This window comes from Pseudomonas sp. PME37.24/006, assembly GCF_055556635.1.
In genome coordinates, this window is sequence record NZ_JBVHNL010000004.1 from 343,348 (window position 1) to 456,893 (window position 113,546).

Sequence of the window (113,546 nt, forward strand, 5' to 3'; positions counted from 1 at the left end):
ACGGTGAAGGTACTCTGGTTACCACCGAGGAATGCCTGCTCAACCACAACCGCAACCCGCACCTGAACCGCGAGCAGATCGAAGCCGTGCTGGCCGAGCACCTCGCCATCGACACCGTCATCTGGCTGCCGGACGGCCTGTACAATGACGAAACCGACGGCCATGTCGACAACTTCTGCTGCTACGTAAGACCAGGCGAAGTGCTGCTGGCCTGGACGGACGATCCGGAAAACCCCAATTACCCCCGCTGCCAGGCCGCCCTGCGTGTGCTGGAAAGCACCCGCGACGCCAAAGGTCGTACCCTGACCGTGCACAAGATGCCGATTCCCGGCCCGTTACATGCGAGCGAAGAAGAATGCGCGGGTGTCGACCGCGTACTGGGCAGCCAGGAGCGCAGCCCCGATGTACGCTTGGCAGGCTCCTACGTGAACTTCCTGATCGTCAACGGCGGCATCATCGCGCCGAGTTTCGATGACCCCAAAGACGAGGAAGCCAAGGCCATCCTCGAACGCCTGTTCCCCGAGCACCGCGTGGTCATGGTACCGGGCCGCGAGATACTGCTCGGCGGTGGCAATATTCACTGCATCACGCAGCAACAGCCGGCGGCTGCAGCAGGCTGACGACGGCTGCTCTCGGAACCCAGACAAGCAAAAGCCCGGAACCAGTCCGGGCTTTTGCATTGAGACGAGCCGCCGCGTGGTGCGGCTCGACACTCCAGCTTAGAGCAGCGGGATGCTGTAGCTGACGATCAGGCGGTTTTGATCGATATCGCCACCCGGCTGGCTGCGCAGCGAAGCGTTACGCCAGGCAAAGCCCATACCTTTCAACGAGCCTTGCTGCAGCACGTAGCTGACAGTCAGGTCGCGTTCCCACTCTTTCAGGTCGCCAGTTGCCGACTTGATGTTGTCGCCTTTCATGTACAGCACGTTGGCGGTCAGGCCAGGAACACCGATCTTGCCGAAGTCATAACCGTACTGAGTGATCCAGGTACGTTCGCCAGCGCGGGCGAAGTTGGTGATCTGACGGTCGGTGATCAGATAGGTAGTTGCACCACCCTGGCCAGGAATCGAGCCTTGGTTTAGCTGAATGAAGTTGCTGTCACCGGAAACCTGCTGGTAGCCGGCGCTCAGTGCGTGACCCTCCAGACTGTAGGTGAAGAAAGCACTCCAGGTGCGGTTGTCAGCTTCACCATCAAAACCCGCCTTGCCACTTGCGGCGCGGTAGCCATCGGCACGACCAGCAGCACTGCCGTTCTTGCCATCGGAACCAGTGTCGAAGTAACGCAGGTCAGACTTCAGCGAGCCGGCACCCAGCGCCAGCGTGTGGGTCAGACCCAGAAAGTGCTGCTTGTAGAAGTCATCCAGGTTGCCGTAGTAGTACTGAACCAGAAGATCCTTGTTGATCTTGTAGTCAGCACCACCGTAATAGAACTTGTTGCTGTCCGCCCCAGCGCCCGCACCGGCAATGGCCAGAGACTCGGCATTGCTGGAGGTACGGCCTTTAGCATGCTCCAGTTGGCCGGCAACCAGTGTCAGGTTGTCGATTTCATTGGAGGTGACCTGAGCACCTTCGAAAGTCTGCGGGATCAGACGACCGTCGTTGAAGGTAACGACTGGCAGCTTCGGCTGCAGAGTGCCGACATGTGCCACGGTCTTGGAAACGCGAATCTTGCCGGTCAGGCCCAGGCTGCTGAACTCGTCAACGGCACTGTTATCACTATCAGTTGGGAACAGAACGCCCGGTGTGCGGCTACGACCCGCTTTGTTGGTACGACCACCGGAATCTAGCTTGACGCCCACAAGACCAAGTGCATCAACGCCGACACCAACAGTACCTTCAGTAAAGCCCGACTGCAGGTTCAGTTGGAACGCCTGGCCCCACTCCTTGTTGCTGGGGCTATCAGTATCGCGAACATCGTTATTGAAATAGAAGTTACGCAGATCCAACTTGGCGGTGCTGTCTTCGATAAAGGCAGCGTTAGCAACGTTGCCCAGGGTCAGACCCAGGGTGCCGGCAGCTACGGCCAGCGCCAGGGAAGCTTTTTTCATCGTGATCTCTCCAGTGTGTTTTCTTTTATTGGTTGCAACACATCGGTCTGATGGGTGATGCCTCAGCGGCACTAAATCAGCCGAATTCGGGCACGACCGTCGAACACCAGGCAGCCAGAAGACGCCACAGGTAATTGGACGGCAGTACGAAACGCTCAGAAATTAAGACGAATCAGGTGGGTACGAAAGCTAAGGCGACAGGGAAAGGGCATCGTTCGATTCTCTGCATTGTTATTGTCAGCCTCTAGGGGCCGCTGCTGTATGAATCTAGCACAGCAGGTTACGTGCCATTGGCGAACAGAGTCGCACAAAGCACGATCTTTCAATATGTTACAGAAAATAGCGAAATAGCCGACGGCCGCTCACCAGACAAAATAAGCGAGTAACCGCCGATAAAAAGACAGTGCAGGGCGGATTTTCGCCACGCCTCAGCTCGTGACGATCTGATTTTTTCCCTGACGCTTGGCCTGGTACATGGCAGCGTCCGCACGGGCGTAGAGCACATCGAGACCAGGATCACCACTGCGCAACGAAGTCAGCCCTTGGCTAACGGTGATACCAAAAGCGCTGCCTTCATGACTGAAGGCCAAGCGCTGAATTTCTCGCTGCAGACGCTGGGCGATCTGTGACGCCAGCTCCGGTTCACAGCCTGGAAACAACGCCGCGAACTCCTCACCACCGATACGCCCGAACAAATCACCGCGGCGCAAGACCGAACTGGCGCAGCTAGCCAATTGCTGGAGTACCTGATCGCCCGCCTGATGGCCATAACTGTCGTTTATATGCTTGAAATCATCCAGATCGAGCAGCAGAAAGGCCAGTGGTTGCCCCTGATTACGGGCCAGTTCGAACTCACTCTGCGCGCACTCGAAGAAGTGTCGGCGGTTGCTGCTTTGAGTGAGCACGTCGGTAGTAGCCAGGCGATGCAACTCGCCTTCGAGCTGTTTCTTCTCGGTGATATCTTCAGCGATACCAAAGATAATCGGCGATGCCAGGCTGTCACTGTGACGGCCGATAAAGCACTTATCACTGAGCCAGCGAATTTCGCCATCGGCACGTATGATGCGGTATTCACGAGCCTCGACTGCACCAGTATCCAGAACCTGAGCCATGCTCTCGGCGGCAAACTCCAGATCGTCAGGGTAGATGCTGTTACGCCACTCGCCGTAATCAGCCAGTAGCAACCCTGCTGAACGCCCAAAGACCAGCTCATAGGCCGGGCTGACATATATGATCTGCTGGGTTTCCCAATCGAACGCCCAGAGCACAGCGTTGACGCTGCCTAATAGTGTGCTGAACAGCTGCTCGCGCTCGCGCAAACGGGTACCTTCCGCGCGGCTGTGCAACAGCGCCATGGTCAGCTCTTCCAGGTCGATAGTGCCGAGTTCATCCATATACCGATCCTGAGCAACGCCAAATAGATTGCGGTGAGGGCTGCCAAACGGGATCAAAAAAGCCCGCCGTGTGGCGGGCTTTTGGGTGGCAACCGGGTCACTGCTATGACCATAGCCACCGCGGGCGGTTCAAAGCCGCGTGTGCGATTGCGTGCTACGTCACACTGTGGCAGGCCGCAACGAGTAGGTTTTGAGCTGCTCGGCGAAATCGCGCAGGGACTGAATGCCACTGGCTTCGGCGTCCTGTACCCAGTGTTTCATCGCTTCGAGCATGTCGTGACCATTGGCGCTGGTCTTGGCCCAGATCTGCTGCAACGCCAGGCGTTTCTCATAAATGACCTTGAGCGCCTGACTGTGCGCCAGCATGGCGTCAATGTGCACCTGCTGCTTGTCCTGCAACAGACTCGGCTCCCGCGACAGCAAGCGCTTGGCGCGACGGAACTGGTGCCGCACAGACTCGTCGGCCTTGGCCAGTTCCTGCTTGACCAGTGGGCCAATCACCAACTTGCGGTACTGGGCCATGATCTGGAAACGGTTGTTGAGGATCGCCATGGCGGTATCCATATCCAGAATGCCCTTGCCAGGCACCCGGTGTGCGATCGGCGCGACCCGCTGCACCTTGGCCAGGCGCAAGAAGCTGAACAGCTGTATCCAGGCCCAGCCCATGTCGAACTCCCAGCGCTTGACCGACAGTTTGGCCGAGTTGGGATAGGTGTGGTGATTGTTGTGCAGCTCTTCGCCGCCCACGATGATGCCCCAGGGCACCAGATTGGTGGCCGCGTCGCGGCACTCGAAGTTGCGATAACCGACTGCATGGCCAAGGCCGTTGATAACACCGGCGGCCCAGAACGGAATCCACATCATCTGAATCGCCCAGACGGTAAGACCCAGCGCGCCGAACAGCGCCACATCAATGACCATCATCAATGCGATACCGCCCATGGGGAAACGCGAGTAAACCTTGCGTTCTACCCAGTCATCAGGGCAATTTTTGCCATAAATACGCAAGGTATCCTGATTCTTCGCTTCTTCGGCATACAATTCAGCGCCTTTACGCATGACTGTTCCCAGCCCCTTTATCACCGGACTGTGAGGGTCTTCTGCGGTTTCACACTTGGCGTGGTGCTTACGATGGATGGCGGTCCATTCGCGGGTGTTCATGGCCGTGCTTAGCCACAACCAGAAGCGGAAGAAATGTTTGAGCGCAGGATGCAGCTCCAGGGAGCGATGCGCCGAGTAACGGTGCAGGTAGACCGTTACGCTGACAATGGTGGCGTGGGTCATCAGCAAGGTAACGATGATGAGTTGCCAGACCGACAGGTCGAGAAAGCCGTTGTACCACATAGGTCGGGGTACCTCTTGCAGAGAAAAACGCGGGTCGGCGAAAAGGCCGACGCCTGCATTATCAACATCAACCGCTGGAAAACCACTTGGTCTTTTGGCTGAGAATGTTACAACGCAGGCTCCCCTAGTGACCTTTACTCGAGATCAAGAACCGAGCCATCCGTTATGAGCACTCGCCAAGGCGCATTACGCCTGACTCTCAACTACCTGGTGGCAGCAGGCCTGTGGATTATCTTCAGCGACATGCTGCTAGCGTCGCTCGGCCTGACTGTCCGACAGACGGAGCAGATTCAGGTCTGGAAAGGGCTGATCTTCGTTCTACTGACCAGCGCTCTGCTGTACCTGACGATACGCCATCACCTCGAACGGCAGGCACTCATTGGTACAGCTCTGCGCGCCAGCGAAGAACGTCTCAGCCTGGCCCTGTCGGCGACCGAGGACGGTCTTTGGGATTGGGATCTGCGTCGCCAAAACGTTTACTACTCGACGGGCTATCACACCCTGCTGGGCATGAAGGATGGCGAGCTGAGCACGGATCGCCAGCAGTGGGAACAACTGTTGCACCCCGAAGATCGACCACATTACCACCGCGCCATCGCCGAAATCATGCAGGCGACAAGTGATACGTCTTACGAGAATACTTACCGCCTACGCCATCGCGACGGCAGCTATCGCTGGGTAATGTCACACGGCCGCCTGCGCCTCGATGCACAGGGCCACCCGGAACGCTTCATCGGCACGATACGAGACATCACCCAGCGCCGCGCCGATGCCGACAGCCTGCGACAGGCATCAGCGGTGTTCGAGTCCACCCAGGAGGGCGTGCTGGTCACGGACGCGCGGCAGAACATCGTGCATATCAACCCGGCGTTCAGTCGGATCACCGGCTACAGCGAAGCGGAAATCCTCGGCAAGCACCCAACGCTGCTGAAATCCGGCCGCCACGACGCCGCTTTCTACCAGCACCTCTGGCACACCCTGCAGACCCAGGGCGCCTGGAGTGGCGAAGTCTGGAACCGCCGCAAGAACGGTGAAATCTACCCGCAGTGGCAATGCATCCGTGCCATACACGACGACAACGGGCTGCTCAGCCACTATGTCGCCGTGTTCTCCGATATCAGCGTGCTCAAACATTCCCAGCATGAGCTGGATTACCTGGCCCACCACGACCCACTGAGCAATCTGCCCAACCGCCTGCTGTTCACCGAACGTGTCGAACACGCCCTCGATCGGGTGCAAAGCGAAGCCCATCGGGGCGCCGTGCTGGTAGTCGATCTGGATCACTTCAAGCACATCAATGAGAGCCTCGGCCATAACGTCGGCGACCTGCTGCTCAAGGCCACCGGCGAACGGCTCGCCAAGCATCTCGATAAAGGCACCACACTGGCGCGACTGGGCGGCGATGAATTCGGCCTGCTCAGTGAAGACTGCGCCGAGGCCGAACAGGCTGCCCATTTGGCTCAACGGTTAATCGATTGCCTCAACGAGCCTTTTATTCTAGACGGCCAGGAACTGTTCATTTCCGCCAGCATCGGCATCTGCCTGTATCCGGACAATGCACAAACCGTCGAACAAGTACTGCGCAATGTGGATTCGGCCCTGTTCAAGGCCAAGAGCAGTGGCCGCGAAGGCTTTGCCTTCTATGATCTGGCTCAGACCAAGTATGCGCGCCAGCGCTTAGAGCTCGTCGCAGGCCTGCGCCATGCGCTTGAGAACGACGAACTGCGCGTGCACTACCAACCGCTGATCTGCCTCGCCGAGGGGCGGATGATTGGGGTGGAAGCTCTGGTGCGCTGGCAGCATCCGCAGCGCGGCCTAGTACCGCCGGGTGAGTTCATCCCGATTGCCGAAGACAGCGGCATGATCAGCGCCATCGATGCTTGGGTGCTCGAGCATGCCTGCCGGCAGATGGTCGCCTGGCGGGCTTCGGGCAGCAGCCTACAGTTCGTAGCAGTGAACATTTCCAGCCGCCTGTTCAGCCGTGGCGAGATTGATCAGCGAGTCGCTCAGGTGCTCACCGATACCGGCCTACCGGCCGAATGCCTGGAGCTGGAAGTGACCGAGAGCGCGGTGATGGACAACCCGGATCAGGCCCAGGCGCTGCTTGAGCGCTTGCGCGTACTCGGCGTGCGCTTGGCCATCGACGATTTCGGCACCGGTTACAGCTCACTGGCACGCCTCAAGCGCCTGCCGGTGCAAAAGCTCAAGCTCGACCAGAGCTTCGTCGCCGGCTTGCCCCATGACAAGGACGATCGGGCGATCACCCGCGCCGTCATCGCCCTCGCCCACAGCATGGAAATGAAGGTGCTCGCAGAAGGTGTGGAGCGCGGTGAGCAGCAGGACTACCTGCGCCAGCTGGGTTGCGATTATGCCCAGGGCTACTTCATCGGCCGGCCCGTGCCAGCCGACGTTCTGGAACAGAAGTAGCGATGCCTCACCCGGCGAGCCCAGTCGACGGTGCTGGGTTCGCCACGGCCTGGCGGCGCCCGAAGGCGCTGCCAGGCAGGCTCAGAACAGCGCTTTGCGCGCTTCGCTGCTGAGCACTTCTTCAGGGCGCAGGGAAATCGCCTCGGCGACCTGATAGGCACGCTGTACCGCAGAGCGATTGCCCATGCGCGCCAGCCAGGCGGCCATATTGGGGAAGTCTTCGAGACGCTGACGCTGCAGCTCCCAGCCTTTGGCCCAAGGGTAGATGGCGATGTCTGCTATCGAATAATCGCCTGCCACGTATTCCTGACCTTCGAGCTGGCGATCCAAAACCCCGTACAGGCGGGCGGTCTCCTTAACGTAGCGGTCGATGGCGTAAGGAATCTCCTCAGGCGCGAAACGCACGAAGTGATGATTCTGCCCGGCCATCGGCCCTAGACCACCCATCTGCCAATGCAGCCATTGTTGAACCTGAACGCGCAGCCGCGGCTGCAATGGCATGAACCGCCCGACCTTGTCGGCCAGGTACTCGAGAATCGCGCCGGACTCGAATACCGAGATCGGCTCACCACCATCACTGGGGTTGTTGTCGACGATGGCCGGAATCCGATTGTTCGGCGAGATTTTCAGGAATTCCGGCTCGAACTGCTGGCCGGTACCGATATTCACCGGGTGCACGTTGTAGTCCAGGCCGCTTTCCTCGAGAAAGATGCTGATCTTGTGGCCGTTGGGGGTCGTCCAGTAATGAAGGTCGATCATGGGGCGCTCCTGTCGATCGGGCGCAGCTGCACTGCAGCTGCCGATTGCAATGGGTAGAGCTTGGAGCCGGGCCAGCAGCGCAGAGTTCAGACCCGGTGACCTGCGCGGCCCACGAGTCGTCCAGCATGCCTGTCGGTGCCGTGACGGGCAGCGATACTTTTAACCAGATGGCGCGAACCGCCTCTCGCCCTGCACACTCCAAGCGAGGCACAATCGAAGCGCCGTATGCCGATGGCTGCGGCTCAGTCCATTCACCCGTGAAGGTCGCCAACCCGGATGTCGTCCCCCTCCCTGCGCCACTCCTTGCGTCGTCTCTGGGCAATGGACAAGTTCAGCTACAGCCTGCGGGTTTTCATCGCCCTCGGCGGCAGCCTGGCGCTGTGCTGGTACCAGGGCTGGATGCACAGCCTGATACCGCTGTTCCTCGGCGTGATCGCCAGCGCCCTGGCGGAAACCGACGACAGCTGGCAGGGCCGCCTGACCGCGCTGCTGGTGACCCTAGGCTGCTTCAGCGCCGCGGCCTACACGGTGGAGTTCCTGTTCCCGTACCCGTGGCTGTTCGTCAGCGCCCTGGCCCTGTCGGCGTTTTCTCTGACCATGCTTGGCGCCCTGGGTGAACGCTTCGCGACCCTCGGCTCGGCGACGCTGATCCTCGCCGTGTACAGCATGATTGGCGTGGAACAGCGCGGCGGCATCGCCGGGCTGTGGCTGGAGCCCTTGCTGCTGGTCGCCGGCGCCGCCTGGTACGGCGTGCTGTCGGTGCTATGGAACGCATTGTTCGCCCATCAGCCGGTGCAGCACAGCCTGGCACGGTTGTTCCGTGAGCTCGGCCTGTACCTCAAGCTCAAGGCGGCGCTGTTCGAACCCTTGCGCCAGCTCGACGTGGAAGCTCGCCGCCTGGCCCTGGCCAAGCAGAACGGGCGTGTGGTGGCCGCACTCAACGCGACCAAGGAAATAATCCTGCACCGGGTCGGCAATGGCCGCCCCGGACCGAAAGTCAGTCGCTACCTGAAGCTCTACTTTCTCGCCCAGGACATCCACGAGCGCGCCAGCTCGTCGCACTATCCGTATAACGCCCTGGCCGAAGCGTTCTTCCATAGCGACGTGATGTTCCGTTGCCAACGCCTGCTGCGCCTGCATGGCAAGGCTTGCCACGCTCTGGCGCAGGCCATCGAACTGCGTCAACCGTTCGAATACGGCGAGCAGTACGGTCAGGCCCTGGCAGATCTGCAGGCCTCGCTGGAGCACCTGCGCATCCAGAGCAACCCGGCATGGCGCCACCTGCTGCGCTCGCTTGGCGCCCTGGCGGGCAACCTTGGCACCCTCGACCGCCTGCTGGGCAGCGCCAGCAACCCCGACGCCCTGGCCGAGGAGCAGGACAGCTCCCTGCTCGACCGCGAGCCGCAATCGCTGCGTGACGTCTGGGAACGCATCCGCCTGCAGCTGACTCCCACATCCCTGCTGTTCCGTCACGCCCTGCGCCTGTCCATCGCCCTGGCTGCCGGCTATGGCGTGCTGCACTGGATTCACCCGACCCAGGGCTACTGGATTCTGCTGACCACCCTGTTCGTCTGTCAGCCGAACTATGGTGCGACGCGAATGAAGCTGGTGCAGCGCATCATCGGTACCGTGCTGGGCCTGCTGCTTGGCTGGGCATTGATCGACCTGTTCCCGGCTCCGCTGATCCAGGCGTTCTTTGCCGTCGCAGCCGGCGTGGTGTTCTTCGCCACCCGCTCGAGCCGCTACACCGTGGCGACGGCGGCCATTACCCTGCTAGTGCTGTTCTGCTTCAACCAGGTGGGTGACGGCTACGGGCTGATCCTGCCGCGTCTGTTCGATACCCTGCTCGGCAGCCTGATCGCCGGCCTCGCGGTATTCCTCATCCTGCCGGACTGGCAGGGCCGTCGCCTGAATCGCGTGGTCGCCAATACCCTGAGCTGCAACAGCACTTACCTGAGACAGATCATTCGCCAATACGCCGAGGGCAAGCGCGACGACCTCGCCTACCGCCTGGCTCGCCGCAACGCCCACAACGCTGATGCAGCGCTGTCCACCACCCTTGGCAACATGCTCATGGAGCCGGGGCATTTCCGTAAGGAAGCGGATATTGGCTTCCGCTTTCTGGTGCTCTCGCACACCCTGCTCAGCTACCTCTCGGGCCTTGGCGCGCACCGTGGCGAAACCCTGCTGGCCGACGAGCAGAGTGAGCTGCTGAGTAGCGCCGGGCGTATCGCCGAAAGCCTCGATGAAATCGCTCGCGGCCTCAACGAACAGAGCCCGATAGCCATTCAGAGCGACAGCGAGGAACACCTGGCCGCTACACTGGAGCAGATACCGGAGGAGCTGGAGGACGCGCAGCGGCTGGTACAGACCCAGTTGTCACTGATTGCCCGGCAGCTCGCCCCGTTGCGCACGCTGGCCGTTCACCTGCTGAAGAATCGTCCCAAGGCGACTACATGATGGATAAGCAACCCATCGTCCAGCAGGTCATCGAGCAACTGACTGCCGACCTGCTGGCCGCCGAACAGGCGGCGCGGGTCGCCCACGAAACGGCGACCCACGAAGAGAACATCGCCGAAAACAAGTACGACACCCTGGGCCTGGAGGCTGCCTACCTGGCTGCCGGGCAGGCACGCCGGGTGGAGGAAATCGGCCAGAGCCTGCGGGCCTGGCGGCAGTTGCAGCTGCGCCCCTACGACGAGGCACTGGGTATCCGCATTACCGCTCTGGTGTTGTTGGCTGACGAGGATGGCCGTGAACAGTGGCTGTTCCTCGGCCCGGATGGTGCAGCCATCAAGGTACGCGCCCAGCAGCGGGAAATCCTCGTGCTAAGCCCTAACGCGCCACTCGGTCAGCGCCTGCTGGGGCGTCACCCCGGCGACGAGATCGAGCTGAAGATCGCTGGGCGGATACAGCATCACGAGATCATCGAAGCACACTGACCAACGTCAGCGGCCTCAGCCCGGGGTGTTCGACTGCAGATCGCGCCAGGTCAGGTAAACGCGCAAATCGAACTCCAACTGCTGGTAGTCCGGAAGCATGTATTCGCAGAGTTTGTAGAACGCCTTGTTGTGGTCGCTCTCTTTCAGGTGCGCCAACTCGTGCACCACGATCATCTGCAGAAACTGCGGTGCGGCGTCGCGAAACAGCGAGGCCACACGGATCTCTTTCTTGGCCTTGAGCTTGCCACCCTGCACCCGCGAGATCGTGGTATGCAGACCGAGGGCTCGATGGGTCAGATCAAGGCGATTATCGAACAGCACCTTGTCGATGGCAGGCGCGTTCTTCAGGTGCTCCTGCTTGAGCGCCATGACGTAGGCGTACAGCGCCTTATCGCTTTGGATCGTGTGGCGGCCCTCATAACGCTGCGCCAGGTAATCGCCCAGGCGCTCACCGGCAATCATCTGACGCACCTGATCCTGCAGCGAGGTTGGATAACCCTGGAGATACTTCAATGGCGTCATAACGGCTCAACGGTCGAGGCTAGCGGCGGGATTATGCCTCAACCTACAGCGGAACCACTCGCAGTAGCCTGCCTTCGGCACTATCGGTCAGCAGGTACAGCGCGCCATCAGGGCCGTTGTAAACGCCACGGATGCGCTCCTCTAGCTCCTGGAACAGCACATCTTCGCCAGCCAGCCGGCCCTTCACCAAGCGCACACGGCGTACGCTCTTTTCGGCCAGTGTCGAAACGAACAGATCACCTTTCCAGTGCGGGAAGCGATCACCGGTGTATAGCGCCAGCCCGGATGGCGCCACTGACGGCGTCCAGTGCAATTGCGGGGACAGATAGCCCGGCAGCTCGGTAAAAGGCGTGACCATGGCGCCGGTGTAGTCGACCCCAAAGGACGCCAGCGGCCAGCCGTAATTACCGCCAGCCTGGATCAGGTTCAGCTCATCGCCGCCCTTGGGGCCGTGCTCGTGGCTGTAGAGGCGCTTGCGCTTGCCGTCGTAGACGAGGCCCTGCACATTGCGATGGCCAAGGCTGTAGATCTCTTCAGCAGCGCCGGGCTGACCGCGCAACGGATTATCTTCGGGAATGCTGCCGTCACGGTGCAAGCGCACCGTCTTGCCCAAATGATTGGCCGGGTTCTGCGCCTGCTCGCGCCAGTCGAAGCCGTCTCCCAGGGTCAACACCAGAGTCTCGTCGGGCAGAAAGGCGATCCGCCCGCCGTAGTGCGAGGCGCCGGCCTTGGCCGGCTGGGCGGTGAACAGCACCTCGAAGTCGCGCAATTCACCGTCTACCAGGCGAGCCCGCGCCAGCCGCGTATTGTTGGCGTCGATATCACCATGGGCATAGCTCAGGTAGATCCAGGGATCTTTGGCGAACGCAGGATCCAGCACCACCTCCATCAAGCCTGCCTGAGTGGCGACGAAGGGCGCCGGCACCCCCTTGATCGGCTCGGCCTGCAGCTTGCCTTGGGCATCGATCAGGCGCAGTTGCCCGGTACGCTCGGTAACCAGCATGCGGCCGTCAGGCAGGAAGGCCAGCGACCAGGGATGCTCGAGGCCGCCAGTGACGGTTTCGATCCGGTAATCGGCATGGGCCAGAGCACCTGCGCAAAGGCCCAGCATCAGCAGGACAGCTTTCAACATCACACCTTTGATTCGAGGAAAGATCATCAACGGCCAGCACCGCTAAAGCGGGCGAAGGCCAGGCTACCCAGGCTGCCGCAAACCATCAGTGCCGCGGTACCGGCCAGGGTACGGTTAGCGCCGATCAGCGTCGGCATGGGTGCCACGGCATTGGCCACACACAACGCCAACCAGACCGCCAAGGCGCCGGCGAGCAGGAACACCAACCAGCGCAGCGCGCCCAGAGCAGGCGCAAACCAGGCAGCCAAAGGCAGTGCAATGATGAACGAAGCGATGACCAGTGCGGCGAACGTAGGGCTGAAGCCCAGCAGATCGTGCAGGGTGGCCTGCATGCGCACGCCCATGGAGATACTGGCGCCGAGCTGTTGCAACGCGGCGAGATTGAACTGGGTCTGGACGATGCTGCCGAGCAGCGTAGCCACGACGACGGCCACACAGAACGGCAGCCAGGGGCGGGAATTTTGAGGCATGGGAGCCGACATCCTGAAACGCGTGGCGGCAGTATGGCGTAGAGCAAGCACCAAAGCGGCGCAGGTGTTTTACATGGTTTTACGCCGGCCGAACGCGTGCTCGAAAAATCACCTGGTGGCAACGTTCAATGGGCATGTTCATGACGGTCGTATACGCAGGATGGCGTGGGGCGAAGCGATACCCATCGCAATAGGCGGTGCAGGACAATAATGGGGGCTCCTCGACCTGCGCGGCCATAAGCCCAGTACGGACATGAAAAAGCCGCTTGTCCATGACGGACAAGCGGCTTCTCGGTGCGAGGCGGAACGCTTCGATCAGTTGATCTTGGCGGCCAGCTCACCCTTGGCGTAACGCTGGAACATACCTTCCAGGGAGATCGGTTTGATCTTCGAGGCGTTGCCGGCGGTACCGAAGGCTTCGTAGCGGGCGATACAGATATCACGCATGGCAGTGATGGTATGGGCGAAATACTTGCGCGGGTCGAACTCGCTCGGGTGCTCGGCCAGGAAGCGGCGGATAGCACCGGTGGAAGCAAGACGCAGGTCGGTGTCGATGTTGACCTTGCGCACGCCGTATTTGATGCCTTCGACGATCTCTTCGACCGGCACGCCGTAGGTCTCTTTGATCTCGCCACCATGCTCGTTGATGATCGCCAACCAATCCTGCGGTACCGAGCTGGAACCGTGCATCACCAGGTGAGTGTTGGGGATGCGCTTGTGGATGGCCTTGATGCGCTCGATCGACAGCACGTCACCGGTTGGCGGCTTGGTGAACTTGTAGGCGCCGTGGCTGGTGCCGATGGCGATGGCCAAGGCATCGACCTGAGTCTTCTTGACGAAGTCGGCGGCTTCTTCCGGGTCGGTCAGCAGTTGGCTGTGGTCGAGCACGCCCTCTGCACCAACGCCGTCTTCTTCACCGGCCATGCCGGTTTCCAGGCTACCCAGGCAGCCCAGCTCACCTTCAACCGACACGCCGCAGGCGTGAGCGAAGGCAACGGTCTGCTGCGTGACGCGCACGTTGTAGTCGTAGTCGGCGGGGGTTTTGCCATCTTCTTTCAGCGAGCCGTCCATCATCACCGAGCTGAAGCCCAGCTGGATGGAGCGCTGGCAGATGTCAGGGCTGGTGCCGTGATCCTGGTGCATGCACACCGGGATATGCGGGAACTCTTCGATCGCAGCGAGAATCAGGTGGCGCAGGAACGGCGCACCCGCGTACTTGCGGGCACCAGCGGAGGCCTGGACGATGACCGGCGAATCGGTCTTGTCGGCAGCTTCCATGATGGCGCGCATCTGCTCGAGGTTGTTGACGTTGAAGGCCGGCACGCCATAGCCGAATTCGGCGGCGTGGTCGAGCATCTGGCGCATGCTGATAAGTGCCATGTTTTGCTATCTCCCGATAGGGCTCGTTAATCGTTCAAGCCTGCCGCAGTGGCAGGCGCTATTCAAGTACTGCTGTCAGGGCGCCTTGCAGCCGCGCCCCAGCAAATCGTCATTGGCGGTACGGTAGATCAGGCCTTCCTCACCCTTGGTGTGAAAGGACAGCGTACCGTCGCTGTACAACACGCCGGAACCCGCGGGCTCCTGGCTCAAGCGGTGGACAACATCGCTGCCACCCATCCGCACATCGACTTTCTCGTGGGCACTGTCGGCATAGCGCCAGAACACTTCGGCCTGGCTGTCACACACCCAGCGGTTCCATTCCTGGCTGTCGGCATAGTCCTTCCCGGCACAGCCAGCGAGCATTGCCAGGCCGAACAACACGGCGGCACCTTTATAACGGTTCATCGCACTCTCCTTGTTACCTAGCAGTTCTGCTCACCAACGGGCGGCGTCGAATCACCGGTGCTCTGCCCTTCGATGCGCGGTTCGTCGCGCGTGGTCGGCAGATCGATTTGTGCCGGGCTAAGCACATCGCACGCTTGTTCGCGGGGCGACCCACCACCGGCACACCCACCCAGAACAGCACACACCACCACTACCATGGCCATGTTACGCATGAGGTCACTCCTTGCTGGCTAGTTTCCGTACAAGGTAATGACCGCCCGTAGGAGCCAAGGTTTAGCCGTTCTGCCTTACTTGGCTGCGCGTTGCTGCAACACTTCGACTGCCGGCAGTACCTTGCCCTCGACAAACTCGAGGAAAGCGCCGCCACCGGTAGAGATGTAGGAAATCCGCGACGCCACATCGTACTTGTCGATGGCCGCGAGGGTGTCGCCACCACCGGCAATGGAGAACGCCGGGCTTTCCGCGATGGCCAGGGCCAAGGTCTTGGTACCTTCACCGAACTGATCGAACTCGAACACACCAACCGGACCGTTCCACAGAATGGTCTTCGAGGCCTTGAGCAGCTCGGCGAACTGCGCTGCAGTTTGCGGGCCGATGTCGAGGATCATGTCGTCGTCAGCCACATCGGCCACCGCCTTGACGGTCGCAGTCGCGGCTTCGGAAAACTCCTTGGCGACCACTACGTCCACAGGCAGCGGCACGCTAACCTTGGCGGCGATGGCCTTGGCGGTATCGACCAGATCGGCCTCGTAAAGGGATTTGCCGACCGGATAACCGGCAGCGGCGAGAAAGGTATTGGCGATGCCACCACCGACGATCAGCTGATCGCAGATGCTGCTCAGGCTGTTCAGCACGTCCAGCTTGGTCGACACCTTGGAGCCAGCGACGATCGCCGCCATCGGCTGAGCGGGGGCACCCAGTGCCTTGCCCAGTGCATCCAGCTCGGCAGCCAGCAGCGGGCCGGCAGCGGCGACCTTGGCGAACTTGGCCACGCCATGGGTCGAGCCCTCGGCACGGTGGGCGGTACCGAAGGCATCCATGACGAACACGTCGCACAGGGCGGCGTATTGCTGAGCCAGCTCGTCGGCGTTCTTCTTCTCGCCCTTGTTGAAACGGACGTTCTCGAACAGCACCAGATCACCGGCCTTCAGCTCGACGCCGCCCAGGTAGTCCTTGATCAGCGGTACGTCGCGGCCCAGAGCCTTGCTCAGGTAATCGGCAACCGGCTTGAGGCTGTTCTCTTCGCTGAATTCGCCTTCGGTCGGGCGACCCAGGTGCGAGCAGATCATCACCGCAGCGCCCTTTTCCAGAGCCAGTTTGATGGTCGGCAGGGCCGCGAGGATGCGCGCATCGCTCTTCACCACGCCGTCCTTGACCGGCACATTGAGGTCTTCGCGGATCAGCACGCGCTTACCTTGCAGGTCGAGGTCGGCCATTTTCGTGATGTTTACGGAAGCTGCAGTCATTGAGTCAGTCCTTAACAGGGGCTGGTGAAAGGGGAGCGGCGGCATCGAGAAAATGCACGGCCATGTCGAGCATGCGGTTGGCGAAACCCCATTCGTTGTCGAACCAGGCCAGCAGGTTGACCAGGCGTGGCCCGGAAACTCGCGTCTGACTGCCGTCGACGATCGCCGAGTGGGGATCATGATTGAAGTCGCAACTGGCGTGCGGCAACTCGGTGTACGCCAGCAGACCTTGCAGCGGCCCCTGTTCGGAAGCCTGGCGCAAGATCCGGTTGATCTCTTCGGTGCTGGTGTCACGGGAGGTCTGCAAGGTGATATCCAGGCAGGACACGTTGACCGTCGGCACCCGAATGGCTTTGGCCTGAATTCGCCCGGCAAGTTCCGGAAGCAGCCGTTCGATGCCTCGAGCCAGGCCCGTGGAGACCGGAATCACCGACTGAAAGGCCGAGCGCGTACGGCGCAGATCCTCGTCGTGATAAGCATCGATCACCGGTTGGTCGTTCATCGCCGAGTGAATGGTAGTGATCGAAATGTACTCCAGCCCGATCGCCTCGTTGAGCAACTTGAGCAGCGGCACGCCACAGTTGGTCGTGCACGAGGCATTCGACACCAGGCGCTCGGCACCGGTGAGGCACTGCTGATTGACGCCGTACACCACGGTGGCATCGACATCGCTCTCGCTGGCCATCGGCTGGGACAACAGCACCCGCGGCGCACCCGCGCGCAGAAAACGTTCGGCCTGCTCACGCGTGGTGTACTGCCCCGAACACTCGAGCAGCAGATCGATATCCAGCGCAGCCCAGTCGACACCTTCCGGCTCACGCTCGCGCAGCACGCGCACGCGTTCGCCATTGATATGCAGGCAATCGCCAACCACCTTCACCTCGCCGGGAAAGCGCCCGTGGGTGGAGTCGAAGCGGGTCAGGTACTCGATGCTGGCCTGATCGGCCAGATCGTTGAGCGCGACGATTTCCAGACGCGCAGCGCCAGCACGCTCGTGCAGGGCACGCAGCACGCAACGGCCGATGCGGCCGTAGCCGTTCAGAGCAACGCGATAGGGGCGATGGGACATGGCGATCTCGGAGCGAGTCGATCATGGGGAAGGGACGAACCGCGCAGGCTCGTCCCTTCCTGCGGGGTCAAGCGTCCAGCAGCTCTTCGGCAGTGCCGATGATATTCTCGACGGTGAAACCGAAATGCTCGAACAGCTCACCGGCAGGAGCCGATTCACCGTAGGTTTCCATACCGATGACGCGACCTTCGAGGCCAACGTACTTGTACCAGAAGTCGGCGTGGGCAGCCTCGATGGCGATCCGCGCGGTGACCTGCAGCGGCAGTACAGACTGCTTGTAGCCAGCGTCCTGCTGGTCGAAGACGTTGGTCGACGGCATCGACACCACGCGAACCTTGCGGCCCTGCTCGGTCAGCTTGTCGGCAGCCTGGATGGCCAAACCGACTTCCGAACCGGTGGAGATCAGGATCAGCTCCGGCTCGCCGGCACAGTCCTTCAGCACGTAACCACCGCGGCTGATGGCCGCTTCGGTTTCATGGTCGCGCAGGTTATGCGGCAGGTTCTGGCGCGAGAAGATCAGCGCGCTCGGGCCATCCTTGCGCTCGACCGAGTGTTTCCAGGCCACGGCAGCTTCGACGGTATCCGCCGGGCGCCAGGTATCCAGGTTCGGCGTGGTGCGCAGGCTGGTCAGTTGCTCGACCGGCTGGTGAGTCGGGCCGTCTTCGCCCAAGCCGATGGAGTCGTGAGTGAACACGTAGAGCACGCGCAGCTTCATCAGCGCAGACATGCGTACCGCGTTACGGGCGTATTCCATGAACATCAGGAAGGTCGCGCCGTAAGGCACCAGGCCGCCGTGCAGGGCGACGCCGTTCATGATCGCGCTCATGCCGAATTCACGCACGCCGTAGTACATGTAGTTGCCCGAAGCGTCTTCGGCGACTACCGGCTTGCAGCCCTTCCACAGGGTCAGGTTGGAGCCGGCCAGGTCGGCGGAGCCGCCCAGCAGTTCCGGCAGCAACGGGCCGAAGGCATTCAGGCAATTCTGGCTGGCCTTGCGGCTGGCAATGGTTTCGCCTTTCTCGGCCACGGCGCGGATGAACTCGCTGGCCTTGGCGGAGAAATCGGCAGGCAGCTCGCCGGCCATGCGGCGGATGAACTCGTTGGCCAGTTCCGGGTAAGCAGCGGAATAGGCAGCGAAACGCTGATCCCATTCGGCTTCGGCAGCCAGACCGGCTTCCTTGGCGTCCCACTCGGCATAGATGTCGGCCGGGATTTCGAACGGCGCGTGGCTCCAGTTCAGAGCGGCACGGGTCAGAGCGATTTCGTCATGGCCCAGCGCGGCGCCGTGGGACTCTTCCTTGCCCTGCTTGTTCGGCGAACCGAAGCCGATGATGGTCTTGCAGCAGATCAGGGTTGGCTGCTCGCTCTTGCGAGCGGTGTCGATGGCCATCTTGATCTCTTCGGGATCGTGGCCGTCGACATTGCGGATCACCTGCCAGCCGTAGGCTTCGAAGCGCGCCGGGGTATCGTCGGTGAACCAGCCGTGGACTTCGCCATCGATGGAGATGCCGTTGTCATCGTAGAACGCGATCAGCTTGCCCAAGCCCAGGGTACCGGCCAGCGAGCAGACTTCGTGGCTGATGCCTTCCATCATGCAACCGTCGCCCAGGAAGGCGTAGGTGTGGTGATCGACGATGTTATGGCCATCGCGGTTGAACTGCGCCGCCATGATCTTCTCAGCTAAGGCGAAGCCCACGGCGTTGGCGATGCCCTGGCCGAGCGGGCCGGTGGTGGTCTCGACGCCTGGCGCGTAGCCGTATTCCGGGTGACCCGGGGTGCGGCTGTGCAACTGACGGAAGTTCTTCAGGTCGTCGATGGACAGGTCGTAGCCGGTCAGGTGCAGCAACGAATAGATCAGCATCGAGCCATGGCCGTTGGACAGTACGAAACGGTCACGGTCAGCGAATTTCGGGTTGGCCGGGTTGTGTTTCAGGTAGTCACGCCACAGCACTTCGGCGATGTCCGCCATGCCCATAGGGGCACCCGGGTGGCCGCTGTTGGCTTTTTGCACGGCATCCATGCTCAGAGCACGAATGGCATTGGCACGCTCACGACGGCTGGGCATCGCTAATCTCCTGCGGGTGGCTGCCGTTAGGCAGCGGGGGTCGAAAAAGGCGGCCATTTTCGCCCAGCAGGCACTGCGGGGGCAATGACAGATGGTCGTTAGCCGAACGATTCCCGTGGTTTTCCTGGATAAAAGTGCTCAGCCTCTGGAAGCGAAGCGGTTTATCTCCCGTCGTGAGTAGCCAGGCAAGCGCGCGGCGAAGACCAATATCAAAACTTTTTGATATTGGTCTTGCTGCACAAAAAATCACCGACTAGACTGCGCGGCTTATGACTGTGCGCGCCTCTCAGCTCGACTTCGAGCCCGCCGATGCTCTCTCCGCCCTGTGCAAGGCAGCGGGCGATCCGCTGCGCCTGAATGTTTTGCGCGCACTGGCCAACGATTCGTTCGGCGTACTGGAGCTGGCGCAGATCTTCGCCATTGGCCAGTCCGGCATCAGCCACCACTTGAAGGTGCTGGCCCAGGCCGGCCTGGTGGCGACGCGCCGGGAAGGCAACGCGATTTTCTATCGCCGCGCCCTGGCCCAGATGGAAACTGTTGGCGGTACGCTGCACGGCGCCCTGCTCCAGGAAGTCGATCGGCTGACTCTGCCGCTCGAGGTGCGCGAACGCATCGCCCAGGTGCATCAGCAGCGCGCGGCTGCCAGTCAGGATTTCTTTGCCCGTAGCGCCGAGCGCTTCCAGGCTCAGCAGGATCTGATCGCCGGCCTGCCGCAATACCGCGACAGCGTGCTGGCCCTGCTCGACTCACTGGACTTTCCTGCCAACGCCCGCGCCCTGGAGATCGGCCCCGGCGATGGCAGCTTTCTGCCCGAACTGGCGCGCCGCTTCGGCCAAGTCACCGCACTGGATAACAGCCCGGCTATGCTTGAGCTGGCACGTCTGCGCTGTGAGCACGACGGCCTGGATAACGTGCAGTTGCAACTTGCCGACGCCCTGCTCGACGACTACCCCAGCGCCGACTGCGTAGTGTTGAACATGGTACTGCATCACTTCGCCGCACCGGCTCAGGCCCTGCAGACACTCGCAGGCCGCGTGAACGATGGCGGCAGCCTGTTGATCACAGAACTGTGCAGCCACAACCAAAGTTGGGCCCGGGACACCTGCGGTGATCTCTGGCTAGGCTTCGAACAGGACGACTTGGCCCACTGGGCCGTCGCCGCCGGCCTGACGCAAGGCGAGAGCCTGTATGTCGGCCTGCGCAATGGCTTTCAAATTCAGGTGCGCCATTTCCAGCGCACGCCATCACTCCCGTACGTGGCCGAAAGGCCCTCACTCGCCAGGACAATCGATAGATGAGCGAATACTCCCTGTTTACCTCCGAGTCCGTGTCCGAAGGTCATCCGGACAAGATCGCCGACCAGATTTCCGATGCCGTCCTTGACGCCATCATCACCCAGGACAAACACGCCCGCGTGGCCGTCGAAACACTGGTCAAGACCGGCGTGGCGATCATCGCCGGCGAAGTCACCACCAGCGCCTGGGTCGACCTCGAGCAGATCGTTCGCGACGTGATCTGCAACATCGGCTACACCAGCTCCGACGTCGGCTTTGACGGCGCGACCTGCGGCGTGATGAACATCATTGGCAAGCAGTCCCCGGACATCAACCAAGGTGTCGACCGCGCCAAGCCGGAAGATCAGGGCGCAGGCGACCAGGGCTTGATGTTCGGCTATGCCAGCAACGAAACCGACGTGCTGATGCCTGCGCCGATCCGTTTCTCCCACGCACTGGTTCAGCGACAGGCCGAGGCGCGTAAATCCGGCCTGCTGCCGTGGCTGCGCCCGGACGCCAAGAGCCAGGTCACCTGCCGTTACGAGCATGGCAAAGTGGTGGGCATCGACGCCGTGGTGCTGTCCACTCAGCACAACCCGGATGTCAGCCTGAGCGACCTGCGTGAAGCGGTGATGGAGCTAGTGATCAAGCACAGCCTGCCCGCCGAGCTGCTGCACAAGGACACTCAGTACCACATCAACCCGACCGGCAACTTCGTGATTGGCGGCCCGGTGGGCGACTGTGGCCTGACTGGCCGCAAGATCATCGTCGACAGTTATGGCGGCATGGCTCGCCACGGCGGCGGCGCTTTCTCCGGCAAGGATCCGTCCAAGGTCGACCGCAGCGCGGCTTATGCCGGCCGCTATGTCGCCAAGAACATCGTCGCTGCCGGCCTGGCCGAGCGCTGCGAGATTCAGGTGTCCTACGCCATCGGCGTGGCTCAGCCGACCTCGATCTCGATCAACACCTTTGGCACCAACAAGGTCGCTGAAGAGACCATCATCAAGCTGGTACGCGAGGTGTTCGACCTGCGCCCGTACGCCATCACCAAGATGCTCGACCTGCTGCACCCGATGTACCAGCCGACCGCCGCCTACGGCCACTTCGGGCGCGAGCCACAGCAACTGACCGTCGGCGACGACAGCTTCACCAGCTTCACCTGGGAAAAGACCGACAAGGCTGCAGACCTGCGCGCCGCTGCCGGCCTGTAAGGCCGAGCTGCCCGGCGAGAGCCGGGCAACGGACACAAAAAAGCCTCCGTGGACGCAACGCTCACGGAGGCTTTTTCACACCTGCAAGGCAGATATTCTTATTGCTATTTACCGAACAGCGAGCCCAACCCTTTCAGGGTTTCGGCAGCGGCTGTGATGTTATCAGCCGTGCCGTTGCCTTGCGTTTGCGCGACAGCCTCACCGGACGTGCCGGCATTGGCGCCCAACTGACCGCAACCACCCTCCACCTGAGCGAGAGTGTCGTTGGCCTGCTGGTTGCCAAGCAGGCCGGCCAGTTGTTTGACCTGCGCCAGCTTCTCAGCGTTGGCGGAGAGCTTCTGATCGCACTTGGCCTGCATATCATCAGCCGCCTGTACGAAGGCACTGCCGCATACCAACGAAACAGCACAGAACAAAACGGAAAGACGCATTAGAAGTAGACCCTTGAGTGATGAGACCCGGCAATTGAATCCCGCCGCCGGGCAATTCCATTTGATACGCGGGAAGAAGCGGAACTTTATCATTCACAAATTGTTTCGGCCAAACTTGAAATGGCCAAAATGTCGGCCAGTCGCTACTTACGACCCGCCCGCAGCAGTGCTGTACTGCGTTTGCGGCATGAGCGATATGCGGCTAGCCTGCAGAAATCATTGCCCGAGCAAGGATGCTCCGCCCATGAAACACTGGATCGCTGCCGCCCTTCCCGCCCTGCTGGCCTCACTCGTCCACGCCGACGAATGCCCCAAACAGACAACTGCACACAGCCGCCAACTCAATGAGCTCTCCGCCCAGATAGCCCAATGGGATGACGCCTATCATCGCCAAGGCCGCTCGCTGGTCAGCGATGAACTCTACGATCAAGCCCGCGCCCGTCTGGAGCATTGGCAAGGTTGCCTGGGCGACACGCCCACGGCGAACCCTCTGAACGGCGCGGGCGGCCCAGTGCAGCATCCGGTGACCCAGACGGGCCTGCGCAAGCTGGCGGATGAACACGCCGTGAACCGCTGGATGGCTTCACGTCAGGCCTTGTGGATTCAACCCAAGGTCGATGGCGTCGCGGTCACACTGATCTACCACCGCGGCTATCTGCAGCAAGCGATCAGCCGCGGCGACGGCAACACCGGCCAGGACTGGACATCACGCGCCACACGGATTGCGGCCATTCCCAAGCAGCTCACTGATAACGGCGAAATCGTGCTGCAAGGCGAGCTGTACCTGAAGCGCCCTGCACACGTTCAGGCCAAGCACGGCGGCGCTTTGGCGCGCAGCACGGTCGCTGGACTGATGACCCGAGAGGATTTGCAAGAAGCCCAAGCGAACGACATTGGCCTGTTCGTGTGGGACTGGCCCAATGGCCCGAACGATATGCAGCAACGTCTCGACCGCCTAGCACAGCTGGGTTTTCACGACAGTCGCCACTACAGCCAACCCGTTATTACCGGAGCCGAAGCCCGGCAATGGCGCGAGCACTGGTACCGCACTCCACTGCCATTCGCCACGGACGGCGTGGTTCTGCGCCAAGGCCAGCGCCCATCCGGCGAACGCTGGCGCGCCGAGCCGCCACACTGGGCAGCGGCTTGGAAATACCCGGCCAGCGAGGCCCTGGCGCTGGTCAACGGCGTCGAGTTCAGCATCGGCCGTAGCGGTCGCATCACCCCGCTGCTGCGTCTACACCCAGTGAAACTCGACGACCGCACCATTCGCGTAGTCAGCGCGGGCTCACTGGAACGCTGGCAGCAACTGGATATTCGCCCGGGCGATCAAGTCGCCATCCGCCTTGCCGGGCAAACCATTCCACAACTGAGTAGCGTGGTATTGCAGACAGCAACCCGCCCCAGACTCGACGTCCCGCGCCGCGACGAGTATCACGAGCTGAGCTGCCTGCGAGCCTCCGTCACCTGCACCAGCCAGTTCCACGCCCGCCTCACCTGGCTCAGCGGCAAGCAGGCACTGAACCTGCCCGGAGTCGGTGCGGGCACCTGGGAGAAGTTGCTGCAGGCCGAGCTTATCCACAGCCTGCTCGACTGGTTGGAGCTCAGCGAAGATCAGTTGCTGAGCGTACCGGGCATCGCCCAGAAGAGTGCCAGCACCCTGACCAGCCGTTTCAGCGAGGCCAGGCAACGCCCCTTTACGGACTGGTTGCGCGCACTCGGTACACCTGTGAACCCGGACAGCCTGGCCGCCAATGACTGGGCGCAGCTGCAGCAACGCAGCCTCACCGATTGGCAGAAACTACCAGGGATCGGCCCAACCCGGGCCCTTCAACTGCAGGCATTCTTCCAGCATGAGGAAATCCAGGCGCTTGCCGAACAGCTGCGCCTGGCAGGGGCCAAGGGATTTTGAGCGGGTAGGCTCGCAAGGATGCACAGTGCCCTTGGGCTCAATCCTTGAGCTGATCCTTGATATAAGTGATTTCGGTCTTGCCGTGGGGCGCAGGCTGGCCGTTCTCGTCCAGATTGACGAAGACCATCTTGTCGATGGTCAGGATGCTCTTGCGGGTGATCTTGTTGCGCACTTCACAACGCATGGTGATCGAGGTACGGCCGAACTCGCTGGCGGTGATGCCCAGCTCGATGATGTCGCTCTGCCGGGCCGAGGCGACGAAGTTGATCTCCGAGATCAGCTTGGTCACCACGCGCTGAGTGCCGAGCTGGATGATGGCGTAGATCGCAGCTTCTTCGTCGATCCACTTCAGCAGGCTGCCGCCGAACAGGGTGCCATTGGGGTTGAGGTCTTCGGGCTTTACCCACTTGCGTGTGTGGAAGTTCATCTGCACTCCTTATCCATCGCTATCGTTCGCCCGCCATGATCGCAAAGGCAGGCGGCAGTTGTCGCGGACGCGTTTTCAATGGCATCGATAAAGGCTCGGTATCGGATGCCGCCGATGGCCGATCCAGGACGACGGAAAACCTTGGGCTGGCGCGCCGGCAAGGCTATAATCGCCCGGCTTCATACGCTCGGCACTGCCTGAGTGTTCCCGCCACCTGTCCGAGGGGCGCTGCAGCAAGCCAAGGCTTGTCAGGCTCGGATGGGGCGTTACCCAAAACGCATCAACGGCGCCCAATCGGACTGCGTGAAAACGTAGCGAGCCATGGCCACCAGGCCCGGCATACCGGTTTTCACCTATCTGATCACAGATCAACGATTGGAGAGCTTTTGCATGAGCGCTGCTTTTAATGACTTTAAAGTCGCCGACATTTCCCTGGCCGATTGGGGCCGTAAAGAGCTGATCATCGCCGAATCCGAGATGCCGGCACTGATGGGCCTGCGTCGCAAGTACGCTGCCGAACAACCGCTGAAAGGCGCGAAGATCCTCGGCTGCATCCACATGACCATCCAGACCGGCGTGCTGATCGAGACGCTGACTGCTCTGGGCGCCGAAGTGCGCTGGTCGTCGTGCAACATCTTCTCTACTCAGGATCAGGCCGCTGCCGCCATCGCCGCCGCCGGTATTCCGGTGTTCGCCTGGAAAGGCGAGACCGAAGCCGAGTACGAGTGGTGCATCGAGCAGACCATCCTCAAGGACGGCCAGCCGTGGGACGCCAACATGGTGCTCGACGACGGCGGCGACCTGACTCAGATCCTGCATGACAAGTACCCGCAGGTGCTGACCAACGTCCACGGCGTCACCGAAGAAACCACCACCGGTGTTCACCGCCTGCTCGACATGCTCAAGGCCGGCACCCTGAAAGTCCCGGCGATCAACGTCAACGACGCGGTCACCAAGAGCAAGAACGACAACAAGTACGGCTGCCGTCACAGCCTCAACGACGCCATCAAGCGCGGCACCGACCACCTGCTGTCGGGCAAGCAGGCGCTGGTCATCGGCTACGGCGACGTAGGCAAGGGCTCGGCTGCCTCGCTGCGTCAGGAAGGCATGATCGTCAAGGTTTCCGAGATCGATCCGATCTGCGCCATGCAGGCTTGCATGGACGGCTACGAACTCGTTTCGCCGTACATCGACGGCCGCAATGACGGCACCGACGCCAGCATCGACAAGGCCCTGCTGGGCAAGATCGACCTGATCGTCACCACCACCGGCAACGCCAACGTCTGTGACGCCGGCATGCTCAAGGCGCTGAAAGCCCGTGCCGTGGTCTGCAACATCGGTCACTTCGACAACGAGATCGACACTGCTTTCATGCGCAAGAACTGGGCGTGGGAAGAGGTCAAACCGCAGGTGCATAAGATCCACCGCACTGGCGCAGGCACCTTCGACCCGCGTAATGACGACTACCTGATCCTGCTGGCCGAAGGCCGTCTGGTGAACCTGGGCAACGCCACGGGCCACCCGAGCCGCATCATGGACGGCTCTTTCGCCAACCAGGTTCTCGCCCAGATCTTCCTGTTCGAGCAGAAGTTCGCCGACCTGTCGGCCGAGAAGAAGGCCGAGCGCCTGACCGTCGAAGTACTGCCGAAGAAGCTGGATGAAGAAGTCGCACTGGAAATGGTGAAAGGCTTCGGCGGCGTGGTCACCCAACTGACCACCAAGCAAGCCGAATACATCGGCGTTCCGGTCGAAGGCCCGTTCAAGCCGGACAGCTACCGCTACTAACCCCAGCTACACGCTACACGCTACACGCTGCACGAGGGAGACGACTCCACTTGCAGCGTGTGGCGTGAGGCTTGTCGCTGAGAAGGGAACCTTCTCCATGATCCAGAAAAAAACCAACGTCAGCTTCGAGTTCTTCCCGACGAAGACCGATGCCGGGCACGAAAAACTGCTGAATACCGCGCGCGAGCTGGCCGGCTACAACCCGGACTTCTTCTCCTGCACCTACGGCGCCGGTGGTTCCACCCGTGACCGTACGCTCAATACCGTGCTGCAACTCGATGGCGAAGTGAAGGTGCCCACCGCACCGCACCTGTCGTGCGTCGGCGACAGCAAGGCCGAATTGATCGAGCTGCTCAATCTGTACAAGAGCAACGGCATCACCCGCATCGTCGCCCTGCGTGGCGACCTGCCTTCGGGCATGGGCATGTCCAGCGGTGAACTGCGCCATGCCAATGACCTGGTCGAGCTGATCCGCCAGGAAACCGGTGATCACTTTCATATCGAAGTAGCGGCCTACCCGGAAATGCATCCGCAGGCGCGTAACTTCGAAGACGATATCGCCAACTTCGTGCGCAAGGCCAAGGCCGGCGCAAGCAGTGCGATCACTCAGTACTTCTTCAACGCCGACTGCTACTTCTACTTCGTCGAGCGTGTACGCAAGTTGGGCGTCGACATCCCGGTGATCCCGGGCATCATGCCGATCACCAACTACAGCAAACTGGCACGCTTCTCCGACGCCTGCGGCGCCGAGCTGCCGCGCTGGGTACGCAAGCAACTGGAAGCCTACGGTGACGACACCCAGAGCATCCAGCGCTTCGGTGAAGAGATGATCACCGACATGTGCGAACGCCTGCTCCAGGGCGGTGCACCGGGCCTGCACTTCTACACCCTCAACCAGGCCGCCCCTAGCCTGGCTGTGTGGAAGAATCTGCAAGGCTGATTGCCGGGCCGCGAATGTTAGAACTTTCGCGGCCCGCGTCTTTCCTAACAGTCTGCTGAAAACTCAGGCGAGGCAGCGGCAACGCCATCGTTTTCAACAGCCTGTTAACTCGGTACCCGTTGACCCAGAGTCCTCCACTGGCCGACAGTACAGCGCCATCACCCGGACGCCCCATCATGGGTCACGATCACCGGGACTGAATTCTTCATCGCGCGATCAGCCAGGATCGGCTCGAGTTGTCGCGTTACCACGGGATGCCTGCATGCTCACTCGCCAGAAAATCAATGCTTCGGTCTCGCCCAAGGGCAGCCTGGAAACCCTCTCCCAGCGTGAAGTCCAGCAATTGCGCGAAACCGGCTCCGGTAGCGTCTACGCGCTGTTCCGCCAATGCGCCCTGGCAATTCTCAACACCGGTTCGCACAGCGACAACGCCAAGACCATCCTCGAGGCCTATCCGGATTTCGAAGTGAAGATCCACCAGCAGGATCGCGGCATCCGCCTGGAGCTGATCAATGCACCGGCCGACGCCTTCGTCGATGGAGAGATGATCGCCAGCACCCGCGAGATGCTGTTCAGCGCTCTGCGCGACATCGTCTACACGCAGAGCGAGCTGGAAAACAAACGCGTCGACGTGGACAGCTCCAGCGGCCTGACCGACTACGTTTTCCACCTGCTGCGCAACGCCCGCACCCTGCGCGCCGGCGCCGAGCCGAAGATGGTGGTGTGCTGGGGCGGCCACTCGATCGACACCGAAGAATACAAATACACCAAGAAAGTTGGCCACGAACTGGGGCTGCGCGCTCTGGACGTGTGCACCGGCTGCGGCCCGGGCGTGATGAAGGGGCCGATGAAAGGCGCCACCATTTCCCACGCCAAGCAACGCATCGTCGGTGCCCGCTACCTGGGGCTGACCGAGCCGGGCATCATCGCCGCCGAGGCGCCGAACCCGATCGTCAACGAGCTGGTGATCCTGCCGGACATCGAAAAGCGCCTGGAAGCCTTCGTGCGCATCGGCCACGGCATCATCATCTTCCCAGGTGGCGCGGGCACGGCAGAAGAGTTTCTCTACCTGCTCGGCATCCTCATGCACCCGGACAACGCCGAGCTGCCCTTCCCCCTCGTGCTGACCGGGCCGAAGAGCGCCGAAGCCTACTTGCAGCAGCTGCACGCCTTCATCGGCGCGACCCTGGGCGTGGAGGCGCAGAACCGCTACGTGCTGATCCCCAATGACCCGGCTGAAGTGGCTCGCCACATGGCGGCTGGTATCAAGGCGGTGAAGCAGTTCCGCCGCGAGCGCAATGATGCCTTCCACTTCAACTGGCTGCTGAAGATCGACGAGAGCTTCCAACATCCCTTCGAACCGACCCACGAAGCCATGGCCAGCCTCAACCTGACCCGCGAGCAGCCGGTGCACGAACTGGCCGCCAACCTGCGTCGCGCCTTCTCGGGCATCGTCGCCGGTAACGTCAAGGACAAAGGCATCCGCCTGATCGAGCAACATGGCCCCTACGAGCTGCGCGGCGACAAGACCATCATGCAACCGCTGGATCGCCTGCTGCAGGCCTTCGTCGAACAGCACCGCATGAAGCTGCCAGGCGGCAGCGCCTACGAGCCGTGCTATCGGGTCGTCAGCTGACAGCGGCACATGCCCGCCGGGTGGACAACGCGACGTATGTCCACCTGAGTCGTAGCCTGGGTTGAGCGAAGCGATACCCGGGTCGGATACCAGGATTCGGGAACCGCGAAGAAGTGTGCGCCCGCACCCCGCACTGGCCGCCACCGACATTAAGTGATAATAATTCTCACATGAATGGCGGCGATCACTGCCGTCGCAACAGGAGAGTTCAATGCCACGCCCTGCTCCCCGTACCCTGCGGGTCATTTCATCCACCCCCGTCACGCCGCACATGCTGCGCATCACCCTGGGCGGCGACGAAATCGACAGCTTTCCAGCCGATCAGGAAAGCGCCTACATCAAGCTGATCTTTCCCGCGCCGGGCAGCGAAAACACGCTGATGCGCACCTACACCGTGCGCCATCAGCGAGCGGAGCAGTTCGACGTGGATTTCGTGCTGCACGATGATGCCGGCCCTGCCTCCCAGTGGGCCAAGGACGCCAGCCCGGGCGACAGCATCGTCGTCGGCGGCCCCGGCCCGAAAAAGCTGGTAGACAACAGCGCGGACTGGTTCCTGGTGATTGGCGACATGACGGCCCTGCCGGCACTCAGCGTCAACCTGGAACAACTGCCGGCTGACGCCCGCGGGCACGCCATCATCGAGGTGATCGACGAACGCGATATCCAGCCGCTGCAACATCCTGCTGGCGTCGAGCTGCACTGGCTGATCAACCCGCATCCCGGCGAAGACAGCCAACTGCTGGTCAGTCGTGTGCGCGAGCTGGCATGGCTGCCAGGCCGACCGAGCATCTGGGCTGCCTGCGAGTTCAGCAGCATGCGTGCCCTGCGCCAGCATTTCAGGGAGGAACGCCAAGTCGAACGCGGCAACCTGTACATCTCCAGCTACTGGAAGCTGGGCAACAGTGAAGATCAGCACAAACTTGCCAAGCGCGAGGATGCCGACGCCCTGGCCGATTGATCCACATCATCCCTCGCCGCGGAGTACGGGAAAGCCCGTATTCCGCCCGGTCGGCGGCAAGTTGTGCCGATTCTCACCAATCCTGTTACACTCGGGCCTTCCCGCCAGGCTTGCGCCCGGATGCTGACCCCAGAGGCCAGCAGTACCGGACGGGATTGCGCGCCCCACGTGCGATTCAAGCCAGGCACTACACCTATAGGGCCACGCCCTCACCAGACAGGATTGCACATGTCCTTTGCCTCCCTCGGTCTCTCCGAGGCTTTAGTCCGTGCGGTCGAAGCCGCCGGCTACACCCAGCCTACTCCGGTGCAACAGCGGGCCATCCCCGCCGCGTTGCAAGGTCGCGACCTGATGGTGGCGGCCCAGACGGGTACAGGTAAGACAGGCGGTTTCGCACTGCCGATCCTCGAGCGACTGTTCCCGAACGGTCACCCGGATCGCGAACAACGCCACGGCCCAAAACAACCGCGCGTACTGGTGCTCACGCCCACCCGCGAACTGGCCGCCCAGGTGCATGACAGCTTCAAGCTGTATGCCCGTGATTTGAAATTCGTCAGTGCCTGCATCTTCGGAGGCGTTGGCATGAACCCGCAGGTACAGGCGCTGGCGAAAGGCGTCGACGTACTGGTGGCCTGCCCCGGTCGACTGCTAGACTTGGCTAACCAGCGCGCTATCGACCTGTCGCACGTAGAAATCCTCGTCCTGGACGAAGCCGACCGCATGCTCGACATGGGCTTTATCCATGACGTGAAAAAGGTGCTGGCCAAGCTCCCTACGCAGCGTCAGAACCTGCTGTTCTCGGCGACCTTCTCGAAGGACATCACCGACCTGGCTGGCAAGCTACTGCACAACCCAGAGCGCATCGAAGTCACGCCACCGAACACCACGGTCGAGCGTATCGAGCAGCGTGTATTCCGCCTGCAGGCCAGCCACAAGCGTGCCCTGCTCGCTCACCTGATCACCGCTGGCGCCTGGGAACAGGTTCTGGTGTTCACCCGTACCAAGCACGGCGCCAACCGCCTGGCCGAGTACCTGGACAAGCACGGCCTGCCCGCTGTGGCGATCCATGGCAACAAGAGCCAGAACGCTCGTACCAAGGCCCTGGCCGACTTCAAGGCGAACAAGGTTCGTATCCTGGTCGCCACCGACATCGCTGCACGCGGCCTGGACATCGACCAGTTGCCCCACGTGGTCAACTTCGAGCTGCCCAACGTCGAAGAAGATTACGTGCACCGTATCGGCCGTACTGGCCGTGCCGGGCGTAGCGGTGAAGCGATCTCCCTGGTTGCTCCGGACGAAGAGAAACTGCTCAAGGGCATCGAGCGGATGACCAAGCAGAAGATCGCCGACGGTGATCAACTGGGCTTCGACGCCAGTAAGGTCGAGGCAGAACGCCCGGAAGTGCGTGAACCGCAGAAACCACGACCACCTCGCGGCGCCAAGCCAGAAGGCGGCGGTCGCAAGGACAAGGGTAAGGATGGCGGCAAAGCCAAGACCCAGAGCAAAGCCAGACCGGCTCGCGAGCAACAACCTCGTGGCACGGCCCGCGCCAGCGCACCGGCCGTGCCTGCATTGCCTCCGGATCGCGCCCCCGATGAGTTCCGCGACGACGAGATCGACAACTTCGGCAACCGTGCCGACTACGTGAGCCCGAACCAGAACAATGGTCAGGGTCGCGGCCGCCGCCCCGGCGCTGCCGCTAGCGGCCCAAGCGCCAGCAACGGCGTTGGCCAGGGCCCTCGCGGTCAAGGCCAAGGCCCACGCAGCGGTGGCGGCGCTGCCGGTGCTGGTGCCGGTAAACGACAAGGTCAGGGACAGGGCGCCGGTAAAGGCCGCAGCGGTACGGGTAACCGTGGTCGTGGCCAACAGCGCGATACCACGACCTCGCTCAATCGTGATGAGCTGCCACGTCAGGAGCCAGCCGTGCGCAGCAGCCACGACAAGCAGCCCGTCATCGTGCACAAGAGCTCACGCAGCGATCGCCTGCCGACGCCCGAGCAGCTCGACCAGCTACAAAGCAGCCGCCCACGCGGCGAGAAGCCTGCCCTGCTGACCCGCAATCGCGACAGCTGAGCACTGGCTCATTGAAAACGCCGGCCTAGTGCCGGCGTTTTCATTTGTGCGGCCCAGACTTTTCACGTCGCAGGGTACAAGCCAGGAAAACAGGGCACAAAAAAACGCCGACTCAAGCGTCGGCGTTTTTCATGCAGCGCTCAGGCTTACTTACGTACGCCTTCCACGGAGATGATCAGCTCGACTTCCTGCGAAGCCGGGCCCAGATCCTTCTCGATGTTGAAGTCTTTCAGCTTCAACTTGGTGCTGCCTTCGAAGCCGGCACGGTAACCGCCCCACGGATCGTCGCCCTGACCCAGGAACTTGGCCGCGATGACTACCGGCTTGGTCACGCCGTTGAGGGTCAGGTTGCCGGTGATATCAGCGGTATCCTTGCCAGTCGATTTGACGGCGGTGGACGCGAAGGTTGCAGTCGGGTTCTTGCTGACGTTGAGGAAGTCGGCACTGCGGATGTGCTTGTCGCGCTCAGCGTGGTTGGTGTCGACGCTTTCGGTCTTCAGGGTAACGTTGACCTTGCTGGCTTCCGGGCTCTTCTCGTCGTAGCTGAAGCTGCCGTCGAAATCCTTGAACGTACCGTACAGCCAGCTGTAGCCCAGGTGGCTGATCTTGAAATTGACGAAGGCGTGTTGGCCTTGCTTGTCGATGGCGTAGTCAGCAGCCATTGCATGGCCAGCGCCCAACAGTGCGGTGCCCAGTGCCAGTGCAGCGAAAGTCTTCTTCAACATGGGAATTCCTTGAGAGATGAAATGAACGGCATTGCGGTGCAATGCCGAAACAGCTGAAGGATCAACGTCCGAAGATACGCAACAACGTGCGATCACGGTCGATGAAGTGGTGTTTAAGTGCAGCCAGACCATGCAGGACAGCAAAAATCACGATAGCCCAGGCCAGGTACTCGTGGATCAAACCGGCGACATCCCCCTGATTGGGGATGCTGGTCACGCTTGCCGGTACATCGAACAGCCCGAACACGCTGATCGGACGGCCATCGGCCGTGGAGATCAGGTAGCCGGAAATCATCAGCACGAACAGGCCGAGATAGAGAAAACTGTGGCCCAGCTTGCTGGCCACTCGCGTCAGCCGACCATGCTCAGGGAGCGCCGGTGGCGGCGGGCTGATCCAGCGCCATAACAAACGGGCAGCCATGACGATGAAAAGTAGGATGCCGATGCTCTTGTGAATATTCGGTGCAGTCTGGTACCAGCCACTGTAATAGCTAAGCCCGACCATCCAGAAGCCAAGCGCGAACAGACCGAATACGGCAATGGCGACCAGCCAATGCAGGGAGACGCTGACAAGACCGTAACGAAACGTTGAATTACGCCACTGCATGGCCTGATTCCAGAATGTAAGAGAACAGAGATTAGCAACAAACCTATCGACTTAAAGCAGAAATTGTTGCTTTGAAATATCGATAAAGGCGATATCTCCATGCGAATAAGCGGCGCAACCAGATTAGTGAAACGCCCACTGACAGAGTTCAACACCACCTACGCGAGCGGTTGATTGGCGGTGATCAACGGCCGCCGACCTGCATCTGGTAGGCTTGCCCGCTGATGATTGGGAGAGCACGTCGATGAGTAACCAACACTGGATGCAGCGTGACCTGGAAGTTCTCTGGCACCCCTGTACGCAGATGAAGGATCACGAGCGGCTGCCGCTTATTCCCATCCGGCGTGGTGAAGGCGTCTGGCTGGAAGACTTCGAGGGCAAGCGTTACCTGGATGCGGTCAGTTCCTGGTGGGTAAACGTCTTCGGCCATGGCAATCCGCGTATCGGCGAACGCATCAAGGCGCAAGTCGATACGCTTGAACACGTGATGCTGGCGGGCTTCAGCCATCAACCCGTGATCGAGCTGTCCGAGCGTCTGGTGCGCATTACGCCAGAAGGCCTGAACCGCGTGTTCTACGCTGACAACGGCTCCTCGGGGATCGAAGTGGCGCTGAAGATGAGCTTCCATTACTGGCTCAACAGCGGCAAGCCGGCGAAGAAACGCTTCATCACCCTGAGCAACAGTTATCACGGCGAAACAGTGGCCGCGATGTCGGTGGGCGACGTGGCGTTGTTCACCGATACCTACAAGGCGCTGCTGCTCGATACTCTCAAGGTGCCCAGCCCGGACTGTTACCTGCGCCCGGACGGCGTGAGCTGGGAAGACCACTCGCGGACGATGTTCGCGGCGATGGAGCAAACCCTGGCCGATCATCACCACGAAGTCGCGGCGGTGATCGTCGAGCCGCTGATCCAGGGCGCGGGCGGTATGCGCATGTATCACCCCATCTACCTGACTCTGCTAAGCGAAGCCTGCGACCGTTATGGCGTGCACCTGATCCATGACGAGATCGCCGTCGGCTTTGGCCGCACCGGCACCATGTTCGCCTGCGAGCAGGCGGGCATCACGCCGGATTTCCTGGTGCTGTCGAAGGCACTCACCGGCGGCTACCTGCCGATGGCAGCGGTATTGACCACCGATGATGTCTACAGCGCCTTCTACGACGATTACGCCACCCTGCGCGCCTTTCTCCACTCGCATACCTACACCGGCAACCCGCTGGCTTGTGCGGCGGCCCTGGCGACGCTGGATATCTTTGAAGAGGACGGCGTGATCGAGGCCAACAAGGCGCTGGCCACACGTATGGCCAGCGCCACTGCACATTTGGTCGATCATCCGCATGTGGCTGAGGTACGCCAGACCGGTATGGCCCTGGCCATCGAAATGGTTCAAGACAAGGCTGGCAAGGTTGCCTACCCCTGGCAGGAGCGACGCGGCCTGCAGGTGTATCAGCACGCCCTGACCCGCGGTGCGTTGCTAAGGCCGCTGGGCAGCGTGGTGTATTTCCTGCCGCCCTACGTGATCACCGAAGAGCAGATCGACTTTCTTGCCGAAGTCGCCAGTGAAGGTATCGATCTGGCCACCCGTACCTCGGTCAGCGTGGCCACCGGCGATACCCGTTACCCGGGCTTTCGCGACCCGGGCTGAGCAATGCGGCAGGCGGGTTTTTCCCGCCTGCCATCATGTCGCCCTCAGAGCACGCTCAGCGGATATTCGACGATGAAGCGCACCTGGTCGGAGTCCACATCCGAAGTTCCGGAGATGCGGTGCGTCGCCTGACGCAGACGGAACTTGAGATCCTTGGCCGCGCCACTCTGCACCACGTACTGGACGTTCACGTCACGCTCCCAGTGCTTCTCGTTGTCGGCGTAATAGGCGTAGGGACTGGACGCATCCATCTTGCTGCCATCGACATTGTCGCCACGAATGTACGAGACGTAGAACGACAGCCCAGGCACCCCGTAACTGGCCAGATCCATGGCGTAGGTGGCCCGCCAGGAGCGCTCACCCGGCCCATTGAAGTCCACCAGCTGCGAAGAGTTGGCCAGGTAGATGGAATCCTGCGCGCCGCCGCCACCGAGCGTCAGGTAGTCGAATGGCTGATCGCCATGAACCCGCTGGTGGGCAATGGTGAAGGTGTGTGCGCCCACGGAGTAGGCGGTTGCCAGCGACCAGGCGGTGACGTCGATGTCGCCAGCCACGGACTTGCCCTCGTCCAGCGTACGGTAGATGTTGAAATCAAAATTCAGTGCCTGCTCGTCACTGAGCGGCAGGTTGTAGATGGCATTGCCGTAGTACTGACGCCACAGGTCTTCATAGCGCGAGGCGTAGGCGCTGAAGCTCAAGGCATCGGTGGCTACCCAATTGGCCCCCAGATAATCGACATTGCCGCCTTCCACACCCGGCGCGTAGGTACTGTAGAAGCCGTCGCGACTACCGGCCTGATTGAAATCCTTGGACGACGTGAAATGACCGGCGTCAATGATCAGCCCGTCGATCTCGGCGCTGGTCAGCTGGAAACCGGTGGCGGTGGCGGGTACCAGGCGGGCATCGGCAACCGCGATGACCGGGTTGTAGGGGCGCAGTTGGCCGTACTTGAGCTCCGAATTGGAGAGACGCATTTTCACCGCGCCGCCCAGAGTGCCGAATTCATCGTCGGCACGCCCGGTGGACGAATCCACCGGCAGCAGCCCAGATCCCGAGCGTCCGCGACCACTGTCCAGCTTGATGCCCATGTAGGCATTCAGATCGACACCGAAGCCGACGGTGCCCTGCGTGTAGCCCGAGCTGTAATTCAGATGAAAGCCCTGGCCCCATTCACGATTGTCCTGGGCGCCCGTGGCGTGGCGATCCATGTGCCAGTAGACGTTGCGAGCAAGCAGATCCAGCGTGCTGTCTTCGAGAAACCCTTTGGATTCGGCCTGGCTTGCCTGAGCGGTGGAAATGGCCAGAACGCTGGCGCTTAGCGCCATCAACGATAATCCGGTACGTTGCACTTTCATTATTATTCCCTATGCGTGGAATGTGTCGGCGGATACTCCGCCCTTGGAACGGGGCAGGCTGCAGCGCCCACGACGATGCACGGCAACAGGTCTCCCCAGCCTGACGTGCGTACGTGTGAGCCACCTACCCCTTTAATCAGCCCTGCCGTGTTGAAGCCCCCCGGGAATGCAGCCCGGGAACAGAGCCGTTCTCTTTTTACCCTAGGGCTTATCGGCGCCTTACCGCAACCCCTGCACCAGCCGAAGCAGCCCTGATTGGTGTGTGCCAGCCCCCTCTAATACGCCCCACCGCACGGTCTGTAGCCGCCCAGGGAAAATTTGCCGACCTGCAGAAAAAACCTCAGGCGGTTATGCTTGCCCACCCACAGCCATACCCATTACCGCCATGCGCCTCTCTCGCTTTTTTATCGACGCCCCTCTTGCCCTCGGCCAACACGAGTTGCCGGAAGCCCAGGCCCACTACATTGGCCGCGTGCTACGTCATTCAGCGGGCGATGCGGTGCAACTGTTCGATGGCAGCGGGCAGGAGTTTCGCGGCGAGCTGATCGAAGTCGGCAAGAAAGTGGTGCGTGTCGAGCTAAACGAACAATTTGACGGGCAGCCCGAATCACCGTTGCACATCCATTTGGGGCAGGGACTTTCCCGTGGCGAACGTATGGATTGGGCTATCCAGAAAGCCACCGAACTCGGCGCCCAGGTCATCAGCCCGATCATCAGCGCGCGCTGCGAGGTGCGTCTGAAAGATGAGCGCGCCGACAAACGCATGGCCCATTGGCGTCAGGTAGCGATCAGCGCCTGCGAGCAATGCGGGCGTTCCGTGATCCCACTGATCCATTCACCCATTACCCTCGACGAGTGGCTGCGACAAAACCAGGCCGACCTGAAACTGGTACTGCACCCGGTCGCCGAGCCGCTGACCAGCCATGCCAGACCACAGTCGCTGGCTTTTCTGATTGGCCCCGAAGGTGGTCTGAGCGACGCAGAAGTCGAACATGCGCAGAACGCCGGCTTCCAGGCTGCGCGCCTAGGGCCGCGGGTGCTGCGTACGGAAACGGCCCCCGTGGCAGCACTGGCGATAGCCCAGCATCTATGGGGCGATTACTGAGCACTGACGCACCGCTCACTTTATCAATCACAGGGCTGTCGCTTTGACAGCACCCGGTTGCAGCCGCTATGAATCAATGGCGACAAAACCACAAAAAACGTCTGGCCAAATGGGTATGATCGCGCGGTCAGAGTCGGCACGCTGTGGGTGCCTGATGAGAGGCGAAACCATGAAAGATCGCTATTCGCGCACCCAGATCAGCCTGCACTGGCTCACTGCCGTGCTGGTGCTCTGCACGCTGTTCCTTCCCTATGGTCAGGATCTGGTCGCCGACTTGCTCGGCGGTACGGGCGGCGTGTTCACTCTGCATAAATCTCTGGGGCTGACCATTCTGCTGCTTACCGTGCTGCGCCTACTGGTACGCGCTCGCCACGGTACACCACACCTGCTGCGCGATAGCCCAGCCTGGCAGCGCCGCGCGGCCAAGACTGGTCACCTCGCACTCTACTTGCTGCTACTGCTGATGCCACTGAGCGGCCTGCTATTCGGCAGACGGCCCGTGGAACTGTTCTGGCTGGTGCAGATCGACCCGCTGCCCCTTTCCGACGCAGCACGGGCACTCGCCCGTCAGTTCCACCTGACGGCCAAATACCTGTTGTTCGCACTGATACTCGGCCACACCTTCATCGCGCTCTGGCACCACTATCGACTGCGCGATGGCGTGCTCAAGGCGATGCTACCCCGCCGCGGCTGATACCCGCCCTGCGACTCGTTAAGCAGCCTGTCGGCCGGGTAACGCTCGGTAATCTCGTCGCCTTCAATAGGCTAGCGAGCGGCGACACTTAATTATGAGTCTTAGCGAGAAAGAGCAGACGATCTATCACCTGGCGTAAGCCTGACTAGATCAGCTCGGCGTCGGCAAGCAGCTGTTCCAGCCCTTCCAGGTCAGGGATGCGCAGCACCATGTCGTCCACCTTGACCGCAGCTAACTCCAAAGGCGCCAACGGCACATCCGCCCGTGGCAGATCCTCTGCAACCCGCAGCGAACGCGGAATACCCTGTACCAACAAGGCGATGAACTTGACGTTCGCACGCCCGCCCAACGCATTGAGAATAGCGATCCGTGGGCTATCACCGACGACCGCCTGGCCACCGGACGCCGCCTCGAACGACAGCAGTGGCAAGCTCAGGTCACGCCAGGCCACCTGACCGAGAAACCAACTGGGCAGGCCATGCATGGCTGGCGGGGCGCGGTAGGGAACCAGCTCGGCTACGGCCACGTTGGGCAGCAGCAGCGTGCGATCGGCCAGCGGCACGACCAGACCGGTCAGGCTGCTGACGCTGTTCTGGGTAACGACGGCTTGGCTCATGAAAAAATCCTGTTATGCAGCGAAAATCAATGAAGGGAAGCCGAAGCCTATCAACGGCACTGCTCGGCGAGGTAGTCGACCAACGCAGCGGCTAGCTCTCGCGGGTCAGCACTGAAGCTGCTGTAGCCACCCTCGCGCAGACTATCGGGCATGCTCGAGCACACGCAGCTGTCGGCACGCTGCGTCCAGATCACCCCACCCTGGCGTTTTACGTAGGCGGCTGCCGCGCTGCCATCGCTGCCCATACCGCTGAAGGCAATAACACCACTGCACGCAGCGTAGTGCTGGGCAAGGTTGAGCATCATCTGGTCGATCGACGGACTGTAAGGATCCGGCCAAGGGCGATCCGTGACCTGTAGATCGCCGTCATCGCTGAAGGTCAGCTCGTTACTGACCGGCACCACCACCACCTCGCCGCAGCGCACACTGTCGCCTGCGCGCACGGTACCGACACGCCACTGGCTGTGACGGCCGACGGCCTGGGGCAGCGTCGTTTCAAAGCTGGGATCGATATGCTGGGCGTAAAGGAAACCCACTGGCAGACCACCGGGCAATGCATCGAGAAAGGCTTTTACCGCCGCTGGGCCGCCAAGCGACGCCGCCAGCAACCAGACCTGCTTGGCCGGCTCACCAGCTTGAAGGGGCGTATTGGCCAGTACCGATGGCAACTCTATGCGCCCAGGGCGCTGCGTTTCAGCGAGCAGACCATCCAGGCTGGCACCCGCTGATAAAGCTGGATCACCCACCAGCTTTTTCAACTTCCCAACCAGGCGGCGCTCCCAGCGCGGATAGTGCTCAGAGCTGCGCTCAGGCGCATGGCCTTCACCGAACAGTACCGGCACAGAGGAGTCCGCCATCAGTGCATCGATCAATGGCAGATCATCGGACTGCGCCAGGTCGACCACCCACAGCTCGGCCTCGCACGCCCGCAGCGCTGCATCGTCAAGGCGCGCCGGATCGCTATTGAGTACCACCTGATAACCATTGCTGCTCAACGCCTGCTGCAGCACATGGCGCTGCAGCGACGTGTCGGCAATCACGGCGATACGGGCCGCGCTGCGCTCGCTCATGAACGCTTGGTCCATTTTTCGATAGCGCCCAGCAACAGCGATTCCTGATACGGCTTGCCGAGGTATTCGTTGACACCAATGCTCATCGCACGCTCTCGGTGTTTCTCACCGGTACGCGAGGTAATCATGATGATCGGCAGATCCTTCAGTCCTTCGTCGTGGCGAATCAGGTTGGCGACCTCGAAACCATCCATCCGCGGCATCTCGATATCCAACAACATGATGTCGGGGCGATGTTCCTGAAGCTGGGCGATAGCGTCGACCCCGTCCTTGGCAGTCAGCACGTTCATGCCGTTACGCTCCAGCAGGCGACTGGTAACCTTGCGTACTGTCACCGAGTCATCCACCACCATGACCAACGTTGGACGCTCCACCTCAACCTCAGGGACGGCACCAAAGTCGGCCGACAGCCGTGGCCGAACCAAGTGCTGCAAGTGCGCATGCAATTCACGGATGGTCGCCAGTAGATCGAGAATCACCACCACGCGACCGTCACCGAGAATGGTCGCGCCGGAAATACCGTGCACGGCGGCGAACTGCGGCCCCATGCTCTTCACCACAATTTCTCGCGAGCCCGCCAGGGAGTCCACCTGAACGGCGACCGCGTGCTCACTGGAGCGCACCAGAATGACCGGCAGTGGCAGGCTCTGGCCAACCAGTTTGGGATGCTGCCCGTTATTGAGTAGATCACCCAGATAACGCAGTTCGTAGGCCTGACCGGCATACTCGAAGCGCGGGGCGTCCGGCCCGTAGTAGGCCTCCAGCTCATAAGGCGACACCCGCACGATACCTTCGATGGTGTTCAGCGGAATGGCGTACAAATCCTCGCCGGACAGCACCATCAACGCACGGTTGACCGACACGGTGAACGGCAAGCGGATGCGGAATGTAGTGCCCTGGCCTGCCGTGGAGTCGATGCTCATGGAGCCACCGAGCTGCTTGACCTCGGCATTGACGACGTCCATACCGACACCACGCCCGGAAATCTGCGTGACCTTCTCGGCCGTGGAGAACCCTGCCTCAAGGATGAACTGTAGAATCTCGTGCTCGCTAAGGTCGGAGCCGACATCCATCAGGCCCCGCTCGATGGCCTTACGGCGTACCGCATCAAGGTTGATCCCGGCACCGTCATCACTGAGAGTCAGTACGATATCACCGCCTTCGCGGGTAAGGCCCAGGCGGATATTGCCCTGCTCTGGCTTGCCGGCCTCACGGCGTGCGGCGGCGCCTTCAATGCCGTGGTCAACGGCGTTGCGCAGCATGTGCTCAAGCGGTGCAACGATGCGTTCGAGCACCGTACGATCCATCTCGCCGTCAGCGTTGCCGACGATGAATTCGACTTGTTTGCCCAGCTCGCTGGCGACCTGCCGGACGATACGCCGCAGGCGCGGCACCAGGCGGTCGAAAGGCACCATGCGCGTACGCATGAGGCCTTCCTGCAGTTCGGTGTTGACTCGCGCCTGTTGCAGTAACAGGGTTTCCGCATCGCGGTTACGCGAGGCCAGGGTTTCCTTCAAGTCCAGCAAGTCGGACGCCGACTCGAAGAGTGCACGCGAAAGTTGCTGCAACTGCGAATGGCGATCCATTTCCAGCGGGTCGAAATCTTCGTATCCCGCCCGCTCGGCCTCGGCCTGATAGCGGCTGAGAATCTGCGCCTGAGTCTCGGTATCGAGGCGGCGCAACTGATCGCGCACCCGGTCGATGGTCGCTTCCATCTCGCTCAGGGTGAAACCGAAGTCGCTGACCTGCTGCTCGACACGGCCGCGGAAGATCGAGGTTTCACCGGCCAGGTTGACCAGCCCCTCAAGCAGATCCGCCGGGACCTTGACCAGCTCCTGCGGGGCACGGCGAGATGCAGCCTCTTCAGCGGCTACCTCGGCACGCTGTACGAAGGGCAACACACGGCGCTGCGACTGCGCAGCGGGCTGCTCGCTAGCCGCAACGATGGAGGTCAGCGCACGAGCGGTAACGGGCTCCGGCTCGGCCGGGCGCTCGTCCAGCGGCTGTTGCTGCAGGCGCAGACGCAACTCGTCGAGGTTCTTCTGCAAGCCTTCGAAACCGGACTGCACATCGAGGTACAAACTTTCCGGCCAGGGCGCGCCCTGCGTCTGGGCTTCAGTCAGGTGCTGCTCAAGGTCATGGCTCAGGTCACCCAGGTGTTTCTGACCTGCCAACCGTGCACCGCCTTTCAGTGTGTGCAACACGCGCAGTAGGTCATCGATGGCGCTGGCGTCATCACGGCGTTCTTCCCAACGACCGATCCCCGCCTCCATGGCTTCGAGCAGCTCGTCGGCTTCCTCGAGGAAGATATCGAGAATGTCCTCCTCGGTATCGAACGCTTCGTCCTGAACGGCACGCAGCGGTACCGCTGTGGGCATGCTCAGTTGTTCATCGGGGTTGGCGCGCAGCCGGCGAATGGTTTCGATCAGTTCGTCGCCACCAGGTATCGGCCGATGAGCACGGACAGCATCGAGCATTTCCGCCAGGCGGTCATGGCAAGCCTGGAGCAGCTCGAACAGCATTGGGCTGGCGCGCAGGCGGCCATTGCCAAGATCCTCATAGAGGAATTCCAGCTCATGAGCCAGGTCACCAATCTCGCGGATTTCGGCCATCCGCGCACCACCCTTGAGGGTGTGCAGATCACGCTGTAGAGACTCCAGATCGAGGCTGTTGTCGACGTCGTCCATCCAGTGCGACAGCGCTGCACCGGCACTGTCGATGATGTCGAAGCCTTCTTCGAGGAATATTTCCACCAGCTCGGGGTCACGATTGTCGTCCACCGGGACCTGCTGCAACGACGGTGCTGGGGTCGTGATGTCAGCCCCGCTCAGTGGCTCGATGAGCGGTTCGTCAACTACCGGTGCCTCAGCAACCGGCACGCTGTCCGGCTGCGTACCCGGCACCTTGATCAGCTCGGGCAACACTGGCACGTCGGGCTCTACGGACTGTTCATCCTGCCCGCCACGCTGACGGAACTGGCGAATTGCCGCGACCAGCTCATCCGCATGCTGCGCGGGCTGACGCTGTTGCAGGCTGTTGAGCATGGTGACCAGAAAGGCATGACCCTGCTGCAGGCTGTCGGTAACGATGGGGGATACGCCATAACGACGATCCACAAGGCCCTCGTAAAGCGCTTCGAGCTCATGGGCCAGCTCGCTGATCGGGGCTATCCCGGCCATGCTCGCGCCACCCTTGAGGGTATGCAGGTCACGTTGTAGCGAGGACAGCGCGGTACGGTTTTCCGGCTCCGCCAACCAGCGCTCCAGGGCGCGACCGGCACTGTCGAGAATGTCCACGGCCTCTTCGAGGAAGATAGACACCAACTCATCATCGGCTGCGTCTACTGACGGTGCCGATTCGCTGACTTCATCATTGGCCGCGTCGACGACCAGCGACTCTTCAAGAGCACGAGTGGCTTCATCGAGCTCGACGATTTGCAGGCCGGACACGTCACCCGACAACAGGGCCAGCTTGGCGGGATCAAGGGCTTCGCCGAGCAGCGCACGCAAGGCGGCGACACGCTCGGGACTGGAGCTGACTTCCAAACCTGCAGCGACCTGATCCATCATGCTGACCAGCGCTTCATGAGCCTGCTCGGCTTCATCGAAGAACCGCTCGCTGACGGCCAGGCTACCCTCTTCCACTGCGCCGTACAGATCGAGCAATGCCTCGCACAGCTCGTCGATCTGCGGCAGTTCGGCCATCTCCGCACCACGGCCAAGGGTGGTCAGCTCCTCCAGCAGCGCACTGAGTTCCTGCCGCTCGGACGGATGCTCGCGCCAGCTGCGCAGCAGATCTTCGGCGTCCAACAGGATGTCCATACCTTCGGCGAGGAAGATACTGATCAACTGAGGGTCGCGGCTTTCGCCTTGCATGTCCTGACGCTGGTTCTCGGCGTGTTCGAGGCGTTTGTTGTGTAGCTGCCGCACTCGCTCCAGGTAATCATCGATACCAGGAAGCGGCCGCAGCGGGTCGCTTTCCAACTGCGCCAGACCTTGGCCGAATAGCCCCTGCGCCTCGACGAGTACTTCGGCCTCGGCCAGATCCAACGGCAGCAGGTTGGCCTTGAATTCCTTGACCATCTTCTCCAGCGGCGCGGCGACTTCCGCCATCGGCAGGATTCCGGCCATGTAGGCGCTGCCTTTGAGCGTGTGCAGAGCGCGTTGCAGGTCATCGGTCACCGGCTGCGGCAGTTCCCGAGCGCAATCGTCGAGAAACGCAGACAAGGTTTCGAGGTGGGATTGCGCCTCGTTGCGGAAAATCTCCAGCAACTGCGGATCCAGCACTTCACTCTCTTCGATTACCGGCGCGGCAGCCTCGATCTCGCCCGCGGGCTCGGCTACCGCAGCAGCCGGGGCGTCATGCTTTGGGAGGTTCAGCCCCTTGGCCAGCGCATGAGCATTGGCGGCAAGACGGTCGACATCATCACGCTGACGCTGGGCCTGGGCGGCAAACTCGTCAACCAGTTCCGGCATCAAGGCAACGACCTGGCCGATCACCTGCTGTACCTCGGCACCCGGCTGGATGCTACGGTCGAGCACGCGATTGAGCAGGTTCTCGATCGACCAGGCCAGCTCGCCGATAACCAGTGCACGCACCATGCGACCACTGCCCTTGAGGGTGTGGAAGGCGCGCCGCACTTCGATTAGAGCGTCCTTGTCCTCGGTATTGGTAGACCAGCGCGGCAGGAACTCGGCGATGGTTTCCAGCACTTCGCCCGCTTCTTCGATAAAGACTTCACGCAGCTCTTCATCAATAGGTTCTTCGTCAGCGGGGGGCGGCAGCAGGCTCGGTGGCACATCCAGAGCGGGCGGGTTGATAGCCTGCACGGGAGCGGCCATCACATCGGCCATCGAGATGGCTTTCTCCGCCGCTGGCTCTGCAGCCGCGACGGGCTCGGGCATGCCGGGCAGTTCGACTTCCGGCAGTTGCAGATCCGCCAGGTCGACTTCATCCCACTGCACGTCGCCGTCTGCGTTGAGCTGCAGCGATTCGAGATCGAGCGGCTGGTCTTGGAAGCCCTCGGAGGGCAGATCCAGAAGTGGCAATTCATTGGCAGGAGGGTCGATATCGACCAGATCCAACCGGGTCTCCAATTCCTCGAGCGACCACAACGTGTCGTCTGCAGCGCCTTGTGGCTGTTGCAGATCAGGTGTTTGCGATTGGGCTGTCGGTTGTTCTTCGAGATCGAACGACCAGTCGTCATCAGCCAACGACGGCTTTCGATCCGCGGCAGGCAGAGCGTCGAGCTCGCCAAGATCCACAGGCTCGGCTGCAGATAGCGGCGCGTCATCCAGGGTCAAGGGCGCGCGAGCAGTCTCGTCGACGAGCAGATCACTGTCGTCCAGTGACCAGCTGTCGTCGGCGACCGACGCCTTCGCATCGGCGTATGGGTCTTCGTCCCGTTCGCCAAAGTCGATGGTCTCCAGAGCAGCCTCGGGCTCGACAGAAAGCGTTGCCTGAGGCAGCTCGTCGCTGTCCTTCGGCCAGTGGCTGTCGGCCACCGGTGCCTGCGCGTCAGCGTACGGATAATCAGTTTGCTCGTCCGATTCGGTGAGTTGCGTAGCGGGCGACTGCGCCACCTCGGGCTCAACGGAGAAAGGCGCCAGAGGCTGTGCGTCATCGCTCTGCGGCCAGCTGTCGTCGGCCACCGATGGGCTGCCGTCGGCAGGCGAAGCTGTGGTGGGCTCGCCAAACTCGAGCGACTGGTCATCGGCTACAGGCGCTTCGGCGCTCTGCGGCTCTTCGTAATGGGGTGAGGATTGATCTGCGACAGCGCTATCGAGAGCTGGTGCGGCTAGCACGTCAATGTCGTGCAGCGGGTCATCGAGCGGCGCGGGCTCTTCCTCGCCCGGCGCGGCATCGAGAATCGATGGTTTTTCCTGCAGTGGGTAGCCAAGAGCGGCGAGGCTTTCTTCGGCGACATCGAGAATCAGGTCGCCCTGGGTCGCGTGATCCTCGGAGAGGCGCTCCAGGTAATATTCGACGCTGGTGATGGCGTCGGCCAGGGTATCGAGGCTCTGCCAGTTCGGCACTGCTTTGCGAGCCAGCAGTTGCTCCTGGATATAACGGTTGCAGGCATTGAGCAGTGCGGCGGCACGCGCCAGCGGAATCATTGCCAGCCCGCCGCGCACCTGGGTCAACAGCTCCGGCACACGGGCCAGGTGCTCGTGATTCCACTGCGAGGCGATGAATTCGATGATCGCGTCCTTGGCCTGTTCCAGGCCATTACGCGCTTCCTTGATCACCAGTTGGTGAATCTGCCCCACATCGGTGGTGGGCAGATGACTTTCTTCACGCTTGGCGCTGTCGTTTTGACCGACCATGCCGGTCAGTGTCGCCTCGACGTACAGCAGCGCACCGGCCACATCCATCAGCACCGCATCGCTGGGTTCCTGGGCACCCTGAGCCAGGGCACGAACCACATCAAGCTGGTCGACGATAACCTTGCGCGGCTGAGCGAAACCCAGCACGGCGAGGGTATCGGCGATCTGCTTGAGCGGTACCAACAGGGCGTCCAGATCCGCGACCTGCGCGCGGTCACTGCGCACGAACAGATCGAGGCTGTCCTTGACCCGCACCAACTCTTCGCAGAGCGCGCCAACCACCGAACGCATCGCATCGCGATCCGGACCAGCCAGACGGGCACGCTCCTCATCGACGACATCGTGGTCAGGCAACGCATCATCAAGGCTGTAGCGGTCACGCAGCACGCGATTGCGCGGTGACTGCGACGATGCCTTGGCTACATAAAACAGCAGATTCTTGGTGAGTTCGTCCGGCGCGGGCTGGTTGATACCGTCGGCGCCCTGTTCGGCCAGACGTTTGAGTTCTTTGTCTACCTGGCGCAATAGGGTACGCACGGACGTACCGTTGGCCACGCTGCCATTGGAAAGCCCTTCGACGACGCCCGAGGCAATCTGCCAGAGCGACTCCTGGGGCGAGTCCTTGCACAAGGTTTCCAGGCGCGCGAAAACACGTGCCATATAGCCGAGGTTAGTGGGTAGATCCTGCTGACGGATCACGCCAACCAGTGCAACCTGAAGCATCTGCCGCAACTTGCGTAGCAGTGCAGGCAACTCGGCGGTACGCAGCTGGGTCAACGACTCCGGCGACAATGCGACGGCCCGAGCGGACAGATCGGGAGAGAACAGGCTGGTTTCCGACAGCAGCTTCTCGCCCCGCGCAGCGCGCAGGTCGTTGAGCAGCGGCAGTACCACCATCGGCAGGTCACGACGGGCGGTCTGGATACGATCCAGATAAACCGGCAGTTGCAGGATCGCCTGCATCAGCACTTCCAGAGCCTCGCCCTGGTTGGTCACGCGACCGTCGATCAGCGCCTGCGACAGGTGCTCCATTTCCTCGGCGAGCAATGCCGCGCCGAAGAACTCGACCATCTGCAGAGTGCCGTGAACCTGATGCACATAGGTCTGGCAGAAACGCATGCGCGTCGAATCCTGCGGATTCTCGACGAACGCCTCCAGAGCCTGTCGCGCCTGCTTCAGGGTTTCTGCGATTTCGCCCTTGACCCACTCCAGGGCGACATAGTCGTGCCGATCACCCATACACACTCCGTCTCTTAGCCCTTGCGGGTATACGCCAGCACTCGCTCATCGGCCACCGGAAGCATGTCCGGGTGCTGCCAACCGACCACCTCGCCCACTCCGACCACCAGCAAGCCCCCAGGCGCCAGGCACTCGGCCAGGCGGTTGAGGATCTCGCGGCGCCGCCAGCGGCGAAAATAAATCAGCAAGTTCTGGCAAAAAATAACGTCCATGCCGGTCATTGGCGCTTTATCCAACTCCAGCACATTGAGCTTGGCGCAACACAATCGCGCGGCCAGCTCTGGTAACACCTTGAAGCGTCCATCGGCCTGCTGCTGGAAATAACGCTCGCGCAGACTTTCATCCATCTGTTGCAACCGGCGCACGTCGTACAGCCCCTCTCGCGCCTTACTCAGAGCACTACGGCTGATGTCGGTGCCGGTGACACCGAACAACCCTTCAGCGCCCAGTACCTCACTGGCACCAATGGCCAGCGAGTAGGGTTCTTCACCACTGGAGCAACCCACGCTCCAGATCGCCAGCGGTGCATCCAGCCCTTGTTCGTCGCGGCGGGCGACATAGGCTTCGTACACCTCGAACGAGGGCGGATGCCGGTAGAAGCGGGTTTCCTGTACGGTCAGCCGATCCAGCAGATTCGCCCACTCCACCGCTCCGCGCGGGCCGTCCGTGACTTGCCGGTAATAGCTGGCGTAATCACTGATGCCCAGTTCGCGCATGCGGGTGCTGAGGTTGGTCTGCAGGAAGATCCGGCGCTGCTCGTTTAACACCATGCCGAGCCGCGACTCCAGCAACTGTTGCCAGTCGCTGAACTCCGTGGCGGACATGTCCGCCAACGGTTGCAGGGCCCAGACGCCTGACTGCATGTCGTGCACCTCGCTCACGCCTACGTCTGCCGCGCAGCGCATCGTTCAATGCGCCGCCCGGCAGTCGATCAGGCCTGCTCGCCGTCTTGTGGCAGGGTGAAGCCGGATACCGAGTTACGCATCTCACTGGCCATCTTGGCCAGGTTACCAATGCTCTTGGCGGTGGCCGTGGTACCGGACGACGTCTGCGAGGTGATCTCCTGAATCACGTTCATGGTGTTGGAGATGTGGCCAGCGGACGACGCCTGCTGACGTGCAGCGTTGGAAATGTTCTGGATGAGCGCCGCGAGGGTCTTGGATACCTTCTCGATCTCTTCCAGTGCCACACCCGCATCCTGTGCCAGTCGAGCACCACGTACCACTTCGGAGGTGGTCTGCTCCATGGAGATAACGGCTTCGTTGGTGTCGGTCTGAATGGTCTTTACCAACGCCTCGATCTGCTTGGTCGCGCCCGACGAACGTTCTGCGAGGCGCTGTACCTCGTCCGCTACCACGGCGAAGCCTCGGCCTGCATCACCGGCCATGGAGGCCTGGATCGCGGCGTTCAGTGCGAGGATGTTGGTCTGGTCGGCGATGTCGTTGATGAGGCTTACGATGTCACCGATCTCCTGGGACGATTCACCGAGGCGTTTGATCCGCTTCGAGGTGTCCTGGATCTGCTCACGGATGTTATCCATGCCGGTGATGGTGTTGTGTACGACTTCGTTGCCCTTGTTGGCGATGGCTACGGAACGTTCCGCTACCGCGGAGGACTCCGAGGCGTTCGCCGATACTTGGTCAATCGACACGGCCATTTCGTTGATCGCCGCGGAAGCACCGGCGATTTCCTGAGCCTGGTGCTCGGAAGCCTCGGCCAGGTGCATGGCCGTAGCCTGAGTTTCCTGGGCAGCGCCCGCTACCTGAACGGCGGTCAGGTTGATCGTGGCTACCAGGTCACGCAACTGGTCGATGGAGTAGTTGATGGAGTCGGCGATGGCACCGGTGAAGTCTTCGGTTACCGTCGCGGCTACCGTCAAGTCGCCGTCGGCGAGGTCGGCGATCTCATCGAGCAGACGCAGAATCGCAGTCTGGTTGCGTTCGTTCTTCTCGGCGGTTTCGGCGAGACGGCGGTTGGTCTCACGCACCATCACCAAACCGATGATCAGAATCGAGCCCAGGGCCAGGGCACCCAGTACGTAGCCGGCGACAGTGTTCAGAGAGCGACTGCCCGCCAGGCCTTCGAAGCCTTCGGACAGCGTGGATGCCTTATCCAACAGGGTTTGCGACAGGGTGAAGATGGTGTTGGCCGATTCACGAACCTGGAACAGCTCTGGCGAGGTTTCCAGAATCTCGTCCACGGAACCGGAAACGAATTCGAACAGCTCGGAAATTTCCGCCAAGCGCTCGAGGGCTTCCTGGTCGCTCACCTTGGCGATTTCCATCGCCGCGTTACCTTCCTGCATGGCGCTGAGTACACGGCCGAACAGGCTGGCATCACGACCGAACATGTCGGCGGCCTGTACCGAATCCTGATCACCGGCCAGCACTTTATTCACCGAACCGAGAATCCGCTCGGCTAACAACGACTGACGCTGTGCCACCGAAACCTGGGCAGCCGGGGCACCACTTTCCAGCAGGATGTCGACAACCTCTTCGTACTCGACCTGCAACTGAGGGATGGTTTCCGCCAGCGTGGCGGCAACCTGGTGCAGCGACAGAACGGTCTGTTCGCTGGTCAGGATGGCATCGGCGTTCTGACGCAAACCGTCCCAGTCCTGCTGCACGGCAGCCATTTGTTCCTGAACCGCTGCAGGCGCTGCCGGCAGACCACTTTGCGCATTGCCGTCGGTCAGGTAAGACCAACGTTGCTCGAAGTCGTTACGCGCATCGCGCAGCAATGCGAAAGCGGCGGGTGTACCCGTGGCAGCTTCGGTGGCGTTCTTGGCGATACGTTGAGACAGCACGCGCAGCTCACCCGCGTGACCGATGTACTCGGTATCGTAGTTACTCTGCGTATTAACGTACGCAAAGTTGGCGAACAGCATCACGATCGAGATGATCAGGGCGACGAACAGCCCCGCCACGAGTGCACCAACACGTGTCCCCGCCAGCACATTGTTTGAGACTACTTTTTTCATTATCTGACCCCCGCCTGGGCCCTACCGCACTTCGAATTCCATATAACGTCAGAAGGCTGGCTAAGCCGCCCCCACCGAAAAGCTCTCAAAACGCAACGTCGATAAACTCTGGAGCCTGTGCCAGCGCGTGAGGGCTGAACACCAGCCAGGGCTGCTCGCGCTGAAACACACCATGAATGAACGGCTGAATGGCCGACTCGAGCGGTGGCAGCTGCTCGGAGAAGGTATCCACCGCGAAATGCTGCATACCGAACACCTCATCGACCGTTAGGCCGGCGAAGATGTCCTGATGGTCGACCACCAATACCCGTCGTTGCTTGCGCAGCGGTGACAGCTCACTGCCGAAGAAACCGCACAGATCCATCACCGGCAGCAATCGCCCACGCACGTTGGCCACGCCCTTGACCCAGCTCTTCACGCCCGGTAGCAAGGTATGTCGCGGCTCGTGCAGCACCTCACCGACCTCCCCCATCGGTGCGACAAACAGACGTTCGCCCATACGAAAACCAATACCACTCCAGGTCTGCACCGCGACCTTTTGCGATGGCAAACCAGCCGCAACCGTACGGCAGCGCTGCTCGATACCGAGAAGAATCTGAAAAGGGGTGCGTGTCTCTGACATGCCTGCCGTGACCTTCTTTTTATGCCGCCGTGCTGCCCGGCCTCAGCCGGCCAGCACCGCGTTCAGGGTTTTCAGCAGAGTAGCTTCATCTACCGGCTTGGTCAGGTAATCCTTGGCGCCTTGGCGTTTGCCCCAGACCTTGTCGGTTTCCTGATCTTTAGTGGTGATGATGACCACCGGAATGTGGCTGGTCTCGGCATCCTTGGTCAGTTGCCGAGTCGCTTGAAAACCGTTGAGCCCAGGCATGACGATGTCCATCAGCACTGCGTCAGGCTTTTCCTGGCGCGCCAGAGCAACACCATCGGCACCATTTTCGGCCTTGAGTACCTGATGCCCGTGCTTTTCCAGCATGGCGGTCAGCTTGTACATTTCGGTCGGCGAGTCATCAACAATCAGAATTCGAGCCATGATGTTTCCCAATACATGAAGAAGAGGCGTTTTGGCGTCAGCCGGACATCACGATGCTTGTTCGACCGGTGAGAAATTCGGCACATGGGTCTTGATTGCGCCGAGCAACTCTTCCTTGCTGAAAGGCTTGGTCAGATATTGATCAGAACCAACAATTCGCCCCTTGGCCTTGTCGAACAGGCCGTCCTTGGACGACAGCATGATAACTGGCGTGGACTTGAAGGCACTGTTGTTCTTGATCAGGGCACAGGTCTGATAGCCATCGAGACGCGGCATCATGATGTCGACGAAAATGATGTTCGGATGGGTGTCGGCAATCTTCGCCAGAGCATCGAAGCCGTCCACCGCCGTGATCACCTCACAACCCACCTTTTTCAGCAAGGTTTCCGCTGTACGACGAATCGTTTTCGAATCGTCGATCACCATCACCCTCAAACCTTCGGAATGCTGTTCCATGTCTGCCCTGCCACCACTTCGGTGAGTCGTTGTGTTACGCCATATACAGTGTGCCCGAGGCCCTGAAACCAATGGGCCCGGCCTATCGCAGGGCCTTTTTAGCACACTCTCCCCATGCAAGCTATCAGCCCGGTTTTCCTTGACCGCCGGGCCCGGTCAGCGCCAACCTTGGCGCCATCCCTTTACCTCTGCGGCTGCTTTTTCACCGCCCTTCACGGAGACACCCCAATGAGCGTTCGCCTCGGCATCGTCATGGATCCCATCACGCAGATTTCCTACAAGAAGGACAGCTCGCTGGCCATGTTGCTGGCTGCCCAGGCTCGCGGCTGGAGCCTCTTCTATATGGAGCAGAAGGATCTCTACCAGGCCGCGGGTATTGCCCGGGGCCGTACACGCCCCCTTCAGGTATTCGCCGATCCGCAACGCTGGTTCGAGCTCGGCGAAGAGCAGGATCTACCGCTGGCCGAGCTGGATGTGATCCTGATGCGCAAGGATCCGCCCTTTGATAACGAATTCGTTTATTCCACCTACCTGCTCGAGCAGGCCGAAGAAGCCGGCACGCTGATCGTCAACCGACCTCAGAGCCTGCGCGACTGCAACGAGAAATACTTCGCCACCCGGTTTCCGACGCTCACGCCGGAAACGATTGTCAGCCGAAGACCCGACATTCTCCGCGATTTTGCGCAGCAGCACCGTGACATCATTCTCAAACCCCTCGATGGTATGGGCGGTTCGATGATCTTTCGTCACCGCGAAGGCGATCCAAATCTGTCGGTAATCCTCGAAGCCCTGACCGCCCACGGCAGCCAGCAGATCATGGCGCAGCGCTACCTGCCGGCCATTCTCGACGGTGACAAGCGCATTCTGATGATAGACGGTGAGCCGGTGCCTTATTGCCTGGCGCGTATTCCTGCCAGCGGCGAGACCCGTGGCAACCTGGCTGCCGGCGGTCGCGGCGAAGCCCGCCCACTCAGCGACCGCGACCGTGAAATCGCTGCGGCGGTCGGCCCCAGCCTGCGTGAGCGCGGCCTACTGTTCGTCGGCCTGGACGTGATCGGCGACCGCCTTACCGAGATCAACGTCACCAGCCCGACCTGCATCCGCGAGATCGATGCCGCCTTCGGTACACGCATCGGCGAACAGTTGATGGACAAGATTGCCGAAAAGCTCAATGCGCGGAGTGCTTCATAGACTTTTATCAGACGCCTCGGCAGACTGCGCGGCAACCTAGGGTCTGCTGACGTTTCAGCACGGCCGTGCCAAAACGTTGATAGACCCTGACGACCGATTAGATGAACGCAGCAGCCACCCCACCCGATATCACACCCTCCGGCGTTCGCCCGGCGGATCGCCTGGGGTTTACCCTGTTCCTCGCGGCCGTGCTGCATGCTGCGCTGATCCTCGGCGTGGGCTTCACCTTCATCGAACCTGGGCAGATCAGCAAAACCCTGGAAATCACTCTGTCCACCTTCAAGAGCGATGAAAAGCCCAAGGAGGCGGACTTCCTCGCTCAGGACAACCAGCAGGGCAGCGGCACCCTGGAGAAAAAGGCAGCGCCCACCACCACCGAACAGGCGCAGTTCCAGGACACCGAAGTACGCAAAGTAACGCCTGCGGCCGCTCCACCACCACCCGCAGTCGAGCCGCAAGCGCCAAAGGCGGTCGTCACCAGCAAAGCGCCCCAGCCCCAAAAAGCACCCGCCAAACGCGAGGAAAGCAAGCCCACACCGCCGGCACCGACTGCGCCCGCCTTCGACAGCGCTCAACTCTCTGCCGAAATCGCCAGCCTGGAGGCCGAGCTGTCCAACGAGGTGCAGCAGTATGCCAAGCGGCCAAAAATCCACCGTATCAACGCCGCCTCGACCATGCGCGACAAGGGCGCCTGGTACAAGGACGAATGGCGCAAGAAGGTCGAGCGCGTTGGCAACCTAAATTATCCGGACGATGCGCGACGCCAGCAGATTCACGGCAGCCTGAGACTGCTGGTATCGATCAACCGCGACGGTAGCCTGTATGAAGTACTGGTACTGGAATCGTCCGGCCAACAGGTACTCGACCAGGCCGCCATGCGCATCGTCCGCCTGGCCGCGCCTTACGCACCCTTCACCGGCGACCTGGCCGACATCGATCGCCTGGAAATCATCCGCACCTGGCGCTTCGAGCGTGGCGATCGCCTGTCAAGCAACTGAGCGCGCACGCCTATCACCCGAAGGTGCTTTTTGGCTATGCGCCCCCGGCCGCAAGCTTTAAGCTAGCGGCCATGAAAGACGCCAGCCCGAGCATCCTCAAACATCACTTTCTGATCGCCATGCCACACATGGCCGATCCGAATTTCGCGCAAACCGTCATCTATCTGATCGAGCACAACGACCAGGGCGCCATGGGATTGGTGATCAACCGTCCCAACGGCTTGAACCTGGCCGACGTGCTTGAGCAGTTGCGCCCCGACAGCGAGCCTTCCGTGCTCTGCCAGAGCCTGCCGATCTTCCGTGGCGGCCCAGTACAGACCGACCGCGGCTTCGTGCTGCACCCCAGCGGCCCGCAATTCCAGGCAACCCTCGATCTGGGCGACCTCGGCTTGTCGACATCTCAGGATGTGCTGTTCGCCATCGCTCAGGGCGAAGGCCCGGCCAAGCACCTTATAGCCCTCGGCTATGCCGGTTGGGGCGCGGGACAACTGGAGCAGGAGTTGGCCGACAATGTGTGGCTGACCTGCCCAGCCGATCAAGCGATCCTCTTCGAAACGCCTTACGACAAGCGCCTTGGCGCCGCCGCCGCGCTGCTCGGTGTCGACCTCAACTTGCTCACCGCCCAGGCGGGGCACGCCTGATGGCCGAGGCGAACAGCAAACCGCTGCGCCTGCTGCTCGGTTTCGATTACGGCAGTAAGCAGATTGGCGTCGCCGTGGGCCAGCCGATCACGGGGTCGGCCCGCGAGCTGTGCATCCTCAAGGCGCAGAATGGCGTGCCGGATTGGCAGAAGGTCGAAGCGCTGATGCGCGAATGGCAGCCTGATGCCCTGGTCGTTGGCCTGCCGCTGAACATGGACGGCACACCCAGCGAGATGAGCGAGCGCGCCGAGAAGTTCGCCCGCCGCCTGAACGGGCGCTTCAACCTGCCGGTTTTTACCCACGATGAACGCCTGACCACTTACGCCGCCAAGGGCGAACGCCTGCAGCAGGGCCAGACGGGCAGTTACCGCCAGCGCCCGGTTGACGCCCTGGCCGCAGCCCTGTTGTTGCAGGGCTGGCTGGAAGAAAATAGCCCGAGCTGAATCAGCCAAGGCCACAAGGAGCTTTTCGATGAGTCTACCCAACCCCGCCGAACTGCTGCCGCAGATGGCGTCCTCGCTGATCGATCACCTGAACCGGCGGCAGATCGCCACGCCACGCTTCATTGGTATCCGCACCGGCGGCGTATGGGTCGCTCAGGCGTTACTGGAAGAGCTGGGCCGTGACGAGCCGCTGGGCATCCTCGACGTCTCCTTCTACCGCGACGATTTCACCCAGAACGGCCTGCACCCGCAGGTTCAGCCCTCCGAGCTGCCGTTCGAGATCGAAGGCCAACACCTGGTGCTGATCGACGACGTGCTGATGAGCGGGCGCACCATCCGTGCCGCCCTTAACGAACTGTTCGATTACGGCCGCCCGGCCAGCGTGACCCTGGTCAGCCTGCTCGACCTGGATGCCCGCGAACTGCCAATCCGCCCGGATGTGGTCGGCGCGACGCTGTCGCTGGCGCCTGATCAGCGGGTAAAATTGTCCGGCCCCGCGCCTTTCACCCTCGAACTCCAGACGCTTTCTGACCCAGGCCGTCCGCAATGACCCCACTCGATGCCAAGCGCCCGCTGCAACTAAACGACCAAGGCCAACTGCGCCACTTTCTGTCCCTCGATGGCCTGCCCCGCGAGCTGCTGACAGAAATTCTCGATACTGCGGACTCGTTTCTCGAGGTCGGCGCCCGTGCGGTAAAGAAAGTCCCGCTACTGCGCGGCAAGACCGTGTGCAACGTGTTCTTCGAGAACTCCACGCGCACCCGTACCACCTTCGAATTGGCTGCCCAGCGCCTGTCGGCCGACGTGATCAGCCTCAACGTGTCGACCAGTTCGACCAGCAAGGGCGAAACGCTGTTCGATACCCTGCGCAACCTGGAAGCCATGGCCGCCGACATCTTCGTGGTGCGCCACGGTGACTCCGGCGCCGCGCACTTCATCGCCGAGCACGTGTGCCCCAACCTGGCGATTATCAACGGTGGCGACGGCCGCCACGCGCACCCGACTCAGGGCATGCTCGACATGCTGACCATCCGCCGCCACAAGGGCGGCTTCGAGAACCTCTCTGTGGCCATCGTCGGCGATATCCTGCATTCGCGGGTGGCGCGCTCCAACATGCTGGCGCTGAAAACCCTCGGCTGCCCGGACATCCGCGTGATCGCGCCAAAAACCCTGCTGCCCGTGGGCATCGAGCAATACGGCGTGAAGGTCTACAGCGACATGACCGAAGGCCTCAAGGATGTCGACGTGGTGATCATGCTGCGCCTGCAGCGCGAGCGCATGACCGGCGGCCTGCTGCCTAGCGAGGGCGAGTTCTATCGCCTGTTCGGCCTCACCGAGCAACGCCTCAAACTGGCCAAACCGGATGCCATCGTCATGCACCCGGGGCCAATCAACCGCGGCGTGGAGATCGAATCCGCAGTGGCCGACGGCGAACGGTCAGTAATCCTCAATCAGGTCACCTACGGTATCGCCATCCGCATGGCCGTACTGTCCATGGCCATGAGCGGCCAGAACACGCAACGACAACTCGACTCCGAGGAGCACAACTGATGCGTACTCGTATCCTCGGCGCCCGCGTCATCGACCCGAGCAGCGGCCTCGATCAGGTCGCGGATCTCTATATAGAAGGCGGTAAGCTGAGCGCCATCGGCCAGGCACCAGGCGGTTTCGAAGCCGATCAGACACTGGATGCCCAGGGGCTGATCGCCGCGCCCGGCCTGGTAGATCTGTCCGTCGCCCTGCGCGAGCCCGGCTATAGCCGCAAAGGCAGCATCGCCAGCGAAACCCTGGCCGCCGCTGCCGGCGGGGTTACCAGTCTGTGTTGCCCGCCCATCACCAAACCGGTGCTGGACACATCGGCGGTCGCCGAACTGATCCTCGACCGCGCCCGTGAAGCCGGCCACACCAAGGTGTTTCCCATCGGTGCACTGAGCAAGGGCCTCGATGGCGAACAACTCGCCGAACTGGTCGCCTTGCGTGACGCCGGCTGCGTGGCGTTCGGCAACGGCCTGAACAACTTCCGCAACGCGCGCACGCTGCGTCGCGCGCTGGAATATGCGGCGACCTTCGACCTCACGGTGGTTATCCACTCCCAGGATCACGACCTCGCCGAAGGCGGCCTGGCCCACGAAGGCGCTACTGCCAGCTTCCTCGGTCTGTCGGGGATTCCGGAAACCGCCGAGACAGTGGCCCTGGCTCGCGATCTGCTGCTGGTCGAGCAGAGTGGCGTGCGCGCCCATTTCAGCCAACTTACCAGTGCAAGGGGTGCACAGCTGATCGCCGACGCTCAGGCACGCGGCCTGCCGGTCACTGCCGACGCGGCGCTTTATCAGTTGATCCTCACCGACGAAGCGCTGATCGACTTCTCGAGCCTCTACCACGTGCAACCGCCACTGCGCACCCGCGCCGACCGCGACGGCCTGCGTGAAGCGGTGAAGAGTGGCGTGATCAGCGCCATCTCCAGCCATCACCAGCCCCATGAGCGCGACGCCAAGCTAGCGCCCTTCGGCGAGACCGAGCCTGGCATGAGTGGTGTTCAGTTGCTGTTGCCACTGGCCATGACACTGGTGCAAGACGGCCTCCTCGATCTGCCCACCCTGCTCGCCCGTCTGAGCAGTGGACCGGCCGAGGCGCTGCGCCTGCCGGCCGGCCAACTGCAGGTCGGCGGGGCGGCGGATATTCTGCTGTTCGATGCCCAGGCCTCCACCGTCGCTGGCGAGAGCTGGTACTCCAAAGGCTGCAACAGCCCCTTCCTCGGCCACTGCCTGCCCGGCCAGGTGCGTTACACGCTGGTCGATGGGCATATCAGCTACCAGAGCTGATTGGCTCGCACCTAGGACGGTAGCCATACCTCAGGAGGAGATATGCCGTTCAATGAAGCAGAACGCGCCAGCATGCTGGCGCTCAAGGGCGTTGGCGCCACCGTGATCGGCCGCCTGGAGCAGATCGGTTTCTCCTCACTTGCCGAACTGCGTGAGCAGCAGGCCGCCGATCTGACCTTACAAATCTCGCGAATGATGGGCTCGACCTGCTGGCACAACAGCCCACAAGCGCGCAACGCCATTCAGGCGATCATCGACCTGGCACAGGTATCCGCGCACGATTGAGGCGCAGGACGAAATCGCCAACTCCCCCCATCGCTTACCGCGCAACAGACTGGCACCGCACCTTCCCATCCTGAACCCCATCAATATGCTGACGGTGTTCACCTGCGCGCCCCGCCCCAGGCTACGACTTGAAGCTTGTGGCTTGGCCTAGCCCTCGCGCGCATTCTTGATCGACACTTGGTTATTCAACGTCCAGAAGTCGTACAGAACGCCGACCAGAAACAGCCCGCCGGTGAACAGATACAGGATGCCGGTGATCCACTTGCCTTGGTACATGCGGTGCACGCCGAAGATGCCGAGGAACGTCAGTAAAATCCAGGCGACATTGAAGTCGGTCTTGCCGGCGGTGAAACGCAGATCCGCTTCACGATCCATGGCGGGGATCAGGAACAGGTCGATGATCCAGCCAACGAATAACAAACCCAGGGTGAAAAACCAGATGGTGCCGGTGACCGGCTTGCCGTAATAAAAACGGTGCGCGCCGAGGAAACCGAAAATCCATAACAGATAGCCGATGATCTTGCTGTGGGTGTCAGGACGCTGCATCGAGGTCTCCAGGAATAATGTTTCAAGCGCTTTGATCAATAACCTCGCCGCAGGTTCTCCCCATGCGGCGACGAGACGATCTTGCATGTCAGGTAAGCTTATCCAATACTGTATATAAATACAGTTACCGAGCATCACCCATGGAACTGATCGACAAGCTTACGGTACTCGCCGACGCTGCCAAATACGATGTCTCCTGCGCCAGCAGCGGCGCGCCCAAGCGCAGTTCCAAGGGCCAGAGCGGCATGGGCGCTACGGACGGCATGGGCATTTGCCACAGCTTCACACCGGACGGCCGTTGCGTCGCCCTGCTCAAGGTGCTGCTGACCAATTTCTGCCTGTACGACTGCCAGTACTGCGTCAATCGTCGTTCCAGCGACGTGCCGCGCGCACGCTTCACGCCCGAAGAAGTGGTCACGCTGACCCTGGATTTCTACCGACGCAACTGCATCAGCGGGCTGTTTCTCAGTTCCGGGATCATCCGCTCGGCCGACTACACCATGGAGCAACTGGTACGGGTCGCCAAGCTACTGCGCGAAGAACACGAATTTCGCGGCTATATCCATCTCAAGACCATTCCCGATGCATCGCCGGAGCTGATCGCCGAAGCGGGTCGCTACGCCGACCGCCTCAGCGTCAATATCGAGCTCCCTACCGAAAGCAGCCTGATCCGCCTCGCGCCGGAGAAAAGCGTGGCGCCAATCAAGCTGGCCATGGGCACCATTCGCGACGGCGTCGAGGAGGCGGACAGCGAAAAGCGCGCGCCAGCATTCGCACCCGCCGGGCAGAGCACGCAGATGATCGTAGGGGCCGATGCCACCGACGACAGCACCATTCTGCACACCGCCCAGTCGCTGTATGGCGACTTTCGCCTCAAACGCGTTTATTACTCGGCGTTCAGCCCTATTCCACAAAGCCCCAAGAGCGTGCCCTTCGAGGCGCCGCCGCTACTGCGCGAGCACCGCTTGTATCAGGCGGACTTTCTGATGCGCGGTTACGGCTTCAAGGCATCAGAGTTACTCGATGGCCCCGGCAATCTGGCTCTTGATATCGACCCCAAACTGGCCTGGGCGCTGAACAACCGCCAACACTTTCCCGTCGACCTGAATCGCGCCGATGTGTCCCTGATCGCCCGCATACCCGGCATTGGCGTGCTCAGTGCCCAACGCCTGATCGCCCTGCGTCAGCAAAAACGTATCCGCTTCGAGGATGTTGGCCGCCTGCGCTGTGCTCTGGAGAAAGCCAAACCCTTCATCGTCACCCAGGATTACCGCCCCGCTCAGGCCACCCGCGAATCCTTGCTGCTGCGCCAGCAACTGAGTGAAGCGCCCCGTCAGATGGGACTGTGGTGATGCACCAGGTTCGCTTCGATGGCAGCTTTGCCGGCTGGCGTGAAGCCGCCAGGACACAGCTACGCCGCGGCCTTGCCCCGCATCAGTTGAGCTGGGTGCAGGACAGCCAGGAGAATCAGGATCTGTTCGGCCAACTGGATGAGCCACAACAGGCCGTGGCCTGTGATAGCCCGGTGCGAGTACCCCGCACTCTGCTCGATCAGTTGGAAAGCGCCGCACGCTTCCGCTGCGCCCAACGCTGGGCACTGCTGTATCGCATTCTCTGGCGCGTCGCCCAAGGTGATCAGGCCGCGATGCTGGCGGGCGATATCGATGGCAGCGAGCTACATGCACGCCTCAAGGCCGTGCGCCGTGAGGCCCACCATCTACATGCGTTTCTGCGTTTCAAACCACGCGATGCAGCGGTCGGGGGCCCGCAGCTGGTGGCCTGGCACGAGCCAGCGCACGACATCCTGGCCAGCGCCAGCGGGCACTTCGCCGAGCGCCTGGGTCGACAGACCTGGATGATCGCGACACCCGACGATGGCGTGTATTGGGATGGTGAAAACCTGCATTACACCACCCCCTGCCCACCCGAATGGCAGCAACTGGCGCAGGGTACCGATGATCGCAACGAAGCGATGTGGCTGGCGTATTACGGCAGCACCTTCAACCCGGCGCGGCTCAATCGCAGCGTGCTGGAAACCAATATGCCGGTGCGCTTCTGGCGAAATCTGCCAGAAGGCCCGCTGATTCCCAGGTTGATGAGCCAGGCCCGGGCAGGCGCCCAGGCCGATGGGCAGGCCCTGGCTGTTGCGGTCAAGCCTGGAAAGCGTATCCAGGCTGACGCCGAGCAGGTACTGCCGGTTCGGCAGTGAGCCTGCGTGGCTCCGAGCGACCTATCCAGCAGCCCGGCAGATTACGTGCTGATCAGCGGAAGCGCTGCCCCGGATTCTCGTCAGTGACTTCCAGGGACAGCCCTTGGGACATGCTGGTCAAATGCTCGCCATCGGTTTCCGAGCCCAGTTTGATCATCAGGCGCAGGTCGTTCGCCGAGTCGGCGTACAACAAGGCATCCTCATAGGTGATCTCGCCCTGGCTGTAGAGGTTGTACAGCGCCTGGTCGAAGGTCTGCATGCCCAGCTCGGAAGAACGCTTCATCAGCGCTTTGAGCTCGTGCACATCGCCCTTGCGGATCAAGTCGGCAGCCAGCGGGGTATTGATCAACACCTCGATCACCGCACGACGACCTTTGCCATCCGGCGTGGGAATCAGTTGCTGGGCGACGATGGCCTTGAGGTTCAGCGACAGATCCATCCACACCTGATTCTGCCGGTCCGCCGGGAAGAAGTTGATGATCCGATCCAGCGCCTGGTTGGCGTTGTTGGCGTGCAGTGTGGCCAGGCACAGGTGACCGGTCTCGGCGAAGGCTACGGCATGATCCATGGTTTCTCGGGTGCGCACCTCACCGATCAGAATCACATCCGGCGCCTGGCGCAGAGTGTTCTTCAGCGCCACTTCGAAGGAATCGGTGTCGATACCCACTTCACGCTGGGTCACGATGCAGTTCTGGTGCTGGTGGATGTACTCGATCGGGTCTTCGATGGAGATGATATGGCCACTGCTGTTCTTGTTGCGGTAGCCGATCATCGCCGCCAGCGAGGTGGATTTACCGGTACCCGTGGCGCCGACGAACAGCACCAGGCCGCGCTTGGTCATTGCCAATTTCTTGAGAACTTCCGGCAGCTTGAGGTCATCCAGTGTCGGGATGTTGGTCTCGATACGACGCAGCACCATGCCAGCCAGGTTGCGCTGGTAGAAGGCACTGACGCGGAAGCGGCCGATGCCCCGGGCGCTGATCGCGAAGTTGCACTCGTGGTTCTCGGCGAAGTACAAGCGCTGCTGCTCGGTCATCACCGAGTGCACGGTTTCACGGGTCATTTCCGGGGTCAGCGGCGTCTTGGTCACGGGCATGATCTTGCCGTTGACCTTCATCGACGGCGGCACGCCAGCGGTGATGAACAGATCGGAGCCGCCTTTTTCGACCATCAGGCGCAACAGTTTTTCGAATTCCATGGGTGCCTACCTACATGCGCTGGAGCGACGTTCAGCTACCGGGCGAGGGTTCGCCGGTGACCAGGAGCGCGGGCGATCACGGGATCGCCCGGCATGACGAGAATGATCTCAGAAGTTTTCAGGTGTCTTGGCTTTTTCCCGCGCACTCTCGCGGCTAACCAGCCCTTTGGAGACGAGGGTTTTCAGGCACGCATCCAGGGTTTGCATGCCCAGCGCACCGCCGGTCTGGATGGCCGAGTACATCTGCGCCACCTTGTCCTCGCGGATCAGGTTACGGATCGCTGGGGTGCCGATCATGATTTCGTGGGCGGCCACACGACCGCCGCCGATCTTCTTCAGCAGGGTCTGGGAAATCACCGCCTGCAGCGATTCGGAAAGCATCGAGCGCACCATGGACTTCTCTTCCGCCGGGAACACGTCGACCACCCGGTCGATGGTCTTGGCCGCGGAGGTGGTGTGCAGGGTGCCGAAGACCAGGTGACCGGTTTCCGCGGCGGTCAGTGCCAGGCGGATGGTTTCAAGGTCGCGCATCTCGCCGACCAGGATGATGTCCGGGTCTTCGCGCAGTGCCGAGCGCAAGGCTTCCGAGAAGCCCAGAGTGTCGCGGTGCACCTCACGCTGGTTGATCAGGCACTTTTTCGACTCGTGAACGAATTCGATCGGGTCTTCGACAGTAAGGATGTGGTGGTACTTGTTGCTGTTGATGTAATCGAGCATCGCCGCCAGGGTGGTGGACTTGCCCGAACCGGTTGGCCCGGTGACCAGCACCAGCCCGCGCGGCACATCGGAGACCTTCTTGAAGATCTCGCCCATGCCGAGGTCTTCCATGCTCAGTACCTTGGAAGGAATGGTACGGAATACCGCACCGCTGCCGCGGTTCTGGTTGAAGGCGTTGACCCGGAAACGTGCCACACCCGGCACCTCGAACGAAAAGTCGGTCTCGAGGAATTCCTCGAAATCCTTACGCTGCTTGTCATTCATGATGTCGTAGATCAGCGCATGCACCTGTTTGTGATCCAGGGCTGGCAGATTGATCCGACGCACGTCGCCATCGACCCGAATCATCGGTGGCAGACCTGCAGAGAGGTGCAGATCCGACGCGCCTTGCTTGGCGCTGAAGGCAAGCAGCTCGGTGATATCCATGGAACTCCCTAATGACGGTAGAATGCCGCGTAACTCAGGATAAGGGGCCTTGGGGGATCGCCATGCGGCTGCGCGAGCACGCCCTTCGGAGACCACCACCAAGCCCGCAAAAACGCTCAGGCGGCAGGCACAGGTAATGTCCACGATAGCAAACAATATTGCAAAGGTCGGTGTGCGTATCCGTGAGGCGGCGCAAGCCTCGCAGCGAGATTTTTCCACGATTGGTCTGTTGGCGGTGAGCAAGACCAAACCTGCCGAGGCCATTCGCGAGGCTCATGCGGCGGGCCTGCATGATTTTGGCGAGAACTACCTGCAGGAAGCCCTCGACAAACAGGTGCAGTTGGCCGACCTGGCGCTGACCTGGCATTTCATCGGCCCTATCCAGTCGAACAAGACCCGCCCCATCGCCGAACACTTCGCCTGGGTGCATTCGGTGGATCGCCTGAAAATCGCCGATCGCCTGAGCGATCAGCGGCCCGCCGAGTTACCGCCACTGAACATCTGCCTGCAGGTCAACGTCAGCTTTGAGCCCAGCAAGTCCGGCTGCCAGCCCGACGAGCTCGCGGCGCTGGCACAGGCGGTTACACAACTGCCCAACTTGCGCCTGCGCGGATTGATGACAATTCCCCAGCCCACCGACGACGTTGCCATGCAACGCGCGGCCTTCGCCCGTCTGCGGGTGCTGCGCGACGGCCTGAACCTAGATCTCGACACCCTGTCCATGGGCATGAGTCACGACCTCGAGGCGGCTATCACCGAAGGCGCGACCTGGGTACGCATCGGCACGGCGCTGTTCGGTGAACGTGACTACAGCAAGACCTGAATTACCCGATCTCGACTCTCTAGATAGGAAACTCACCATGACCACTCCCCGCATCACCTTTATCGGTGCCGGCAACATGGCTGCCAGCCTGATCGGCGGGATGCTCGCTCAGGGGCTGCCAGCCAGCGCGATCCGCGCCAGCGACCGCGGCGTCGAGCAACGCGAGAAGATCAACCGGGAACACGGTATCGAGGTACTGGCCAGCAATGCCGAGGCCTGTCGCGATGCCGATGTGATCGTTCTGGCGGTCAAACCTCAGGTGATGAAGGACGTATGCCTCGACCTGGCCCCACACCTGCAGGCGGGCCAGCTGATCGTTTCCATCGCCGCCGGTATCACCAGCGCCAGCCTGGAAAACTGGCTGGGCCCTCGCGCCGTGGTGCGCTGCATGCCCAACACGCCGTCGCTGCTGCGCCTGGGCGCCAGCGGCCTTTACGCCAACGCGCGAGTCAGCGCCGAACAGCGCCAGCAAGCCGAACAATTGCTCAACGCCGTCGGCCTGGCCGTGTGGCTGGACGAGGAAAAACTGATCGATGCGGTCACGGCCGTATCCGGCAGTGGCCCGGCTTATTTTTTCCTGCTGATCGAAGCGATGACCGCCAGCGGCGAAAAGCTCGGCCTTCCTCGCGACATCGCCGCCAAACTCACCCTGCAGACTGCGCTGGGCGCCGCACAGATGGCACTGAACAGTGATGTGGACGCCGCCGAGCTGCGTCGCCGCGTGACCTCACCGGCAGGCACCACCGAAGCGGCCATCAAGACATTCCAGGCAGGCGGCTTCGAAGTGCTGGTCGAGCAGGCCGTAAAGGCCGCCGATCACCGCTCGGCCGAGCTGGCCGAACAACTGGGTCAATAAGGAGACAATCAATGATCGGTTTGAACACCGCAGCCGTTTACATCCTGCAGACCATCGGCAGCTTCTACCTGCTGATCGTGCTGCTGCGCTTCGTCCTGCAACTGGTGCGTGCGGACTTCTACAACCCGCTCAGCCAGTTCATCGTGCGCGCCACGCATCCGCTGCTAAAACCGCTGCGCCGCATCATCCCCAGTCTCGGCGGCCTCGACCTGGCCTCCCTGGTACTGGCGCTGATCGTGCAGTTCGTGCTGATGGCATTGACCCTGATGCTGATGGGCGTCGGCGTCGGCGATCCGCTGCTGATTCTGGTCTGGTCGATCATTGGCGTCACCGCCCTGCTGCTCAAGGTGTTCTTCTTCGCCCTGATCATCAGCGTGATCCTGTCCTGGGTCGCCCAGGGCTCGCACAACCCGGCGGCATTGCTGGTCAACCAGATCTGCGAACCGCTGCTGATGCCGATCCGCCGCATACTGCCCAACCTGGGCGGCCTGGATCTGTCACCCATCGTGGCGTTCCTGCTCCTCAACCTGATCGACATGCTGGTGATTCGCAACCTGGCGGTCAGCACGGGCATGTTCAGCGGCTTGAGCTTGGCGATCTGAACCGATGAGCTTTCACCGCTGGGACGGTGATGCGCTGATTCTCGAGGTTCACCTGCAGCCTAAAGCGAGCAACGATATGTTCGCCGGGCTGCACGGCGAGCGCCTGAAGATCCGCCTAACCGCCCCGCCGGTGGACGGCAAGGCCAATGCCCACCTGCTGGCGTTCCTGGCCGATGCCTTCGGCGTTGCCAAGAGCCAGGTCACACTGGAAAGTGGCCAGCAGAGTCGCCAGAAACGGGTGCGCATCCAGGCACCCAGACTGCTGCCAGCCGATCTCGGCCTGACCGTTCGCCCTACCTGAACAACCATCAGCGCCATTGCTGCGCACCGGCCCATTGACGCCGCCGCCACCCGTCGCATAATGCTCGGCAGCCCGCATCGTCACCCGATGCCCCCGTCAGGGATCCCCCCATGAGCATGGAACGCCTCAGTGAACAGGTAGATGCCTACGTTGCCTGGAAGCGCGAGCTGGTTCGCGAGATCACCCGCTACCGCAGTTGGTTGGCGCACAACCGGCTGAGCAGTGAAGGGGTGGAAGCGCGCCTGGAACGCGCGCTGCGCCTGCTGCGTACCGATCACATCACCCTGGCCTTCGTCGGCGAGTTTTCCCGTGGCAAGACCGAGCTGATCAACAGCCTGTTCTTCTCCGAATACGGCCAGCGCTTACTGCCCTCCCAAGCAGGGCGCACCACCATGTGCCCGACGGAAATTCTCTACGACCCAGGTGCTGAGCGCCCCTACATCCGCTTGCTGCCGATCGAAACACGTATCGCCGAGGCCAGTGTGGCGCAGTTCAAGCGCACGCCCCGTCACTGGGTGAACATTCCCTTGGATACCAGTGACGCGGACAACATGGCCAAGGCCTTCGCCCAGGTAGCGGCCAGCAAGGCCATGCCCGTCGAGCAGGCGATCGGGCTCGGCTTTCATCCGGACAACCTGGAAACCACCGACAAACCCGGGCAGGTGCTGGTGCCAGCCTGGCGCCACGCCATCGTCAATTTCGATCACCCACTGCTGCGTCAGGGCCTGCGCATCCTCGATACGCCTGGCCTGAACGCCTTGGGCAGCGAACCGGAACTGACCCTGTCGATGCTGCCCAATGCCCAGGCGATCATCTTTCTGCTGTCCGCCGATACGGGTGTCACCGCCAGCGATCTGGACATCTGGCAGCAGCACGTCCAACCCCTCGACGAAGAAACCCAGAGCTGCCTGTTCGCCGTGCTGAACAAGATCGATGTGCTCTGGGATGACCTTGCCGGTGATGCATTCGTCACCCACGCCATCGAGCGGGTTCGCCAGCAGGCAGCTCGTCATCTGGGCATCGCCCCTGAAGACATTCTGCCGCTTTCGGCCAAGCAGGCACTACTCGCCAAGGTGCGCAAGGACCCTGCGCTGCTCGCCCGCAGCCAGATGGCCAGCCTGGAGACGCTGCTCTGCGAACGCATCGTGGCCCAGAAGGAACGCCTGCTCGAAGAGCGCGTGGTTCGTCAGGTGCTGGCCATGCTCAATAACAGCCAGCATGTGCTCGGCCTGCGTATGGGTAAGGTCAACGAGCAACTGAGCTTGCTCAATGAGCGCCGCCAGGATAACGGGCAGATGTTGCTGGAACTGACCGCCCGCACCAAGGACGACCACACCTTGCACCACAAGCGTCTGGTCGCCCTGAAAACCAACCAGCGCCTGCTGCGCAACCAGGGCGAGCGACTGAAGGCCGCCGCACAACCGGAAAAACTCGACGCTCACCTCAACCTGCTGCGCCGTCAGCTCAACGGCAGCTGGACGACGCTGGGCATCAATCAATCCATCCAGCAGTTCTTCCGCGCCGTCGAGGATGACTTGCACAGCCTGTCTCACGATGCCGAGATGGCCAACCGCATGGTCGATGCCATCTACCACCGGCACAACGTGGAGAATCCGCTGCAGGCCGTCGATGCACCGAGTTTCGAGCTGACACGTTACGTACGCGAGCTGCGCCATCTGCGGACAAAGGCCGACCGCTTCCGCCTGCGCCTCAAGACCCTGCTGACCGAACAGCGCAGCCTCAGCCGGCGCTTCTTCGCCACCCTGGTGCAGGAAGTCATCGGCCTGCACCGCCGCTTGCGCCGTGATGCCGAGCAGTGGGCCGATGAAGCGCTGATGCCGCTGATGCAGCACACCCTGGAGCACAAGCAGTTATTGGAAGGCCATATGTTGCGCCTCAAGGCCCTGGCCCTGGACACCCAGAACGGCCGCCAGCGCCGCCAGCAACTTGCGCAATACGCTGAGGAGCTGAAACAGCAACTGGGCCAGGCCAGCGACATGCTGCGCGTGATGCGCCGACCCGCACCGATACAGCGCCAAGGCAAGGTGGTGACGTTGCCTGGCATGCTGCGTCCTCAAGCCCGTTCCGAATGAGCCCTGCGGGCCGTTACTCGGCTCGCCAGGTTTCCTTCAACGACTCCCTCGCGATGCCCGCCCTGGGTATTAGCGACGTGCGCGCTCCTTGCCGCTGACCAGTGCGCTCTTTAGACTGCTGCACTTTCTTTCGCACACTCTTTAGCCGAGCAGGGTCGATGCCGACTGCCTTTCCTCACGACTCCGTTGGCCTGGTCACGCCACAGATCGCCCATTTCGCCGAGCCCCTGGCCCTGGCATGTGGGCGCAGCCTGGCTGATTACCAACTGACCTACGAAACCTATGGCGAGCTGAACGCCAGCGCCAGTAATGCGGTGCTGATTTGCCACGCGCTGTCGGGGCACCACCACGCCGCCGGCTACCACAGCGCCGATGAACGAAAACCGGGCTGGTGGGACAGCTGCATCGGCCCCGGCAAGCCGCTGGATACCAACCGCTTCTTTGTCGTCAGCCTGAATAACCTCGGTGGTTGCAATGGTTCGACCGGCCCCTCCGACATCAACCCGGCGACCGGCAAACCCTTTGGCGCCGACTTCCCGGTGATGACCGTGGAAGACTGGGTCAATAGCCAGGCCCGCCTGGCCGACCTGCTCGGCATCGGCCAGTGGGCCGCCGTGGTCGGCGGCAGCCTCGGCGGCATGCAGGCCATGCAGTGGACGATCAGCTACCCGGATCGCGTGCGCCATTGCCTGGCCATCGCCTCGGCACCCAAATTGTCGGCGCAGAACATCGCTTTCAACGAGGTCGCCCGTCAGGCCATCCTCACCGATCCGCAATTCCACGGCGGGCACTTTCAGGAGCAGGGCGTAATACCCAAGCGCGGCCTGATGCTGGCGCGCATGGTCGGCCACATCACCTACCTGTCCGATGACGCCATGGGCGAAAAATTCGGCCGCGGCCTGAAAAACGAAAAGCTCAACTACGACTTCCACAGCGTGGAATTTCAGGTCGAAAGTTACCTTCGTTATCAAGGCGAGGAGTTCTCCGGGCGTTTCGATGCCAATACCTATCTGCTGATGACCAAGGCGTTGGACTATTTCGACCCAGCCGCCGAGCACGACGGTGATCTGGCCAAGACCCTGGCGCAGGTCAAGGCAGACTTCTGCGTGATTTCGTTCACCACCGACTGGCGCTTCTCGCCGGCCCGCTCGCGAGAAATCGTCGATGCGCTGATCGCCGCGCGCAAGAAGGTTTGTTACCTGGAGATCGATGCGCCGCAAGGCCACGACGCCTTCCTCATGCCCATTGCGCGCTACCTGCAGGGCTTTGGCAGCTACATGCAACGGATCGAGGTGTAAGCATGCGAGCCGACCTAGAGATCATCCAGAAATGGATTCCCGCTGGCAGCCGCGTCCTCGACCTTGGCTGTGGTGATGGCGACCTGCTCGCCTGGCTGAGCGCCAACAAGCAGGTCAGCGGTTATGGCCTGGAAATCGATCCGGACAAGATCGCCCTGTGCATCGGCAAGGGCGTCAACGTCATCGAGCAGAACCTCGACGAAGGCCTGGGCAACTTCGCCAGCGACAGCTTCGATGTGGTGGTCATGACCCAATCCCTGCAGGCGCTGCACTTTCCCGACAAGGTGTTGGCGGAAATGCTCCGCGTCGGCAAGACCTGCATCATCACCTTCCCCAACTTCGCCCACTGGCGCTGCCGCTGGTACCTGGCGAGCAAGGGCCGCATGCCGGTGTCGGACTTCCTGCCGTACACCTGGTACAACACGCCGAACATCCACTTCTGCACCTTCGAGGACTTCGAGCGCCTGTGCCGCCAGCAGGATGCCCAGGTACTCCAGCGCCTGGCGGTAGACCATCAACACCGACACGGTTGGGCCAGCCGCGCGTGGCCCAACCTGCTGGGCGAAATCGGCATCTACCGCATCAGCGGGCGTAATGCCCGCGACGTGCACATTGCCAACTGAGCAGCGCAATTGCCCATGCGCCTAGCCATTGCGCTGATCGCCCTGTGCCTGAGCCTGCCGGCAAGCGCGGCTGAACGCATGCAGCGCCTGGGTGATCTTGAGGTGCATTACAGCGCCTTCAACGCCAACTACCTGCAACCGCAAATCGCCCAGGCCAACGGCCTGCTGCGCAGCGGCAAGCAGGGCGTGCTGAACATCAGCGTGCTGCGGGCGGGCAAAACCAGCCCGGTCACGATCAGCGGTGAAGTGAAAAGCGTGCTTGGCCACGGCCAGACGCTGACCTTCATCGAGCAGCGTGAGGGCGAATTCGTCTCGTACCTGGCGCAGTTTCCCATCACCTCGCGCGAGGTGCTGCTGTTCAACCTGCAGGTGAACGGCCAGCGCCTGGACTTCAACCAGGAACTCTTTCCGGAGCCATGATGCCTTTCCCAGAACTCGTCCTCGCCAGCCACAACGCCGGCAAACTCAAGGAGCTGCAGGCCATGCTCGGCGCCAGCGTGCGCCTGCGCTCTGTCGGTGAATTCAGCCAGGTGGAACCGGAGGAAACCGGCCTGTCGTTCGTCGAGAACGCGATCCTCAAGGCCCGCAATGCCTCGCGCCTGTCCGGGCTGCCAGCGCTGGCCGATGACTCGGGCCTGGCAGTCGATCATCTGGGCGGCTCACCGGGCATCTATTCCGCCCGCTACGCCGACGGCCAAGGCGATGCCGCCAACAACGCCAAGCTGCTGAGTGCACTGAAGAACGTGCCGGACGCCGAGCGCGGCGCCCAGTTCGTCTGCTGCCTGGCCTTGGTGCGCCACGCCGACGATCCGCTGCCGATTCTCTGCGAAGGCCTGTGGCACGGCAGCATTCTGCATGAAGCCCGTGGCGAACATGGCTTCGGCTACGACCCGCTGTTCTGGGTCGAAGAACACCAGTGCTCCAGCGCCGAGCTGTCGCCGGTCGACAAAAACCAGCTCAGCCACCGCGCCATCGCCATGGCGCTGCTCAAGCAGCGTTTGGGCCTGTAAACAGCGCCACCAGCAGGGGCGTTTCGTCCGCGAACATTGGAGCTTTGCCCAAGTCGTGCCACGATAGCGCCCCGCAATTACCCTGCCGTGACCCAACGCCTGTGTTCCAGCTGCCTCCCCTGGCACTGTACGTCCATATTCCCTGGTGCGTGCGCAAGTGCCCTTACTGTGACTTCAACTCCCACGCCGCCGGCCCGAACTTGCCGGAAGAGGCCTATGTCGACGCGCTGCTCGCCGATCTCGACTGCGACCTGCGCCAGGCCCACGGTCGCCCGCTGACGTCGATCTTCTTCGGCGGCGGCACGCCCAGCCTGTTTTCCGCCAAGGCTCTTGGGCGCTTGCTCGAAGGCGTGGAGCGGCGCATTCCGTTCGCCAGCGACATCGAAATCACCCTGGAAGCCAACCCGGGTACTTTCGAGCAGGAGAAATTCGCCGCCTACCGACGCCTGGGCATCAATCGGCTGTCGATCGGCGTGCAGAGTTTCCAGGCAGAAAAGCTCAAGGCCCTGGGGCGAATCCACGATGGCGATGAAGCGATTCGCGCCGCCGACATGGCCCGCGCAGCCGGCTTCGATAACTTCAACCTGGATCTGATGCACGGCCTGCCGGATCAGTCCCTCGATGACGCGCTGGGCGACCTGCGCATCGCCATCGCCCAGGCCCCCACTCACTTGTCCTGGTATCAGCTGACAGTGGAACCGAACACGGTGTTCTGGAACCAGCCGCCGGTGCTGCCGGAAGACGACACCCTGTGGGACATTCAGGAGGCAGGCCAGGCGCTGCTCGCCGAACATGGCTACGGCCAGTACGAAGTCTCGGCCTACGCACAGCCCGGCCGCGCCGCCCGGCATAACCTGAATTACTGGACGTTCGGCGACTTCCTCGGCATTGGCGCCGGCGCCCACGGCAAACTGAGCACGCCGGACGGGCGCATCAGCCGCACCTGGAAAACCCGCCTGCCCAAGGACTACCTCGATCCCGCCAAGCACTACAGCGCGGGCGAGCGCGTCCTCAGCGCCGAGGAGTTGCCCTTCGAGTTTCTGATGAACGTGCTGCGCCTCAGTGATGGCTGCGCCGCCGAGCTGTTCAGCCAACGCAGCGGATTGCCGCTGCAGCAACTGGCCAGCGCACGGCAGCAGGCGGAGCAACGCGGCCTGCTGGAAAAAGACCCGGCGCGCCTGGTGGCAACCCGCGAAGGGCAGCTGTTTCTCAATGACCTGTTGCAGTATTTTCTGCCGTAAGCGCAGCGCCTGGACGGACGCAGCGCTGGCCTTCCCAACCAACAAGGAACCCCTATGGATTTGCTGCTGGATATGATCGCCACCGTATCGCGCTGGAGCCGCGGTCACCTCTATGAGATTTCCATGGCGCTGATGGCCACCCTGCTGGTGCTGTTCGGCCCCGGCATCAACGCCTGGATACAGGGCCGCATCGGCAGCCTCAACTTCGTCCTGCGTACGCTGATCTTCGTCATGGTCTGCGCTATCGGCTACGGTCTGGCGATGGTCTACCTCACGCCGCTACTGGCGCAGATTCTCGGCCACTTCAACAACTACACCCTGGCGCCGGTGTTGCTGTTGGTGTTCTTCCTCATCGGTGTACTGGCCGATCGCAGCTGAAGCAGCGTCAGGGCACCACCAGGATGTCCCAGTCGATCACCCCGACATCGCCATTCTGATGGATGCCCAACACCTCGCCAGCGGCATTCTGCTGTACCGATTGGCCAAGCTCGATAGGTTTATCCTGGCGTTTATCCAAAGCAGGTGCATCGGCATTCGGGCTGAAGAGCAGATTGCTTTGGTAAGTGCGAACGCGGGTTCCAACCGGGTAGTGCATGGGCCCTAACTCGAGGGAGTTTGCCAGTTCACCCGACCAGGCCTGAACCTCGCTGCCCAGGCCATCCAGCCATAGGTTCAACCCGCTGATATCCAATGCACGAAAACGGATTGGCGTGCTGTCGCCCGACAACTGCCAGCGCCCTCGCTCAATGGCTCGCACCGTCACACTCCCAGGCCATGCAATGCTTGCAGCCTCGCTGCCAGGTAGCAGCGCGCAGCTCTCCAGGCGCCAATCCGCGAACACGAACGGTGCATTGAACGGATAGTCGAAACTGACATTGGCTTCTGGCGAGCAGCTCCAACCCTGCAGGTTGGCAGCCTCGAGCAGTCGCACCTCTGCGGTGCCCCGGCCCGCATCCAATTCCAGGCTGCGCACGCGCATGCCGAGCATCACACCAGGCGCGCGATCGAACTCGGCCCGCTTCAAACTCTGCAAGCCATAAGGCAGTGGCTCACCACTCAGATCGCGCATGGGCTCCAAGCTCTCCAACCACACCCGTGTACCAGCAGGCAGGATCAGATCGCCCAGCACCTCCTCATGCTCCAGGCGAGGGCTGAGCGCGCGCCGTTCGAGCCAATCATCCAGCTGCCACTTCATGAACGCGAGGGTCGGCAAACTGCCAGCGGCCAGGAATACTGCCAACAGCCCAAACCACCAGCGGCGAGCCACCATGAACCGCCTGGCACGCGAATGCAGACAGGCCGCCAGCAACACCGCCAGCCCGCCCAGGCACACAATGGAAACCAGCAGGAACAACGAACCGAGCATCATGGCCAGTGGATTGACGGGGATCATGGGTGTCCTTGTGAGCGCCAAATGCCAGTATCGCGGCAAAGCTTATAGAGTCGCTGGCACCGGAATCAATAGCGGACGCGCTACTACGAAAAAGCCAGCATTTAGCTGGCTTTTTCGTCAATCAGGTGGCGATCATTTAATCAGACGCAAGCAGAAAGGATAACGGTAAGGCCGCCCCTCGCCTGCCTTGATACCGGCAATGATAGTCAGCACGATAGTGCCAATGCACAGCAGGCCGATCAGCAGAAAACCGATCAGCACCAGCATCAACAACAGGCAAACGATGCCCGCAATGGCCACCGTCAGTTGGAAGTTGAGGGCTTCCTTGCCTTGCTCGTCGATGAAGGCATCCTGGTCTTTCTTGATCTGCCAGACGATCAGCGGACCAATCAGATTGCCGAAGGGGAAGATGAAACCGAGGGCCGCGGCGAAGTGACAGATCATCGCCCACTGGCGCGCTTCCTTGCTGGGCTCGGGCTCAGGCGTCAACAGGTTGCTATCATCCATCGTGGTTCTCCTCGGTCAGCGACCGGTCACTCGGCCAGGGCGGCCTGCTGCAGGGCGAACAGATCGTTCATGCCTTGCTGCGCCAGGGCCAACATGGCATTCAGCTCGGCAGGCTGGAAAGGCGCGCCTTCGGCGGTGCCCTGAACTTCGATGAACCCCCCAGTGCTGGTCATCACCACGTTGAGGTCGGTTTCGGCAGCCGAGTCTTCCAGGTAATCCAGATCGAGCACCGGCTCACCCTGATAGATGCCCACGGAAACGGCAGCGATCATTTGTTTGAGTGGGTCGCCGCCTTTCAGGCCGCCACGCTTCTTCATCACCTTGAGCGCATCGACCAGTGCGACCATGGCGCCGGTGATCGACGCGGTACGGGTACCACCATCGGCCTGGATCACGTCGCAGTCGACGTACAGGGTGTTTTCACCGAGCTTGCTCATGTCCAACGCGGCGCGCAGCGAACGGCCGATCAGGCGCTGGATTTCCAGGGTACGGCCGCCCTGCTTGCCCTTGCTCGCCTCACGCTGATTGCGGTCACCGGTCGCACGCGGCAGCATGCCGTACTCGGCAGTCACCCAGCCCTGGCCCTGGCCCTTGAGGAAGCGCGGTACGCCCTGCTCGACGCTGACGGTGCAAATCACCTTGGTATCACCGAATTCCACCAGCACCGAACCTTCGGCGTGCTTGGTGTAGTTGCGGGTGATGCGGATCGAGCGCAACTGATCGGCCGCGCGGCCACTGGGACGTTTCATCAAGGAATACCTGCTCGTGTTCTATATGGAATCGGGAATCTGCCGCGCATTATAGGGGCTGTTACCGTCTGGCCGCGACCGCGCCCGTCCGAACAGGCGCGGTCGCGATTGGGAGCCGTCGCCGCACTGCGCTACAATCGCCGCCTTTGGCCCATGCCAAACTGGCAGAACTTCACGAGGTAAGCAGCATGATCCACAGCATGACAGCCTTCGCCCGCACCGAGCAGGCAGGTGCCAACGGCACCCTGAGCTGGGAGCTGCGCTCGGTCAACCACCGCTACCTCGAGCCCCATCTGCGCCTGCCGGAAGCCTTTCGCGACCTCGAAGGCGCGGTACGTGAAGCCCTGCGTCAGGGCCTGTCGCGCGGCAAGGTGGAATGCACCCTGCGCTTCACCGAAGAAAGCGCCGGCAAACCGCTGCAGGTCGACCGCGACAAGGCCACGCAACTGATCGCCGCAGCGGAAAGCGTCGCCGCACTGATCAAGCAGCCGGCCCCGCTCAACCCACTGGAAGTACTCAGTTGGCCCGGCGTGCTGGTGGCCGATAGCAGCGACCCGCAAGCACTCAACAAGGCCGCCCTGAAGCTGTTCGGCAGCGCACTGGATGAATTGAAGGCCGGGCGCAGCCGCGAAGGCGCCGAGCTGGCCAAGCTGCTCAACGAACGCCTCGACAGCATGCTCGATGAAGTGGCCGCCCTGCGCGAGCTGGTGCCGCAGATGCTCGACGTGCAGCGCCAGAAGATCCTCGAGCGCTGCCGCGAAATGCAGGCCGACCTCGACCCACAGCGCCTCGAGCAGGAACTGGTGATGCTCGCGCAAAAGAGTGATGTGGCCGAAGAGCTGGATCGCCTGAACACCCACGTTACCGAGGTGCGCCGCGTGCTCAAAGCCGGCGGTGCAGCAGGCCGTCGCCTGGACTTCCTGATGCAGGAACTCAACCGCGAAGCCAACACCCTGGGTTCCAAGGCCTTCGACCCGCGCAGCACCCAGGCCGCGGTCAACCTCAAGGTGCTGATCGAGCAGATGCGCGAACAGGTACAGAACATCGAATAATCGTCGCCCGGCCTCTGCTGCGCGAATTCCCGACCCAACCGTTTCAGGATCGATCCATGAGCACCACCACCGGCACGCTCTACATTATTTCCGCCCCGTCGGGCGCAGGCAAAAGCAGCCTGGTCAAGGCATTGATCGACAGCGAACCGCATGTTCGCGTGTCGGTATCACACACTACCCGCGCCATGCGCCCGGGTGAAAGTGACGGCGTGCACTACCACTTCGTGGATCACGCGCAGTTCACTGGCATGCTCGAACAAAGCGAGTTTCTCGAGCACGCCCAGGTGTTCGGCAACTATTACGGCACCTCGCAACGCTCGCTGGAGAAGACCCTGGCCGAGGGCATCGATCTGATTCTGGAGATCGACTGGCAGGGCGCTCAACAGGTACGCCGCCTGATGCCGCAATCGAAATCGATCTTCATCCTGCCACCGACCCTGGAAGCGCTGCGCCACCGCCTGACCAGCCGCGGCCAGGACAGCGGCGAAGTGATCGAGCAACGCATGCACGAAGCGGTCAGCGAGATGAGTCACTACGTCGAGTACGACTACATCGTGATCAACGATGACTTCTCCCACGCGCTCAGCGACCTGAAGGCGATCTTCCGGGCCAATCAGTTGCTGCAGCCGGCCCAGCAGCAACGCCATCTGGGGTTGTTGAACGAACTGCTGGCGTGAACTGAAGCGGGACTGGCTCACGCCAGATCAGCTCTGCGAAGGTCGCTTGAGCACCGAAAATCGCGCCCTGCGTTGCGATCTCGTGCCTTCTAGCGACTTTCTCTTCCCTTAATGCTGGCGTTTTTCTAGACTATCCAGTCCGCTCGCCCATTTGGGCCCAGCTTATTTTTGCATTCGCTACGAGGAACACCATGGCTCGCGTTACCGTTGAAGACTGCCTGGACAACGTCGATAACCGCTTCGAGCTGGTCATGCTTGCCACCAAGCGCGCTCGCCAACTCGCTACCGGCGGCAAAGAACCTAAAGTGGCATGGGAAAACGACAAGCCAACCGTGGTCGCGCTGCGTGAAATTGCCAGCGGCCTGGTAAACGCCGACGTTATCGCCCAAGAAGACATCATCGAAGAAGAGCCGCTGTTCGCTGCCTTCGACGAAGAGGCTAACGAGCCTCTGTAAGCCTATGCCTGGTCGAAAACGTAGGTCGCGGGTGCACAAGGCCTGGCAAGGGAACCTCCCATGCCGAGCATAGACGCCCTCGCCGATCGACTTTCGACCTATCTGGGTGACGACCAGGTCAACCTGGTTCGTCGCGCGTATTTCTACGCCGAACAAGCGCATGATGGGCAACGCCGCCGCAGTGGCGAAGCCTACGTCACCCATCCGCTGGCCGTCGCCAGCATCCTCGCCGACATGCACATGGATCATCAGAGCCTGATGGCCGCGATGCTGCATGACGTGATCGAGGACACCGGGATCGCCAAGGAAGCCCTCCACGCGCAGTTTGGCGAGTCCGTGGCGGAACTGGTGGACGGGGTCAGCAAGCTGACCCAGATGAATTTCGAGACCAAGGCCGAGGCCCAGGCCGAAAACTTCCAGAAGATGGCCATGGCCATGGCGCGCGATATTCGCGTGATCCTGGTCAAACTGGCCGACCGCCTGCACAACATGCGCACCCTGGAAGTGCTGTCCGGCGAAAAGCGCCGGCGCATCGCCAAGGAAACCCTGGAAATCTACGCCCCCATCGCCAACCGCCTGGGCATGCACAGCATGCGCGTGGAATTCGAAGATCTCGGCTTCAAGGCCATGCACCCGATGCGCTCCGAGCGTATCCGTGCCGCCGTGCGCCGTGCCCGTGGCAACCGTAAGGAAATCGTCACCCGCATCGAAGAATCGCTGCTCCACTGCCTGGAGCGCGAAGACATGACAGGCGAGGTGATGGGCCGCGAGAAGCACCTGTACAGCATCTACCAGAAGATGCGCGGCAAACGCCGCGCATTCAACGAAATCATGGATGTGTACGCCTTCCGCATCGTGGTCGACAAGGTCGACACCTGCTACCGCGTGCTCGGCGCCGTGCACAACCTGTACAAACCGCTGCCGGGCCGCTTCAAGGACTACATCGCGATTCCCAAGGCCAACGGCTACCAGTCGTTGCACACCACCCTGTTCGGCATGCATGGCGTGCCGATCGAGATCCAGATTCGCACCCGCGAAATGGAAGAGATGGCCAACAACGGCATCGCCGCGCACTGGCTGTACAAATCCAACGAAGATGAAACGCCGAAGGGCAACCATGCCCGTGCGCGTCAGTGGGTCAAGGGCGTGCTGGAGATGCAGCAGCGCGCCGGCAACTCGCTGGAGTTCATCGAGAGCGTGAAGATCGACCTGTTCCCGGACGAGGTCTACGTGTTCACGCCCAAGGGCCGCATCATGGAGCTACCGAAAGGCTCCACGGCCGTGGACTTTGCCTATGCGGTGCACACCGATGTCGGCAACACGTGCATCGCCTGTCGCATCAATCGTCGCCTGGCACCACTGTCCCAGGCGCTGGAAAGCGGCTCCACGGTGGAAATCGTCAGCGCGCCTGGCGCACGCCCCAACCCGGCCTGGCTGAACTTCGTGGTCACCGGCAAGGCGCGCACCCATATTCGTCACGCCCTCAAGCAACAGCGCCGCTCGGAATCCGTCAACCTTGGCGAGCGTCTGCTCAACAAGGTACTGACCAGCTTCGAAAGCAACCTGGACAAGCTGCAACCCGAGCGCCAGCAGGCAGTGCTCAACGAATACCGCCTGGAGACCTTCGACGACTTGCTCGAAGATATCGGCCTGGGCAATCGCATGGCCTATGTCGTCGCGCGCCGCTTGCTAGCAGGCGAGGGCGAAGAGTTGCCCAACGCCGAAAGCCCGCTGGCGATTCGCGGCACCGAAGGTCTGGTGCTCAGCTACGCCAAATGCTGCACGCCGATTCCGGGCGACCCTATCGTCGGTCACCTGTCGGCAGGCAAAGGCATGGTGGTGCACATGGACACCTGTCGCAATATCAGCGAAGTGCGCCACAACCCGGAAAAATGCATCCAGCTGTCCTGGGCCAAGGACGTGACAGGTGAGTTCAATGTCGAGTTGCGTGTCGAACTGGAGCACCAGCGAGGGCTCATCGCCCTGCTGGCCGGCAGCGTCAATGCTGCTGACGGCAACATCGAAAAGATCAGCATGGACGAACGCGACGGGCGCGTCAGCGTGGTACAACTGGTGGTCAGCGTACACGACCGCGTGCACCTGGCCCGAGTGATCAAGAAGCTACGCACCCTGCCCGGCGTCATGCGCATCACCCGCGTCAAGGCCTGACCGACTCGCTCAGGCCGCCCATGACCGATGCGCCTCGCGCATCTCCACCAAGGAGCCTCTATGAGCAAAACCGTTATCAACAGCGACGAAGCCCCGGCCGCTATCGGCACATATTCCCAAGCCATCAAGGCCGGTAATACCGTTTACCTGTCCGGACAGATCCCTCTGGATCCAAAGACGATGGAGCTGGTCGAAGGCTTCGAAGCGCAGACCGTACAAGTCTTCGAGAACCTTAAATCGGTCATCGAGGCCGCCGGCGGCTCGTTCAAGGACGTGGTCAAGCTGAACATCTTCCTCACCGACCTCTCCCACTTCGCTACCGTCAACGAGGTCATGGGCCGCTACTTCCAGCAGCCCTATCCTGCCCGCGCCGCCATTGGCGTGGCCGCCCTGCCAAAGGGCGCACAGGTTGAGATGGATGGCATCCTGGTCATCGACTGATCAGCGCCAATGCCCGGAGCGAACGCTCCGGGCGACTCGCTTTACCCTTCGCGCAATACCGCGGCATAGCCCTCGCGATAGCTGGGATACTGCGGTGACCAGCCCAGCGCTCGGGCACGCGCATTAGTGCAGCGCTTGCTGCCAGAGCGGCGCACGGTCGACTCCTCCGACCAATGCTCGACACCCAATTGCTGACGCAACCAACCCATCACCTCGTGCAGCGGCGCCGGCTCGTCATCCACGCCGATATAGCAGTCATCCAGCGGCTTGCCTGCCGAATCCGCCTGCAGCAGGAAGGCCAGCAGGCCTGCGGCATCATCGGCATGAATGCGATTGCCATAGAGCGGCGGCTCCACCGATACCCGATAGCCCATGCGCACCTGCTTGAGCAGCCATTCGCGACCCGGGCCGTAGATACCGGTCAGACGCACCACCGTGGCGGGCACCTCAGCGCTCCACGCCACCTGCTCTGCCTCGCGTATCACACGCCCCGAGTAGCTCTGTGCCTCTGCAGGCGAGGTTTCGTCGATCCACTCGCCATCCGCCTGGGCGTATACGCCACTACTGGAAACGAACAGCAGACGCTTCGGGCACTGTCCTCGCGATTTCAGCCAGCTCAGCACATGGCGTAGGCCGTCGACGTACGCCTGCCGATAGCCCGGCTCATCGTGCTGGGTAGCGGCTGCGCTATACACCAGATAATCCAGCTCACCCTGCGGCCATTGCTCGGGGCAGCCAGGCTCGTGCAGGTCACCCGCCACCGGCAGGATGCCTGCGGGCAACTCGGATACCGTTCGGCGCATGCCATAGACCTGCCAGCCCGCGTCATGCAGACGCACCGCAAGACGGCCTCCGACATCACCGCAGCCAGCAATCATCACGCTCGTAACTCTACTCATCACTGCCCTCTCTCACCCCGGCAGGCGCTCTAACACGACGACCAAAATGTAATATAGTTACACTAACGCTTTCATAAACAAGAATTACTTGCAATAATGTTCAGCCTTTTTTGCCGCGCAGCGTTTCGCCTGCGCAGGTCACCGTCATCACACTTAGGTCCGGCAAGCATGAACTCTACCGCCCATAGCGCTAAGCCAACCACTGTCGCCGCTCGGCCGCAACGCCTCGGCGCGCTCCTCGCTCTGCTGCTCAGCCTGACGCTGGCTCCGACCGCGAGCTTCGCCGATCAGTCGGCTCCTGCGCCAGCCGAACCAGCCGCTGCAACGCAGCAGGCCCCCGCCAACACCGGCCCGGCTGCCACCGCACCACAACTGCAGGCTGCGCCGCTGTCGCCGGAAGCCACCGCTCAGGTCGATGCGCTGGGTGACAAACTCGAGGCACTGGGCCCGCAGGCTACTCCAGAACAACTCAACGAAGCCCGTCAGCAGTTCTTCAGCGAAAACAACATCGCTCCTGAAGATGCCGCAAAACTGCAGCAGGCCCTCGCCGCTCAGCAGAGTGCAGACGCACAGGCAATGGGCGAAGACTCCGCCGCCGAAGCGGAAGTGGTGTTCCACGATCTGTCCCCATGGGGCATGTATCAAGGTGCCGACGTAGTGGTCAAAACGGTGATGATCGGTCTGGTACTGGCGTCGATCCTGACCTGGACTATCTGGATTGCCAAGACCATCGAACTGGTCGGTGCACGTCGCCGTCTGCGCCGTGAAATCCTCGAGTTGAAGGGTGCTCGCAACCTGGCCCAGGCCAGCGATCAGGCGCGCGCCAAGCACAGCTTCAGTGAAATCCTCATCGAAGACGCCCGCGAAGAACTGAAACTCTCGGCCACCAGCCGCGAGAAGGAAGGCATCAAGGAGCGTGTCAGCTTCCGCCTCGAGCGTCTGGTCGGTGCTTGCGGTCGCGACATGAGCAAAGGTACCGGGGTACTCGCCACCATCGGTTCCACCGCACCCTTCGTCGGCCTGTTCGGCACCGTGTGGGGCATCATGAACAGCTTCATCGGTATCGCCAAAACCCAGACCACCAACCTTGCCGTGGTCGCTCCCGGTATCGCCGAAGCGCTGCTGGCGACCGCTCTGGGTCTGGTTGCTGCGATTCCTGCGGTGATCATTTACAACGCCTTCTCGCGCTCGATCAGCGCCTACAAGGCGCAGGTCGCCGACGCATCCGCTCAGGTGCTGCTGCTGGTCAGCCGTGACCTGGACATGCAGCCGAGTGGCGATCGCTCCCAACAGCCTCACATGGTCAAGGCGGGTTAAGGCCATGGGTCTTCATCTCAACGAAAACGGCGGCGACGATCTCCAGGAAAACCACGAGATCAACGTCACGCCCTTCATCGACGTGATGCTGGTGCTGTTGATCATCTTCATGGTCGCCGCACCATTGGCCACCGTCGACGTGAAGATCGACCTGCCCGCGTCCAGCGCCAAACCGGCGCCAAGGCCGGACAAGCCGATCTACCTGAGCATCAAGGACGACAAGAAGCTGTTCATCGATAACGACGAAGTACAGCCGGCCATGCTCGGCGCGGCGCTGGACAAGCTGACGCAGAATGACAAGGACAAGACCATCTTCGTACGCGGCGACAAGGGCGTCGAATATGGCGACCTGATGGAAGTCATGGACACCCTGCGTGGCACCGGCTATCTGAAGATCGGCCTAGTAGGCCTGGAGACGGTCGGCGCGCAATGAAGAAATCCAGCCGCACGTTCTCCTGGTTCGCTAGCCTGGTCATCGTGGTTGGGCTGCACATCGGTCTGTTCCTCTGGGCCATGTACTGGCAGCCCCAAGCGACGCCCATCGAGCTGCCTCCCGCAGCCATGATCGTCGAACTGGAACCACTGCCCCCAGCCGCGCCCAAGCCTGCTCCGCCGCCGCCACCGGAAGTCGTTCCGGAGGAGCCCGAGCCTCAGCCGAAACTGGTAGAAGCGCCCAAGCCGACGCTGGCAGTAACGCCGCCGAAACCCAAGCCGAAGCCAAAACCCAAGCCGCCGAAGCCCAAGCCACCCGAGCCGAAGCCGCCAGAGCCTCAGGACGAGCCGCCAGAAGACGCCCCACCCGCGCCTCCTGCACCGGCTGAAGCCAAACCGGCAGCGCCACAACAGGCACCGGTCAGCTCGCCGAGCAAGGCCGAAGTCACCTGGCAAAGTCAGTTGCTGACGCACCTGGCCAAGTACAAGCGTTACCCGGAAGACGCGCGCCGTCGCGGCCTCGAGGGCGTCAACCGCTTGCGCTTCGTGGTCGATGCCAATGGCATGGTGTTGTCGTACACGCTGGTCGGCAAATCCAGCAGCGCCTCCCTGGACAGGGCCACGCTGCAGATGATCCGCCGCGCGCAGCCGCTGCCCAAACCGCCACCTGAAATGCTCAAGGATGGCAGCGTGGAAATCGTCGCGCCGTTCATCTACTCGCTGGAGCGCGGCCGCGGTCGCTGATGCACTTGTCCGCCCCAGGCCAAAAAGCCCGGGGCGGATACCTTTCCCCCCAGCAATATCCCTCTCGCAGACACACCTCAGTGGTTGGTTACATAGAAGACAGCGGCTATGCTTGGCTCCATCTCAATGGACTAAGACTATGACCCTCACTGAACTGCGCTACATCGTGACGCTCGCTCAGGAACAACACTTTGGCCGAGCCGCCGAGCGCTGCCATGTTAGCCAGCCCACCCTGTCGGTCGGCGTGAAGAAACTCGAAGACGAACTCGGCGTGCTGATCTTCGAGCGCAGCAAGAGCGCAGTGCGCCTGACGCCAGTCGGTGAAGGCATCGTCACCCAGGCACAAAAAGTCCTGGAACAGGCTCAAGGCATCCGCGAGCTGGCCCAGGCCGGCAAGAACCAGTTGGCAGCACCGTTGAAGATCGGCGCCATCTATACGGTCGGCCCGTATCTGTTCCCTCATCTGATCCCACAGCTGCATCGCGTGGCCACCCAGATGCCGCTGTACATCGAAGAGAACTTCACCCACGTGCTGCGCGACAAGCTGCGCACCGGAGAGCTGGACGCGATCATCGTCGCGCTGCCGTTCCAGGAAGCGGACGTGCTGACGCTGCCGCTGTACGACGAACCCTTCTACGCCCTGCTGCCTGCGGATCACCCGTGGACAGCGATGAAGACCATCGACACCAAACTGCTCAACGACAAGAGCCTGTTGCTGCTCGGCGAGGGCCACTGCTTCCGCGATCAGGTGCTGGAAGCCTGCCCGACTCTGCGCAAGGGCGAGGAGCAAGCACGGCACACCACGGTGGAATCCAGCTCCCTGGAAACCATCCGCCATATGGTTGCCTCGGGCCTTGGTGTTTCCATCCTGCCGTTCTCGGCAGTCGACAGCCACCACTATGCCCCTGGCGTCATCGAAGTACGCCCGCTCAGCCCGCCGGCACCATTCCGCACCGTAGCCATCGCCTGGCGCGCCAGCTTCCCTCGGCCGAAGGCCATCGAGGTGCTGGCTGACTCCATCCGCCTGTGCTCGGTCGCCAAACCCCTGCCGCGTAGCGTCTGAGAGCAACGATGAGCGAGCTGTCGACGGTTTCCGTTACCGACCTCAAAGGCGTCGGCGCGGCCCTGGCGGAGAAACTCGCCAAGGTCGGCCTGGAAACCCTGCAGGACATCCTTTTCCATCTACCCCTGCGCTATCAGGATCGCACCCGGATCGTTCCCATCGGCGCCTTGCGGCCCGGCCAGGACGCGGTGGTCGAGGGCACCGTTTCCGGCGCGGATGTGGTGATGGGCAAGCGCCGCAGCCTGCTGGTTCGCTTGAATGACGGCAGTGGCACGCTCAGCCTGCGTTTCTACCATTTCAGCAATGCGCAGAAGGAAGGTCTCAAGCGTGGCACCCAGGTGCGCTGCTACGGTGAAATCCGCCCCGGTTCGTCTGGCCTGGAAATCTACCACCCTGAGTATCGCGCGCTGTCCGGCGATGAACCGCCGGCCGTTGAGCAAACCCTGACACCGATCTATCCGACCACCGAAGGGCTGACCCAACAGCGCCTGCGTCAGCTCAGCGAACAGGCCCTGGCTCGCCTCGGCCCGCACAGCCTGCCGGACTGGTTACCCCGCGAATTGGCCAACGATTACCAGCTAGCGCCGCTGGATCAGGCGATTCGCTACCTGCACCGGCCACCACCGGATGCCGACCTCGAGGAACTCGCCGAAGGTCGCCACTGGGCTCAGCACCGGCTGGCCTTCGAGGAGCTGCTCACCCACCAACTGTCGATGCAGCGTCTGCGCGAAAGTGCCCGTGCTCAGCGCGCGCCTGTACTGCCGGTCGCCCAGACGCTGCCGGGGAAATTCCTCGCCAACCTCGGCTTCAAGCCGACCGGCGCGCAGCAGCGGGTCGGCGCCGAGATCGCCTATGACCTGAGCCAGGACGAGCCGATGCTGCGTCTGGTGCAGGGCGATGTCGGCGCCGGCAAGACCGTGGTCGCGGCGTTCGCGGCACTGCAGGCGATCGAGGCGGGTTATCAGGTGGCGCTGATGGCACCCACGGAAATCCTCGCCGAACAGCATTACCTGAACTTCACCCGCTGGCTGCAGCCACTGGGTCTGGAAACCGCCTGGCTGGCCGGAAAGCTCAAGGGCAAAGCGCGTGTCGCTGCCCTGGAGCAAATCGCCGCTGGTGCGCCCATGGTGGTCGGCACGCACGCGCTATTTCAGGAAGAGGTGCGCTTTCACAATCTGGCCCTGGCGATCATCGACGAACAGCATCGCTTCGGCGTGCAACAGCGCCTGGCGCTGCGCCAGAAAGGCGTAGGCGGCAAGCTCAGCCCACACCAGTTGATCATGACCGCGACGCCCATCCCACGCACACTGGCGATGAGCGCCTATGCGGATCTGGACACCTCGATTCTCGACGAGCTGCCGCCGGGCCGCACACCGGTGAACACCGTACTGGTAGCAGACAGCCGTCGCTTCGAGGTGGTCGAGCGAGTGCGCTCGGCCTGCAACGAAGGCCGTCAGGCTTACTGGGTCTGCACGCTGATCGAGGAATCCGAAGAGCTGACCTGCCAGGCAGCGGAGACGACTTATGAGGATCTGTCTGCTGCCCTCGTTGGTCAGCAGGTCGGGCTGATCCACGGGCGTATGAAGCCTGCCGAAAAAGCCGCGGTGATGGATCAGTTCAAGCAGGGCCAACTCCAGTTGCTGGTAGCCACCACGGTGATCGAGGTGGGCGTCGACGTCCCCAATGCCAGCCTGATGATCATCGAAAACCCCGAGCGCCTTGGTCTGGCACAACTGCACCAGTTACGCGGGCGGGTCGGCCGTGGCAGCGCTGCCAGTCATTGCGTGCTGCTCTACCACCCGCCGCTGTCACAGATCGGTCGCGAGCGGCTGGGCATCATGCGTGAAACCAGTGATGGCTTCATCATCGCGGAAAAGGATCTGGAGCTGCGCGGCCCCGGAGAAATGCTCGGTACTCGACAAACCGGCCTGCTGCAGTTCAAGGTAGCTGATCTGATGCGTGATGCCGACCTGCTGCCGGCGGTTCGCGATGCGGCTCAGGCACTGCTGGAGCACTGGCCACAGCATGTCAGCCCGCTGCTGGAACGCTGGCTGCGTCATGGTCAACAATATGGGCAAGTTTGAGCGTTACACAGGACGATGGTCGACTCACGAGGTCCCATTGTCAGCTTGCTGGTTATACTTGGGGAGCTGCGTCCCCCTTTACGACGGAACACGTCATGACTGAAGTAGCCATCGCCGACCTCTCTCCCCAACCACCTCTGGTGATTCGTCAGTTGCTGGAAAAGCTCGGGCTGAATTATCAAGTGCGCATCGAGCAGCCCGGCCTGGCTGCTGCTCAGCGAGTGCAAACTGCGTTACTCGACGACGCGGTGGGAGCTCTGCTGGTGCTGTTTCCGCAAAGTCAGTTGCTCGACCTCAACCGGTTGGCGGAGCTGACCGGACGGAAACTTATCGCGGTCAAACCCGAGCGCCTGGAGCGTATGCTCAGCAAGCATGAGCTGAAGCTATTGCCTGGCATCCCGGCGCTAACCAGTTCGCCTTGTCTGTACGATGAACGCCTGCTCGATGTGCCGAGCCTGTTCATCCAGTCCGGTGAGCCCGGCGTGCTGCTGGAACTGAGTAACGAGACCTTCAAAAGCTTGTTGGCCAAGGCCAGCGCCGCGCGTTTCGGCGAGCCTCTGAGTAAGGTTAGGCCCAACCTCAATCGCCCAGACGATGATCGAAACGAGATCAGCCATGCGGTGCAAGCCTTTACCGCGCGGCGTATCCAGCAACGTCTGGAAGAGACCATTGAAATTCCACCGCTGCCGGAAACCGCACAGAAAATCATCAAACTGCGCGTCGACCCCAATGCCACGGTAGACGACATCACTGGCGTGGTCGAAACCGATCCAGCGCTCGCCGCACAAGTAGTGAGCTGGGCGGCATCGCCCTACTATGCTGCGCCCGGCAAGATCCGCTCGGTGGAAGACGCCATCGTCCGCGTGCTGGGCTTCGATCTGGTGATCAACCTGGCGCTGGGCCTGGCATTGGGCAAGACCCTCAGCCTGCCAAAGGATCAGCCGCAGCAGACCACGCCCTACTGGCAGCAGGCGATTTACACCGCCGCAGTGATCGAAGGGCTGACCCGCGCCATGCCCCGCGCCCAGCGCCCGGAAGCAGGGCTGACCTACCTGGCTGGCTTGCTGCACAACTTCGGCAACCTGGTGCTGGCTCACGTATTCCCGCCACACTTCTCGCTGATCTGCCGGCACCTTGAGGTCAACCAACACTTGCCGCACAGCTACATCGAGCAGCACCTGCTCGGTATCAGCCGTGAACAGATTGGTTCCTGGCTGATGCGTTACTGGGACATGCCCGAGGAACTGGCGGTGGCCCTGCGCTTCCAGCACGACGCGACCTACAGTGGTAACCACGCCACCTACCCGAACCTGGTGTATCTGGCGGTCAGCATGCTGCGCAACCGCGGTATCGGTACCGGGCCCGAGCGCGAGATCCCGCAGAGCCTGCTCGACAACCTGGGAATCACGCGGGACAAAGCCGAAGACGCACTGAGCAAGGTGCTGGCTGCCGAAGTTGCCCTGCGCGATTTGGCTTCGCAGTTCGGCTCGCCTAACTGACGACGTACCCGTGGCCAGTCACTTAACGAGTGGCCACGGGTACGCCTTGCTGAATCAGGCTGCTTTCTTGTCGGTCTTGCGCTTGGGGCGCAGGTATTTGGTCAGCCCCTGGAACCACATCACCAAAGCCGTGTTGCCCTGGATCTGAATATCCTTGTTCTGGATGCCCTGCATGAAAGCCAGTTGCTTGTTTTTCGCCGTCAGGGTGGCGAAACCGTAGGGCGCATCCTTGAAGCCGATGGCAAAGGCCGGCTCGCTGACCGTGCCGCGCTTACTGCTGACGCGCTGGTCTTTGACGATGAAGTGGCGGGTAATCCTGCCGTCCAGCGTATGCAGCTGGAACACCAGATCACGCCCCTCCAATTGCTGGCGAAACGCTGGATTATCACGACTTGCCTTGGCCATAAGACGGCCCAGCATCCACAGAAGAAAACGAAATTTCATGGCATGGCCTGTTGGCGAGGAAGCAGAGGCCGCGCATTGTAGCGCCTTGCCAGAAGCCTGACAGCCAGCCTTATGGAGGGCGGCTAGCGCGGACGCTGAGGAGGAGGGTCTGCTGACACTTCACACGACTGCCAGAACAGTCGCGCTGATTACCGGCAGGCTGCGCTGAAACGTCAACAGACCCTGGGCTCAGTTGACCGAATCCTTGAGGGCTTTGCCTGGCTTGAAGGCGACGGTGTTGCTGGCCTTGATGGTGACGGGTTGCCCGGTCTGCGGGTTCTTGCCGGTGCGCGCGCCACGGTGGCGCTGCACGAAGGTACCGAAGCCAACCAACGTCACACTGTCCTTGCGGTTCAGTGCACCGGTGATTTCTTCAAGAACGGCGTTGAGTACACGATTAGCCTGATCTTTGGTCAGATCAGCTTTTTCCGCGATAGCAGCGGCGAGTTCCGGTTTGCGCATAAATGCCTCATTCTACGGTTTGTTGTTGTTGTGTTCCGTGCCCTGCAGCGCCAAGGCGCCGCGACAGCTCTACGCTGCGGGTGGCCTGGGGGAGAATGGCACGCTCTAAAGGGCTTCGCCAGCCCTGCTTCTAGCTAAATCCGGCATTTTGTCGACCACGCGACAGAACGCTCAGGGCAGCACGGCCGGCAGTTGACGATTGAGCGTCAGTTTTTCCTGTACCGCTGTCCCCGTCAGCGCGTAGCCCAGCAAGGCGCCAGAGGCGTCGTGACACAGTGCCTTGATATCGCCGCCACTGCCTTCGACCGTCCAGCGACCTTGGGTTCCACGCGCAGGTGGCGACACGATCAGCGGGCATGCTGGGGTTTTCACGGTGACTGGCATGGCCCCGTATGCGACCTCGCTTGCTGTGCCGCTGAGCGTCTTCGCCAGCGTACGGGCGCAGGCCATGAGCGGCATGACATAGAGCAGGTTGAGGCCGTCGACTTCGGCGCAATCACCCAGCGCATAGATATTGGCGTGCGAGGAGCGCAGCTCGCGGTCGACCATGACACCGCGGTTGACGGCCAGGCCGGCAGCCGCAGCCAGGTCGATGCGCGGGCGCAGGCCAACCGCGGAGATCACCAGATCACAGGCGATCATCTGGCCATCGGACAGATGCGCCTCTAGCCCGTCATCCGCAGGCTCCAGCCGGCTGAGCACCGGCCCCAGATGCAGTCGCACACCCAGGTCTTCCAGGCCACTACGCACAGCAGCAGCCGCTTCTGCGGGGAGCAAGGCGGGCATCAGCTGTTCACAGGGCGCAACCAGATCGACTTCGTAGCCACCGAGCGACAGGTCGTTGGCGAACTCGCAGCCGATCAGCCCGGCACCGAGAATCAGCACCCGGCGCTTACCCAGCGCCGCCTGGCGAAAGCGCGCGTAACCTTCGAGGTCGTTGACCGTGAACAACTCATCCCGGGCGTCGCCCTCGATAGGTACTTGCAGCACCTCGGCGCCCCAGGCAAGCACCAGATCACGATACGGCACGGCCTCCTCGCCGATCCACAGGCGTTTGTGCCCCGGGTCGATGCCAGTAACCCGCGTATGCGTCCACACCTGGGCACCCAGTTGCTCGGCCATTGCCCCGGGCTCGGCCATGCACAAGCCGTCGGCATCCTTGTTCTTGGCGAAGCCGGTAGACAGCATCGGCTTGGAGTAGGAGCGACCGTCATCAGCGGTAATCAGTAACAGCGGCGTTTCGCTGTCCAGCTTGCGAAATTCGCGCGCCAGATTGTAGCCGGCCAGGCCGGTACCGATGATTACCACGGGGTCGCTCATTACTCGTTCCTGTTGGGTTGGGCTCTTGAGTGGGCTTAGTTGATCTCGATCATCTCGAAATCCATCTTGCCCACGCCACAGTCGGGGCATAGCCAGTCTGCTGGCACATCTTCCCAGCGGGTGCCGGGTTCGATGCCGTCATCCGGCCAGCCGTCACGTTCGTCGTAGATCAGTCCGCAGACCACACATTGCCACTTCTTCATAAACGCTCTCCGGCGTAATCACGGTCATTGCGCGGGCACGCTACCGCAAATGCGCAGGAGCGCCAAGCCGGCGGGCAGCGAATGCCGTGCCGGTTGGGCAGCTAAGGTCGGGGCAGCCCACCGCTCGGTGGGCTGCACGCTCACCGCACAGCTAGCAGGGGATCACCAATACCCATGACATACATGGCGAACATCGTCAGGCTACCGGCGGCCACGAGGTAGTACAGCGTCGGCAGGATGGTTTTGCGCAGGGTGATGCCTTCGCGCCCGAGCAAGCCGACAGTCGCCGAGGCTGCTACCACGTTGTGGATGGCGATCATATTACCGGCAGCCGCACCGACCGACTGCGTGGCCACCATCATTGCCCCAGAAACACCGAGCAGCTCTGCCGCATTGAACTGGAACTGCGAGAGCATCAAGTTGGACACGGTGTTGGAACCGGCAATGAAGGCCCCCAACGCCCCGACGGCCGGGGCGAAGAAGGGGTACACGCCACCGACGCTGTCCGCCACCAGTTGCGCCATGGCAACGGGCATCGACATCAGGTCAGAGCCATTGACCCCGGAGTTGATCAGAATCCGCACCATCGGGATGGTAAAGATCAGTACAAAGCCGGCGCCCAGCAGGGTTTTGCTCGATTCGCTGATCGCCGCCGTCAATTCCCGCATGCGCATGCGGTGCAGGAAGAATGTCAGGGCGACCACGACGCAAAGGATCCCGCCAGGCAGGTACAGCGGCTCGATGCTGCCCGACACACCGGTCTCACCGAGAATGTCCTTCCAGCCGAAGGTCAGCGCCATCATCGCCGCCTTGAGCTCGGGAAACACCCGCGACAGCACCAGAAATATTGCCAGAAGCAGATACGGTGCCCAGGCCATCGGTACGGAAATCGGCGTTTTACCTGCGACATCCTCGATCTTCATTTCAATCTTGCCCATCCACTCGGACGGCCAGTCTTTGGCGGGAGCAAAGTCCCAATGCTCCTTGGGCAGCAAGAAGCCTGCCTTGGCAGCCGGCACCACGATAGCCAGCCCGACCAGCGCACCGATCATCGACGGAAATTCAGGGCCGAGAAACACCCCCGCGGCGATGTAAGGCACGGAGAAGCAGATGGCGGTAAAAATGGCGAATGGAGCGACGGCCAGGCCTTCCTTCCACGACTGATTCTTGCCGAAGAAGCGGGTCATGATCATCACCATGATCAACGGCATGAGCAGGCCGATCAGCCCGTGGGTAATGGCCACGCGCGAGTAGATCAGGTGAAAGAACACCTCCCAGTTACTGCCCACGGCCACCAGTTGCTCACTGATGCCGGTTTTGTCCAAACCAGAGCCCACACCAACCAGAATCGGTGTGCCCACGGCGCCGAACGACACCGGCGTGGACTGCACCATCATGCCCAGCACCACCGCCGCCAGTGCCGGAAAGCCCAACGCCACAAGCAGCGGCGCGGCGACCGCCGCCGGCGTACCAAAGCCTGATGCCCCCTCGATGAAACAGCCAAACAACCAGGCCACGATCAACGCCTGCACACGGCGATCCGGGGTGATGCTGGCAAAGCCACGCCGAATGGCACTGATGCCGCCGGAGTGTTTGAGGGTGTTGAGCAACAGGATCGCACCGAAGATGATCCACAGGATCGCCGCGGTAAGAATCAGGCCTTGCAGACTGGAGGCGATGACCCGGTTTAGGGACATGTCCCACGCCGTCAAGCCGATAATTGCAGTGAGCAGGAAGACCACCGGCATGGCGTACTTGGCTGGCCAGCGAAAGCCGATCAGCAGCACACCTGCCAGCACCAGCGGCACAAAGGCCAGGATGGAGAGCAGCGTTTGACTCATGGGTTGGTTCCTTTTTCTTGTTGTGAACCACAATTTCCGGGGGTACCCGGCGCCACGCAACGGGAGCGCTCTGACCGCAGCACTCCGTGAGCCACGGCGGCAGGGATCGCCCACCACCGCGCTCATGCTCGAGCGCCCCGGCCGCTATAAACTGCCGGGGCAAGCTGTACTCCTTCTACCGGTCGACCTGGATCGACGGGGATGCTGTTTATTAGGTCGCAGAGCGAGGCGCTAACCCGAGCGGCCAGGGAGCGCCCTTACGCCGCTACTGGTCGTTCTCCTGTTTGAAACGCAAACGCCAGGCGTGCAACAACGGTTCGGTGTAGCCGCTGGGCTGCTCACGGCCCTTGAAGACCAGGTCGCTGGCCGCCTGGAATGCCGCCGAAGCGGCGTAGTCCTGCGCCATCGGGCGGTACAGAGGATCGCCGGCGTTCTGCCCATCGACCACCTTGGCCATCCGCTCCAAGGTCTCGCGTACCTGAGCCTCGCCGACCACCCCATGGTGCAACCAGTTGGCGATGTGCTGGCTGGAGATACGCAGGGTGGCGCGATCTTCCATCAGGCCGACGTTGTGGATATCCGGCACCTTGGAGCAGCCGACGCCCTGTTCGACCCAGCGCACCACATAGCCGAGGATGCCCTGGCAGTTGTTATCCAGCTCCTGCTGAATATGCGCAGCGCTCCACACAGGATCACTGGCCACCGGCACCATCAGCAGGCCATTGAGCAGGCTGTCACGCTGGCTATTGAGGTCGATCAGCTCCAGTTCGCGCTGCACCGTTTGCACATCGACTTGGTGATAGTGCAGCGCATGCAGCACCGCCGCGGTCGGCGACGGTACCCAGGCAGTGTTGGCACCGGCCTTGGGGTGAACGATTTTCTGTACCAACATATCGGCCATCAGATCCGGCATGGCCCACATGCCTTTGCCGATCTGCGCCTTGCCGCGCAGCCCGCAGCTCAGGCCCACCAACACGTTGTTACGCTCGTAGGCCTGGATCCACGGCGTGGCCTTCATATCGCCCTTGCGCAACATCGCGCCGGCTTGCATCGCGCTGTGCATCTCGTCGCCGGTGCGGTCGAGGAAGCCGGTATTGATGAACGCCACCCGAGCGCTGGCCGCCGCAATACAGGCTTTGAGATTGATGCTGGTGCGCCGTTCCTCGTCCATGATGCCGATCTTCAGGGTATTGCGCGGTAGCCCCAGCAGGTCTTCGATACGCCCGAACAGTTGATCAGCAAAGGCCACCTCGGCCGGGCCGTGCATCTTCGGTTTGACGATGTACACGCTGCCGGTGCGCGAATTACCGCGACGCTGCAGATCGTGCAGGGCGATCAGGCTGGTCATCACGCCATCGAGAATGCCTTCGGGAATCTCGTTACCGTCGCCGTCGAGAATCGCCGGATTGCTCATCAGGTGGCCGACATTGCGCACGAACAGCAAAGAGCGGCCATGCAGGGTCAACTCCCCTCCTGCCGGCGTGTTGTACTGGCGATCCGGGTTGAGTCGACGGGTAATGCGCTTGCCGGCCTTTTCCAATTCCTCGCTGAGGTCGCCCTTCATCAGGCCGAGCCAGTTGCGGTAGATCAGCACCTTGTCGGTGGCATCGACGGCGGCCACCGAATCCTCGCAATCGAGGATGGTCGACAGCGCGGCCTCCAGCAGCAAATCCTTGACCCCGGCGACATCGGTACTGCCGATCAAGCTCGTCGGGTCGATCTGAATTTCTATGTGCAGACCGCTGTTCTTCAGCAAGACAGCCTGCGGCTCCTCGGCTCGGCCCTGATAGCCGACAAACTGTTCAGGCGCTTGCAGGCCAGTGCTGCGCCCATCGACCAGGCCGACCTGCAATTGCCCCTCGACCACCTGATAGCACTGCGCATCCACATGGGAGCCACTGGCCAACGGCGCAGCCTGGTCGAGAAAGGCCCGGGCAAAGGCGATCACCTTGGCGCCACGAACCTCGTTGTAACCCGGCCCTTTGCTGGCGCCACCGGCTTCGCTGATTGCATCGGTACCGTACAGCGCGTCATACAGCGAGCCCCAGCGGGCGTTGGCGGCGTTCAGCGCGTAGCGCGCGTTCATCACCGGCACCACCAGTTGCGGCCCGGCCTGGCTGGTGATTTCGCTGTCGACGTTGGCCGTACTGGCTTGCACGTCGTCGGGCTGTGGCAACAGGTAGCCAATCGATTCGAGAAAGGCGCGGTAGGCCGGCATATCCGTGATCGGCCCTGGATTGGCGCGATGCCAGGTATCCAGCTCGGCTTGCAAGCGCTCGCGCTCGGCCAGCAACGCGCGGTTCTGCGGTGCCAGGTCGTGGATCAACGCCGCGAAGCCGGCCCAGAAGGCCTCGGCCTGGATTTTGGTACCTGGCAATACGTCCTCGTCAACGAAACGTTTGAGTTCGCTGGCTACTTGCAAACGCTGGCAGTGCACACGTTCGGTCATCACTTATCTCTCCTAATCAGCTTGCTCTCCAGCTCTGCGAAAGAGCGGGAGAAAAGACTCAACAGCCCAGCCTTACATCTCAAAGCGCGGCAATACCTGCCTTGGCCACTTGGGCATCCTGATCGGCCTTGACCCCGGACACACCGACCGCGCCGATGACATGGCCGTCGACCACGACCGGCACGCCGCCCTCCAGGGAGGTGAGCAGCGGCGCGGACAGAAACGCACTGCGCCCGCCATTGACCATCTCCTCGTAGCCCTTTGTTTCCCGGCGACCCAGCGCCGCGCTGCGGGCCTTTTCGGTGGAGATGTAGGCCCCAATCGGCGCACAGCCATCGAGGCGTTCCATGGCCAGCGGATGTCCGCCGTCGTCCACCACGGCAATCGACACGGCCCAGTTGTTGCGCTGGGCTTCTGCACGGGCGGCGGCCAGGATGCGACTGACTTCGGTCTGGCTGAGTACGGCTTTGCTTTGCATGTGCTTTTCCTCTCAATGAATTCGGTTGCTCGGCCTGGGGCCGCTTTTCTTAGTTGTGTGTCAGCCCATGGCCTCTTCGACCAGCTCTATCCAATGCCGCACCGGGGTGCGACCAGCGCCGTCGAGGTGAGTCTGACAGCCGATATTGGCGGTGACGATGACCGCTGGCTTACCGCTTTCCAGCGCATTGAGTTTGTTGTCGCGCAGCTGTTTGGACAGCACGGGCTGGGTCAGCGAATACGTCCCGGCCGAACCGCAGCACAGGTGGCCATCGGGCACATTGGTCAAGTGGAAACCAAGCCGCACCAGCACATCTTCGACGGCGCCGCCAAGCTTCTGCGCATGCTGCAAGGTGCACGGGCAATGGAAGGCCAGGCGCATGCCGCCATCGATCTTCAATTGTTCCAACGATTCGCCACGTAACACCTCGACCAGATCTTTGGCCAACGCACTGACCCGCTCAGCCTTGCTGGCATAGGCAGGATCACCCGCCAACAAGTGGCCGTAATCCTTAACGAAAGCACCGCAGCCACTGGCGGTCTGCACGATGGCTTCGGCGCCGGCCTCGACCGCCGGCCACCAGGCATCGATGTTTTGCCGGGCACGCTGCAAGCCTTGCGCCTGGGCATTCAAGTGATAGTCGACAGCGCCGCAGCAGCCCGCCTCACGGATCGCCGTGACGCTGATGCCAAGGCGATCCAATACCCGTGCAGTGGCCGCATTGGTGTTCGGCGACAAACTCGGCTGCACGCAACCCTCGAGCATCAATACCCGCCGCGAATGATGGTTTACCGGGCGCGGCTTGGCGATGCGAACCTGGCGCGGCAACTTGTTTTTCAGGCTGGCCGGCAGCAGCGGGCGGAACACCTGGCCCGCCTGAGTCAGCGCCTTGAACAGGCCCGGGCGCGGTACCAGCAGCCGCAGGCTCTCACGCAACATGCGCTCGGAAAATGGCCGCGGGACCGCCTGCTCGACCATGGCGCGGCCGATATCCAGCAGGTTGTGGTACTGCACACCGGACGGGCAGGTGGTCTCGCAGTTGCGGCAGGTCAGGCAGCGATCCAAATGCTCCTGCGTCTTGGCCGTGACCTCGTTGCCTTCGAGCACCTGCTTGATCAGGTAGATGCGCCCGCGCGGGCCGTCCAGTTCATCACCGAGCAACTGATAGGTCGGACAGGTTGCGTTGCAGAAGCCGCAGTGCACGCAGGAGCGCAGAATGCTTTCCGCTTCTTCGCCGCGTGGCAGTTGCAGGGCCTGTTCACTCAAATGGGTTTGCATGGCTAAACCTCTGCGTACAGGCGGCCGACGTTGAAAATCCCTTGCGGGTCGAGCTGGGCTTTCAACTGCCGGTGGTAACGCAGCAACGGCGTGGCCAATGGCTGGAACGGGCTGTCGCAGTAGCCGGCCGTGAAACAGGTGGCATGACCACCAACGGCCATGACTTGCTGACGGATATGCGCAGCCTCGGCCGTGGATTTCAGCCAGCGCTGCGCACCGCCCCAATCGATCAACTGCTCGCCCGGCAGATCCAGCGCCCGGCAATTATTCGGCACGGACACGCGCCACAGCGGACGCGGATCAGCGAAAAAATCCAACCGCTGCTCGTTAAGATCGCGCCAATAGGCCGCCTCCAGTAGCTCACCCCCGAGACGCTGACGGGCTGCTGCCACCGAGCCTTCACCGCCTTCCAGGCGCAGGTGCAGGACACGGCCATCATGGCTGGCCGCGCTGATCGGCAGCGGCTGCTGGCCCCACTCGGCGAGTTTTTGCAGCGCCGTGAGCGCGTCCATTTCCAGGCGCAGGCTGACGCACTGGCGGGGTTTGGGCAGCACCTTGAGCGACACCTCGGTGATCACCCCCAGGCAACCAAAACTGCCAGCCAGCAAGCGCGACAGGTCGTAACCGGCGACGTTTTTCATCACCTCGCCGCCAAAGCGCAGTTGCTTGCCAAAGCCGGTAATCAGCCGTGTACCCAACACCAGATCGCGCACCGCGCCAGACCAGGGACGCCGTGGGCCGGACAAACCCGCGGCGACCATGCCACCAACCGTGGCGCCTGATGAGCCTGCAGCGGCAAAACGCGGCGCCTCGCAGGTGAGCATCTGCCCCGCTTCCTCCAGCGCCGCCTCCAGCTCGGCCAGCGGCGTGCCGGCGCGGGCGGTGATCACCAGTTCGGTCGGGTCATAGCTGACGATACCGCGATGGCTGCGCGTATCGAGCACCTCACCCTCGACCTTGCGGCCGAGAAACGCCTTGCTGTTGCCGCCCTGGATGCGCAACAGGGTGGAAGTGTTGAGGGCGTGATTGACCTGCTCCAGCAGCGCCGCACTGGCGTCGATGTCCTGAGACATGCCCATCAGAAGCGCTCCAATTCAGGAAACGGCAACTGCCCGTGGTGCACGTGCATAGCACCGAATTCGGCACAGCGGTGCAGGGTCGGAATGTTCTTGCCGGGATTGAGCAGGCCACTCGGGTCGAAGGCCGCTTTCACCGCGTGGAACAGGGTCAGCTCGTCACTGTTGAACTGCGCGCACATCTGATTGATCTTCTCGCGGCCGACACCGTGCTCGCCGGTGATGCTGCCGCCGACCTTGACGCAGAGCTCGAGGATCTTGCCGCCGATGGCCTCGGCGCGCTCCATCTCACCGGGCTGGTTGGCGTCGAAGAGAATCAGCGGGTGCATGTTGCCGTCGCCGGCATGGAACACGTTGGCCACGCGCAGGCCGTACTCCTCGGAGAGTGCGCTGATGCCCTTGAGCACCCCGGGTAATTCACGGCGCGGAATGGTGCCGTCCATGCAGTAGTAATCCGGCGAAAGGCGCCCGACCGCCGGGAAGGCGTTCTTGCGCCCAGCCCAGAACTTCACCCGCTCGGCTTCATCGCGGGCCTGACGCACCTCGGTGGCGCCGGCCTTTTCCAGCACCGCCCGAACGAGCGCGCAATCATCGTGCACATCGGCTTCGACGCCGTCGAGCTCACACAGCAGAATCGCTTCGGCGTCGACGGGATAACCCGCATGAATGAAGTCTTCGGCGGCGCGGATGGCCAGGTTGTCCATCATTTCCAAGCCGCCGGGAATGATCCCCGCAGCGATGATATCGCCCACCGCACGACCGGCCTTTTCCACCGAGTCGAAACTGGCTAGCAGCACTTTGGCCACCTGCGGCTTGGGCAGCAGCTTGACCGTCACCTCGGTGACGATACCGAGCATGCCTTCGGAGCCGGTGAACAACGCCAGCAGGTCGAAACCTGGCGAGTCCAGCGCGTCAGAACCCAAGGTCATCGGCTCGCCTTCGACCGTGAGCACCTCGACCTTGAGCAGGTTGTGTACCGTCAGTCCGTACTTCAGGCAATGCACACCGCCGGCATTCTCGGCCACGTTGCCGCCGATGGAACAGGCGATCTGCGAGGACGGATCCGGGGCGTAATACAGATCGAACGGCGCGGCGGCCTGGGAGATCGCCAAATTGCGCACACCGGGCTGCACCCGGGCGAAGCGCCCGGCCGGGTCGATCTCGAGAATTTTATTGAAGCGCGCCATCACCAGCAGTACGCCCTTCTCCAGCGGCAATGCGCCGCCGGACAAACCCGTACCGGCACCCCGCGCTACCACCGGCACCTGGCGGCGATGACAGAGTTTGAGCAGCGCCTCGACCTGCTCCAGACGCTCAGGCAGCGCCACCAGCATTGGCGTGGTGCGATACGCCGACAGGCCATCGCACTCATAGGGTTTGAGGTCTTCCTGGGCATGCAGGATGTGCAGATCAGGCAAGCTGGCGTGCAACTCATCCAGCAGGGCCGCTTTGTCGACACTGGGCAGTACGCCGTCAACACGTTCGTCGTACAGAATGCTCATGGCAGGCTCATTCAGGCAGCGTTGTTGTTATAGGCATGCCGGGCATCGAGGCCCAGGCTGCTGGTGCGTGCTGCATGTTTAGCCCCCGGATTGCCGAGCGTCCACCCTAAAAACCACTGGTACGACCAGTTTCTTTCAGCAGACTTTCGAAGCAAATATGCCGTAGAGCCTTTAAATACTGACCAATAGGCCTATATTCAAAAAATTCCGAGCAGCTCGAAACGACTGGTCATACCAGTAAAAGGTGAGCGCATGACAGAACCCAACACCCCCCGCCGGCAGGTCAGCGACGTGGTGGCCGAGCGCATCGAGCGGCTGATCGTCGATGGCGTGCTCAAGGTGGGCCAGCCGCTACCGTCGGAACGCCGTCTGTGCGAAAAGCTCGGCATCTCACGGTCGGCACTGCGTGAGGGGCTGCAGGTTCTGCGCGGCCGCGGCATCATCGAAACCGCCCAAGGTCGTGACTCGCGAGTGGCCACACTCAATGGCCCGCGCGATGCCAGCCCGCTGATGCACCTGTTCAGTTCGCAACCGCGTACGCTGTTCGATTTGCTCGAGGTACGCGTATTGCTGGAGGCCGAGTCGGCACGCCTGGCGGCGCAGCGCGGCACGGACGCCGACTTCGTCCTGCTCACCCGCCGCTACGAGGAAATGCTCGCCGCCCACAACGCCCCCCAGGCTTTCGAGCCACGTGAACAGGCGCGTCTCGACCACGCTTTTCACCTGGCGATCTGCGAGGCCTCGCACAACCCGGTGTTGCTGCACACGCTGCAATCGCTCACCGACCTGATGCTCAATTCGGTGTTCGCCTCGGTCAACAACCTCTACCACCGGCCCTTGCAGAAGCGCCAGATCGACCGCCAGCACGCGCGCCTGTACCACGCGGTGATCGAGCGCCTGCCGGAACAGGCGCAACGTGCTGCACGCGAACATATCCACAGCATCCGCGACAACCTCAAAGACATCGAACAGGAAGAGCAACGCCTGGTGCGCGCGACCATGCGCCTGGAGGGCTGGTCGTAGCGCGAACCATCGGCGCCTGCCCTGATCGCCCTGGAGCTCCGTGCTAGACTCGCGCGTTCTCAATTTACGACGAATGCTTGCCGTGCCCCACGCCGCCCCTGCCCCTCATTGGCTGACCGCCGACCAGCTGCAGCCAACAGCCGCCAGCGGCGTGCGCGACTGGCTGTTCAATGAAGACTCCCTGACCCGACGCCTGACCGCGCTGTCCCGCGACGGCTTCAGCGTCACCCCGCTTACCGAGGGCTGGCAGCCCCTGCGAAGCGATGAGTGCGCGGCCCTTGGCGTGGCCGACGGCAGTCAGGGCTGGGTACGCGAGGTGTACTTGCTCGGCCATGGCCAGCCCTGGGTATTCGCCCGCAGCGTGGCGGCGCGCAGCGCACTGCAAGGCTCCGGCCTGGCACTTGAGCAACTCGGCAGCCGTTCCCTCGGTGAATTGCTGTTCAGCGACCACGCATTCGCGCGCGGCGCTCTGCAAGTCTGCCAATATCCGGCGGCCTGGCTGCCGGCAGGCAGCGCACAGGAAAAACTCTGGGCACGCCGCTCCTGCTTTCGACGCGGCGACCTGGCGGTGCTAGTCGCCGAAGTATTCCTGCCGGCCTTCTGGCAAGCCGCAGAACAGAGCACACCACCCGTCCCGTCCGTATAATCCGCGCACCTCGCTAGGAGAAACGCACGATGTACACCCGCCTGCTGCAATCACTCAATCGCCTGCACCCTCGCGCATGGGACTTCGTGCAGTTGACGCGCATGGACAAGCCCATCGGCATCTACCTGCTGCTGTGGCCGACCCTATGGGCGCTGTGGATCGCAGCTGAAGGTGTGCCGAGTCTCAAGAACCTGGTGATCTTCGTGGTCGGGGTCATTCTGATGCGCGCGGCGGGCTGCGTGATCAACGATTACGCCGACCGCAACTTCGACGGCCATGTCAGCCGCACCAAGGCGCGCCCGCTGGCCAGTGGACGGGTTACCGCCCGCGAAGCGCTGGCCCTGTTCGCCGTGCTGATCGCCCTCAGCTTTGGCCTGGTGCTGCTGACCAATGCCACCACCGTCTGGCTGTCGTTCGGCGCGCTGGGCGTGGCCGCGCTCTACCCGTTCATGAAGCGCTACACCTATTACCCGCAGGTGGTACTGGGCACGGCGTTCTCCTGGGGCATGCCGATGGCGTTCACCGCCGAGACCGGTAGCGTACCGATGGCCGCCTGGTTACTGCTACTGGCCAACGTGATCTGGACCGTCGCCTACGATACCTACTACGCCATGGCCGACCGCGAAGACGACCTGAAGATCGGCGTGAAGTCCACCGCTATCCTGTTTGGCGATGCCGACCGGGTGATCATCCTCGGCCTGCAGGGTCTGGCGCTGCTCTGCCTAGTGCTGGCCGGTGCGCGCTTCGAGCTGGGCCTGTATTTCTACTTTGGCTTGTTGGTCGCCGCCGCCTGCTTCGCCTGGGAATTCCACATGACCCGCAAGCGCGAGCCGATGGTCTGCTTCCAGGCCTTCCTGCACAACCACTGGGCCGGCCTGGCAATCTTCATTGGCATCGTGTTCGATTACGCCCTGCGTTAGGATCGCCTGCCGCACAGCTGTCATATCGCTGCAATAATTCCGTTATCTAATGCGCCGCATGACAGTTGAATGAACCGAGGCTCGATCCATGGCTGGCAAGAACATCCTGATCGTCGATGACGAAGCGCCGATCCGCGAAATGATCGTGGTGGCGCTGGAAATGGCGGGTTACGAGTGCCTGGAAGCGGAAAATACCCAGCAGGCCCACGCCATCATCGTCGACCGCAAACCCGACCTGATCCTGCTCGACTGGATGCTGCCCGGCACCTCCGGCATCGAACTGGCACGACGCCTCAAGCGTGACGAGCTGACCGGCGATATCCCGATCATCATGCTCACCGCCAAGGGCGAAGAGGACAACAAGATCCAGGGCCTGGAGGTCGGTGCCGACGATTACATCACCAAGCCCTTCTCTCCCCGCGAACTGGTCGCCCGCCTCAAGGCAGTGCTGCGCCGTGCCGGCCCAGCCGACAACGAGGGCCCGATCGAAGTCGGCGGCCTGCTGCTCGACCCGATCAGCCACCGCGTGACCATCGATGGCAAGCCGGCAGAAATGGGCCCCACCGAATATCGCCTGCTGCAGTTCTTCATGACGCACCAGGAACGCGCGTACACTCGCGGCCAATTGCTCGACCAGGTATGGGGCGGTAACGTCTACGTCGAAGAACGTACCGTCGACGTGCATATCCGCCGCCTGCGCAAAGCGCTCGGCGAAGCCTACGAAAACCTGGTGCAGACGGTGCGCGGCACCGGTTACCGTTTCTCCACCAAGGGCTGACCGGCAGCCTGGAGCGCAACATGACAGGGACATGCAGGCGGATGAGCGCAACGTGACGAGCCACTGGCGCGGCGCCATAACCCGCCGTTTGCTGCTACTGGTCGCCGCCTGCCTGGTGCTGGGCGTGATCACCGGCCACTACGCCTGGGCGCTGGCCCTGGGACTGGCCATCCACCTGGCATGGACGCTCAGCCAACTGCTGCGCCTGCATGCTTGGCTCAAGGATCACCAGCCTGACGAACCACCACCCGACGGCTATGGCCTGTGGGGTGAAGTGTTCGACAGCATCTATCACCTGCAACGCCGCAACCAGCGCGCCCGTGGCCGCCTGCAAGCGGTGATCGACCGTGTTCAGGAATCCACAGCAGCCCTGCGTGATGCAGTGATCATGCTCGACAGCAACGGCAATCTGGAGTGGTGGAACAAAGCCTCGGAAACCCTGCTGGGCCTGAAAACGCCCCAGGACAGTGGCCAGGCCATCACCAACCTGATGCGTGACCCACGTTTCAAGGAATACTTCGAGCGCGGCAACTACCTCGAGCCGCTCGAGCTGCCCTCGCCGGTCAATCCGCGCAAACAGCTACAACTGAACATCACCCGCTACGGCAATCAGGAACACCTGATGCTGGTGCGCGACGTCACCCGGCTGCACCAGCTGGAGCAGATGCGCAAGGATTTCGTCGCCAACGTTTCCCACGAACTGCGCACCCCGCTCACGGTCATTTCCGGCTACGTGGAAACCCTGCAGGACAACGTCGAAGAGATCAATCCGCGCTGGCGTCGTGCCCTGCAGCAGATGCAACAGCAGGGCGCGCGCATGCAAGGTCTGCTCAACGATCTGCTCCTACTGGCCAAACTGGAGGCCACCGACTATCCGTCCGATAATCAACCGGTGGCGGTCGATCTGTTGCTGCAGTCGATCAAGGCCGATGCCCAGGCACTGTCCGCCGAGCGCAACCACCGCATCAGCCTGGAAGCCGATGCCGGGGTCAGACTCAAGGGCAGTGAGCCGGAGCTGCGCAGCGCCTTTTCCAACCTGGTGTTCAACGCCGTCAAATACACGCCGGCAGAAGGCGAGATTCGTATTCGCTGGTGGCAGGACGAACAAGGCGCGCACCTGTCGGTACAAGACACCGGGCCAGGCATCGAGGCCAAACACCTGCCACGCCTGACCGAGCGTTTCTACCGGGTCGACTCCAGCCGTGCCAGCCACACCGGCGGCACCGGCCTCGGTCTGGCCATCGTCAAACACGTGCTGCTGCGCCATCGTGGCCAGTTGGCCATTACCAGCGTGGTTGGCAAGGGCAGCCTGTTCACCTGCCATTTTCCGACGGCCCAGATAGCGCAACGCGACCGCTAAGTCTTTAGGCCTATTGCAAAGCACTTGCCCAAGCCCCACCCTTTAGCAATATCTGGTCACACGAAGCCCCCATGGATCCCTCTGCGAGCGTCTCCTTCTCATCCTATTTCGCCGATTTCGGCCTCGTTTTGTTCGCCCTTCTCCTGGTTCTACTCAACGGCTTTTTCGTTGCCGCCGAGTTCGCCATGGTCAAACTACGGGCCACCAAAGTCGAAGCACTGGCCCAAGAGAACGGCTGGCGCGGACACATCCTGCGCACCGTGCACAACCAGCTCGACGCCTACCTGTCGGCCTGTCAGTTGGGCATCACTCTGGCCTCCCTCGGTCTAGGTTGGGTTGGTGAGCCGGCTTTCGCTCATCTGCTCGAACCGCTGCTGACCTCAATCGGCATCGAATCGCAGAAGCTGATCCACGGCATCGCCTTCTTCACGGCCTTCTTCATCATTTCCTACCTGCACATCGTGATCGGCGAACTGGCGCCCAAGTCCTGGGCGATCCGCAAGCCAGAGCTGCTGTCGCTGTGGACGGCAGTTCCGCTGTACCTGTTCTATTGGGCCATGTACCCGGCGATTTTCCTGCTCAACGCCAGCGCCAACGCCATCCTGCGCATCGCCGGCCAGGGCGAGCCAGGTGGGCACCACGACCACCATTACAGCCGTGATGAACTCAAACTGATCCTGCACTCCAGCCGCGCCAGCGACCCCTCCGATCAGGACATGCGTGTGCTTGCCTCGGCCGTGGAGCTGGGCGAACTGGACGTGGTGGACTGGGCCAATTCTCGTGAAGACCTGGTCTATCTGGAACTCAACGCCTCGCTGGATGAAGTGTTCAGCGTGTTCCGGCGCCACAAGTACAGCCGCTACCCGATCTATGACGAAGCGGCTGGCGAGTTCGTCGGCGTGTTGCACATCAAGGATCTGCTGCTGCACCTGTCGCTGCTGGAAATGTTGCCCTCGACGCTGCGTCTCGGCGAGCTGATGCACCCGCTGGAGAAGGTCAACCGCAATCTGCCGCTTTCCGAACTGCTGGAGCAGTTTCGCAAGGGCGGCGCGCACTTCGCGTTGGTCGAAGAAGCGGACGGCAAAGTAATTGGCTACCTGACCATGGAAGACGTACTTGAGGCACTGGTCGGCGATATCCAGGACGAACACCGCAAAACCGAACGCGGCATACTCGCCTACCAGCCGGGCAAACTGCTGGTACGCGGCGACACGCCGCTGTTCAAGCTGGAACGCCTGCTCGGCGTCGACCTCGATCATATCGAGGCGGAAACCCTCGCCGGCCTGATCTACGAAACCCTCAAGCGGGTGCCCGAGGAAGAAGAATCGCTGGAAGTCGCAGGCCTGCGCCTGATCGTCAAGAAAATGAAGGGCCCGAAGATCCTCCTGGCCAAGGTCATCAAGCTCGATGAGGCCACCTAATCAGCGGATTCCGCTCCCAGATCTGATGACGCAGTGCGCTCCATTAAGCTGACCAAACGGTCACATAAAGCAACAACCCTGAACGAATTCTGTCTTTTTAAACAAACACTTACGACCATTCGTCGGGCTATTCGAATAACGCACTTTGGCGGGCAGTCCATGGCCGTGCACCCCATGCAAAGGGTGCACGCCATCAAATAGACTGCCAAGGATTCAGCCATGCAACTCAATACAATCACTTCAAAAACCGCACTCGCCCTCTGCCTGGCCGGCGCTTCTCACGCTTACGCCGACTCCATCACCGACCCGATCTCCACCATCGGTGTCATCGGCTCGCACAACCAGTACAAACTGACCGTGAACGATGACAGCGACAAGGAACGCCTCGACCAGGGCGGCCTGTTCTACACCTTCGGCAACAAGCTGACCGGTCAGGAAGGACTCATCTATCAGGCGGGTATCGAAGCTCAGTACCGCGACAAGGATGATGTCGAATACAAATCGGCGCGTGCGGATATCGACCTGGGTCTGCGCGCAGCGCTGAGCGCCAACCAGTATGTCGATGTGATCGTGGGCGGCGGCTACGATTGGGGCCGTATCGAGCAGGATGACGTCGGCCCGTTCGACTCCAACGTCAAGCTGACCAGCAAATCACCGTTCGCCAAAGCCGGCCTGGGCTACAACTACCTGACCAACGACTACACAGTGCGTCTGGAAGTCGGGGCACGCTACTCCGTGGACGCCGAGTCGCGCCTGAAGGTCGACGGTGAAAGCGAGTCCGTTGACCTGAAAAACAAGGTCAACCCGTACGGCGAACTGAGCGTGCTGTGGAACAAAGGCATCAACAACCTGCCGATCAGCACCAGCCTGTACTACACCCAGACCCGCTACGAGCTGGACAGCAACTCCGAGCTGGCTCAGCGCAGCAAGCTCAAGCAAGAGCAAATTGGCCTGAAAGTCGGCCTGGCGTTCTAAGCCTCCTGCACAAGCGAGTGCCTGGTCGTCAGACTGGGTACCTCGCTGCTCAGGATGAAATCCGCCGCACGCTCGCCGATCATGATGCACGCCGCGTTGGTGTTACCGCTGATCAGCGTCGGCATGATCGAAGCATCGGCAACCCGCAGGTTCTCCATACCGCGTACCTTCAGTGTGGGTGTCACCACCGCCATCTCGTCAGTGCCCATCTTGCAGGTACCAACCGGGTGAAACACGGTGGCCGCGCACTCGCGCAAATGCACCAGCAACTGCTCATCCGTCTGCACCGCTGATCCTGGCAACATCTCGACGCCACGCGAACTATCGAAGGCTGGCTGGGCAAGAATCCTGCGCGCCAGTTTCACACCCTCGATCAATACGCGCGCGTCCGCTTCATCGCTGAAGAAGTTGAAGTCGACAAGCAGGCTGCGTCCCGCCCCCAGACGCACCTCACCGATGCTCTTCGGGCGCAGCACGCAGGTATGGATGGCGTAGCCATGGCCCCACTCGAACAGCCGGCCACGGTGGCTGCGATAACCGGGTACGAAATGCATCTGCACATCGGGCAACGCTTCGGCCAACGGCGTACGGGCAAAGCCGCCGGCCTCGACGTAGTTGGTGGTCAGCCAGCCCATCTTCTGCGCCAGGTACTTGAACGGCGACACCAGCACCTTGGGCAGCGAACCGAGGGAGAAGCCCAGCGATAGCGGGCTCTTCGAGCGCACGGTAACCAGGCCATCAACATGATCCTGGAGGTTCTTGCCAACACCGGCCAGATTAACCCGGCAAGCCACACCGGCGGCCTCCAGCTCGGCCTTGGGGCCGATGCCGGACTTCAGCAGCAGATGCGCTGAACCAAGGGAGCCGGCACACAGAATGGTCTCACGACGGCACCGCAAGGTACGCCACTGTTCGCCCTGCTGTAGCTCTACGCCGGTGACGCGGTCGCCCTCGAGGATCAGCCGCTCCACCTGGCAGCCCGTGAGCACAGTGAGGTTACTGCGTTCACGCACCGGATGGACGAAGGCCCGATAGCTGGACAGGCGCTTGGCGTTCTTCTGGGTCACGTTGTAGATACCCACGCCCTCCAGGGTACCGCCATTGAAATCGTCGTTTTGACGCAGGCCCAACTGCTCCGCTGCGCGGATATAAACCCTGGACAGCGGGTTGGGATCGCGCGGCTTGTCCACCAGCAACTCGCCCTGAGTGCCGTGATACAGCAACGACTGACCGAGACGGTTACCTTCCGAGCGCTTGAAATACGGCAGCACGTCCTGCCAGCTCCAGCCGGGGCAGCCCGCCGCCTGCCAACGCTGGTAATCGCTGGCATCGCCGCGGATGTAGATCATGCTGTTCATCGAGCTGGAGCCGCCGAGCACCTTGCCGCGCGGCGTGTGCAGGCTGCGCCCGGCCAGATGCTGCTGCGGTGTGGAAAAGTAGTTCCAGCTGAACGCGCGGCTCTTGTACAGGGTGATGGTGCCGGCCGGCACCTGTACGCGCGGACTGGCGTCGCTGCCGCCCGCTTCGATCAGGCACACGCGCACGCTAGGGTCGGCGCTGAGGCGGTTGGCCAATACACAGCCGGCGGAACCGGCACCAACGATCAGGTAGTCGAAGCTGTCATCCATTTCAGTGCACCGCCTCCATGTCATCGTGCAGCAGGCCGAGGATATGCCGCTTCATGCGGATGAACTCCGGCTCCATGACCACGTCCAGATTGCGCGGCCGGTCGATGGGCACGTCGAGAATTTCCTTGATCCGCCCAGGGCGCGCGCCCATCACGTAGATGCGGTCGGCAAGCAGGATGGCTTCGTCGATATCGTGGGTGACGAACACCACGGTCTTCTTGCTGTTGCCCCACACCTGCAGCAGCAATTGCTGCATCTGCAGACGCGTCTGGCTGTCGAGCGCACCGAAGGGCTCGTCCATCAGCAGGATCTGCGGGTCGTTCGCCAATGCGCGGGCAATCGCCACGCGCTGCATCATGCCGCCGGACAATTGCTTGGGGTAATGCCCGGCGAACTTGGCCAGCCCCACCTCGCCCAGATAGTAATCGACGATGGTATTGATCTCGCCACTGGCGAGCCCACGGCGTTTGAGGCCGAATTCGATGTTCTGGCGTACCGTCAGCCAGGGGAACAGGGTATAGCCCTGGAACACCATGCCGCGATCGGCGCCTGGCCCCTCGACCTTCTTGCCACCAACGTAGATATCACCTTCGCTGGGCTCATTGAGGCCGGCGGTAAGGTAGAGCAGGCTCGACTTGCCACAGCCGGACGGGCCGACAATTACCGCGAACTGTTGATCCGGTACCTCGAAGGAAACCCGATCCAGGGCGGTGAAGGTATCGCCGTTGGGCGACTGATAGCGCAGACTGACGTTGTCCACACGCAGGCGTGCGGTGACCTCGGCGTACTCGCTGAGCGCGGGCATCACGTAGGGTTTCTTGGCTACTGCGCCCATGCGGTAATCCTCAGTCGAAGCAAGCGGAACAGTTGATCGGTGAGCAGCCCGAGCAGGCCGATGATGGCGATGGCCAGGAAAATCACGTCCACCTGGAAGCCGCGCATGGCCTTGAGGCTGATGTAGCCGAGGCCACTCGAGGCCGCGACCAGCTCGGCCACCACCAGGTAGGTCCAGGCCCAGCCCATGGTGACTCGCAGGGTATCGAGTATGCCCGGCAGTGAGGCCGGGCCGAGTACGTGCAGCACGACGTCGCGGCGATTTGCACCGAGGGTGTAGCTGGCGTTGATCAGATCTCGCGGCACGCCCTTGGACACGTCGGCAATCATCACCAACTGCTGGAAGAACACACCAAAGATGATGACCGCCACGCGCTGCTCCAGACCGATGCCGATCCACAGGATGAACAGCGGCACGAAAGAGGTCACCGGCAGGTAGCGGATGAAGTTGACCAGGGGCTCGAGGAACGCCTGGACGATGCGAAAGCTGCCCATCAACAGGCCCAATGGCACCGAGACCAGAGACGAAACCGCGAAACCGATCAGCACCACTTCCAGGCTGGCCAGCACATGCTTGCTCAGGGTGCCGTCACCGGCCAGGCGCACGCCGGCTTCGACGACCTGACCAGGGTTTGGCAGAAACATCGACGGCACCACGCCGCCGTAGGACAGAACGGCCCACAGGCCGAGCACCAGTAGCCAGCACAGGGCGCCAGTGCCGAGCACCAGCTTGCGTGGCAGCTCTACTTTCGGCGTCAGACAGCGCTGCGCCCAGGTTTTTTGCGTGGCCATGACCACCTCGTGTTGCAGGTATTTGAGAAGCCCGTGGCTGCCACACCTCACACCGCGCGCGAATGCCGGGAGGCATCGCGACAGTGGCGTGAACAGCCAGCGGGGGGAGCGCTTACGGGGTAACGAACGAGGTATCCACCAAGTCCTCGTAGCTCACTGCGTAAGGCTTGCCCTGCAGGCTGGTCCAGGTTTCGTTGGCCAGGCTGATAACGCCGGCGATGTCGCCCGGTTTTCCCGGAGTGCCGAGCAGTTTTTCGCTCATGGCCTGGTCATAGAACTTCACGCCCTTGGCTGCCTCGGCCAGATCCTTCGGATCGGACAGATAGCCGCCGACGCCCTTGGCCATGATTTCGTAGGCTTCCTGCGGATGGGTCTTGGTGTACTCGACTGCCTTGTACAGGCCAGCGACCAGTGCCTTCACATCTTCAGGTTGCTTCTCGATCACGTCGCAGGACAACGCCACCACGTCGACGATCACCCCGGGCGTCTCGCTGCTGTCGACCAGCACCTTGCCCTGCCCTTTCGCCTTGACCAGCGACAGGTGCGGTTCCCAGGTCACCGCCGCCGGTATGCGGCCGGCGATGAATGCGGTGGCCGCATCGTCAGCCGTCATGTTCTGGATTTCCAGATCGCTCATGCTCATGCCCTTCTGCTTGAGCAGATAGGACAGCCAGAACTGCGATACCGAACCTTCGTTGACCGCCACCGCCTTGCCTTTCAGCTGCTCCAGGCTGGTCACTTCGTTACCCACCAGTACACCGTCGCCACCGTGACTTTCGTCCAGCGCGGCAACCGCCTTGAAGCAGAAGTTCTTCGAGCGATACTTGAGGATTTCATCGATGGTCGACGCCGAGCCCGACAACTTGCCAGAGGCCTGAGCCGCCATGTACATGGCCGACTCCTCGATCACGGTGAACTCGACATCCAGCCCCTGCTCCTTGAAGTAGCCGAGGTCACGGGCCAGATAAAGCGTGCCGTAACCGACCCAGGTGGTGTGCCCGAGAGTCAGGGTTCCAGCCTGGGCGCTGGCGGCCATGCCGGCAGCTACAGCGGTGCATGCAAAAGAGCGGACGATACGATGGCGCAAGGACTTGTTCATGAAGCACTCCCACAGCCTGTTGGCTTGTTTTTGGTTTTCATGGGGCAGGGACAGGCCAAGGGCCAAGGGCGTATCGCAGGCCAGCCTCTTAGGGCCGGCACAGTAGTCTTCAGCGCTCTCTACGGAACACGTTGGTTTACAGCAGATTCAGTTCACGCCCGGTTCGGTCCACCGCGCGGCGGGTCTTCTCCACCAGCTCATCAAGTTCGGCATGAGTGGCGACCAGCGCTGGCGCCATGATCATCCGGCCGAGGGTCGAGCGAATGATCAGGCCCTCATCGAAACCCACGGTGCGGCAATGCCAGGCGATGTCGTTCTCGTTGGCGAAACGTTTGCGCGTGCCTTTATCTTCAGCAAACTGCAACGCGGCAACCAGGCCGACACCCTGGATATCGCCGATCAGCGGATGCCCGCCAAAGGTCTCTCGCAGCAGTTTGTGCAGGTAGGGGCCGGTGTCGGTTTTCACCGTTTCGACGATCTTCTCGTCACGCAGCGCAGTGAGGTTGGCGATGGCCACTGCCGCCGCCACCGGGTGCCCGGCATAGGTCAGGCCATGAGCGAACAGGCCACCCTGCTGCACCAGCACCTCAGCCATCCGCGCACTGAACACCAGACCACCCATGGGGATGTAACCACTGGTCAGCCCCTTGGCGATGGTCAGCGTGTCCGGCTCGAAACCGAAATGCTGATGGGAGAACCACTCGCCCGTGCGGCCGAAGCCACCAATCACTTCATCGGCACACAGCAATACGTCGTACTGACGGCAGATGCGCTGTACCTCGGCCCAGTAACTGGCCGGTGGGAAGATCATGCCGCCGGCACCCTGAAAAGGCTCGGCCACGAAGGCAGCGACGTTTTCCGCGCCCAGCTCGAGGATCTTCGCCTCGAGCTCGCGGGCGGCCTTGAGGCCAAACGCCTCCTCGCTCAGCTCGCCGCCTTCGACGAAATAGTGCGGCTCACCAATATGGGCGAAGTCCGGCAGCATGCCGCCCATCTCGTGCATGAAGCCCATGCCGCCAAGCGCGGTGCTGCCTAGGGTCGAACCGTGGTAACCGTTCCAGCGGCCGATCATCACCTTCTTCTGCGGCTTGCCGAGAATCTGCCAGTAACGCCGCACACTGCGAATCAGTACCTCGTTGGCCTCGGAACCGGAGTTGGTATAGATGGCGTGGCTGTAGTGCTCTGGCAGCAGGCTGAAGAGCAGCTCGGAGAGTTCCACGACCCGCGGGTGCGTGGTGTGAAAGAACAGGTTGTAGTAAGGCAGCTCTTCGAGCTGCCGACTGGCAGCGGCATTCAGGTCGGCACGCCCATAGCCGAGCGCAGTGCACCACAGCCCGGACATGCCATCCAGATAGCGTTTGCCATCGGTATCCCACAGGTTCAGGCCCTGCCCCTTGGCGATCACCAGAGCACCCTTCTCGTTCAGCGTTTTCTGGTCGAGAAAAGCATGGATATGGTGGGCCGCATCCAGCGCCTGGTATTGCTGCGTGCTGTGTTTCGGGGCGGTCATGGCAAGGCTCCTGTGATCGGGTTCGGCGCGACGGGCATGGCTCAACGCAGCTGGAACCACGTGGTCTTCAAATGGGTGTATTTGTCGAACGAGTGCAGTGACAGGTCGCGACCGAAACCGGATTGCTTGCCGCCGCCAAACGGTACGCTCACGTCCAGGGCATCGACCGTGTTGACCGACACGGTGCCCGCCTTGAGGCGACGCGCCACGCGATGGGCACGATTGAGGTCGTCGCTCCACAGCGAGGCGGCAAGGCCATAGATGCTGTCGTTGGCCAGTTGCACAGCTTCGTCTTCACTGTCGAAGGGGATCACCGCCAGCACCGGGCCGAACACTTCTTCGCGGGCCAGCCGGCTGGTGGGGGAAACGCCGGTGAACACCGTCGGCTCGATGAAATTGTCCGAGCCATTGAAGCTGAGCTGGCGCCCGCCGCAGACCAGCTGCGCACCCTCACGCTGGGCGTCGTCGATAAAGGCCATGATCCGAGCGGTCTGCCGTGTCTCGACGATGGCGCCGGCGCGGCTGCTCGGGCTCAGAGGATCACCCGGCTGCCAGTCGCGGGCCTTGCTCAGCAGGCGCTCGACGAATTGGTCATGGATCGAGCGCTCGACCAGCAAGCGCGAGTTGGCCGAGCAGACTTCGCCCTGATTGAAGAAAATGCCGAAGGCAGCTTTCTCTGCAGCCAGATCCAGATCCTGGCAGTCGGCGAACACCAGATTGGCGCTCTTGCCACCGCACTCCAGCCAGACTTGCTTGAGGTTGGACTGCGCCGAGTAAGCCATGAAGAACTTGCCGACCTCGGTGGAGCCGGTGAAGGCCAGGCAGTCGACATCCATGTGCAGACCGAGGGCCTTGCCGGCGCTTTCGCCGAAGCCGGGCACGACGTTGAATACGCCTGGAGGAATGCCCGCTTCCAGCGCCAGCTCGGCCAGGCGCAAGGCGGAAAACGGCGATTGCTCGGCGGGTTTGAGGATCACCGAGTTACCGGCGGCAAGGGCCGGCGCGAGTTTCCAGGCGGCCATGTCCAAAGGGAAATTCCACGGCACCACTGCCGCAACCACGCCCAACGCCTCACGCGTCACCGTGGCGAGCACGTTGCGGGCCGTCGGCGCGACTTCGTCGTACAGCTTGTCGAGGCTCTCCGCGTACCAGCGGAACACACCAGCGGCGCCGGGCACGTCGATGTTCCAGGCATCCATTACCGGCTTGCCCATGTTCAGCGAGTCGAGCAGCGCCAGTTCATCTCGATTGGCCAGAATCAACTCAGCGAGCTTGAGCAGCACCTGCTTGCGCTCGACCGGCGCACGTTGCGACCAGTCTCCCGCCTCGAAGGATTGCCGTGCGGCGCGCACTGCCAGGTCGACATCGGCAGCATCACAGGCCGCGACGTTGGCAAGCAGTTGGCCGGTGGCCGGGTTGATTGAAGCGAAGGTGGCACCGGACTGCGCTGCAACTCGGCGGCCTCCAATGATCGCCTGGCTGATGAAAGGTTGCTGCCGAGCACGTTGCTGCCAATCGCCGAGTCCGTACACCACCATCCCCTTTTTTCGCCACTTGATTGCTGCTGCGAACCGATAGTGGCGTAAAGGATGGGCAATAGAAAAATATTAAAAATATCATCGGGACATACGAAAAAGCTGGCTTGCAGGGCGCTAAAAAAGAGCACCAAGCACCACTTTCGAGCATTTTTGACGAGCCTCTGCTGCGCAGATCAACACTCTCAATTACAGCCACTGATTCAGTGAATAAAAACAGAGGATTCACGGGTTTTGCCAATCTGCT

General features: G+C 61.8%; 103 protein-coding genes and 1 riboswitch (1 of these 104 running past the window's edge). Of the genes, 54 read left to right on the forward strand and 49 right to left on the reverse strand.

Annotated features, from left to right (window positions below; genetic code table 11):
• Positions 1 to 620: the 3' portion of an agmatine deiminase gene (gene aguA / locus ACZ3GY_RS17720; RefSeq protein ID WP_465911342.1), read on the forward strand. It extends 487 nt beyond the left edge of the window; only the last 620 of its 1,107 coding nucleotides appear in the window; its start codon lies off the left edge, out of view; it ends in the stop codon at positions 618 to 620.
• A gap of 99 nt (positions 621 to 719) precedes the next feature.
• On the opposite strand, the gene ACZ3GY_RS17725 is transcribed toward aguA, so the two are convergent.
• The 3 genes from ACZ3GY_RS17725 to desA form a co-directional block, all read right to left on the reverse strand.
• A complete protein-coding gene (locus tag ACZ3GY_RS17725; protein WP_463562633.1) occupies positions 720 to 2,048 on the reverse strand; it encodes an OprD family porin in 1,329 nt (442 codons plus the stop codon).
• A 428-nt stretch (positions 2,049 to 2,476) separates the two neighbouring features.
• Positions 2,477 to 3,442, reverse strand: a complete 966-nt coding sequence (locus ACZ3GY_RS17730; RefSeq protein ID WP_463562634.1) for a GGDEF domain-containing protein — start codon at positions 3,440 to 3,442, stop codon at positions 2,477 to 2,479.
• A gap of 159 nt (positions 3,443 to 3,601) precedes the next feature.
• Positions 3,602 to 4,786 (reverse strand): delta-9 fatty acid desaturase DesA, encoded by a 1,185-nt coding sequence (gene desA, locus ACZ3GY_RS17735; protein WP_465911344.1) that lies wholly within the window; start codon positions 4,784 to 4,786, stop codon positions 3,602 to 3,604.
• Positions 4,787 to 4,951: 165 nt separating this feature from the next.
• Here desA and ACZ3GY_RS17740 point away from each other — a divergent pair, with 165 nt between their 5' ends.
• A complete protein-coding gene (locus ACZ3GY_RS17740) occupies positions 4,952 to 7,213 on the forward strand; it encodes a sensor domain-containing protein (protein WP_465911346.1) in 2,262 nt (753 codons plus the stop codon).
• A gap of 81 nt (positions 7,214 to 7,294) precedes the next feature.
• On the opposite strand, the gene ACZ3GY_RS17745 is transcribed toward ACZ3GY_RS17740, so the two are convergent.
• A complete protein-coding gene (locus ACZ3GY_RS17745; protein WP_465911347.1) occupies positions 7,295 to 7,972 on the reverse strand; it encodes a glutathione S-transferase N-terminal domain-containing protein in 678 nt (225 codons plus the stop codon).
• 276 nt (positions 7,973 to 8,248) lie between these two features.
• On the opposite strand from ACZ3GY_RS17745, the gene yccS reads away from it, so the two are divergent.
• Positions 8,249 to 10,432, forward strand: a complete 2,184-nt coding sequence (yccS, locus tag ACZ3GY_RS17750) for a YccS family putative transporter (protein ID WP_463562637.1) — start codon at positions 8,249 to 8,251, stop codon at positions 10,430 to 10,432.
• Positions 10,432 to 10,914 (forward strand): GreA/GreB family elongation factor, encoded by a 483-nt coding sequence (locus tag ACZ3GY_RS17755; protein ID WP_463562638.1) that lies wholly within the window; start codon positions 10,432 to 10,434, stop codon positions 10,912 to 10,914. Before yccS ends, ACZ3GY_RS17755 begins: the two co-directional genes overlap by 1 nt.
• A gap of 15 nt (positions 10,915 to 10,929) precedes the next feature.
• Here ACZ3GY_RS17755 and ACZ3GY_RS17760 read toward each other — a convergent pair whose 3' ends face one another.
• The 9 genes from ACZ3GY_RS17760 to tkt all read right to left on the reverse strand — a co-directional run bounded on the left by ACZ3GY_RS17760 (position 10,930) and on the right by tkt (position 19,423).
• Positions 10,930 to 11,436 carry a M48 metallopeptidase family protein gene (locus ACZ3GY_RS17760; RefSeq protein ID WP_465911349.1) on the reverse strand — a complete coding sequence of 169 codons (507 nt, stop codon included), beginning with the start codon at positions 11,434 to 11,436 and terminating at the stop codon, positions 10,930 to 10,932.
• Positions 11,437 to 11,479: 43 nt separating this feature from the next.
• Positions 11,480 to 12,568: a PQQ-dependent sugar dehydrogenase gene (locus ACZ3GY_RS17765; RefSeq protein WP_465911350.1), complete on the reverse strand. Its 1,089-nt coding sequence runs from the start codon at positions 12,566 to 12,568 to the stop codon at positions 11,480 to 11,482.
• Positions 12,569 to 12,594: 26 nt separating this feature from the next.
• Positions 12,595 to 13,038 carry a hypothetical protein gene (locus tag ACZ3GY_RS17770; RefSeq protein ID WP_225837537.1) on the reverse strand — a complete coding sequence of 148 codons (444 nt, stop codon included), beginning with the start codon at positions 13,036 to 13,038 and terminating at the stop codon, positions 12,595 to 12,597.
• Positions 13,039 to 13,353: 315 nt separating this feature from the next.
• The gene (gene fba / locus ACZ3GY_RS17775) at positions 13,354 to 14,418 is read right to left on the reverse strand and encodes a class II fructose-bisphosphate aldolase (RefSeq protein WP_070880313.1); all 1,065 of its coding nucleotides are present in this window, start codon (positions 14,416 to 14,418) and stop codon (positions 13,354 to 13,356) included.
• Between the two features lie 75 nt (positions 14,419 to 14,493).
• Positions 14,494 to 14,823 (reverse strand): MliC family protein, encoded by a 330-nt coding sequence (locus ACZ3GY_RS17780; RefSeq protein WP_463562641.1) that lies wholly within the window; start codon positions 14,821 to 14,823, stop codon positions 14,494 to 14,496.
• A gap of 17 nt (positions 14,824 to 14,840) precedes the next feature.
• Positions 14,841 to 15,035, reverse strand: a complete 195-nt coding sequence (locus tag ACZ3GY_RS17785; RefSeq protein ID WP_463562642.1) for a hypothetical protein — start codon at positions 15,033 to 15,035, stop codon at positions 14,841 to 14,843.
• 75 nt (positions 15,036 to 15,110) lie between these two features.
• A complete protein-coding gene (locus tag ACZ3GY_RS17790; protein WP_465911353.1) occupies positions 15,111 to 16,289 on the reverse strand; it encodes a phosphoglycerate kinase in 1,179 nt (392 codons plus the stop codon).
• Between the two features lie 4 nt (positions 16,290 to 16,293).
• A complete protein-coding gene (gene epd, locus ACZ3GY_RS17795) occupies positions 16,294 to 17,358 on the reverse strand; it encodes an erythrose-4-phosphate dehydrogenase (RefSeq protein ID WP_465911354.1) in 1,065 nt (354 codons plus the stop codon).
• A 67-nt stretch (positions 17,359 to 17,425) separates the two neighbouring features.
• Positions 17,426 to 19,423 carry a transketolase gene (tkt, locus tag ACZ3GY_RS17800; protein ID WP_463562645.1) on the reverse strand — a complete coding sequence of 666 codons (1,998 nt, stop codon included), beginning with the start codon at positions 19,421 to 19,423 and terminating at the stop codon, positions 17,426 to 17,428.
• A 269-nt stretch (positions 19,424 to 19,692) separates the two neighbouring features.
• On the opposite strand from tkt, the gene ACZ3GY_RS17805 reads away from it, so the two are divergent.
• Entirely contained in the window at positions 19,693 to 20,721 is a 1,029-nt protein-coding gene (locus ACZ3GY_RS17805; RefSeq protein WP_463562646.1) for an ArsR/SmtB family transcription factor, read from the forward strand.
• Positions 20,718 to 21,908: a methionine adenosyltransferase gene (metK, locus tag ACZ3GY_RS17810; protein WP_463562647.1), complete on the forward strand. Its 1,191-nt coding sequence runs from the start codon at positions 20,718 to 20,720 to the stop codon at positions 21,906 to 21,908. Before ACZ3GY_RS17805 ends, metK begins: the two co-directional genes overlap by 4 nt.
• 104 nt (positions 21,909 to 22,012) lie before the next feature.
• On the opposite strand, the gene ACZ3GY_RS17815 is transcribed toward metK, so the two are convergent.
• On the reverse strand, positions 22,013 to 22,267 hold the full coding sequence (locus ACZ3GY_RS17815; RefSeq protein WP_465911356.1) for a hypothetical protein: 255 nt from the start codon (positions 22,265 to 22,267) through the stop codon (positions 22,013 to 22,015).
• A gap of 316 nt (positions 22,268 to 22,583) precedes the next feature.
• On the opposite strand from ACZ3GY_RS17815, the gene ligB reads away from it, so the two are divergent.
• Positions 22,584 to 24,251, forward strand: a complete 1,668-nt coding sequence (gene ligB / locus ACZ3GY_RS17820) for an NAD-dependent DNA ligase LigB (protein WP_465911357.1) — start codon at positions 22,584 to 22,586, stop codon at positions 24,249 to 24,251.
• Between the two features lie 37 nt (positions 24,252 to 24,288).
• Here the strand turns inward: ligB and ACZ3GY_RS17825 are convergent, their stop codons facing one another.
• On the reverse strand, positions 24,289 to 24,678 hold the full coding sequence (locus tag ACZ3GY_RS17825; RefSeq protein WP_465911358.1) for an acyl-CoA thioesterase: 390 nt from the start codon (positions 24,676 to 24,678) through the stop codon (positions 24,289 to 24,291).
• A gap of 214 nt (positions 24,679 to 24,892) precedes the next feature.
• A riboswitch (S-adenosyl-L-homocysteine riboswitch) is annotated at positions 24,893 to 24,977 on the forward strand.
• A 91-nt stretch (positions 24,978 to 25,068) separates the two neighbouring features.
• Between ACZ3GY_RS17825 and ahcY the strand changes: the two genes are divergently transcribed.
• The 5 genes from ahcY to rhlE2 all read left to right on the forward strand — a co-directional run bounded on the left by ahcY (position 25,069) and on the right by rhlE2 (position 32,070).
• A complete protein-coding gene (ahcY, locus tag ACZ3GY_RS17830) occupies positions 25,069 to 26,463 on the forward strand; it encodes an adenosylhomocysteinase (RefSeq protein ID WP_465911359.1) in 1,395 nt (464 codons plus the stop codon).
• Between the two features lie 97 nt (positions 26,464 to 26,560).
• Entirely contained in the window at positions 26,561 to 27,403 is an 843-nt protein-coding gene (gene metF / locus ACZ3GY_RS17835) for a methylenetetrahydrofolate reductase [NAD(P)H] (protein WP_465911361.1), read from the forward strand.
• A 262-nt stretch (positions 27,404 to 27,665) separates the two neighbouring features.
• The gene (ppnN, locus tag ACZ3GY_RS17840) at positions 27,666 to 29,039 is read left to right on the forward strand and encodes a nucleotide 5'-monophosphate nucleosidase PpnN (RefSeq protein ID WP_225837516.1); all 1,374 of its coding nucleotides are present in this window, start codon (positions 27,666 to 27,668) and stop codon (positions 29,037 to 29,039) included.
• A 211-nt stretch (positions 29,040 to 29,250) separates the two neighbouring features.
• A complete protein-coding gene (locus tag ACZ3GY_RS17845; protein ID WP_465911362.1) occupies positions 29,251 to 29,997 on the forward strand; it encodes a siderophore-interacting protein in 747 nt (248 codons plus the stop codon).
• Positions 29,998 to 30,225: 228 nt separating this feature from the next.
• Positions 30,226 to 32,070 (forward strand): RNA helicase RhlE2, encoded by a 1,845-nt coding sequence (gene rhlE2, locus ACZ3GY_RS17850; RefSeq protein WP_465911363.1) that lies wholly within the window; start codon positions 30,226 to 30,228, stop codon positions 32,068 to 32,070.
• 146 nt (positions 32,071 to 32,216) lie between these two features.
• Here rhlE2 and ACZ3GY_RS17855 read toward each other — a convergent pair whose 3' ends face one another.
• Both ACZ3GY_RS17855 and ACZ3GY_RS17860 read right to left on the reverse strand, forming a co-directional pair.
• Positions 32,217 to 32,795 (reverse strand): YceI family protein, encoded by a 579-nt coding sequence (locus tag ACZ3GY_RS17855; RefSeq protein ID WP_463562655.1) that lies wholly within the window; start codon positions 32,793 to 32,795, stop codon positions 32,217 to 32,219.
• Positions 32,796 to 32,856: 61 nt separating this feature from the next.
• Positions 32,857 to 33,402 carry a cytochrome b gene (locus tag ACZ3GY_RS17860; RefSeq protein ID WP_463562656.1) on the reverse strand — a complete coding sequence of 182 codons (546 nt, stop codon included), beginning with the start codon at positions 33,400 to 33,402 and terminating at the stop codon, positions 32,857 to 32,859.
• Between the two features lie 244 nt (positions 33,403 to 33,646).
• On the opposite strand from ACZ3GY_RS17860, the gene ACZ3GY_RS17865 reads away from it, so the two are divergent.
• Positions 33,647 to 35,050: an adenosylmethionine--8-amino-7-oxononanoate transaminase gene (locus ACZ3GY_RS17865; protein ID WP_465911364.1), complete on the forward strand. Its 1,404-nt coding sequence runs from the start codon at positions 33,647 to 33,649 to the stop codon at positions 35,048 to 35,050.
• Between the two features lie 44 nt (positions 35,051 to 35,094).
• Here the strand turns inward: ACZ3GY_RS17865 and ACZ3GY_RS17870 are convergent, their stop codons facing one another.
• Complete coding sequence (locus tag ACZ3GY_RS17870; RefSeq protein WP_463562658.1) at positions 35,095 to 36,405, reverse strand: OprD family porin; 1,311 nt, start codon at positions 36,403 to 36,405, stop codon at positions 35,095 to 35,097.
• Between the two features lie 385 nt (positions 36,406 to 36,790).
• Here ACZ3GY_RS17870 and ACZ3GY_RS17875 point away from each other — a divergent pair, with 385 nt between their 5' ends.
• Positions 36,791 to 37,510 carry a 16S rRNA (uracil(1498)-N(3))-methyltransferase gene (locus tag ACZ3GY_RS17875; RefSeq protein WP_465911366.1) on the forward strand — a complete coding sequence of 240 codons (720 nt, stop codon included), beginning with the start codon at positions 36,791 to 36,793 and terminating at the stop codon, positions 37,508 to 37,510.
• A gap of 169 nt (positions 37,511 to 37,679) precedes the next feature.
• A complete protein-coding gene (locus ACZ3GY_RS17880; RefSeq protein ID WP_465911367.1) occupies positions 37,680 to 38,204 on the forward strand; it encodes a cytochrome b in 525 nt (174 codons plus the stop codon).
• 145 nt (positions 38,205 to 38,349) lie between these two features.
• Here the strand turns inward: ACZ3GY_RS17880 and ACZ3GY_RS17885 are convergent, their stop codons facing one another.
• From ACZ3GY_RS17885 to pilG, 8 genes are all read right to left on the reverse strand, one after another.
• On the reverse strand, positions 38,350 to 38,820 hold the full coding sequence (locus tag ACZ3GY_RS17885; protein WP_463562661.1) for a chemotaxis protein CheW: 471 nt from the start codon (positions 38,818 to 38,820) through the stop codon (positions 38,350 to 38,352).
• Between the two features lie 50 nt (positions 38,821 to 38,870).
• On the reverse strand, positions 38,871 to 39,890 hold the full coding sequence (locus tag ACZ3GY_RS17890) for a chemotaxis protein CheB (protein WP_465911368.1): 1,020 nt from the start codon (positions 39,888 to 39,890) through the stop codon (positions 38,871 to 38,873).
• Positions 39,887 to 47,455 carry an Hpt domain-containing protein gene (locus ACZ3GY_RS17895; protein ID WP_465911369.1) on the reverse strand — a complete coding sequence of 2,523 codons (7,569 nt, stop codon included), beginning with the start codon at positions 47,453 to 47,455 and terminating at the stop codon, positions 39,887 to 39,889. The genes ACZ3GY_RS17890 and ACZ3GY_RS17895 overlap by 4 nt, the downstream gene beginning before the upstream one ends.
• A 14-nt stretch (positions 47,456 to 47,469) precedes the next feature.
• On the reverse strand, positions 47,470 to 48,318 hold the full coding sequence (locus ACZ3GY_RS17900) for a CheR family methyltransferase (RefSeq protein ID WP_465911370.1): 849 nt from the start codon (positions 48,316 to 48,318) through the stop codon (positions 47,470 to 47,472).
• 68 nt (positions 48,319 to 48,386) lie between these two features.
• On the reverse strand, positions 48,387 to 50,435 hold the full coding sequence (locus tag ACZ3GY_RS17905; RefSeq protein ID WP_463566156.1) for a methyl-accepting chemotaxis protein: 2,049 nt from the start codon (positions 50,433 to 50,435) through the stop codon (positions 48,387 to 48,389).
• Between the two features lie 85 nt (positions 50,436 to 50,520).
• Complete coding sequence (locus tag ACZ3GY_RS17910) at positions 50,521 to 51,057, reverse strand: chemotaxis protein CheW (protein ID WP_465911371.1); 537 nt, start codon at positions 51,055 to 51,057, stop codon at positions 50,521 to 50,523.
• 42 nt (positions 51,058 to 51,099) lie between these two features.
• Complete coding sequence (gene pilH, locus ACZ3GY_RS17915; RefSeq protein ID WP_225837492.1) at positions 51,100 to 51,465, reverse strand: twitching motility response regulator PilH; 366 nt, start codon at positions 51,463 to 51,465, stop codon at positions 51,100 to 51,102.
• A 48-nt stretch (positions 51,466 to 51,513) separates the two neighbouring features.
• Complete coding sequence (pilG, locus tag ACZ3GY_RS17920; protein ID WP_225837490.1) at positions 51,514 to 51,921, reverse strand: twitching motility response regulator PilG; 408 nt, start codon at positions 51,919 to 51,921, stop codon at positions 51,514 to 51,516.
• Positions 51,922 to 52,149: 228 nt separating this feature from the next.
• On the opposite strand from pilG, the gene gshB reads away from it, so the two are divergent.
• The 8 genes from gshB (at position 52,150) to ACZ3GY_RS17960 (ending at position 58,301) form a co-directional block, all read left to right on the forward strand.
• Positions 52,150 to 53,112 carry a glutathione synthase gene (gene gshB, locus ACZ3GY_RS17925; RefSeq protein WP_465911374.1) on the forward strand — a complete coding sequence of 321 codons (963 nt, stop codon included), beginning with the start codon at positions 52,150 to 52,152 and terminating at the stop codon, positions 53,110 to 53,112.
• A gap of 101 nt (positions 53,113 to 53,213) precedes the next feature.
• The gene (locus ACZ3GY_RS17930; RefSeq protein WP_465911375.1) at positions 53,214 to 54,110 is read left to right on the forward strand and encodes an energy transducer TonB; all 897 of its coding nucleotides are present in this window, start codon (positions 53,214 to 53,216) and stop codon (positions 54,108 to 54,110) included.
• A gap of 71 nt (positions 54,111 to 54,181) precedes the next feature.
• Positions 54,182 to 54,751: a YqgE/AlgH family protein gene (locus ACZ3GY_RS17935; protein ID WP_465911377.1), complete on the forward strand. Its 570-nt coding sequence runs from the start codon at positions 54,182 to 54,184 to the stop codon at positions 54,749 to 54,751.
• Entirely contained in the window at positions 54,751 to 55,194 is a 444-nt protein-coding gene (ruvX, locus tag ACZ3GY_RS17940) for a Holliday junction resolvase RuvX (RefSeq protein WP_465911378.1), read from the forward strand. The genes ACZ3GY_RS17935 and ruvX overlap by 1 nt, the downstream gene beginning before the upstream one ends.
• 28 nt (positions 55,195 to 55,222) lie before the next feature.
• Positions 55,223 to 55,744 (forward strand): bifunctional pyr operon transcriptional regulator/uracil phosphoribosyltransferase PyrR, encoded by a 522-nt coding sequence (gene pyrR / locus ACZ3GY_RS17945; RefSeq protein WP_463562671.1) that lies wholly within the window; start codon positions 55,223 to 55,225, stop codon positions 55,742 to 55,744.
• Positions 55,741 to 56,745: an aspartate carbamoyltransferase catalytic subunit gene (locus tag ACZ3GY_RS17950; protein WP_463562672.1), complete on the forward strand. Its 1,005-nt coding sequence runs from the start codon at positions 55,741 to 55,743 to the stop codon at positions 56,743 to 56,745. The genes pyrR and ACZ3GY_RS17950 overlap by 4 nt, the downstream gene beginning before the upstream one ends.
• On the forward strand, positions 56,745 to 58,016 hold the full coding sequence (locus ACZ3GY_RS17955) for a dihydroorotase (protein WP_465911381.1): 1,272 nt from the start codon (positions 56,745 to 56,747) through the stop codon (positions 58,014 to 58,016). Before ACZ3GY_RS17950 ends, ACZ3GY_RS17955 begins: the two co-directional genes overlap by 1 nt.
• A gap of 42 nt (positions 58,017 to 58,058) precedes the next feature.
• Complete coding sequence (locus ACZ3GY_RS17960) at positions 58,059 to 58,301, forward strand: helix-hairpin-helix domain-containing protein (RefSeq protein ID WP_463562674.1); 243 nt, start codon at positions 58,059 to 58,061, stop codon at positions 58,299 to 58,301.
• 147 nt (positions 58,302 to 58,448) lie between these two features.
• Here the strand turns inward: ACZ3GY_RS17960 and ACZ3GY_RS17965 are convergent, their stop codons facing one another.
• Positions 58,449 to 58,847, reverse strand: a complete 399-nt coding sequence (locus ACZ3GY_RS17965) for an NINE protein (protein ID WP_225837477.1) — start codon at positions 58,845 to 58,847, stop codon at positions 58,449 to 58,451.
• Between the two features lie 140 nt (positions 58,848 to 58,987).
• Here ACZ3GY_RS17965 and ACZ3GY_RS17970 point away from each other — a divergent pair, with 140 nt between their 5' ends.
• Complete coding sequence (locus ACZ3GY_RS17970; RefSeq protein ID WP_463562676.1) at positions 58,988 to 60,199, forward strand: putative DNA modification/repair radical SAM protein; 1,212 nt, start codon at positions 58,988 to 58,990, stop codon at positions 60,197 to 60,199.
• The gene (locus ACZ3GY_RS17975) at positions 60,199 to 61,056 is read left to right on the forward strand and encodes a TIGR03915 family putative DNA repair protein (protein ID WP_465911382.1); all 858 of its coding nucleotides are present in this window, start codon (positions 60,199 to 60,201) and stop codon (positions 61,054 to 61,056) included. The genes ACZ3GY_RS17970 and ACZ3GY_RS17975 overlap by 1 nt, the downstream gene beginning before the upstream one ends.
• A 52-nt stretch (positions 61,057 to 61,108) precedes the next feature.
• Here the strand turns inward: ACZ3GY_RS17975 and ACZ3GY_RS17980 are convergent, their stop codons facing one another.
• Both ACZ3GY_RS17980 and ACZ3GY_RS17985 read right to left on the reverse strand, forming a co-directional pair.
• Positions 61,109 to 62,254, reverse strand: coding sequence for a PilT/PilU family type 4a pilus ATPase (locus tag ACZ3GY_RS17980; protein WP_465911383.1), 1,146 nt, complete (start codon positions 62,252 to 62,254; stop codon positions 61,109 to 61,111).
• A 108-nt stretch (positions 62,255 to 62,362) separates the two neighbouring features.
• Positions 62,363 to 63,397, reverse strand: coding sequence for a type IV pilus twitching motility protein PilT (locus ACZ3GY_RS17985; RefSeq protein WP_070880353.1), 1,035 nt, complete (start codon positions 63,395 to 63,397; stop codon positions 62,363 to 62,365).
• 136 nt (positions 63,398 to 63,533) lie between these two features.
• Between ACZ3GY_RS17985 and ACZ3GY_RS17990 the strand changes: the two genes are divergently transcribed.
• The 11 genes from ACZ3GY_RS17990 to ACZ3GY_RS18040 all read left to right on the forward strand — a co-directional run bounded on the left by ACZ3GY_RS17990 (position 63,534) and on the right by ACZ3GY_RS18040 (position 72,622).
• Positions 63,534 to 64,220: a YggS family pyridoxal phosphate-dependent enzyme gene (locus ACZ3GY_RS17990; RefSeq protein WP_465911384.1), complete on the forward strand. Its 687-nt coding sequence runs from the start codon at positions 63,534 to 63,536 to the stop codon at positions 64,218 to 64,220.
• A gap of 37 nt (positions 64,221 to 64,257) precedes the next feature.
• A complete protein-coding gene (proC, locus tag ACZ3GY_RS17995) occupies positions 64,258 to 65,076 on the forward strand; it encodes a pyrroline-5-carboxylate reductase (RefSeq protein ID WP_465911385.1) in 819 nt (272 codons plus the stop codon).
• Positions 65,077 to 65,087: 11 nt separating this feature from the next.
• A complete protein-coding gene (locus ACZ3GY_RS18000) occupies positions 65,088 to 65,678 on the forward strand; it encodes a YggT family protein (RefSeq protein ID WP_463562681.1) in 591 nt (196 codons plus the stop codon).
• Positions 65,679 to 65,682: 4 nt separating this feature from the next.
• Positions 65,683 to 65,979, forward strand: a complete 297-nt coding sequence (locus ACZ3GY_RS18005) for a DUF167 domain-containing protein (protein WP_463562682.1) — start codon at positions 65,683 to 65,685, stop codon at positions 65,977 to 65,979.
• Positions 65,980 to 66,089: 110 nt separating this feature from the next.
• Positions 66,090 to 68,072: a dynamin family protein gene (locus ACZ3GY_RS18010; RefSeq protein WP_465911386.1), complete on the forward strand. Its 1,983-nt coding sequence runs from the start codon at positions 66,090 to 66,092 to the stop codon at positions 68,070 to 68,072.
• 158 nt (positions 68,073 to 68,230) lie between these two features.
• Positions 68,231 to 69,370, forward strand: a complete 1,140-nt coding sequence (gene metX / locus ACZ3GY_RS18015) for a homoserine O-succinyltransferase MetX (RefSeq protein ID WP_465911387.1) — start codon at positions 68,231 to 68,233, stop codon at positions 69,368 to 69,370.
• A 2-nt stretch (positions 69,371 to 69,372) separates the two neighbouring features.
• On the forward strand, positions 69,373 to 69,993 hold the full coding sequence (gene metW, locus ACZ3GY_RS18020; protein ID WP_463562685.1) for a methionine biosynthesis protein MetW: 621 nt from the start codon (positions 69,373 to 69,375) through the stop codon (positions 69,991 to 69,993).
• A gap of 15 nt (positions 69,994 to 70,008) precedes the next feature.
• Positions 70,009 to 70,413 (forward strand): DUF4426 domain-containing protein, encoded by a 405-nt coding sequence (locus tag ACZ3GY_RS18025; RefSeq protein ID WP_465911388.1) that lies wholly within the window; start codon positions 70,009 to 70,011, stop codon positions 70,411 to 70,413.
• Positions 70,410 to 71,003 (forward strand): RdgB/HAM1 family non-canonical purine NTP pyrophosphatase, encoded by a 594-nt coding sequence (gene rdgB, locus ACZ3GY_RS18030; RefSeq protein WP_465911389.1) that lies wholly within the window; start codon positions 70,410 to 70,412, stop codon positions 71,001 to 71,003. Before ACZ3GY_RS18025 ends, rdgB begins: the two co-directional genes overlap by 4 nt.
• 101 nt (positions 71,004 to 71,104) lie before the next feature.
• Positions 71,105 to 72,244, forward strand: coding sequence for a radical SAM family heme chaperone HemW (gene hemW, locus ACZ3GY_RS18035; protein WP_465911391.1), 1,140 nt, complete (start codon positions 71,105 to 71,107; stop codon positions 72,242 to 72,244).
• Positions 72,245 to 72,298: 54 nt separating this feature from the next.
• Complete coding sequence (locus tag ACZ3GY_RS18040; protein ID WP_463562689.1) at positions 72,299 to 72,622, forward strand: DUF3392 domain-containing protein; 324 nt, start codon at positions 72,299 to 72,301, stop codon at positions 72,620 to 72,622.
• Positions 72,623 to 72,629: 7 nt separating this feature from the next.
• Here the strand turns inward: ACZ3GY_RS18040 and ACZ3GY_RS18045 are convergent, their stop codons facing one another.
• From ACZ3GY_RS18045 to rph, 3 genes are all read right to left on the reverse strand, one after another.
• Positions 72,630 to 73,637, reverse strand: a complete 1,008-nt coding sequence (locus tag ACZ3GY_RS18045) for a hypothetical protein (protein ID WP_465911392.1) — start codon at positions 73,635 to 73,637, stop codon at positions 72,630 to 72,632.
• Positions 73,638 to 73,769: 132 nt separating this feature from the next.
• A complete protein-coding gene (locus tag ACZ3GY_RS18050; protein WP_465911394.1) occupies positions 73,770 to 74,144 on the reverse strand; it encodes a DUF4870 domain-containing protein in 375 nt (124 codons plus the stop codon).
• Positions 74,145 to 74,170: 26 nt separating this feature from the next.
• Positions 74,171 to 74,893 (reverse strand): ribonuclease PH, encoded by a 723-nt coding sequence (gene rph, locus ACZ3GY_RS18055; protein WP_465911396.1) that lies wholly within the window; start codon positions 74,891 to 74,893, stop codon positions 74,171 to 74,173.
• A gap of 188 nt (positions 74,894 to 75,081) precedes the next feature.
• On the opposite strand from rph, the gene ACZ3GY_RS18060 reads away from it, so the two are divergent.
• The 5 genes from ACZ3GY_RS18060 (at position 75,082) to ACZ3GY_RS18080 (ending at position 79,687) form a co-directional block, all read left to right on the forward strand.
• Positions 75,082 to 75,945 (forward strand): YicC/YloC family endoribonuclease, encoded by an 864-nt coding sequence (locus tag ACZ3GY_RS18060; protein WP_465911397.1) that lies wholly within the window; start codon positions 75,082 to 75,084, stop codon positions 75,943 to 75,945.
• A 56-nt stretch (positions 75,946 to 76,001) separates the two neighbouring features.
• The gene (gmk, locus tag ACZ3GY_RS18065; RefSeq protein WP_463562693.1) at positions 76,002 to 76,622 is read left to right on the forward strand and encodes a guanylate kinase; all 621 of its coding nucleotides are present in this window, start codon (positions 76,002 to 76,004) and stop codon (positions 76,620 to 76,622) included.
• A gap of 191 nt (positions 76,623 to 76,813) precedes the next feature.
• Positions 76,814 to 77,077 (forward strand): DNA-directed RNA polymerase subunit omega, encoded by a 264-nt coding sequence (rpoZ, locus tag ACZ3GY_RS18070; protein ID WP_463562694.1) that lies wholly within the window; start codon positions 76,814 to 76,816, stop codon positions 77,075 to 77,077.
• Between the two features lie 60 nt (positions 77,078 to 77,137).
• On the forward strand, positions 77,138 to 79,246 hold the full coding sequence (spoT, locus tag ACZ3GY_RS18075; RefSeq protein WP_463562695.1) for a bifunctional GTP diphosphokinase/guanosine-3',5'-bis pyrophosphate 3'-pyrophosphohydrolase: 2,109 nt from the start codon (positions 77,138 to 77,140) through the stop codon (positions 79,244 to 79,246).
• A 60-nt stretch (positions 79,247 to 79,306) separates the two neighbouring features.
• Positions 79,307 to 79,687: a RidA family protein gene (locus ACZ3GY_RS18080; protein WP_463562696.1), complete on the forward strand. Its 381-nt coding sequence runs from the start codon at positions 79,307 to 79,309 to the stop codon at positions 79,685 to 79,687.
• Between the two features lie 41 nt (positions 79,688 to 79,728).
• Here ACZ3GY_RS18080 and ACZ3GY_RS18085 read toward each other — a convergent pair whose 3' ends face one another.
• On the reverse strand, positions 79,729 to 80,586 hold the full coding sequence (locus tag ACZ3GY_RS18085; RefSeq protein ID WP_463562697.1) for an SDR family oxidoreductase: 858 nt from the start codon (positions 80,584 to 80,586) through the stop codon (positions 79,729 to 79,731).
• Positions 80,587 to 81,222: 636 nt separating this feature from the next.
• Here ACZ3GY_RS18085 and exbB point away from each other — a divergent pair.
• From exbB to ACZ3GY_RS18115, 6 genes are all read left to right on the forward strand, one after another.
• A complete protein-coding gene (gene exbB / locus ACZ3GY_RS18090; RefSeq protein WP_463565952.1) occupies positions 81,223 to 81,903 on the forward strand; it encodes a tonB-system energizer ExbB in 681 nt (226 codons plus the stop codon).
• Positions 81,904 to 81,907: 4 nt separating this feature from the next.
• The gene (gene exbD / locus ACZ3GY_RS18095) at positions 81,908 to 82,336 is read left to right on the forward strand and encodes a TonB system transport protein ExbD (RefSeq protein WP_225837417.1); all 429 of its coding nucleotides are present in this window, start codon (positions 81,908 to 81,910) and stop codon (positions 82,334 to 82,336) included.
• Positions 82,333 to 83,079, forward strand: coding sequence for an energy transducer TonB (locus ACZ3GY_RS18100; protein ID WP_225837415.1), 747 nt, complete (start codon positions 82,333 to 82,335; stop codon positions 83,077 to 83,079). The genes exbD and ACZ3GY_RS18100 overlap by 4 nt, the downstream gene beginning before the upstream one ends.
• 139 nt (positions 83,080 to 83,218) lie before the next feature.
• A complete protein-coding gene (locus ACZ3GY_RS18105) occupies positions 83,219 to 84,142 on the forward strand; it encodes a hydrogen peroxide-inducible genes activator (protein WP_225837413.1) in 924 nt (307 codons plus the stop codon).
• An 8-nt stretch (positions 84,143 to 84,150) separates the two neighbouring features.
• The gene (recG, locus tag ACZ3GY_RS18110) at positions 84,151 to 86,226 is read left to right on the forward strand and encodes an ATP-dependent DNA helicase RecG (protein WP_463562698.1); all 2,076 of its coding nucleotides are present in this window, start codon (positions 84,151 to 84,153) and stop codon (positions 86,224 to 86,226) included.
• Positions 86,227 to 86,321: 95 nt separating this feature from the next.
• Positions 86,322 to 87,725 carry an aminoacyl-tRNA deacylase and HDOD domain-containing protein gene (locus ACZ3GY_RS18115; protein ID WP_463562699.1) on the forward strand — a complete coding sequence of 468 codons (1,404 nt, stop codon included), beginning with the start codon at positions 86,322 to 86,324 and terminating at the stop codon, positions 87,723 to 87,725.
• 54 nt (positions 87,726 to 87,779) lie between these two features.
• Here the strand turns inward: ACZ3GY_RS18115 and ACZ3GY_RS18120 are convergent, their stop codons facing one another.
• From ACZ3GY_RS18120 to glcD, 10 genes are all read right to left on the reverse strand, one after another.
• On the reverse strand, positions 87,780 to 88,169 hold the full coding sequence (locus ACZ3GY_RS18120) for an SCP2 sterol-binding domain-containing protein (protein ID WP_465911400.1): 390 nt from the start codon (positions 88,167 to 88,169) through the stop codon (positions 87,780 to 87,782).
• Between the two features lie 189 nt (positions 88,170 to 88,358).
• On the reverse strand, positions 88,359 to 88,631 hold the full coding sequence (locus tag ACZ3GY_RS18125) for an HU family DNA-binding protein (RefSeq protein ID WP_225837397.1): 273 nt from the start codon (positions 88,629 to 88,631) through the stop codon (positions 88,359 to 88,361).
• Between the two features lie 171 nt (positions 88,632 to 88,802).
• The gene (locus ACZ3GY_RS18130) at positions 88,803 to 89,951 is read right to left on the reverse strand and encodes an FAD-dependent oxidoreductase (RefSeq protein ID WP_465911401.1); all 1,149 of its coding nucleotides are present in this window, start codon (positions 89,949 to 89,951) and stop codon (positions 88,803 to 88,805) included.
• 35 nt (positions 89,952 to 89,986) lie between these two features.
• Positions 89,987 to 90,154: a rubredoxin gene (locus tag ACZ3GY_RS18135; protein ID WP_463562702.1), complete on the reverse strand. Its 168-nt coding sequence runs from the start codon at positions 90,152 to 90,154 to the stop codon at positions 89,987 to 89,989.
• Positions 90,155 to 90,294: 140 nt separating this feature from the next.
• Entirely contained in the window at positions 90,295 to 91,995 is a 1,701-nt protein-coding gene (locus ACZ3GY_RS18140; protein ID WP_463562703.1) for an L-lactate permease, read from the reverse strand.
• Between the two features lie 265 nt (positions 91,996 to 92,260).
• On the reverse strand, positions 92,261 to 94,444 hold the full coding sequence (locus ACZ3GY_RS18145) for a malate synthase G (RefSeq protein ID WP_465911404.1): 2,184 nt from the start codon (positions 94,442 to 94,444) through the stop codon (positions 92,261 to 92,263).
• Positions 94,445 to 94,523: 79 nt separating this feature from the next.
• Entirely contained in the window at positions 94,524 to 94,922 is a 399-nt protein-coding gene (locus tag ACZ3GY_RS18150) for a heme-binding protein (protein WP_463562705.1), read from the reverse strand.
• 60 nt (positions 94,923 to 94,982) lie between these two features.
• Positions 94,983 to 96,200 carry a glycolate oxidase subunit GlcF gene (gene glcF / locus ACZ3GY_RS18155; protein ID WP_465911406.1) on the reverse strand — a complete coding sequence of 406 codons (1,218 nt, stop codon included), beginning with the start codon at positions 96,198 to 96,200 and terminating at the stop codon, positions 94,983 to 94,985.
• Between the two features lie 2 nt (positions 96,201 to 96,202).
• Positions 96,203 to 97,279 (reverse strand): glycolate oxidase subunit GlcE, encoded by a 1,077-nt coding sequence (gene glcE / locus ACZ3GY_RS18160; protein ID WP_465911407.1) that lies wholly within the window; start codon positions 97,277 to 97,279, stop codon positions 96,203 to 96,205.
• Positions 97,279 to 98,778, reverse strand: coding sequence for a glycolate oxidase subunit GlcD (gene glcD, locus ACZ3GY_RS18165; protein WP_463562708.1), 1,500 nt, complete (start codon positions 98,776 to 98,778; stop codon positions 97,279 to 97,281). The genes glcE and glcD overlap by 1 nt, the downstream gene beginning before the upstream one ends.
• A gap of 252 nt (positions 98,779 to 99,030) precedes the next feature.
• Here glcD and glcC point away from each other — a divergent pair, with 252 nt between their 5' ends.
• The 7 genes from glcC to ACZ3GY_RS18200 all read left to right on the forward strand — a co-directional run bounded on the left by glcC (position 99,031) and on the right by ACZ3GY_RS18200 (position 105,901).
• On the forward strand, positions 99,031 to 99,801 hold the full coding sequence (glcC, locus tag ACZ3GY_RS18170; RefSeq protein WP_465911409.1) for a transcriptional regulator GlcC: 771 nt from the start codon (positions 99,031 to 99,033) through the stop codon (positions 99,799 to 99,801).
• 82 nt (positions 99,802 to 99,883) lie between these two features.
• A complete protein-coding gene (locus ACZ3GY_RS18175) occupies positions 99,884 to 100,447 on the forward strand; it encodes a chorismate--pyruvate lyase family protein (protein WP_465911410.1) in 564 nt (187 codons plus the stop codon).
• Positions 100,448 to 100,476: 29 nt separating this feature from the next.
• Positions 100,477 to 101,367, forward strand: coding sequence for a 4-hydroxybenzoate octaprenyltransferase (gene ubiA / locus ACZ3GY_RS18180; protein ID WP_463562711.1), 891 nt, complete (start codon positions 100,477 to 100,479; stop codon positions 101,365 to 101,367).
• 88 nt (positions 101,368 to 101,455) lie between these two features.
• Positions 101,456 to 102,145: a phosphate regulon transcriptional regulator PhoB gene (gene phoB, locus ACZ3GY_RS18185; protein ID WP_463562712.1), complete on the forward strand. Its 690-nt coding sequence runs from the start codon at positions 101,456 to 101,458 to the stop codon at positions 102,143 to 102,145.
• A 31-nt stretch (positions 102,146 to 102,176) separates the two neighbouring features.
• Entirely contained in the window at positions 102,177 to 103,505 is a 1,329-nt protein-coding gene (gene phoR / locus ACZ3GY_RS18190) for a phosphate regulon sensor histidine kinase PhoR (protein WP_465911411.1), read from the forward strand.
• Between the two features lie 71 nt (positions 103,506 to 103,576).
• Positions 103,577 to 104,926: a hemolysin family protein gene (locus tag ACZ3GY_RS18195; RefSeq protein WP_465911412.1), complete on the forward strand. Its 1,350-nt coding sequence runs from the start codon at positions 103,577 to 103,579 to the stop codon at positions 104,924 to 104,926.
• A 219-nt stretch (positions 104,927 to 105,145) separates the two neighbouring features.
• Positions 105,146 to 105,901 carry an outer membrane beta-barrel protein gene (locus ACZ3GY_RS18200; protein WP_465911413.1) on the forward strand — a complete coding sequence of 252 codons (756 nt, stop codon included), beginning with the start codon at positions 105,146 to 105,148 and terminating at the stop codon, positions 105,899 to 105,901.
• Here the strand turns inward: ACZ3GY_RS18200 and ACZ3GY_RS18205 are convergent.
• The 6 genes from ACZ3GY_RS18205 to ACZ3GY_RS18230 all read right to left on the reverse strand — a co-directional run bounded on the left by ACZ3GY_RS18205 (position 105,898) and on the right by ACZ3GY_RS18230 (position 113,296).
• A complete protein-coding gene (locus ACZ3GY_RS18205) occupies positions 105,898 to 107,529 on the reverse strand; it encodes a GMC family oxidoreductase (protein ID WP_465911414.1) in 1,632 nt (543 codons plus the stop codon). The two genes, ACZ3GY_RS18200 and ACZ3GY_RS18205, sit on opposite strands and share 4 nt — an antisense overlap.
• Before the next feature lies 1 nt (position 107,530).
• The gene (locus ACZ3GY_RS18210; protein ID WP_465911844.1) at positions 107,531 to 108,334 is read right to left on the reverse strand and encodes an ABC transporter ATP-binding protein; all 804 of its coding nucleotides are present in this window, start codon (positions 108,332 to 108,334) and stop codon (positions 107,531 to 107,533) included.
• A gap of 17 nt (positions 108,335 to 108,351) precedes the next feature.
• A complete protein-coding gene (locus ACZ3GY_RS18215; RefSeq protein WP_465911415.1) occupies positions 108,352 to 109,155 on the reverse strand; it encodes an ABC transporter permease in 804 nt (267 codons plus the stop codon).
• Positions 109,156 to 109,267: 112 nt separating this feature from the next.
• A complete protein-coding gene (locus ACZ3GY_RS18220) occupies positions 109,268 to 110,254 on the reverse strand; it encodes an ABC transporter substrate-binding protein (RefSeq protein WP_465911416.1) in 987 nt (328 codons plus the stop codon).
• A gap of 136 nt (positions 110,255 to 110,390) precedes the next feature.
• On the reverse strand, positions 110,391 to 111,764 hold the full coding sequence (locus ACZ3GY_RS18225; RefSeq protein WP_465911417.1) for an aspartate aminotransferase family protein: 1,374 nt from the start codon (positions 111,762 to 111,764) through the stop codon (positions 110,391 to 110,393).
• 41 nt (positions 111,765 to 111,805) lie between these two features.
• Positions 111,806 to 113,296 (reverse strand): aldehyde dehydrogenase, encoded by a 1,491-nt coding sequence (locus ACZ3GY_RS18230; RefSeq protein WP_465911418.1) that lies wholly within the window; start codon positions 113,294 to 113,296, stop codon positions 111,806 to 111,808.
• Between the last annotated feature and the right edge of the window lie 250 nt (positions 113,297 to 113,546).

Coding starts and splice junctions, on each gene's coding strand:
- ACZ3GY_RS17725 (WP_463562633.1), bottom strand. CDS start 2,048: ATGAAAAAAGCTTCCCTGGCGCTGGCCGTAGCTGCCGGCACCCTGGGT.
- ACZ3GY_RS17730 (WP_463562634.1), bottom strand. CDS start 3,442: ATGGATGAACTCGGCACTATCGACCTGGAAGAGCTGACCATGGCGCTG.
- desA (WP_465911344.1), bottom strand. CDS start 4,786: ATGTGGTACAACGGCTTTCTCGACCTGTCGGTCTGGCAACTCATCATC.
- ACZ3GY_RS17740 (WP_465911346.1), top strand. CDS start 4,952: ATGAGCACTCGCCAAGGCGCATTACGCCTGACTCTCAACTACCTGGTG.
- ACZ3GY_RS17745 (WP_465911347.1), bottom strand. CDS start 7,972: ATGATCGACCTTCATTACTGGACGACCCCCAACGGCCACAAGATCAGC.
- yccS (WP_463562637.1), top strand. CDS start 8,249: ATGTCGTCCCCCTCCCTGCGCCACTCCTTGCGTCGTCTCTGGGCAATG.
- ACZ3GY_RS17755 (WP_463562638.1), top strand. CDS start 10,432: ATGGATAAGCAACCCATCGTCCAGCAGGTCATCGAGCAACTGACTGCC.
- ACZ3GY_RS17760 (WP_465911349.1), bottom strand. CDS start 11,436: ATGACGCCATTGAAGTATCTCCAGGGTTATCCAACCTCGCTGCAGGAT.
- ACZ3GY_RS17765 (WP_465911350.1), bottom strand. CDS start 12,568: ATGTTGAAAGCTGTCCTGCTGATGCTGGGCCTTTGCGCAGGTGCTCTG.
- ACZ3GY_RS17770 (WP_225837537.1), bottom strand. CDS start 13,038: ATGCCTCAAAATTCCCGCCCCTGGCTGCCGTTCTGTGTGGCCGTCGTC.
- fba (WP_070880313.1), bottom strand. CDS start 14,418: ATGGCACTTATCAGCATGCGCCAGATGCTCGACCACGCCGCCGAATTC.
- ACZ3GY_RS17780 (WP_463562641.1), bottom strand. CDS start 14,823: ATGAACCGTTATAAAGGTGCCGCCGTGTTGTTCGGCCTGGCAATGCTC.
- ACZ3GY_RS17785 (WP_463562642.1), bottom strand. CDS start 15,035: ATGCGTAACATGGCCATGGTAGTGGTGGTGTGTGCTGTTCTGGGTGGG.
- ACZ3GY_RS17790 (WP_465911353.1), bottom strand. CDS start 16,289: ATGACTGCAGCTTCCGTAAACATCACGAAAATGGCCGACCTCGACCTG.
- epd (WP_465911354.1), bottom strand. CDS start 17,358: ATGTCCCATCGCCCCTATCGCGTTGCTCTGAACGGCTACGGCCGCATC.
- tkt (WP_463562645.1), bottom strand. CDS start 19,423: ATGCCCAGCCGTCGTGAGCGTGCCAATGCCATTCGTGCTCTGAGCATG.
- ACZ3GY_RS17805 (WP_463562646.1), top strand. CDS start 19,693: ATGACTGTGCGCGCCTCTCAGCTCGACTTCGAGCCCGCCGATGCTCTC.
- metK (WP_463562647.1), top strand. CDS start 20,718: ATGAGCGAATACTCCCTGTTTACCTCCGAGTCCGTGTCCGAAGGTCAT.
- ACZ3GY_RS17815 (WP_465911356.1), bottom strand. CDS start 22,267: ATGCAGGCCAAGTGCGATCAGAAGCTCTCCGCCAACGCTGAGAAGCTG.
- ligB (WP_465911357.1), top strand. CDS start 22,584: ATGAAACACTGGATCGCTGCCGCCCTTCCCGCCCTGCTGGCCTCACTC.
- ACZ3GY_RS17825 (WP_465911358.1), bottom strand. CDS start 24,678: ATGAACTTCCACACACGCAAGTGGGTAAAGCCCGAAGACCTCAACCCC.
- ahcY (WP_465911359.1), top strand. CDS start 25,069: ATGAGCGCTGCTTTTAATGACTTTAAAGTCGCCGACATTTCCCTGGCC.
- metF (WP_465911361.1), top strand. CDS start 26,561: ATGATCCAGAAAAAAACCAACGTCAGCTTCGAGTTCTTCCCGACGAAG.
- ppnN (WP_225837516.1), top strand. CDS start 27,666: ATGCTCACTCGCCAGAAAATCAATGCTTCGGTCTCGCCCAAGGGCAGC.
- ACZ3GY_RS17845 (WP_465911362.1), top strand. CDS start 29,251: ATGCCACGCCCTGCTCCCCGTACCCTGCGGGTCATTTCATCCACCCCC.
- rhlE2 (WP_465911363.1), top strand. CDS start 30,226: ATGTCCTTTGCCTCCCTCGGTCTCTCCGAGGCTTTAGTCCGTGCGGTC.
- ACZ3GY_RS17855 (WP_463562655.1), bottom strand. CDS start 32,795: ATGTTGAAGAAGACTTTCGCTGCACTGGCACTGGGCACCGCACTGTTG.
- ACZ3GY_RS17860 (WP_463562656.1), bottom strand. CDS start 33,402: ATGCAGTGGCGTAATTCAACGTTTCGTTACGGTCTTGTCAGCGTCTCC.
- ACZ3GY_RS17865 (WP_465911364.1), top strand. CDS start 33,647: ATGAGTAACCAACACTGGATGCAGCGTGACCTGGAAGTTCTCTGGCAC.
- ACZ3GY_RS17870 (WP_463562658.1), bottom strand. CDS start 36,405: ATGAAAGTGCAACGTACCGGATTATCGTTGATGGCGCTAAGCGCCAGC.
- ACZ3GY_RS17875 (WP_465911366.1), top strand. CDS start 36,791: ATGCGCCTCTCTCGCTTTTTTATCGACGCCCCTCTTGCCCTCGGCCAA.
- ACZ3GY_RS17880 (WP_465911367.1), top strand. CDS start 37,680: ATGAAAGATCGCTATTCGCGCACCCAGATCAGCCTGCACTGGCTCACT.
- ACZ3GY_RS17885 (WP_463562661.1), bottom strand. CDS start 38,820: ATGAGCCAAGCCGTCGTTACCCAGAACAGCGTCAGCAGCCTGACCGGT.
- ACZ3GY_RS17890 (WP_465911368.1), bottom strand. CDS start 39,890: ATGAGCGAGCGCAGCGCGGCCCGTATCGCCGTGATTGCCGACACGTCG.
- ACZ3GY_RS17895 (WP_465911369.1), bottom strand. CDS start 47,455: ATGGGTGATCGGCACGACTATGTCGCCCTGGAGTGGGTCAAGGGCGAA.
- ACZ3GY_RS17900 (WP_465911370.1), bottom strand. CDS start 48,318: ATGCAGTCAGGCGTCTGGGCCCTGCAACCGTTGGCGGACATGTCCGCC.
- ACZ3GY_RS17905 (WP_463566156.1), bottom strand. CDS start 50,435: ATGAAAAAAGTAGTCTCAAACAATGTGCTGGCGGGGACACGTGTTGGT.
- ACZ3GY_RS17910 (WP_465911371.1), bottom strand. CDS start 51,057: ATGTCAGAGACACGCACCCCTTTTCAGATTCTTCTCGGTATCGAGCAG.
- pilH (WP_225837492.1), bottom strand. CDS start 51,465: ATGGCTCGAATTCTGATTGTTGATGACTCGCCGACCGAAATGTACAAG.
- pilG (WP_225837490.1), bottom strand. CDS start 51,921: ATGGAACAGCATTCCGAAGGTTTGAGGGTGATGGTGATCGACGATTCG.
- gshB (WP_465911374.1), top strand. CDS start 52,150: ATGAGCGTTCGCCTCGGCATCGTCATGGATCCCATCACGCAGATTTCC.
- ACZ3GY_RS17930 (WP_465911375.1), top strand. CDS start 53,214: ATGAACGCAGCAGCCACCCCACCCGATATCACACCCTCCGGCGTTCGC.
- ACZ3GY_RS17935 (WP_465911377.1), top strand. CDS start 54,182: ATGAAAGACGCCAGCCCGAGCATCCTCAAACATCACTTTCTGATCGCC.
- ruvX (WP_465911378.1), top strand. CDS start 54,751: ATGGCCGAGGCGAACAGCAAACCGCTGCGCCTGCTGCTCGGTTTCGAT.
- pyrR (WP_463562671.1), top strand. CDS start 55,223: ATGAGTCTACCCAACCCCGCCGAACTGCTGCCGCAGATGGCGTCCTCG.
- ACZ3GY_RS17950 (WP_463562672.1), top strand. CDS start 55,741: ATGACCCCACTCGATGCCAAGCGCCCGCTGCAACTAAACGACCAAGGC.
- ACZ3GY_RS17955 (WP_465911381.1), top strand. CDS start 56,745: ATGCGTACTCGTATCCTCGGCGCCCGCGTCATCGACCCGAGCAGCGGC.
- ACZ3GY_RS17960 (WP_463562674.1), top strand. CDS start 58,059: ATGCCGTTCAATGAAGCAGAACGCGCCAGCATGCTGGCGCTCAAGGGC.
- ACZ3GY_RS17965 (WP_225837477.1), bottom strand. CDS start 58,847: ATGCAGCGTCCTGACACCCACAGCAAGATCATCGGCTATCTGTTATGG.
- ACZ3GY_RS17970 (WP_463562676.1), top strand. CDS start 58,988: ATGGAACTGATCGACAAGCTTACGGTACTCGCCGACGCTGCCAAATAC.
- ACZ3GY_RS17975 (WP_465911382.1), top strand. CDS start 60,199: ATGCACCAGGTTCGCTTCGATGGCAGCTTTGCCGGCTGGCGTGAAGCC.
- ACZ3GY_RS17980 (WP_465911383.1), bottom strand. CDS start 62,254: ATGGAATTCGAAAAACTGTTGCGCCTGATGGTCGAAAAAGGCGGCTCC.
- ACZ3GY_RS17985 (WP_070880353.1), bottom strand. CDS start 63,397: ATGGATATCACCGAGCTGCTTGCCTTCAGCGCCAAGCAAGGCGCGTCG.
- ACZ3GY_RS17990 (WP_465911384.1), top strand. CDS start 63,534: ATGTCCACGATAGCAAACAATATTGCAAAGGTCGGTGTGCGTATCCGT.
- proC (WP_465911385.1), top strand. CDS start 64,258: ATGACCACTCCCCGCATCACCTTTATCGGTGCCGGCAACATGGCTGCC.
- ACZ3GY_RS18000 (WP_463562681.1), top strand. CDS start 65,088: ATGATCGGTTTGAACACCGCAGCCGTTTACATCCTGCAGACCATCGGC.
- ACZ3GY_RS18005 (WP_463562682.1), top strand. CDS start 65,683: ATGAGCTTTCACCGCTGGGACGGTGATGCGCTGATTCTCGAGGTTCAC.
- ACZ3GY_RS18010 (WP_465911386.1), top strand. CDS start 66,090: ATGAGCATGGAACGCCTCAGTGAACAGGTAGATGCCTACGTTGCCTGG.
- metX (WP_465911387.1), top strand. CDS start 68,231: ATGCCGACTGCCTTTCCTCACGACTCCGTTGGCCTGGTCACGCCACAG.
- metW (WP_463562685.1), top strand. CDS start 69,373: ATGCGAGCCGACCTAGAGATCATCCAGAAATGGATTCCCGCTGGCAGC.
- ACZ3GY_RS18025 (WP_465911388.1), top strand. CDS start 70,009: ATGCGCCTAGCCATTGCGCTGATCGCCCTGTGCCTGAGCCTGCCGGCA.
- rdgB (WP_465911389.1), top strand. CDS start 70,410: ATGATGCCTTTCCCAGAACTCGTCCTCGCCAGCCACAACGCCGGCAAA.
- ACZ3GY_RS18040 (WP_463562689.1), top strand. CDS start 72,299: ATGGATTTGCTGCTGGATATGATCGCCACCGTATCGCGCTGGAGCCGC.
- ACZ3GY_RS18045 (WP_465911392.1), bottom strand. CDS start 73,637: ATGATCCCCGTCAATCCACTGGCCATGATGCTCGGTTCGTTGTTCCTG.
- ACZ3GY_RS18050 (WP_465911394.1), bottom strand. CDS start 74,144: ATGGATGATAGCAACCTGTTGACGCCTGAGCCCGAGCCCAGCAAGGAA.
- rph (WP_465911396.1), bottom strand. CDS start 74,893: ATGAAACGTCCCAGTGGCCGCGCGGCCGATCAGTTGCGCTCGATCCGC.
- ACZ3GY_RS18060 (WP_465911397.1), top strand. CDS start 75,082: ATGATCCACAGCATGACAGCCTTCGCCCGCACCGAGCAGGCAGGTGCC.
- gmk (WP_463562693.1), top strand. CDS start 76,002: ATGAGCACCACCACCGGCACGCTCTACATTATTTCCGCCCCGTCGGGC.
- rpoZ (WP_463562694.1), top strand. CDS start 76,814: ATGGCTCGCGTTACCGTTGAAGACTGCCTGGACAACGTCGATAACCGC.
- spoT (WP_463562695.1), top strand. CDS start 77,138: ATGCCGAGCATAGACGCCCTCGCCGATCGACTTTCGACCTATCTGGGT.
- ACZ3GY_RS18080 (WP_463562696.1), top strand. CDS start 79,307: ATGAGCAAAACCGTTATCAACAGCGACGAAGCCCCGGCCGCTATCGGC.
- ACZ3GY_RS18085 (WP_463562697.1), bottom strand. CDS start 80,586: ATGAGTAGAGTTACGAGCGTGATGATTGCTGGCTGCGGTGATGTCGGA.
- exbB (WP_463565952.1), top strand. CDS start 81,223: ATGTATCAAGGTGCCGACGTAGTGGTCAAAACGGTGATGATCGGTCTG.
- exbD (WP_225837417.1), top strand. CDS start 81,908: ATGGGTCTTCATCTCAACGAAAACGGCGGCGACGATCTCCAGGAAAAC.
- ACZ3GY_RS18100 (WP_225837415.1), top strand. CDS start 82,333: ATGAAGAAATCCAGCCGCACGTTCTCCTGGTTCGCTAGCCTGGTCATC.
- ACZ3GY_RS18105 (WP_225837413.1), top strand. CDS start 83,219: ATGACCCTCACTGAACTGCGCTACATCGTGACGCTCGCTCAGGAACAA.
- recG (WP_463562698.1), top strand. CDS start 84,151: ATGAGCGAGCTGTCGACGGTTTCCGTTACCGACCTCAAAGGCGTCGGC.
- ACZ3GY_RS18115 (WP_463562699.1), top strand. CDS start 86,322: ATGACTGAAGTAGCCATCGCCGACCTCTCTCCCCAACCACCTCTGGTG.
- ACZ3GY_RS18120 (WP_465911400.1), bottom strand. CDS start 88,169: ATGAAATTTCGTTTTCTTCTGTGGATGCTGGGCCGTCTTATGGCCAAG.
- ACZ3GY_RS18125 (WP_225837397.1), bottom strand. CDS start 88,631: ATGCGCAAACCGGAACTCGCCGCTGCTATCGCGGAAAAAGCTGATCTG.
- ACZ3GY_RS18130 (WP_465911401.1), bottom strand. CDS start 89,951: ATGAGCGACCCCGTGGTAATCATCGGTACCGGCCTGGCCGGCTACAAT.
- ACZ3GY_RS18135 (WP_463562702.1), bottom strand. CDS start 90,154: ATGAAGAAGTGGCAATGTGTGGTCTGCGGACTGATCTACGACGAACGT.
- ACZ3GY_RS18140 (WP_463562703.1), bottom strand. CDS start 91,995: ATGAGTCAAACGCTGCTCTCCATCCTGGCCTTTGTGCCGCTGGTGCTG.
- ACZ3GY_RS18145 (WP_465911404.1), bottom strand. CDS start 94,444: ATGACCGAACGTGTGCACTGCCAGCGTTTGCAAGTAGCCAGCGAACTC.
- ACZ3GY_RS18150 (WP_463562705.1), bottom strand. CDS start 94,922: ATGCAAAGCAAAGCCGTACTCAGCCAGACCGAAGTCAGTCGCATCCTG.
- glcF (WP_465911406.1), bottom strand. CDS start 96,200: ATGCAAACCCATTTGAGTGAACAGGCCCTGCAACTGCCACGCGGCGAA.
- glcE (WP_465911407.1), bottom strand. CDS start 97,279: ATGGGCATGTCTCAGGACATCGACGCCAGTGCGGCGCTGCTGGAGCAG.
- glcD (WP_463562708.1), bottom strand. CDS start 98,778: ATGAGCATTCTGTACGACGAACGTGTTGACGGCGTACTGCCCAGTGTC.
- glcC (WP_465911409.1), top strand. CDS start 99,031: ATGACAGAACCCAACACCCCCCGCCGGCAGGTCAGCGACGTGGTGGCC.
- ubiA (WP_463562711.1), top strand. CDS start 100,477: ATGTACACCCGCCTGCTGCAATCACTCAATCGCCTGCACCCTCGCGCA.
- phoB (WP_463562712.1), top strand. CDS start 101,456: ATGGCTGGCAAGAACATCCTGATCGTCGATGACGAAGCGCCGATCCGC.
- phoR (WP_465911411.1), top strand. CDS start 102,177: ATGCAGGCGGATGAGCGCAACGTGACGAGCCACTGGCGCGGCGCCATA.
- ACZ3GY_RS18195 (WP_465911412.1), top strand. CDS start 103,577: ATGGATCCCTCTGCGAGCGTCTCCTTCTCATCCTATTTCGCCGATTTC.
- ACZ3GY_RS18200 (WP_465911413.1), top strand. CDS start 105,146: ATGCAACTCAATACAATCACTTCAAAAACCGCACTCGCCCTCTGCCTG.
- ACZ3GY_RS18205 (WP_465911414.1), bottom strand. CDS start 107,529: ATGGATGACAGCTTCGACTACCTGATCGTTGGTGCCGGTTCCGCCGGC.
- ACZ3GY_RS18210 (WP_465911844.1), bottom strand. CDS start 108,334: ATGCCCGCGCTCAGCGAGTACGCCGAGGTCACCGCACGCCTGCGTGTG.
- ACZ3GY_RS18215 (WP_465911415.1), bottom strand. CDS start 109,155: ATGGCCACGCAAAAAACCTGGGCGCAGCGCTGTCTGACGCCGAAAGTA.
- ACZ3GY_RS18220 (WP_465911416.1), bottom strand. CDS start 110,254: ATGAACAAGTCCTTGCGCCATCGTATCGTCCGCTCTTTTGCATGCACC.
- ACZ3GY_RS18225 (WP_465911417.1), bottom strand. CDS start 111,764: ATGACCGCCCCGAAACACAGCACGCAGCAATACCAGGCGCTGGATGCG.